This is a genomic window from Roseibium sediminis, assembly GCF_008711325.1.
GTDB classification, from domain to species: Bacteria; Pseudomonadota; Alphaproteobacteria; order Rhizobiales; family Stappiaceae; genus Roseibium; species Roseibium sediminis.
In genome coordinates, this window is sequence record NZ_VXDB01000009.1 from 1 (window position 1) to 115,343 (window position 115,343).

The 115,343-nt window shown below is 57.4% G+C and carries 104 protein-coding genes (1 of these 104 running past the window's edge); 81 read left to right on the forward strand and 23 right to left on the reverse strand.

Features of this window, described 5'->3' with window-relative positions:
* Window positions 1-58: 58 nt before the first annotated feature.
* Window positions 59-820, forward strand: a complete 762-nt coding sequence (locus F0155_RS10485; protein ID WP_150524467.1) for a CE1 family esterase — start codon at window positions 59-61, stop codon at window positions 818-820.
* A 7-nt stretch (window positions 821-827) separates the two neighbouring features.
* Here the strand turns inward: F0155_RS10485 and F0155_RS10490 are convergent, their stop codons facing one another.
* Complete coding sequence (locus tag F0155_RS10490; protein WP_150524468.1) at window positions 828-1,163, reverse strand: hypothetical protein; 336 nt, start codon at window positions 1,161-1,163, stop codon at window positions 828-830.
* Between F0155_RS10490 and F0155_RS10495 the strand changes: the two genes are divergently transcribed.
* The 6 genes from F0155_RS10495 to F0155_RS10520 all read left to right on the forward strand — a co-directional run bounded on the left by F0155_RS10495 (window position 1,164) and on the right by F0155_RS10520 (window position 7,969).
* The gene (locus F0155_RS10495; protein WP_150524469.1) at window positions 1,164-1,382 is read left to right on the forward strand and encodes a hypothetical protein; all 219 of its coding nucleotides are present in this window, start codon (window positions 1,164-1,166) and stop codon (window positions 1,380-1,382) included.
* A gap of 340 nt (window positions 1,383-1,722) precedes the next feature.
* Window positions 1,723-2,193, forward strand: coding sequence for a 50S ribosomal protein L13 (rplM, locus tag F0155_RS10500; protein WP_150524470.1), 471 nt, complete (start codon window positions 1,723-1,725; stop codon window positions 2,191-2,193).
* Window positions 2,193-2,669, forward strand: a complete 477-nt coding sequence (gene rpsI, locus F0155_RS10505; protein WP_150524471.1) for a 30S ribosomal protein S9 — start codon at window positions 2,193-2,195, stop codon at window positions 2,667-2,669. Before rplM ends, rpsI begins: the two co-directional genes overlap by 1 nt.
* A 237-nt stretch (window positions 2,670-2,906) precedes the next feature.
* Entirely contained in the window at window positions 2,907-3,593 is a 687-nt protein-coding gene (locus tag F0155_RS10510; protein ID WP_161599790.1) for a hypothetical protein, read from the forward strand.
* 205 nt (window positions 3,594-3,798) lie between these two features.
* Window positions 3,799-5,946, forward strand: a complete 2,148-nt coding sequence (locus F0155_RS10515) for an acyltransferase family protein (RefSeq protein WP_150524473.1) — start codon at window positions 3,799-3,801, stop codon at window positions 5,944-5,946.
* The gene (locus tag F0155_RS10520; protein WP_150524474.1) at window positions 5,924-7,969 is read left to right on the forward strand and encodes an acyltransferase family protein; all 2,046 of its coding nucleotides are present in this window, start codon (window positions 5,924-5,926) and stop codon (window positions 7,967-7,969) included. The genes F0155_RS10515 and F0155_RS10520 overlap by 23 nt, the downstream gene beginning before the upstream one ends.
* Before the next feature lie 19 nt (window positions 7,970-7,988).
* Here F0155_RS10520 and guaD read toward each other — a convergent pair whose 3' ends face one another.
* On the reverse strand, window positions 7,989-9,293 hold the full coding sequence (guaD, locus tag F0155_RS10525) for a guanine deaminase (protein WP_150524475.1): 1,305 nt from the start codon (window positions 9,291-9,293) through the stop codon (window positions 7,989-7,991).
* Window positions 9,294-9,797: 504 nt separating this feature from the next.
* On the opposite strand from guaD, the gene speB reads away from it, so the two are divergent.
* A complete protein-coding gene (gene speB / locus F0155_RS10530; RefSeq protein WP_150524476.1) occupies window positions 9,798-10,757 on the forward strand; it encodes an agmatinase in 960 nt (319 codons plus the stop codon).
* A gap of 15 nt (window positions 10,758-10,772) precedes the next feature.
* On the opposite strand, the gene F0155_RS10535 is transcribed toward speB, so the two are convergent.
* Window positions 10,773-11,375 (reverse strand): DUF6653 family protein, encoded by a 603-nt coding sequence (locus F0155_RS10535; RefSeq protein ID WP_150524477.1) that lies wholly within the window; start codon window positions 11,373-11,375, stop codon window positions 10,773-10,775.
* A 241-nt stretch (window positions 11,376-11,616) separates the two neighbouring features.
* Between F0155_RS10535 and F0155_RS10540 the strand changes: the two genes are divergently transcribed.
* Window positions 11,617-13,947 (forward strand): sensor domain-containing protein, encoded by a 2,331-nt coding sequence (locus tag F0155_RS10540; RefSeq protein ID WP_150524478.1) that lies wholly within the window; start codon window positions 11,617-11,619, stop codon window positions 13,945-13,947.
* 69 nt (window positions 13,948-14,016) lie between these two features.
* On the opposite strand, the gene F0155_RS10545 is transcribed toward F0155_RS10540, so the two are convergent.
* Window positions 14,017-15,816 carry a PHA/PHB synthase family protein gene (locus tag F0155_RS10545; protein WP_150524479.1) on the reverse strand — a complete coding sequence of 600 codons (1,800 nt, stop codon included), beginning with the start codon at window positions 15,814-15,816 and terminating at the stop codon, window positions 14,017-14,019.
* A gap of 271 nt (window positions 15,817-16,087) precedes the next feature.
* Between F0155_RS10545 and F0155_RS10550 the strand changes: the two genes are divergently transcribed.
* The 10 genes from F0155_RS10550 (at window position 16,088) to F0155_RS10595 (ending at window position 27,452) form a co-directional block, all read left to right on the forward strand.
* Window positions 16,088-16,432 (forward strand): hypothetical protein, encoded by a 345-nt coding sequence (locus F0155_RS10550; RefSeq protein WP_150524480.1) that lies wholly within the window; start codon window positions 16,088-16,090, stop codon window positions 16,430-16,432.
* A gap of 158 nt (window positions 16,433-16,590) precedes the next feature.
* A complete protein-coding gene (locus tag F0155_RS10555; RefSeq protein ID WP_150524481.1) occupies window positions 16,591-17,808 on the forward strand; it encodes an LL-diaminopimelate aminotransferase in 1,218 nt (405 codons plus the stop codon).
* 28 nt (window positions 17,809-17,836) lie between these two features.
* Window positions 17,837-19,150, forward strand: a complete 1,314-nt coding sequence (locus tag F0155_RS10560) for a homoserine dehydrogenase (RefSeq protein WP_150524482.1) — start codon at window positions 17,837-17,839, stop codon at window positions 19,148-19,150.
* A 55-nt stretch (window positions 19,151-19,205) separates the two neighbouring features.
* The gene (glpX, locus tag F0155_RS10565; RefSeq protein WP_150524483.1) at window positions 19,206-20,201 is read left to right on the forward strand and encodes a class II fructose-bisphosphatase; all 996 of its coding nucleotides are present in this window, start codon (window positions 19,206-19,208) and stop codon (window positions 20,199-20,201) included.
* 47 nt (window positions 20,202-20,248) lie between these two features.
* Window positions 20,249-22,069, forward strand: coding sequence for a single-stranded-DNA-specific exonuclease RecJ (recJ, locus tag F0155_RS10570; RefSeq protein ID WP_150524484.1), 1,821 nt, complete (start codon window positions 20,249-20,251; stop codon window positions 22,067-22,069).
* Between the two features lie 84 nt (window positions 22,070-22,153).
* Window positions 22,154-22,342, forward strand: coding sequence for a hypothetical protein (locus tag F0155_RS10575; protein WP_150524485.1), 189 nt, complete (start codon window positions 22,154-22,156; stop codon window positions 22,340-22,342).
* A gap of 207 nt (window positions 22,343-22,549) precedes the next feature.
* A complete protein-coding gene (locus tag F0155_RS10580) occupies window positions 22,550-23,446 on the forward strand; it encodes a nitrilase-related carbon-nitrogen hydrolase (protein ID WP_150524486.1) in 897 nt (298 codons plus the stop codon).
* A 114-nt stretch (window positions 23,447-23,560) separates the two neighbouring features.
* The gene (locus F0155_RS10585) at window positions 23,561-24,055 is read left to right on the forward strand and encodes an NUDIX hydrolase (RefSeq protein ID WP_150524487.1); all 495 of its coding nucleotides are present in this window, start codon (window positions 23,561-23,563) and stop codon (window positions 24,053-24,055) included.
* Window positions 24,056-24,161: 106 nt separating this feature from the next.
* A complete protein-coding gene (locus F0155_RS10590; protein WP_150524642.1) occupies window positions 24,162-25,685 on the forward strand; it encodes an inorganic phosphate transporter in 1,524 nt (507 codons plus the stop codon).
* 276 nt (window positions 25,686-25,961) lie between these two features.
* Window positions 25,962-27,452: an inorganic phosphate transporter gene (locus F0155_RS10595; protein WP_150524488.1), complete on the forward strand. Its 1,491-nt coding sequence runs from the start codon at window positions 25,962-25,964 to the stop codon at window positions 27,450-27,452.
* Window positions 27,453-27,620: 168 nt separating this feature from the next.
* Here F0155_RS10595 and F0155_RS10600 read toward each other — a convergent pair whose 3' ends face one another.
* From F0155_RS10600 to F0155_RS10630, 7 genes are all read right to left on the reverse strand, one after another.
* Complete coding sequence (locus tag F0155_RS10600) at window positions 27,621-28,460, reverse strand: ABC transporter substrate-binding protein (protein ID WP_150524489.1); 840 nt, start codon at window positions 28,458-28,460, stop codon at window positions 27,621-27,623.
* A gap of 22 nt (window positions 28,461-28,482) precedes the next feature.
* Entirely contained in the window at window positions 28,483-29,250 is a 768-nt protein-coding gene (locus F0155_RS10605; RefSeq protein ID WP_150524490.1) for an ABC transporter ATP-binding protein, read from the reverse strand.
* A complete protein-coding gene (locus tag F0155_RS10610; protein WP_150524491.1) occupies window positions 29,243-29,950 on the reverse strand; it encodes an ABC transporter permease in 708 nt (235 codons plus the stop codon). The genes F0155_RS10605 and F0155_RS10610 overlap by 8 nt, the downstream gene beginning before the upstream one ends.
* A gap of 166 nt (window positions 29,951-30,116) precedes the next feature.
* Window positions 30,117-30,692, reverse strand: a complete 576-nt coding sequence (locus F0155_RS10615) for a sarcosine oxidase subunit gamma (protein ID WP_150524492.1) — start codon at window positions 30,690-30,692, stop codon at window positions 30,117-30,119.
* Window positions 30,685-33,684 carry a sarcosine oxidase subunit alpha family protein gene (locus F0155_RS10620; RefSeq protein WP_150524493.1) on the reverse strand — a complete coding sequence of 1,000 codons (3,000 nt, stop codon included), beginning with the start codon at window positions 33,682-33,684 and terminating at the stop codon, window positions 30,685-30,687. Before F0155_RS10620 ends, F0155_RS10615 begins: the two co-directional genes overlap by 8 nt.
* Window positions 33,681-33,986: a sarcosine oxidase subunit delta gene (locus F0155_RS10625; protein ID WP_150524494.1), complete on the reverse strand. Its 306-nt coding sequence runs from the start codon at window positions 33,984-33,986 to the stop codon at window positions 33,681-33,683. The genes F0155_RS10620 and F0155_RS10625 overlap by 4 nt, the downstream gene beginning before the upstream one ends.
* An 11-nt stretch (window positions 33,987-33,997) precedes the next feature.
* Complete coding sequence (locus F0155_RS10630; RefSeq protein ID WP_150524495.1) at window positions 33,998-35,251, reverse strand: sarcosine oxidase subunit beta family protein; 1,254 nt, start codon at window positions 35,249-35,251, stop codon at window positions 33,998-34,000.
* A 546-nt stretch (window positions 35,252-35,797) separates the two neighbouring features.
* Here F0155_RS10630 and mtoX point away from each other — a divergent pair.
* From mtoX to cybH, 7 genes are all read left to right on the forward strand, one after another.
* Complete coding sequence (gene mtoX, locus F0155_RS10635) at window positions 35,798-37,063, forward strand: methanethiol oxidase (protein WP_425299921.1); 1,266 nt, start codon at window positions 35,798-35,800, stop codon at window positions 37,061-37,063.
* Window positions 37,064-37,087: 24 nt separating this feature from the next.
* Entirely contained in the window at window positions 37,088-37,912 is an 825-nt protein-coding gene (locus F0155_RS10640) for an SCO family protein (RefSeq protein WP_208999227.1), read from the forward strand.
* On the forward strand, window positions 37,909-39,087 hold the full coding sequence (locus F0155_RS10645; protein WP_208999228.1) for a cytochrome-c peroxidase: 1,179 nt from the start codon (window positions 37,909-37,911) through the stop codon (window positions 39,085-39,087). Before F0155_RS10640 ends, F0155_RS10645 begins: the two co-directional genes overlap by 4 nt.
* 223 nt (window positions 39,088-39,310) lie before the next feature.
* Window positions 39,311-40,387 (forward strand): hydrogenase small subunit, encoded by a 1,077-nt coding sequence (locus tag F0155_RS10650; protein WP_150524497.1) that lies wholly within the window; start codon window positions 39,311-39,313, stop codon window positions 40,385-40,387.
* Window positions 40,387-42,186 (forward strand): nickel-dependent hydrogenase large subunit, encoded by a 1,800-nt coding sequence (locus F0155_RS10655; protein WP_150524498.1) that lies wholly within the window; start codon window positions 40,387-40,389, stop codon window positions 42,184-42,186. Before F0155_RS10650 ends, F0155_RS10655 begins: the two co-directional genes overlap by 1 nt.
* Before the next feature lie 8 nt (window positions 42,187-42,194).
* Window positions 42,195-42,761 carry a HupE/UreJ family protein gene (locus F0155_RS10660; protein ID WP_150524499.1) on the forward strand — a complete coding sequence of 189 codons (567 nt, stop codon included), beginning with the start codon at window positions 42,195-42,197 and terminating at the stop codon, window positions 42,759-42,761.
* 9 nt (window positions 42,762-42,770) lie between these two features.
* Window positions 42,771-43,520, forward strand: a complete 750-nt coding sequence (cybH, locus tag F0155_RS10665; protein ID WP_150524500.1) for a Ni/Fe-hydrogenase, b-type cytochrome subunit — start codon at window positions 42,771-42,773, stop codon at window positions 43,518-43,520.
* A gap of 198 nt (window positions 43,521-43,718) precedes the next feature.
* On the opposite strand, the gene F0155_RS23410 is transcribed toward cybH, so the two are convergent.
* Window positions 43,719-43,865 (reverse strand): hypothetical protein, encoded by a 147-nt coding sequence (locus F0155_RS23410; RefSeq protein ID WP_161599791.1) that lies wholly within the window; start codon window positions 43,863-43,865, stop codon window positions 43,719-43,721.
* Here F0155_RS23410 and F0155_RS10670 point away from each other — a divergent pair.
* Genes F0155_RS10670 through hypF form a run of 17 tightly spaced genes read left to right on the forward strand, consistent with a single transcriptional unit; the run spans window position 43,864 to window position 59,509 of the window.
* Window positions 43,864-44,556, forward strand: coding sequence for a HyaD/HybD family hydrogenase maturation endopeptidase (locus tag F0155_RS10670; RefSeq protein ID WP_150524501.1), 693 nt, complete (start codon window positions 43,864-43,866; stop codon window positions 44,554-44,556). The two genes, F0155_RS23410 and F0155_RS10670, sit on opposite strands and share 2 nt — an antisense overlap.
* The gene (locus F0155_RS10675) at window positions 44,556-44,828 is read left to right on the forward strand and encodes a HypC/HybG/HupF family hydrogenase formation chaperone (RefSeq protein ID WP_150524502.1); all 273 of its coding nucleotides are present in this window, start codon (window positions 44,556-44,558) and stop codon (window positions 44,826-44,828) included. Before F0155_RS10670 ends, F0155_RS10675 begins: the two co-directional genes overlap by 1 nt.
* A gap of 28 nt (window positions 44,829-44,856) precedes the next feature.
* Window positions 44,857-45,291 (forward strand): thioredoxin domain-containing protein, encoded by a 435-nt coding sequence (locus tag F0155_RS10680; protein ID WP_150524503.1) that lies wholly within the window; start codon window positions 44,857-44,859, stop codon window positions 45,289-45,291.
* 24 nt (window positions 45,292-45,315) lie between these two features.
* Window positions 45,316-46,179 (forward strand): hydrogenase expression/formation protein, encoded by an 864-nt coding sequence (locus F0155_RS10685; protein ID WP_150524504.1) that lies wholly within the window; start codon window positions 45,316-45,318, stop codon window positions 46,177-46,179.
* Window positions 46,176-46,400 (forward strand): rubredoxin, encoded by a 225-nt coding sequence (locus F0155_RS10690; RefSeq protein WP_150524505.1) that lies wholly within the window; start codon window positions 46,176-46,178, stop codon window positions 46,398-46,400. The genes F0155_RS10685 and F0155_RS10690 overlap by 4 nt, the downstream gene beginning before the upstream one ends.
* 1 nt (window position 46,401) lies before the next feature.
* Window positions 46,402-47,043 carry a [NiFe]-hydrogenase assembly chaperone HybE gene (gene hybE, locus F0155_RS10695; protein ID WP_161599792.1) on the forward strand — a complete coding sequence of 214 codons (642 nt, stop codon included), beginning with the start codon at window positions 46,402-46,404 and terminating at the stop codon, window positions 47,041-47,043.
* Window positions 47,033-48,136: a nickel-dependent hydrogenase large subunit gene (locus F0155_RS10700; RefSeq protein ID WP_161599793.1), complete on the forward strand. Its 1,104-nt coding sequence runs from the start codon at window positions 47,033-47,035 to the stop codon at window positions 48,134-48,136. Before hybE ends, F0155_RS10700 begins: the two co-directional genes overlap by 11 nt.
* The gene (hypA, locus tag F0155_RS10705; RefSeq protein ID WP_150524508.1) at window positions 48,136-48,477 is read left to right on the forward strand and encodes a hydrogenase maturation nickel metallochaperone HypA; all 342 of its coding nucleotides are present in this window, start codon (window positions 48,136-48,138) and stop codon (window positions 48,475-48,477) included. The genes F0155_RS10700 and hypA overlap by 1 nt, the downstream gene beginning before the upstream one ends.
* Complete coding sequence (gene hypB, locus F0155_RS10710; protein ID WP_150524509.1) at window positions 48,477-49,358, forward strand: hydrogenase nickel incorporation protein HypB; 882 nt, start codon at window positions 48,477-48,479, stop codon at window positions 49,356-49,358. The genes hypA and hypB overlap by 1 nt, the downstream gene beginning before the upstream one ends.
* 9 nt (window positions 49,359-49,367) lie before the next feature.
* Entirely contained in the window at window positions 49,368-49,622 is a 255-nt protein-coding gene (locus tag F0155_RS10715; RefSeq protein WP_150524510.1) for a HypC/HybG/HupF family hydrogenase formation chaperone, read from the forward strand.
* Window positions 49,619-50,788, forward strand: coding sequence for a hydrogenase formation protein HypD (gene hypD / locus F0155_RS10720; RefSeq protein ID WP_150524511.1), 1,170 nt, complete (start codon window positions 49,619-49,621; stop codon window positions 50,786-50,788). Before F0155_RS10715 ends, hypD begins: the two co-directional genes overlap by 4 nt.
* Window positions 50,785-51,822 (forward strand): hydrogenase expression/formation protein HypE, encoded by a 1,038-nt coding sequence (hypE, locus tag F0155_RS10725; protein WP_150524512.1) that lies wholly within the window; start codon window positions 50,785-50,787, stop codon window positions 51,820-51,822. The genes hypD and hypE overlap by 4 nt, the downstream gene beginning before the upstream one ends.
* A gap of 3 nt (window positions 51,823-51,825) precedes the next feature.
* Window positions 51,826-53,319, forward strand: coding sequence for a sigma-54-dependent transcriptional regulator (locus tag F0155_RS10730; RefSeq protein ID WP_150524513.1), 1,494 nt, complete (start codon window positions 51,826-51,828; stop codon window positions 53,317-53,319).
* 3 nt (window positions 53,320-53,322) lie between these two features.
* Complete coding sequence (locus F0155_RS10735) at window positions 53,323-54,693, forward strand: PAS domain-containing sensor histidine kinase (RefSeq protein ID WP_150524514.1); 1,371 nt, start codon at window positions 53,323-53,325, stop codon at window positions 54,691-54,693.
* Window positions 54,674-55,714, forward strand: a complete 1,041-nt coding sequence (locus tag F0155_RS10740) for an NADH-quinone oxidoreductase subunit B family protein (protein WP_150524515.1) — start codon at window positions 54,674-54,676, stop codon at window positions 55,712-55,714. Before F0155_RS10735 ends, F0155_RS10740 begins: the two co-directional genes overlap by 20 nt.
* Entirely contained in the window at window positions 55,711-57,162 is a 1,452-nt protein-coding gene (locus F0155_RS10745; protein ID WP_150524516.1) for a nickel-dependent hydrogenase large subunit, read from the forward strand. The genes F0155_RS10740 and F0155_RS10745 overlap by 4 nt, the downstream gene beginning before the upstream one ends.
* Window position 57,163: 1 nt before the next feature.
* Window positions 57,164-59,509 (forward strand): carbamoyltransferase HypF, encoded by a 2,346-nt coding sequence (hypF, locus tag F0155_RS10750; RefSeq protein WP_150524517.1) that lies wholly within the window; start codon window positions 57,164-57,166, stop codon window positions 59,507-59,509.
* A gap of 32 nt (window positions 59,510-59,541) precedes the next feature.
* Here hypF and F0155_RS10755 read toward each other — a convergent pair whose 3' ends face one another.
* A complete protein-coding gene (locus tag F0155_RS10755) occupies window positions 59,542-60,948 on the reverse strand; it encodes a diguanylate cyclase domain-containing protein (RefSeq protein WP_150524518.1) in 1,407 nt (468 codons plus the stop codon).
* Between the two features lie 257 nt (window positions 60,949-61,205).
* Complete coding sequence (locus tag F0155_RS10760; RefSeq protein WP_150524519.1) at window positions 61,206-62,174, reverse strand: LysR substrate-binding domain-containing protein; 969 nt, start codon at window positions 62,172-62,174, stop codon at window positions 61,206-61,208.
* 95 nt (window positions 62,175-62,269) lie between these two features.
* Here F0155_RS10760 and F0155_RS10765 point away from each other — a divergent pair, with 95 nt between their 5' ends.
* The 13 genes from F0155_RS10765 to gph all read left to right on the forward strand — a co-directional run bounded on the left by F0155_RS10765 (window position 62,270) and on the right by gph (window position 77,250).
* Window positions 62,270-63,277, forward strand: coding sequence for a class 1 fructose-bisphosphatase (locus F0155_RS10765; protein WP_150524520.1), 1,008 nt, complete (start codon window positions 62,270-62,272; stop codon window positions 63,275-63,277).
* A gap of 61 nt (window positions 63,278-63,338) precedes the next feature.
* On the forward strand, window positions 63,339-64,211 hold the full coding sequence (locus tag F0155_RS10770; protein ID WP_150524521.1) for a phosphoribulokinase: 873 nt from the start codon (window positions 63,339-63,341) through the stop codon (window positions 64,209-64,211).
* Window positions 64,212-64,222: 11 nt separating this feature from the next.
* Window positions 64,223-66,232 (forward strand): transketolase, encoded by a 2,010-nt coding sequence (gene tkt, locus F0155_RS10775; RefSeq protein WP_150524522.1) that lies wholly within the window; start codon window positions 64,223-64,225, stop codon window positions 66,230-66,232.
* Entirely contained in the window at window positions 66,222-67,223 is a 1,002-nt protein-coding gene (gene gap, locus F0155_RS10780) for a type I glyceraldehyde-3-phosphate dehydrogenase (protein ID WP_150524523.1), read from the forward strand. The genes tkt and gap overlap by 11 nt, the downstream gene beginning before the upstream one ends.
* Window positions 67,220-68,434, forward strand: coding sequence for a phosphoglycerate kinase (locus tag F0155_RS10785; RefSeq protein WP_150524524.1), 1,215 nt, complete (start codon window positions 67,220-67,222; stop codon window positions 68,432-68,434). The genes gap and F0155_RS10785 overlap by 4 nt, the downstream gene beginning before the upstream one ends.
* Before the next feature lie 16 nt (window positions 68,435-68,450).
* Window positions 68,451-69,530, forward strand: a complete 1,080-nt coding sequence (fba, locus tag F0155_RS10790) for a class II fructose-bisphosphate aldolase (protein ID WP_150524525.1) — start codon at window positions 68,451-68,453, stop codon at window positions 69,528-69,530.
* A 59-nt stretch (window positions 69,531-69,589) separates the two neighbouring features.
* Window positions 69,590-71,023, forward strand: a complete 1,434-nt coding sequence (locus F0155_RS10795) for a form I ribulose bisphosphate carboxylase large subunit (RefSeq protein ID WP_150524526.1) — start codon at window positions 69,590-69,592, stop codon at window positions 71,021-71,023.
* 44 nt (window positions 71,024-71,067) lie between these two features.
* The gene (locus F0155_RS10800; protein WP_150524527.1) at window positions 71,068-71,427 is read left to right on the forward strand and encodes a ribulose bisphosphate carboxylase small subunit; all 360 of its coding nucleotides are present in this window, start codon (window positions 71,068-71,070) and stop codon (window positions 71,425-71,427) included.
* A 79-nt stretch (window positions 71,428-71,506) separates the two neighbouring features.
* Window positions 71,507-72,349, forward strand: coding sequence for a CbbQ/NirQ/NorQ/GpvN family protein (locus F0155_RS10805; RefSeq protein WP_150524528.1), 843 nt, complete (start codon window positions 71,507-71,509; stop codon window positions 72,347-72,349).
* Complete coding sequence (locus F0155_RS10810) at window positions 72,346-74,676, forward strand: nitric oxide reductase activation protein NorD (RefSeq protein ID WP_150524529.1); 2,331 nt, start codon at window positions 72,346-72,348, stop codon at window positions 74,674-74,676. The genes F0155_RS10805 and F0155_RS10810 overlap by 4 nt, the downstream gene beginning before the upstream one ends.
* A 26-nt stretch (window positions 74,677-74,702) precedes the next feature.
* Window positions 74,703-75,404 (forward strand): ribulose-phosphate 3-epimerase, encoded by a 702-nt coding sequence (rpe, locus tag F0155_RS10815; protein ID WP_150524530.1) that lies wholly within the window; start codon window positions 74,703-74,705, stop codon window positions 75,402-75,404.
* Window positions 75,405-75,423: 19 nt separating this feature from the next.
* Entirely contained in the window at window positions 75,424-76,554 is a 1,131-nt protein-coding gene (locus tag F0155_RS10820; RefSeq protein WP_150524531.1) for a pyridoxal-phosphate-dependent aminotransferase family protein, read from the forward strand.
* A gap of 15 nt (window positions 76,555-76,569) precedes the next feature.
* Window positions 76,570-77,250 (forward strand): phosphoglycolate phosphatase, encoded by a 681-nt coding sequence (gene gph / locus F0155_RS10825; RefSeq protein ID WP_150524532.1) that lies wholly within the window; start codon window positions 76,570-76,572, stop codon window positions 77,248-77,250.
* 79 nt (window positions 77,251-77,329) lie between these two features.
* Here gph and F0155_RS10830 read toward each other — a convergent pair whose 3' ends face one another.
* Window positions 77,330-77,998 carry an alpha/beta hydrolase gene (locus F0155_RS10830; protein WP_150524533.1) on the reverse strand — a complete coding sequence of 223 codons (669 nt, stop codon included), beginning with the start codon at window positions 77,996-77,998 and terminating at the stop codon, window positions 77,330-77,332.
* Between the two features lie 328 nt (window positions 77,999-78,326).
* On the opposite strand from F0155_RS10830, the gene F0155_RS10835 reads away from it, so the two are divergent.
* The 10 genes from F0155_RS10835 to tenA all read left to right on the forward strand — a co-directional run bounded on the left by F0155_RS10835 (window position 78,327) and on the right by tenA (window position 87,628).
* Window positions 78,327-79,493, forward strand: coding sequence for a cysteine desulfurase family protein (locus F0155_RS10835; protein WP_150524534.1), 1,167 nt, complete (start codon window positions 78,327-78,329; stop codon window positions 79,491-79,493).
* Between the two features lie 82 nt (window positions 79,494-79,575).
* Window positions 79,576-81,048 carry a Fe-S cluster assembly protein SufB gene (gene sufB / locus F0155_RS10840; RefSeq protein ID WP_150524535.1) on the forward strand — a complete coding sequence of 491 codons (1,473 nt, stop codon included), beginning with the start codon at window positions 79,576-79,578 and terminating at the stop codon, window positions 81,046-81,048.
* A 791-nt stretch (window positions 81,049-81,839) separates the two neighbouring features.
* Window positions 81,840-82,181: a GIY-YIG nuclease family protein gene (locus F0155_RS10845; RefSeq protein WP_150524536.1), complete on the forward strand. Its 342-nt coding sequence runs from the start codon at window positions 81,840-81,842 to the stop codon at window positions 82,179-82,181.
* A 199-nt stretch (window positions 82,182-82,380) separates the two neighbouring features.
* The gene (locus F0155_RS10850) at window positions 82,381-82,725 is read left to right on the forward strand and encodes a hypothetical protein (protein ID WP_150524537.1); all 345 of its coding nucleotides are present in this window, start codon (window positions 82,381-82,383) and stop codon (window positions 82,723-82,725) included.
* Between the two features lies 1 nt (window position 82,726).
* Entirely contained in the window at window positions 82,727-83,479 is a 753-nt protein-coding gene (gene sufC / locus F0155_RS10855; RefSeq protein ID WP_150524538.1) for a Fe-S cluster assembly ATPase SufC, read from the forward strand.
* Between the two features lie 18 nt (window positions 83,480-83,497).
* On the forward strand, window positions 83,498-84,820 hold the full coding sequence (gene sufD / locus F0155_RS10860; RefSeq protein WP_150524539.1) for a Fe-S cluster assembly protein SufD: 1,323 nt from the start codon (window positions 83,498-83,500) through the stop codon (window positions 84,818-84,820).
* A 16-nt stretch (window positions 84,821-84,836) separates the two neighbouring features.
* Window positions 84,837-86,081, forward strand: coding sequence for a cysteine desulfurase (locus F0155_RS10865; RefSeq protein WP_150524540.1), 1,245 nt, complete (start codon window positions 84,837-84,839; stop codon window positions 86,079-86,081).
* A 10-nt stretch (window positions 86,082-86,091) separates the two neighbouring features.
* Window positions 86,092-86,490 (forward strand): SUF system Fe-S cluster assembly protein, encoded by a 399-nt coding sequence (locus tag F0155_RS10870; protein WP_150524541.1) that lies wholly within the window; start codon window positions 86,092-86,094, stop codon window positions 86,488-86,490.
* Between the two features lie 82 nt (window positions 86,491-86,572).
* A complete protein-coding gene (gene sufA / locus F0155_RS10875) occupies window positions 86,573-86,950 on the forward strand; it encodes a Fe-S cluster assembly scaffold SufA (RefSeq protein ID WP_150524542.1) in 378 nt (125 codons plus the stop codon).
* Window positions 86,951-86,971: 21 nt separating this feature from the next.
* On the forward strand, window positions 86,972-87,628 hold the full coding sequence (tenA, locus tag F0155_RS10880) for a thiaminase II (protein ID WP_150524543.1): 657 nt from the start codon (window positions 86,972-86,974) through the stop codon (window positions 87,626-87,628).
* Between the two features lie 213 nt (window positions 87,629-87,841).
* Here tenA and F0155_RS10885 read toward each other — a convergent pair whose 3' ends face one another.
* From F0155_RS10885 to parE, 3 genes are all read right to left on the reverse strand, one after another.
* Entirely contained in the window at window positions 87,842-88,897 is a 1,056-nt protein-coding gene (locus F0155_RS10885; protein WP_150524544.1) for a GGDEF domain-containing protein, read from the reverse strand.
* 118 nt (window positions 88,898-89,015) lie between these two features.
* On the reverse strand, window positions 89,016-90,431 hold the full coding sequence (locus F0155_RS10890) for a DEAD/DEAH box helicase (RefSeq protein WP_150524545.1): 1,416 nt from the start codon (window positions 90,429-90,431) through the stop codon (window positions 89,016-89,018).
* A 349-nt stretch (window positions 90,432-90,780) separates the two neighbouring features.
* Window positions 90,781-92,850, reverse strand: a complete 2,070-nt coding sequence (parE, locus tag F0155_RS10895; RefSeq protein WP_150524546.1) for a DNA topoisomerase IV subunit B — start codon at window positions 92,848-92,850, stop codon at window positions 90,781-90,783.
* Between the two features lie 580 nt (window positions 92,851-93,430).
* Between parE and F0155_RS10900 the strand changes: the two genes are divergently transcribed.
* Entirely contained in the window at window positions 93,431-94,387 is a 957-nt protein-coding gene (locus tag F0155_RS10900; protein ID WP_208999229.1) for a tetratricopeptide repeat protein, read from the forward strand.
* Between the two features lie 245 nt (window positions 94,388-94,632).
* On the opposite strand, the gene F0155_RS10905 is transcribed toward F0155_RS10900, so the two are convergent.
* The 4 genes from F0155_RS10905 to erpA form a co-directional block, all read right to left on the reverse strand.
* A complete protein-coding gene (locus tag F0155_RS10905; protein WP_150524547.1) occupies window positions 94,633-95,127 on the reverse strand; it encodes a hypothetical protein in 495 nt (164 codons plus the stop codon).
* 671 nt (window positions 95,128-95,798) lie between these two features.
* On the reverse strand, window positions 95,799-96,791 hold the full coding sequence (locus F0155_RS23915; protein WP_244303506.1) for an exopolyphosphatase: 993 nt from the start codon (window positions 96,789-96,791) through the stop codon (window positions 95,799-95,801).
* A gap of 126 nt (window positions 96,792-96,917) precedes the next feature.
* Window positions 96,918-97,700, reverse strand: coding sequence for an exodeoxyribonuclease III (xth, locus tag F0155_RS10915; RefSeq protein ID WP_150524548.1), 783 nt, complete (start codon window positions 97,698-97,700; stop codon window positions 96,918-96,920).
* A gap of 68 nt (window positions 97,701-97,768) precedes the next feature.
* On the reverse strand, window positions 97,769-98,110 hold the full coding sequence (gene erpA, locus F0155_RS10920; protein ID WP_150524549.1) for an iron-sulfur cluster insertion protein ErpA: 342 nt from the start codon (window positions 98,108-98,110) through the stop codon (window positions 97,769-97,771).
* Between the two features lie 195 nt (window positions 98,111-98,305).
* Between erpA and F0155_RS10925 the strand changes: the two genes are divergently transcribed.
* The 3 genes from F0155_RS10925 to F0155_RS10935 all read left to right on the forward strand — a co-directional run bounded on the left by F0155_RS10925 (window position 98,306) and on the right by F0155_RS10935 (window position 104,223).
* On the forward strand, window positions 98,306-99,523 hold the full coding sequence (locus F0155_RS10925) for a deoxyguanosinetriphosphate triphosphohydrolase (protein WP_150524550.1): 1,218 nt from the start codon (window positions 98,306-98,308) through the stop codon (window positions 99,521-99,523).
* 93 nt (window positions 99,524-99,616) lie between these two features.
* A complete protein-coding gene (gene argS, locus F0155_RS10930; protein ID WP_150524551.1) occupies window positions 99,617-101,386 on the forward strand; it encodes an arginine--tRNA ligase in 1,770 nt (589 codons plus the stop codon).
* A gap of 80 nt (window positions 101,387-101,466) precedes the next feature.
* Complete coding sequence (locus F0155_RS10935; RefSeq protein ID WP_150524552.1) at window positions 101,467-104,223, forward strand: SPOR domain-containing protein; 2,757 nt, start codon at window positions 101,467-101,469, stop codon at window positions 104,221-104,223.
* A gap of 74 nt (window positions 104,224-104,297) precedes the next feature.
* Here F0155_RS10935 and F0155_RS10940 read toward each other — a convergent pair whose 3' ends face one another.
* Window positions 104,298-105,308 (reverse strand): alpha/beta hydrolase, encoded by a 1,011-nt coding sequence (locus tag F0155_RS10940; protein ID WP_150524553.1) that lies wholly within the window; start codon window positions 105,306-105,308, stop codon window positions 104,298-104,300.
* Between the two features lie 113 nt (window positions 105,309-105,421).
* Between F0155_RS10940 and nagZ the strand changes: the two genes are divergently transcribed.
* The 11 genes from nagZ to F0155_RS23920 form a co-directional block, all read left to right on the forward strand.
* Window positions 105,422-106,441 (forward strand): beta-N-acetylhexosaminidase, encoded by a 1,020-nt coding sequence (nagZ, locus tag F0155_RS10945; protein WP_150524554.1) that lies wholly within the window; start codon window positions 105,422-105,424, stop codon window positions 106,439-106,441.
* A gap of 57 nt (window positions 106,442-106,498) precedes the next feature.
* Window positions 106,499-107,311, forward strand: a complete 813-nt coding sequence (locus F0155_RS10950; RefSeq protein ID WP_150524555.1) for a segregation and condensation protein A — start codon at window positions 106,499-106,501, stop codon at window positions 107,309-107,311.
* Entirely contained in the window at window positions 107,301-107,999 is a 699-nt protein-coding gene (gene scpB / locus F0155_RS10955) for an SMC-Scp complex subunit ScpB (RefSeq protein ID WP_425299919.1), read from the forward strand. Before F0155_RS10950 ends, scpB begins: the two co-directional genes overlap by 11 nt.
* Before the next feature lie 5 nt (window positions 108,000-108,004).
* Entirely contained in the window at window positions 108,005-109,144 is a 1,140-nt protein-coding gene (locus F0155_RS10960; protein WP_150524556.1) for an ABC transporter ATP-binding protein, read from the forward strand.
* 126 nt (window positions 109,145-109,270) lie between these two features.
* Window positions 109,271-109,492: a twin-arginine translocase TatA/TatE family subunit gene (locus tag F0155_RS10965; RefSeq protein WP_150524557.1), complete on the forward strand. Its 222-nt coding sequence runs from the start codon at window positions 109,271-109,273 to the stop codon at window positions 109,490-109,492.
* A gap of 53 nt (window positions 109,493-109,545) precedes the next feature.
* The gene (gene tatB / locus F0155_RS10970; RefSeq protein WP_150524558.1) at window positions 109,546-109,977 is read left to right on the forward strand and encodes a Sec-independent protein translocase protein TatB; all 432 of its coding nucleotides are present in this window, start codon (window positions 109,546-109,548) and stop codon (window positions 109,975-109,977) included.
* Window positions 109,974-110,771, forward strand: a complete 798-nt coding sequence (gene tatC, locus F0155_RS10975; RefSeq protein ID WP_150524559.1) for a twin-arginine translocase subunit TatC — start codon at window positions 109,974-109,976, stop codon at window positions 110,769-110,771. The genes tatB and tatC overlap by 4 nt, the downstream gene beginning before the upstream one ends.
* 65 nt (window positions 110,772-110,836) lie before the next feature.
* Window positions 110,837-112,114, forward strand: coding sequence for a serine--tRNA ligase (gene serS, locus F0155_RS10980; RefSeq protein WP_150524560.1), 1,278 nt, complete (start codon window positions 110,837-110,839; stop codon window positions 112,112-112,114).
* Window position 112,115: 1 nt separating this feature from the next.
* Window positions 112,116-112,874, forward strand: a complete 759-nt coding sequence (gene surE / locus F0155_RS10985; RefSeq protein ID WP_150524561.1) for a 5'/3'-nucleotidase SurE — start codon at window positions 112,116-112,118, stop codon at window positions 112,872-112,874.
* Between the two features lie 27 nt (window positions 112,875-112,901).
* Window positions 112,902-113,585, forward strand: a complete 684-nt coding sequence (locus F0155_RS10990) for a protein-L-isoaspartate(D-aspartate) O-methyltransferase (RefSeq protein ID WP_150524562.1) — start codon at window positions 112,902-112,904, stop codon at window positions 113,583-113,585.
* 144 nt (window positions 113,586-113,729) lie between these two features.
* On the forward strand, window positions 113,730-115,343 hold the 5' portion of the coding sequence (locus F0155_RS23920) for a peptidoglycan DD-metalloendopeptidase family protein (protein ID WP_161599794.1). It continues 123 nt past the right edge of the window; only the first 1,614 of its 1,737 coding nucleotides appear in the window; it begins with the start codon at window positions 113,730-113,732; its stop codon lies beyond the right edge, outside the window.

Consider the following 115,343-nt stretch of genomic DNA (forward strand, 5'->3'; position numbering starts at 1 on the left):
CCAAGATCAAGCCGCCGCATGACGCTCGCCTGGACACCAGATTTGACAATAGCTCGGTGTGATCGGCGGGGCGGCGACTGCGGCTGACTGTGGTGGGCCGAACGAGGCGTGTCAGCTTGAAAGCGGACGCTCCTATCATGTGCTGGCGCCAGACGGATGGGATGGTGTCAGCAAGCTGCCTGTGCTGATGCATTTTCATGGATGGGGGCGGACGGGCGCCGATCCTGTTCGCAATGACCGGATTGCCGGGGCTACGCGCACGCGCGGCGTGCTGCTCGTTTCCCCGAACGGCCTGCGAAAAAGCTGGAACTTCTGGGCGGAGCGGTCAGACGATATCGGCTTTGCAAGTGAGGTTCTGGCTGATGTGGCGAAGCGGTATCCGCTGGACAGGAGCCGGATCTATCTCTCGGGATATTCCTATGGGTCTGCGATGGCGTGGCGTTATTCCTGCCAGAATGGAGCGGGCGTTGCCGCCCTGCTTGGTATTGCAGGAACATTGGATCAGCAAGAGACCTGTCCTGAAGCTCCAGGGGAAGTGCGCCATGTCCATGGCTTGAAAGACACGGTGATGGACTTTCCGTATGGGTCGGATGGAGACACGGACTACCCGGTGCATTTGTGGCGGCAAAGGCTGGGTTGCGGCGAAGCGAGCGATGACTATCGCTGGACTGCCGAAGGCGGTCTGTCGTTCGACAGAACTGTCTGGACCGACTGCTCAGCCGGTTCGGTTCGCCTTGATCTTCACGAGGGCGGACATCTCATTCCGCGGGGATGGTTGGCCCGGCAACTGGATGAGCTTCTGGGCCAACCTTCCAGATAGTCTGCCGTTAAGCCTTCTGGCCCGGGTTCATCAGTCCAAGAAGAACACGATGCACCAGCCATGCAATGAAACCAGCCGCACAAAGGGCGGCAATTGCGGCCAGAGAGTCGCCCAGAAGTTCATAGGGCATTGGCATTGTGGCGGTGAACACACCGATGATGGAGGCGACCAGCGCGCCGGTAAGCAGCGCGCCAAGCATCATGCGCATGACGTCGCCGTTCAGCCATGAGGGCACTTTAAGGGACGCGTAGAGATCGCCCAATGCCATGTAGCAGAAGATGGTGAGCGTAAAGGCTGCGCCTGCAAGCAGCAGGGAACTGTAGGATGTAAGGGCGGAAACCATTTGACGAAGGTCCTGGGCACCTTGGCCCGATACGCGACGAGCTTTCGCGCAAAGCTGCGGACAGGTGCCGGTCTTCTTCATGTCACTTGGTCGGAAGGTCCGGCCAGTTGGTGCTCTGCCCGCCTTGTTTATCTTGTGGATCGGGGCGAGGAACTCAGAAGTGGCAGTGTGTCAGCGGCTATATTTTCTGCCGAAATCCGTCCTTTCGCAAGCCTCTGAACATGCCCTTGGCACGAGTATATTTTTGTATCAGCGCTGGAAAGCGTCATGGATTCGCCGGAATTCGCGAGGCAGACGGGAAAATCCGCTGTTTTGGCGATAGGTCAACGATCGAGACGAGTAACGACAATCGAAAAGTCGCTATTGAAGTACGGTAATATAATACCGTTTTTGTAAGCCGTTGAAAATGCAGTATTATTTAATGCATCTTCCAGATAAACGTGCTTGACGGACTTTTGGGCTCGGCGTATAAGCTCCCTCGAACGAATTTGAGGCCCGTTCCTTCGGCATATTGCCGAGCGGGCCCTTTTCTTTAACCGATCAAATACGGATCAATCTCATGAAGACCTTCTCTGCCAAGCCGGCCGAGGTCGAGAAAAAGTGGATCGTGATCGACGCAGAAGGCATGGTTGTTGGCCGTTTGGCTGCATACATCGCCAACCATCTGCGCGGCAAGCATCTGCCGACCTACACGCCGCATGTCGACTGTGGTGACAACGTTATCGTTATCAACGCTGACAAGGTTATCCTGACCGGCCGAAAGTACGAAAACAAGAAGTACTACTGGCACACCGGCCATCCGGGCGGCATCAAGGAGCGTACAGCTCGCCAGATCATCGAGGGCCGCTTCCCGGAGCGCGTTCTTGAGAAAGCCGTTCAGCGCATGATGCCAGGCGGTCCGCTGTCCAACAAGCAGCTGTCCAACCTGCGTGTTTACGCTGGCCCGACCCACCCGCATGAAGCTCAGTCGCCGGTTCTGGTTGACGTAAAGAGCCTGAATGCCAAGAACGACGGATTGAGGGCAAACTAATGGCTGAGCTGCAATCTTTGGAAGAATTGGGCGGCGCTGTTGGCACTGCTGCCCCGGAAGCTCCGGTTCATGTTCAGAAGCTGGACGCTCAAGGCCGCGCCTATGCAACGGGCAAGCGTAAAGACGCTATTGCACGTGTTTGGGTGAAGCCGGGCTCTGGCAAGATCATCGTGAACAAGAAGGACTTCACCGAGTACTTCGCACGTCCGGTCCTGCAGATGATCCTGCAACAGCCGATCGCTCTGACAGATCGCTCTGGCCAGTACGACATCATCGCCACTGTTGTTGGTGGTGGTCTGTCCGGTCAGGCCGGTGCTGTTCGTCACGGCATCTCCAAGGCTCTGACTCACTACGAGCCGGAACTGCGTTCGATCCTGAAGAAGAACGGCTTCCTCACTCGCGACAGCCGTGTCGTCGAGCGTAAGAAGTTCGGTCGCGCAAAGGCTCGCAAGAGCTTCCAGTTCTCCAAGCGCTAATCGCTGGACCAACTGGTTTCAAATTCGAAGAACCCGCGGGAGCAATCCGGCGGGTTTTTTGTTTGGCTTTGGTTTGCCGTTGTATTGGCATCGCGTAAAGGCTGGCTGATCTGGAATTGCAAGCCGGGAGATTGTTCATGCCGGGGTATTGCTCCCGCTATGTTGAGGGAATACCTGTCGCTGCCGTATGAAATTGATTTCAAAGCGCGAACCTGAAATACGTTATGCAACTTTTGATTGTTTTACGTGTTGGTCCTTGCAGGAGTTATTTGCGTGTATTTCATAGGGATTGTTTGGGCGATCATTGCGCCGGTCATGTTGTTGCCGCTGATTTTGCTCGTAGCGCTTGTGATGCGTCCTTTGGGGCGGAAATGGGCGTTGTCCGTTGCGACCGTTTTGGTTTTGGCGCCTGTAATTTATATCTATTCCCAAGATCTGGCCGAATTCAAAGCCACTTGCACGGGCGTCAGCCCTCCGACAATTGCTGATCGTGCGACCGCTGAAGGAATTTACCTCAACTCCGGAACAGCCAATAGTTTCGGCAACAGGTATCTTCGTGAGGAGGGGTTTAGCTGGTTGGAACGTCAGGATATTTACGACCGCTCCACCTTTGTTCGAGTGACCCTTGATCCGGACAATCGGCCAAGTGGAGAAAAAATCCCGGCCATCACCGCGCGATATGAAGTCAGGGAGCTTTTTGAACAACGACCGCCTGATCTCAGCGTGTCCTTGACCGAGATTGTAGACAGGCAAACGGGTCTTGTAATGGCGCGTGCTGAGCAGGTTCGGTTTGGTGGAGGCCGGATGAAATGGGTTCTGGGCGCTCATGGGAGTGGGAAATGCCCCGACCCACGGTTTGCGCCCGATTTTTTCCATGACTATTACCATCTGGCCCGCAATACCTTGCGACCGGATACAAAATAACTCCTCCGGAGAAGTCTGTATCTAAAGTTCGAATGTAAGCAGGAGCATCTCAAAACGAATGGCCTGCCAGATTGTTCAAGTTATTTCTGTTCCTGCCCTCGTAAAATATTACAGGCCTTAACCATACCGCTTAAGCGTCATGCAAGACCTTGAGGCTACAACTGGGAATGGTTGAGGCTTTGAAGTCTGGCAGTGACGGGGGCATATGGAGTATCGGCGCGAAATAGATGGCCTGCGGGCCGTTGCGGTGGTGCCGGTTGTCCTGTTTCACGGCGGGGTGTCGCTGTTTTCCGGCGGCTTTGCCGGTGTGGACGTCTTTTTTGTCATTTCCGGCTATCTCATCACCGCGCTGATCCTTCAGGACCTCGAGAGAGGACAGTTTTCCCTTTCCCGTTTCTATGAACGTCGCGCTCGGCGCATACTGCCAGCTTTGCTGGTGATGCTGTTTGTCAGTTTTGTTCTGGCCTGGCTGTGGATGCCACCCAGCCAGATGAGCTTTTTCTCCAGGTCGCTCGCCGCTGTGGCGCTCTTTGCCTCCAACATCTTCTTCTGGCGGGAAAGCGGATATTTCGATGTCGAATCGCAGACGAGCCCGCTGCTCCATACGTGGAGCCTTGCCGTTGAGGAGCAGTTCTACATCCTGTTTCCGCTGGTGTTGTTGTTCGGGTGGCGGTTCGGGCGGAACCGGGTGTTCTGGGCGCTGGTGATCGTTGCGGCGATCAGCCTTCTCTTGACCGAATATGGCTGGAGATACCGGGCCTGGGCGAATTTCTACCTCTTGCCAACCCGGTTGTGGGAACTGCTCGCCGGGAGCCTCTGCGCCTTCTGGCTGGTCGGACGCAAGACGCAAGGCAACAACCTGCTGGGACTTGTTGGCCTGGCCGCAGTCGTCTCCTCGTTCTTCCTGTTCGACAAGACAACCCCATTTCCATCCTTCTGGACGGTTCTGCCGGTAGGTGGCACGGTCCTGCTTATCCTTTACGGAACCAAGGCGACGTGGGCGGCGCGCGTTCTGTCTGTGAGACCGCTCGTTGGCATCGGCCTGATCAGCTACAGTGTCTACCTGTGGCATCAGCCGCTGCTTGCCTTTCTGCGCATTCGTTCTCTCGGCGAGCCTTCGCAGGACGCTCTTTTGGTGGCTGCGCTGCTGAGTTTCCCGATTGCTTGGATCAGTTGGCGGCTGGTGGAGCAACCGTTTAGGAGAAGACCCGATCCGTCACGCCAGACACCTGCTGCGCGGCGCATATTTGCCATGGGTGGGGCGGGGCTTGCCGGTTTTCTTCTGGTGGCGAGCCTTGGCTGGATGTCTGACGGCTATCGGTTCCGCTTTGACCCGGCTCTTGCAGCCATTGATGCGGCCAGAAGCGATGTCGCCCCGCTGATTTCGGATTGTTATCTGGAGCCACCCGCAGCCGGGGGCATGAAACTCGGTCCAATGCCGCGCCCGGCCTGCACCTTTCCCGCATCCGACGGGTCCGTCGATGTTGCGATCATTGGCGACAGCCATGCCCTGACATTCTCATCCAAAGTGATCGAGGAGCTTCGGCGAGGTGATGTTGGTGTCACCACCATGTCCTTTGCCGCCTGCGTTCCCTTCGAAGGCTACTGGCATTCCCGGGCCCGGTGTGACGAGCCGGTGGCCGAGCTGGTCAACTACATCCTGTCGAGTGACATAAAGACCGTTGTTCTGGCAGGACGCTATGCGCTCTACACGCGCGATGATCCGTTCAATAATGGCGTCGGCGGCATAGAGCCCGAGCACATGGGCCCGAAATACTTCACCAACCCGCTGCTTGAGGGGGACTACGAGAAGACCCTCGTGCCCAACATGCTCCATGTCATGCAGGAGGGGATCAGCAAGTATCTCGACGGAGGCAAGAACCTGGTACTGGTCTATCCTGTGCCGGAATCGGGCTGGTCCGTTCCCGATCGCTACTTCAAGGAACGTCTCTTCAATGACGGCGCTCAGGAGCTTTCCTTTCCCATGGAGGCGTTCCTGAAACGCAATGAAGATGTGATTGGCTTCTTTGACAGCCTTGATCATCCGCACCTGAAAAAGGTACGTCCGCAGGATGTTCTGTGCTCCAGCGAGGAGGGGCGGTGTCTCAACGCTGTTGGAGAGAACGTGTACTATTATGACGACGACCATCTGTCGAATGCAGGTGCTGCGCTGCTTGTCCAGCCGATCGTTCAACCGGTTCTGGACACACTCGGCCGCAAGTCCGAAATGCTTGTCGCAGAAGTTCCCGGCAAGCGGGCGTCAGATACGTTTGCTGCCAGCTGGGTGATGCGGCTTACCCCCATTTATGTTGAAGAAATTGGCTTTTTGAATGAATTATCGGCGCGAAATTGATGGCCTGAGGGCTGTCGCCGTTCTGCCTGTAGTCCTGTTCCATGGCGGTTTTGAGTTCATCTCCGGCGGGTATGCCGGGGTGGATGTCTTCTTTGTCATTTCCGGGTATCTGATCACTGCATTGATCGTGCAGGATCTCGAAAAGGGTCGTTTCTCCATTCTGGAGTTCTACGAACGGCGTGCCCGGCGCATCCTGCCGGCGCTGTTCGTCATGCTGGCAGTCTGTAGCGTGATGGCGGCACTGTGGATGGCGCCGAGCCAGATGACCACCTATTCCAAGGCTCTAGCGTCAGTCGCACTCTTTGCGTCCAACATCTTCTTTTGGCGCAACAGCGGCTATTTCGACACCGGTTCTGAAAGCAATCCCTTGCTCCACACCTGGAGCCTTGCGGTTGAGGAACAGTTCTACATTCTCTTCCCGCTGTTTATGCTGGCAGCCTGGCGGTTCGGGCGTTCAAAGGTGTTCTGGACGCTGGTGCTGGCGGCACTGGTGAGCCTGCTGCTGACCGAGCCGGGGTGGCGGTTCAAGGCTTGGGCGAATTTCTATCTCCTGCCGACCCGTGCATGGGAGCTGCTCGCCGGTTCTCTATGTGCGCTCTGGCTGACCGCCAGACCGCAGCGGGAAAACGATTGGCTCGCCGCAGCGGGCCTTGCCGCGATTCTGGCCTCGTTTTTCCTCTTTGATCGCAACACGCCCTTTCCGTCATTTTGGACAGTGCTTCCGGTTGGTGGCACTGCCTTGCTGATCCTTTTTGCCGGACCTGCAACGCTGACCGGGCGTTTGTTGGCAATGAAACCCTTCGTCGGGATCGGCCTTGTCAGCTACAGCGTTTATCTGTGGCACCAGCCTCTGCTTGCCTTTCTTCGTATTCGCTCGCTTGATGCGCCGTCTGCAGAACTGCTGTTGGTCGCCGCGGTGATGTCGCTGCCGATCGGATATTTGAGCTGGCGATTTGTGGAGCAGCCCTGGCGCAAGGGGCAGGGTGCCCGGTTCCGCTCATTGTCGACTGCAAGGGTTCTCGGCTGCGCGCTCGCAGGGCTGATCGTTGTTGTTTCCCTCGGTGCCTGGGGAGCTGTCTCGCGCGGTTTCCCCGGCAGGTTCGATCCGGCCCTTGTGTCAATTGATAATGCCCGCAACGACACATCGCCGCTCACGGATGCCTGTTACATCGAAACCCCGGCGGCTGGCGGCATTGATCTTGGTCCCTTACCGCGCCCGGAGTGCACTTATCCGGCAGCCGATGGATCTGTTGACGTTGCAATTCTGGGCGATAGCCATGCCGAGGCCATTTCCTATCCGCTCATGCAAGATCTTAAGGACCAAGGCGTTGGTGTTACGACCCTGTCACTGGCCGCTTGCGTGCCGTTTGACGGCTATTGGCACACCAGAGCGCGCTGCGACGAGAGCGTCAAACAGGTGCTGGACTATGTGAAGAGCAGCTCGCTGAAGACCGTGATCCTCGCAGGTCGCTATTCGCTCTATGTCCGAGACGATGGTTTTGACAATGGTTTGGGCGGGGTTGAGCCGGACCAGATGGGGCCGAAGACTTTCGCCGATCCGCTGGTTTCAGGCTCGGGCGAGGCGGCAACCCTTGCCAACGGGCTCGACATGATGGCCCGCGGCGTGCGCTCCTATCTGGACATGGGCAAGACCGTCATTCTGGTCTATCCCATTCCTGAGGCGGGGTGGTCCGTTCCTGATCGCTATTTCAAGGAGCGTATGAGCTATCCGCAGGCAAGCGAACTCACCATCCCGATGCCGGTTTTTGAGGCGCGAAACGGTGATGTGATCCGGCATTTCGACGGGCTCAGTGACCCTAACCTTGCCAAGGTCGACCCGCGAAACGTGTTTTGCCGGAAGGAGGATGGGGTCTGCGTGAATGCCAGCGGAGATGACGTCTTCTATTACGACGATGACCATCTCAGCTTGACCGGAGCTCGGTTGCTGACCGGAGAAATTGTTCCACTCGTGCTCAATTCACTTGGCCGCAGGGTCGGGGAACAAGTCAGCGCTGTGCGGTAGACCACCGCCACCCAGTTTCTCAGGACTTCATTGCCTGTCCAGCCACATAGGTCTGGGCCACCGCGCGGTCATCGCCGAGGGTTTGAAGAAGGAAAAGTTCTTCTGCCAGTGTTTCGATGGTTTCCATGCGCAGGGCCATCGCAGGCGTTGAACGGGCGTTGAGCACGATCACGTCCGCTTCTGTCCCGACCGCGAGATTACCGATCTTGTCTTGAAGAGAGAGGGACGTGGCATTCCCAAGCGTCGCCCAGTAGAACGTTTCGAATGGGTGGAGCCGCTGGCGCTGCAACTGCAGGACCTTGTAGCCTTCGTCGAGGGTACGCATCAGCGAATAGTTCGTGCCGCCGCCGACATCGGTGGCGATGGCGGTCTTGATGTTGGCTCCTTCCAGTCGGGCCCGGTCAAACAGGCCGGAGCCGAGGAAGAGGTTGGACGTTGGACAGAACACGGCTACCGCGCCGGTTTCGCGCATGACACCCAGTTCCCGGTCATTCATGTGGATGCAGTGACCAAGAAGTGTCCTTTCGCCAAGCAGGCCAAAATTCTCATAGACCCGCAGGTAATCATCCGCCTCCGGATAGAGCTCCAGTGTCAGATCGATTTCGTTGTGGTTCTCATTGATATGGGTCTGCAGGTGGCAGTCGGGATGCTCTTTCAACAGCGCTCCGGCCGCTTCCAGCTGGGCCGGGGTTGATGTGATGGCAAAGCGCGGTGTGATCGTGTAGAGCGCGCGGCCTCGGCCGTGCCACTTGTTTAACAGCGCCTTGCTGTCGTCATAGGAGGACTGGGCCGTGTCGCACAGGTCGGCGGGTGCGTTCCTGTCCATCATTGTCTTGCCGCCCAGCATGCGCATGTTGCGGCGTTCGGCTTCCTCGAAATAGGCATCGACCGAATTGGGGTGGCTGGAACAATAGGCAACGGCGGTTGTGGTGCCGTTGGCAAGAAGCGCATCATAAAATGCACCGGCGATGCGCGTGCCGTGAGCCTTGTCGGCAAATTTCAGCTCTGCCGGAAACGTGTAGTCGTTGAGCCAGTCCAGCAGCTGCTCCGCCCAGGACGCAATCACCTGAGCTTGAGGGAAGTGAATATGCGGATCAATGAAACCGGAAGTGATCAGGTGAGGGCGGTGATCAATGACTTCGGCCTCGGCGGGGGCCGTGTCCTTCAGGGCAGTAAAGTCACCGAGACCTGAAATCCGCCCGTTCTCGATCAGCAGACCACCATCTTCCAGATAGGTAAGCGCATCATGATCGTCAGGACCAACCGGCTTGCGGTTGAAGGAAAGAACGCGTCCGCGCAGCAGCTTGGGGTGAGTGTCCGCCAAGGGTAAGTCCTCACGACTGGAAGTTTCTAGGTTTTGAAGGATAGGCTGGGTGGGCGGATTGGAGGCGTATTTCGTGGATCAAACGGCAAAGGATGGTGGAAAGGGGCCTGTAGAACGTATTGAACATACGTTCAAAGGCAGTTTTCCTTCAGACTTCTGCCGTTTACTCCACCCAAAGGGCCGGGCCTGCATCGCCCAATACAAGGCGCACCTTGCTCGACGATGTACCACATCGCCTGTGCCAGTTTCACCTTGTATTGAACACTGCATTTCCCGGCGAAATACATCGCCAATCCGTCCACACAGCCTGTGCTTCGTTCCATTTACTCCTGCTCTGGCGGGAAGGACAAGAGCGGAGGACTTTCTTGCGGAGGCTGGAAATGGGAGAGAAGTCCAGCATTGCGCCCTGGGCGGCTGTTCGCAATGCGATTGACGGCGATGACGGGATGTGGAACGAGGAGGTATGTTTGCGCGCTTTGGCGCCTTAACTTCGTGAGACCTAAAATGCACTCCAAAGACCCGCGTCCGACCGACAATGCCTTTCTTGGCAGTTCCCTCAAAGGGGGCTCCCACGAGCCGACCTATGGCGGAGCGCTCAGCTTCATGCGCCGTCGCTACTCCAGGAATCTTGACGGGGTAGATCTAGCGATCTGGGGCATTCCGTTCGATGCTGCGGTGTCGAACCGACCGGGCGCTCGGTTCGGACCGCAAGGTGTTCGCCGGGCCTCAGCCATTTTTGATGGCGATCCGCAGTATCCCTTCGATATGGACCCGTTCGAGGTGCTCTCTGCCGTAGACTATGGTGATTGCGTTTTCGATTATGGTGTCCATGCAGAAATACCCGGTCATATTGAGCGTCAGGCGCGGGAAATCCTCGATCAGGACACGCATCTGTTTTCCATCGGCGGGGACCACTTTGTTACCTGGCCTCTGCTCAAGGCTCATGCGGCCAAGCATGGACCGCTGGCTCTCGTGCATTTCGACGCCCATCAGGATACATGGCCGGATGACGGTGGTCGGATCGACCACGGCAGTTTTGTTGGCAGGGCAGTGCGGGACGGGATCATTGATCCGGAAAAATCAATCCAGATCGGCATCCGGACTCATGCGCCGGAAACATGCGGCTTGGAGATCCTCTATGGGGAGGAAATCGAGCTTCTGGGTGTCAATGGCGTGGTTGAAATGGTCAAGGACCGGGTCGGGGACGCGAAGGCTTACATGACCTTTGACATCGACTGTCTTGATCCTGCGTTTGCGCCGGGCACGGGAACTCCTGTTGCCGGAGGCCTGTCGAGCCGCGAAGCGCTGATGATCCTGCGTCGTCTGGGCGATATCAATTTCGTGGGCGGGGATATCGTGGAGGTCGCGCCTGCATATGACCATGCAGATATCACCTCGATTGCCGGGGCTTCAGTTGCACTGACCTATATAGGTTTGCTGGCGGAAAAACGCCGGGAGGACTAAAAGTCTGACGGCGCTTCAGGCCGTTTTGCGCCGCGCCTTGCGCGGCGCATTGTCGTTTACGGGCTGAATGGACCAGAAACGATACAATGGATGAGCGTCCTGCATGCGTTCGTACAGGTCTGCCATCCGCTGCCAGTAGGCCAGTCGGGATGCGGCATACAGGCCAAGTGCCGATGGCAGGATCATCGGGTTGTTCATGTAGGCGGCGAATAACCCTGTCGCGGCACTCAATGCAGCGACGATCCAGAAGGCCCGTGCAGTCTTGAGGTCGGTGTCAGGAATTTCGACTTGCATGCGGTTCATCAGGACCATTTCGCCGAAGGTTGCCTTTTGCAGCCAATTGCTCGGGGAAAGGCGCAGGGGAAGCGTGTGTCCAAGGGCATCCAGCCAGAACCAGAGCGACAAAAGCAGCCCGCCGCAAACAAACAGCCCCAGATCCGGATGAAACCACAAGACAGCGCAGGCGCTGGGAAGAAGAAGGAACCGGGTACAAACCAGGGCTGGCGGCGTTGTTTTACGGGCCCGCAAAGTGGTGCTCGCCCGTGCCGTCAAGGCTCTTGTCGGCAAGTTCCGAACCGGAAGAATTTTGGCCGTTTCCTGGAACCGGGGAGTGATCATCAACAAACTCTTTGTGTAAATCTTCATGATAGTATTAGGCCACAGCCGCCGTTGTCGCAATTCACTTGGCGCACAGACTTTGGTGGAAACTGCGATGCACAGTGTTAACCCACTGAAAAATATTAAATTGTGGATTTATTTGCCTTGAATTGGCAATTATCCTAATTTCACAACTTTTAAATGGTGACTAACGTCATTTCTGGTGAGAATGGTTTTTTATGTAATCCTTGGTTGAGTGGTGATGCGTGAGAAAAAGGGCCATTCCTTCGATCTTGAGGTCGAAGATGCGGTCAGAAGGTCACAAATTCCCGATACGCAGGCACAGGCCTTCTCATTTGACGGTGAGCAGGTGATGGGAGCGCCCGACCTCGCCAAATCCGGCGAATGGCTGCAGGCCATTGCTGATGAAGTTGCCGACTACATCTATCTTAAGGACCGCCACAGCAGGTTCGTGTTTGCCAATGCAATCGTTGCGCATGATTTCGGCTATGATACCGGAAGCGAATTGTCCGGTCTGACCGATCACGATCTTCTGCCAACGGAAACAGCTGACCGTTTCCTTCAGGACGAGCAGGAAATCTTCGCAACCGGAATCGCCAATATCGACTACGAAGAATATGTCGAGTTTGGCAGCGGCGTGAAAAAATGGCTGTCGACTTCCAAGTTTCCGCTGAAAACACCCGATGGAGAAATTGTCGGGATCATGGGGCTTGCGCGCGACATTACCGTGCGCAAGAAGCTGGAATCCCTTCGTATCGGCCAAACCCGTGTTCTGGAAATGATTGCAAAGGGCGGGGGAGAACAGGAGATCCTTGAAGGGATCGTGAACCTGATCGAGGATCAGCTGGATGGGGTTGTCGGGTCCATTTTGACGCTGTCCGATACTGGACGTCATTTGTTGCTCGGCGCTGCTCCATCCCTGCCACAAGATTATAATGACGCCGTCCATGGAATTGAGATCGGACCCAATGTCGGATCTTGCGGGACTGCAGCATATTTGCGCGAGAGCGTGATTGTTGCAGATATCGCAACCGATCCCCTTTGGGAGCCCTACAAGGATCTCGCCCTGTCGGCAGGTCTGCGGTCCTGCTGGTCGACACCGTTTTATTCCAAGACGGGCGAGATGCTCGGCACGTTCGCTCTCTATAATCGCAAGGTTTCCGAGCCCTCTCCAATCGAGCTGAGGCTGGTGGAGGAAGCCACGCGTCTGGCGTCCATCGCTATTGATCGCTTGCGGGCAGACCGCGAGATCAACTTCCTTGCCCGTCACGACGTTTTGACAGGGTTGCCGAACAGGCTGGAGTTCAAGTCGCGGCTGGAAACACTGCTGCGCCGGTCGAGAACCCGGGAAGAACAACTGGCAATCGTCTTTGTCGATCTCGACCAGTTCAAGATCGTCAACGACAGTTTCGGCCATTCGATCGGGGACGATGTTCTTCGGATCATCTCGAAGCGTCTGCAGAACATCATCTCTCAGGATGAGTCTGTGGTCCGGTTTGGCGGCGACGAGTTCGTGATCCTGCTCGGGCACGACAAGGTGACCAAGGACGCGATCATTCCCTTCCTCGTGGAGATGCGACGGACCCTGTCAGAGGCCATTCTGGTTCAGGGCCGCACGTTCCACATGACTGCCAGCATCGGCGTTGCCTGTTTTCCTGACGACGGGGACGACGCGGAATTGCTTATCAGCCGGGCGGACAACGCCATGTATAAGGCGAAAGATGCGGGCAGGGACGTCTTCAAATTCTACACCCCATCCATGAGCAGCGGTGTTGCCCAAAGGCTGACGCTTCTGGAGGAAATGCGGGTTGGGCTGGAAACGGGCGAGTTCCGGCTGGACTATCAGCCGCAGGTCAATGTCCAAAGCGGACTGATCATCGGGATGGAAGCCCTGGTTCGGTGGGATCACCCCTATATGGGCACCCTGTTTCCGGGCCGGTTCATTCCGCTGATGGAGGATACCGACCTTATTTGCCAGTTGGGCAAGTGGGTTTTGGGTGAAGCCTGCAGACAGGCGCAGCTCTGGGACAGAGCCTATGGGCTGGAATGCACCATGGGGGTCAATGTCTCCGCGCGCCAGTTCAGCGACGACGCCTTTGTCGATACGGTCAGGTCCGCCCTTGAAGAGAGCAAGCTGGACCCGAGCCTGCTGGAGCTTGAAATCACGGAGAGCCTGCTATTTCGCAACAAGGTTCAGGCGACCAGTGTCATGGCCGAGCTGAGAACGCTTGGGGTCATGCTGGCGATCGATGATTTCGGCACAGGATATTCCAGCCTCAGTACCTTGCGTTCGTTTCCGCTGACCCGGTTGAAGATCGACAAATCGTTCATTGGCGATCTTGATCGCGACGACGGGGACGGGTGTATTGCCCGCGCAATTGTTTCGCTTGGTAATGATCTGGGACTGTGTGTCGTCGCAGAAGGCGTGGAAACCGAAATGCAGCTGCGCAAGTTGCGGGAAATGGGATGCCGGGAAGTGCAGGGCTTCTTCTGCGGGCGGCCAATGCGCCCGGAAGATCTGGAAAAGCGCCTGTTATCCGGAGGGTTGATCACCAACGCTTTGCAAGCCTGATTGCAAATCAAGCCAGACGTGAAGGGCTGCCCGGTGGCCGGGCAGCTCATTTTGTTTGGATTAGCTGTTTCAGACCCGTTCCATCACATAGGTTCCCGGCGCATCGCCCAGTACCTTCACCTTGTTGGCGCCGGGCTTGCGGGCCTTCACCGTATCCCCGTCATTCTTGCGGATCCAGGTATCCCAATGTGGCCACCAGGACCCCGGTGTCTCTTTGGCGCTTGCAAGCCAGTCTTCCAGATCGCCTTTCGGCGCCCCGTTGGTCCAGAACTGGTATTTGTTCTTGTTCGGCGGATTGACCACACCGGCAATGTGACCCGACCCCGACAGGACATAATCGACCGGACCGCCAAAACAGGAACAGCCGAGGAAAACGGACTTCGGCGGCGCGATATGGTCTTCGCGGGTCGCAAGATTGTAGATCGGGATTTTTACGTTCTTCAGGTCAAGCGTGACATTGTCTATGACCATCCGGCCCTGCGACAGCTTGTTTTCCAGATAACAGTTGCGCAGATAGAAGGAGTGATTGGCCGCCGGCATGCGGGTGGAATCGGAATTCCAGTACAACAGGTCGAACGGGAAGGGCTCCTTGCCCTTCAGATAATTGTTCACGACGTAAGACCAGATGAGATCGTTTGAGCGCAGCATATTGAACGCTGACGACATCTTGCTGCCATCCAGATAACCTTGCTCGCTCATCCGGTTCTCGAGCATCTCGATCTGCTCTTCATCCACGAAGACCTTGAGGTCGCCGGCATGGGTGAAGTCCACCTGTGTGGTGAAGAAGGTCGCGCTCTTGATGCGGTCGTCGTTTTTCGCCGCCATGTAGGCAAGTGTGACGGCCAGCAGGGTGCCGCCGACGCAATAGCCGATTGCGTTCACTTCTTCCTGTTTGGTGGCTTTCTTGATGACATCCAGCGTGTTCAGGATGCCTTCCTTCATGTAGTGCTCGAAACTCTTTTCGGCCTGTCGCTCGTCCGGGTTTACCCATGAGATGACGAAAACCGTATGGCCCTGATCCACCGCCCACTTGATGAAGGATTTTTCCTGATTGAGGTCCAGGATGTAGAACTTGTTGATCCACGGCGGCACGATCATCAGCGGCCGCTTGAGCACGGTGTCCGTGGTCGGCGTGTATTGCAGAACCTGACAGACATCGTTTTCCGCAATCACCTTGCCCGGAGTCATGGCGAGGTTCTTGCCGACAGCGAACTTGGAAAGGTCCGTCTGACGAATTCGGATATCGCCTTTTCCCGCCAGAATGTCCTCGGCGAGGAACTGGGTTCCCTTGACCAGATTCTCGCCGTTGCTTTCCAGCGTCAGGCGGAGAAGCTCGGGGTTGGTCATCAGGAAGTTGGAAGGCGAGATCGCGTTGGAAATCTGCTGCACATAAAAGCCGGCCTTGTGGCGGGTGTGCTCATCCAATCCCTCTGCGTCGTCGACCATCGTCTCCGCCCAGTTGCTGGTGATCAGGTAGAGCTGCTTGAGGAAATCGAAAAACTGGTTCTCCGACCATTCCGGATCGGCGAAGCGCTTGTCGCGCGCCGGTGTTTCGACTGCAGGCGCCGCGGTTTCACCCATCATTCGTTTCAAGGAAGAGTTCCACAGGCCGATATATCCGGACCAAAGGCGCGATTGGGCCTCCACTGCCCGTTGTGGATCGGAAATCCAGTATTCTCCGACTTGGGCCAGCGTCTTGATGACGTTTGTCAGTTCATCTGTGTTGTCGACCTTGCCCTTTTCACGGGGTTCGAGATAGGCGGCAACGGCCTTTCCCGTGTTTTCGAGTGTCTTGGCAAGGTTTTGGGCAAAAGCTTCCGGATTATTGATAATATACTGCAGCATGGGATGCTGGCGTTCGTCGGCCATTGATGCAGGTTCCCTGTTAACGTCTTCGGGGGCTACCGGTTTTCAAATGGTTCAGGCTTTTTCGGTTGCCTATGTTTGACTTGGAATTGCTTGTTGTTATTTTGCGCCTGGTTCAGCATGTCACGGTATTTATGACACAGGTTAGGCCCTTGCGTCGAATGCGAATCTCGTAAGGACATGGTCAACTTTCGCATAGTCAGGATTCTGCGTATCCGATAGGTGTTTGTTGCACTTTCGGACGTGAAACGAGTGAAAACAGGGAACTGTGACATTGAAAAGACAAACCGTAATGGCCATCGGTCTTGGGTTGGCGCTGTCGGGATGTGCGCTTGGTCCGGACAAGGGGCTTGTGGATTCGCTGGTTTCCTTCGGCAGCGATGAATATGCCTTGCCTGCCGATGTCGTTGCGGATGCACCGCCGCCAACTGGCCTGATCGACGAAGAAGAACGTGTTGCCACGATGGATCACCTGCGGTCTCTCGCTGCTGACAACGCGAGCAAGGCAGCAACGGAGAAGCCGACCGCCGACGAACTGCTGTGGTTGAAAGACAATCACGGAAAGGCGGCTCTCGACGAAATCGAGGGGGGCGAGGCGGCTACCCAGCTGCGCAACTGAGCCCTGATCGGCGATTTCCAGAATTTAATCGATAAAATTCAGTACGAAGACCCTCAAAGGTGGGTGCGAACTTGAAGAGAGGCTGATAAAAGGGCCGCGCAGCAGCAGGGGAATCCTGTCTTGCCTGAGTGTCAATTGTCGATTCAAGGATCCGCGCCATGGAGGAGTTCCACAAGACCAAACGGCTTCCGCCGTACGTCTTTGAACAGGTCAACCGTCTCAAGGCCAAGGCACGAGCGGCGGGCGCGGACATTATCGATCTCGGCATGGGCAACCCGGATCTGCCGACCCCGAAGCACATTGTCGACAAGCTGACCGAGGTTGTTCAGGACCCGCGCAGCCATCGCTACTCTGCTTCCAAGGGCATTCAGGGCCTTCGCAAGGCGCAGGCCAACTATTATCAGCGCCGCTTTGGCGTGAAACTCAATCCGGACACGCAAATCGTTGCCACCCTTGGCTCCAAGGAAGGCTTTGCAAACATGGCGCAGGCCATCACTGCGCCGGGCGATGTCATCTTGTGTCCGAACCCGAGTTATCCGATCCATGCCTTCGGCTTCCTGATGGCGGGCGCTTCCATCCGCTCCGTTCCAGCCGAGCCGGGGCCGGAGCTCTTCCATGCTCTGGAGCGGGCCATCATTCATTCGGTGCCCAAGCCGATTGCGCTTATCCTGTGTTACCCGGCAAACCCGACGGCCTATTGCGCTGATCTGGAATTCTACAAGGATGTCGTCGCGTTTGCCCGCAAGCACGAGATCTTCATTCTTTCCGATCTGGCCTATTCCGAAATCTATTTCGGCGACACGCCTCCGCCGTCTGTGCTGCAGGTGCCGGGTGCGATGGATGTCACGGCTGAGTTTACCTCCTTGTCCAAGACCTTCTCCATGCCGGGCTGGCGCATGGGCTTTGCGGTCGGCAACGAGCGCTTGATCAATGCGCTGTCTCGCGTGAAATCCTATCTGGACTATGGGGCATTCACGCCGATCCAGGTGGCAGCCACCGCTGCTCTCAACGGGCCGGACGACTGCATTCGCGAAACACGCGCGATCTACAAGCGCCGCCGCGATGTGGTGGTGGAATCCTTCGGGCGGGCCGGGTTTGATATTCCAGCACCGGAGGCCAGCATGTTCTGCTGGGCGCCGATTCCGGAAAAATTCCGCCACCTTGGCAGTCTGGAATTTTCCAAGTTGCTGCTTGAAAAGGCAGAGGTTGCGGTTGCACCGGGTATCGGGTTTGGCGAGCACGGTGATGACTATGTGCGCATCGGTCTGGTCGAAAATGAACAGCGCTTGCGTCAGGCAGCAAGGAATGTCCGTCGCTTCCTTGAAAGCGCGGACAAAACAATGCACAACGTGGTCCAGCTCGAGACATCGAGCTGAGACTGATCGAACTGGAATTCATTGAAATATGGCAGATGCATTGAAAGTCGGCGTAGCGGGACTTGGTACCGTTGGGGCCTCCGTCGTTCGCCTGATTGGCAAACATAGCGCGCAATTGGCGAAAAGAACCGGCAAGACCCTTGAGGTTACCGCTGTGAGCGCTCGTGACCGCACGCGCGATCGCGGTGTGGATCTGTCTGCCATGACCTGGTTTACCGATCCGGTCGACATGGCCAAGACCGCAGACATCGATATCTTTGTCGAGCTGGTTGGCGGCGATTCCGGTGCAGCTGAAGACAGCGTTCGCGCAGCGCTGTCCCGCGGCATCCATGTCGTGACTGCGAACAAGGCGTTGTTGGCCAAACATGGCGTATCTCTTGCTGTTCTGGCAGAGGAAAACAATGCGTCACTGAATTACGAAGCTGCCGTTGCTGGCGGGATTCCGATCGTCAAGACGATGCGCGAAACCCTTGCAGGCAATGAAGTATCGCGCGTCTACGGCATCTTGAACGGGACCTGCAATTACATCCTGACCCGCATGGAAGCGGAAGGCATCAGTTTTGAAGACTGCCTTGCCGATGCGCAGCGGCTTGGATATGCGGAGGCCGATCCGACCTTCGATATCGAGGGCAATGACACCGCGCACAAGCTGGCGATTTTGACCAGCCTTGCGTTCGGGACGAAGATTTCCGACGACACGATCTATATCGAGGGCATCACGTCCATCACGACTGCTGACATTCAGGCGGCGGATGAACTGGGCTACCGGATCAAGCTGCTGGGCGTTGCTCAGAAGACTGAAACTGGCATCGAGCAGCGCGTTCATCCGACCATGGTTCCCAAATCTTCCGCGATTGCGCGGATCGATGGTGTGCTCAATGCGGTTGCCGTTGACGGCGATTTTGTTGGCGAGGTGATCCTTGTTGGTCCCGGAGCAGGTGGCAATGCGACGGCGTCATCCGTTGTGGCGGATATAGCCGATATCGCGCGCGGCGACCGCACACCGGTGCTGGGCATGCCCGCTGTCGACCTTGCCGATTACACACGCGCTGGCATGCGCAAGCATGAGGGTGGCTACTACATCCGCCTGTCGGTCTACGACCGTCCGGGGGCATTTGCGACCATTGCCAGCTGTATGGGGGAGAAGGGCATTTCCCTTGAATCCATCGTCCAGCGGCGGGGTGAGGCACGGGCCAACACGCCCAAGGACGAGCCGCAACCGGTCATCCTGATCACCTATGAGACAACCGAAGAGGCCGTCAAGGAAGCGCTTGAGGCCATCTTGTCCAAGGGTGTCGTTGCCGATGCACCGCGCATGATCCGTATTGAAAAACTGAGCTGAACAGGGACCGGCAGAGACCCGAAGACGGGCGGACCGGACAGGACTGGAGAGTTTAATGTCGAACACCGATGTAGCTGCAGAGAGCGGTCTGGACCGGATTTTGACCCTCGAGCTGGCGCGTGTCAGTGAACGCGCGGCAGTGGCTGCGGCGCGTCTGCGGGGTCGGGGTGACGAAATGGCTGCCGATCAGGCTGCCGTTGATGCAATGCGCCGGGAGTTGAATCGCCTGCCGATCGACGGGACCGTGGTTATCGGTGAAGGAGAGCGCGACGAAGCGCCGATGCTTTATATTGGCGAGAACGTCGGCACGAAGCACGGCCCAAAGGTCGACATCGCTCTTGATCCGCTCGAAGGCACGACGATTTGCGCGAAGAACCTGCCGAACTCGCTGGCTGTTATTGCGCTGGCTCCGGAAGGCGAACTTCTGAACGCGCCTGACAGCTACATGGACAAGATCGCAATCGGCCCTGGCTATCCGGCTGGCCTGATAGATCTGGATGCCCCGATTGCCGACAACCTGAATGCCTTGGCAAAGGCAAAGGGCGTCAAGATCGGCGAAATCACCGCCTGTGTGCTTGACCGTCCGCGCCATGCTCGGCTGATCGAGGACATTCGGGCAACCGGTGCTGCGATCCGCCTGATTGGCGATGGTGACGTGGCCGGTGTCATTCACACGACTGACCCGGAAGAAACCGGCATCGATCTTTATGCCGGGATCGGCGGCGCACCGGAAGGCGTTCTGGCCGCGGCGGCTCTGCGTTGCATTGGGGGCCAGATGCAGTCTCGCCTGGTCATCACCCGCGACGAGCAGGTCGAGCGGGCGCATCGCATGGGCATCGACGATATCAAGAAGAAATACACGCTTGAGGAAATGGCCGGACCGGACGTGCTGTTCGCAGCTACGGGCGTGACTGACGGCAACTTCCTGCAGGGTGTGAAGTTCGGTCGCAACATGATCACCACACACACCGTGGTGATGCGGTCTTCCACCGGAACCGTTCGTTACATCAAGGCCCAGCATCAGCTTACGGACCGGTTCGAGCTGGCCTGAGGAGCACCTGTGCGGAAGGTTGGACTACAGGATCCGGAGCTAAAATCATGACCGGGTTGGCTGGCATCGATCAGCCCGCCCGTCTTGTGCTCGGGGTCCAAAAGTCGTTCAACCAGAATGCCTGGCGGGATCGCTTGACTGAGGAGCAGGTGCGCAATGCACTTGCGATTTCCCAGCGTCTTGGCGTTCCCGATGTTCTGGCGCGGGTCATGGCGGCCCGCGATGTTCAGCCTGAGCAGGCTGAGGAATTTCTCGCTCCCTCCATCAAGGCGCTGATGCCCGATCCCTCGACACTGGTCGACATGGATGCGGCCGTTGCGCGAGTGGCCGATGCGGTTCAGGCCGGGACCGCAGTTGCCATTTTCGGTGATTACGACGTCGATGGCGCCACGTCATCTGCCGTGCTGGCCCGTTACCTCAGATGGGTAGGGCTTGATCCGCAAATTCACATTCCTGACCGGATCATCGAAGGCTATGGCCCGAATGGCCCCGCGCTCGAACAGCTTCATGCCGATGGAGCGCGGCTGCTGATCACCGTCGACTGTGGCAGTACCTCGTATGAAGCCTTTGAGGTTGCCCGCAAGATCGGCCTCGAGATTGTCGTGATCGACCACCATCAGGTGGGCGAAACGCTTCCCGACGTCCGCGCTCTGGTCAATCCCAATCGACAGGATGATTTGTCGGGGCAGGGGCATCTGGCGGCTGTCGGAGTGACCTTTCTGTTCCTTGTTGGTCTGAACAGGGAGTTGCGCCAGCGCGGGTTCTTTAACGGTCGGGCTGTGCCGGATCTCATGGCCTTGCTCGATCTTGTAGCGCTCGGGACGGTTTGCGACGTGGTTCCGCTGAAAGGCCTCAACCGGGCCTATGTCTCACGCGGCCTTGAGATCATGCATCAACGCCGCAATCCCGGACTTGCCTTTCTGGCAGATGTTGCGCGGGTTGTCGGAAAAGTGTCCCCCTACCATCTCGGGTTTCTGCTCGGCCCACGGATCAATGCCGGAGGGCGAATTGGTGACGCTGCCCTTGGCGCGCGGTTGCTGACGTCGGAAGGCCATGTCGATGCCCGCCAGATCGCGGCCCGGCTTGATGAGCTCAATACGGAGCGTCAGGCGATGGAAGCGGTGATGCTGGAACAGGCGGATGCGCAGGCCGTCATGGCCATTCAGTCGGAAGATCCCGCCGTGTTGATCACCGGGTCAAATGAATGGCATCCGGGTATTGTCGGTCTCATTGCCTCCCGTCTCAAGGAAGCTCATCGACGACCTGCCTTTGCCATCGCCTATGATGAAAGCGGCAAGGGGACAGGATCAGGCCGTTCGATTGCCGGTGTCGACCTTGGCCGGGTTGTTCGCGGCGCTGTGGATGAAGGAATTCTGGAAAAGGGCGGTGGCCACGCCATGGCGGCTGGCCTCACGGTCAGGAAAGACCGCGCCGAAGACCTTGCAGCCTATTTCGATGCCCAGTTGAAGGCACAGGTTGAAGCGGCCAATGCGTCACGTGACCTGAAAATCGACGGTGCCCTGACGGCCAGCGGTGCCAATCTGGACCTGATGGAGTATCTGGAGCGCGCCGGACCCTATGGTGCGGGGCATGCCGAGCCGGTTTTTGCCTTCCCGGCACACCGCGTTTCCTTTGCCGATGTTGTCGGCAACGGCCATGTTCGTGCCAGCTTGAGCAGCTCGGACGGAAACAAGATCAAGGCCATTGCCTTCAAGGCGGCGGATCGCCCTCATGGACAGGCAATGTTGGAAAGACGTGGGCAGATGCTTCACGTTGCAGGAACCTTGTCCGTGGATACATGGCAGGGAACGCCGCGTGTCCAGCTGCGGATTATCGATGTTGCCGATCCGCAAAAGTCACAGCGCTAGCTACTTGCGTTAATTCGAATTAACCAAGTTTCAAGGTTCTTCACCCTAGAGTTGCCCTGCTGAAGAAATCGGCGGAGGGAATTCATGGCTCAGAACGAGCTGAGCGACCTGTTCAGGCAGATCGACTTGCATACAGACCGTGCGCTTGCCGGGGTGGACTATATGCGCCGGAATGGACATGCACGCATTTTGCCGGGCAACCGCGCCATCCACCGTCTGGGAACGATGCTGACATTCGCATTGTTTGCCTTTGGAGCTCTCATGGTTCTCTGAGAGACGTTTCAAGCCCGAAGTCTGCCTTGAAACGCATTGTCTTTTCGGTTTCTACTGCCATTTCTGAATCGTATTCGCAAATCATCTCCCGGATTCTGGTCCGGATATTCTCCTGTTCAAGTTGACGTTTCGTCCGGACCAAATGGTCGACATCAGCGAAAAGGGGATTGATTGCGAGGCGACCTCTCCAGGCATCGGATACTGACCATGGACACTTACAAGATTGCCCTTTTGTCGCTGAATGTCGGCTTCGCTCCCGCCAGTGTTGAGGCGTTTGCAGAGCATGTTGAGCACTATGTTCGCCGGTCTGCGGAGAAGGGGGCAAAACTTCTCGTTCTGCCGGAATATGCGATTGAAGCCTGTCTGGCGTTCAAGCCTGCTGGCCTTGCCCCGGTGGATGAAATGGCGTTCCTCGCCGAATGCGGTGTGGAGTTGCTTGAGCGGGTGCAGGATTGGCCGCGCCGATATGGAGTTCACCTGTGTCTCGGTTCTCTTCCGGTTCACAAGGGCGGACGGTCCTTTACGAACACCGCCATTTTGCTTACCTCGGACGGGCGTGACATTCGGCAGGACAAGTTGTGCCTCACACCGGGGGAAAAGGACCCCGACAGCTGGCAGCTGACGCCCGGCAATGATCTCGTCCTGTTCGAGCTGGACGGCCTGAAAATGGCCATTGTGATCTGCCTTGATATCGAGATGCCGGCACATTCGCTTCTGCTTGCAAGGGCGGATCTTGATCTGGTTCTGGTTCCTTCGATGACGGAACGGCTGGCCGGGTTCCACCGGGTCTATGACTGCGCGAAGGCCCGCGCTGTCGAACTCATGACCAGCATCGCCGTGTGCGGCGTGATCGGGGCGTCCAAGGGAAGCACGCAGAACATGACCAATTTTTCAGGCGCGGCGCTGTTCGTTCCCTGCGAGGAAGAGCTTGGACATCGCGGTGTGGCGGCATTCGTTGATCCGACGGACGGTGAGGATGGAAAGGACATCTTTATTCAGGCCTCGGTTCCGGTCGGGATCGTTCGGCAGTTGCGACAGGGCGATGCTGAGGTCTGGCCAGGTGCCTGGACTGCAGAGCACGTGAAAACCCGTAGCTTGTTCTAGAAAAATTCACCGTTTTGTCGTAACGTAAAGCGCACATTGTGCATCCGCAGATATGGAAATTGGAACTCTGCTGCCTACATAACAACGAACGCTGTGAAGAATAACGAACACAAAATGGCAATTGCTGAGCCGTATAATTCCCCGTCGCCTTCCTGGTTGGACACCTTGATAGGTTTGTTCAAGAAGCCCGCGCGTTTGCAGGTTGCCGCACTGTGTTATCGGCTGACAGATCATGGTCCGGAAATCCTGCTTCTGACATCCCGAGGAAAGGGGCGCTGGATCCTGCCAAAGGGATGGCCCGAGCTTCACTTCGCGTCCCATGTCACTGCGTCCATTGAGGCTTTTGAAGAGGCTGGCATTCGGGGAGAGGTTGAACCGAAACCCTATGCCTCCTTCAAGTCCCACAAGGGGCTCGAAAAAGGTATCGACATTCGCACAACCGTTCTGGTCTATCTGGTGAAAGTGACCGAAGAGCTCGATGACTACCCGGAAAAGGGCCAGCGGCAGGTCAAGTGGTTCCCGGTCGCGGATGCGGTCGAGCAGGTCGATGAGCCCGCATTGAAGCCTATTCTGGAAGCTTTCGGCAAGGACATGACCGGCAATCGGTGACTTCCTTGATTATTTTGCCGGGCAAGCATTTTATTCATCAAACTGACACAGGGACGAGTTCAGATTCGATCTGGCTTGGACAAGCGGGACGATCAATTTGAACGACATGGACCCACCCCGGAAATACAAGGGACCGGTTCTCGACAAGGATCTGGACAAGATCGCTTATGTCGAAGGAGCGGCGGATAGTCTTGGGCGACGACTGGTCGGCCCCGGGTTGGCGCTTGCCTTCATCGTGTTTTGCGGATTCGTGGCGACCACCCAGTTTGCGGCAATCTCCAATCCGAACGCCATCATTCTGGCGGCGGCTGCAGCAATCGGGGCCTATATGGCTCTCAATATCGGCGCAAATGATGTCGCGAACAACGTTGGCCCTGCGGTAGGCGCAAAGGCGATTAGCTTGCGCACGGCGCTGTTGATTGCTGTTGTCTTCGAATGTGCAGGCGCATTGCTTGCCGGCGACAAGGTCCTCAACACGGTCGCCACCAACATCATGCCCATCACCCCGCAAATGAATGCGAGCCTGATCACGTCGGCGATGATGGCGGCGCTTGTCTCCTCGGCTGTCTGGATCCATATCGCGACCTATGTGGGGGCGCCGGTTTCCACGACCCATTCGGTGATTGGCGGGATAATGGGGGCGGGCATCGCCGCAGCAGGCTGGTCTGCCGTCAGCTGGCCAATCATGGGCACTATTGCAGCCAGCTGGGTCATGTCTCCCTTGCTTGGGGCTCTCGTGGCTGCCTGCCTTCTGGCTTTCATAAATGCCGTCATTGTTGATCGTGAAGACAAGCTGGCGGCGGCAAGACAGTGGTTGCCAATCCTCATCGGCATCATGGTGTGTGCCTTTACAGCCTTCTTCCTGATCAAGGCGCTGGACCGCGTTCTGCTTGTCCCGGTCTGGCTGGCTTTTGCGGTTTCCCTCATCCTTGGCGGCATTGGCTGGTTCTCCAGCCGTCCGGTCATTGCCCGGCAAACAGTTGGTCTTGAAAATCGATCCCAGTCTCTCAAGCGGCTGTTTGTCTGGCCGTTGGTTGCTGCCGCATCGGTTCTGTCCTTTGCGCATGGGGCAAATGATGTTGCCAATGCGGTCGGCCCGGTGGCAGCGATTGTCGAGATCCAGCGCATTCAGGCTGCGGGGCTCGATCCGGTGGCGCTGGAGTTTCAGAGCGCGGGGATGCCTCTTTGGGTCAGCGCCATCGGCGCATTGGGCATTTCCCTTGGCCTCATTCTATTTGGCCCGCGCCTCATTCGGGTGGTGGGACAACGGATTACCAAGCTCAATCCCATTCGCGCCTTCTGCGTGTCGTTGTCGGCGGCGATCACTGTCCTGCTGGCCACGAGTTTCGGACTTCCGGTCAGCTCCACCTATATCGCGGTCGGGGCCATTTTCGGCGTCGGGTTCTACCGAGAATGGCGCAAGGATCGCAGTCGTACGGCGTCTTCACATATCTTCGGCCTGCTGGCTGCCCGCAGCCGCGGTCCGAACAGGGAAGTGCTTTACAGGCGGCTGCTGGTTCGCAGGTCCTATCTTCTGACCATTATTGGCGCATGGGTGGTGACTGTCCCGATTGCCGGCTGTCTTGCCGCCGTCACATTCCACGTTATTCAGCTGCTATCGGCGCTTTGAAGGAAGCACTCCATTCTGAGTGTCCGACACCGATTCCCCTCAGGCTGTCTTCGCGTTGTGCAGGGCTGCCAAACAGGTCCGGGAATCCCGAAGGTTTTCGAAAGTGGCACTCAGTTCGCCAGAATCTCGCCATGATTGGAAGGCGGCTAAGGAAATTGCTTGATTTCGCGTTTTTGCAATTGAGTTTTCCGGAGGATCAGGTATCGCCGATCCAGTAGAATCCTCGGCAACGCCTCGGATTTAAGGCTCTGACACTGATCCGGACGAAACATCCCCATGACAAGCTATCAAAAGCCGACCCTGGACAAGGACCTCGACAAGCTGAGTTCGATGGAACAGGCGACCGTCAGTCTTGGCCGGCGACTTGCCGCGCCGGGTCTCGCGCTGCTCTTCATTGTCCTGTGCGCGGTGGTCGCCGCGTCCTTCATGTTCGAATCCAAGGGCGGGGTTGTCATCGTCGCAGCTGCTGCCATCGGGGCCTACATGGCCCTGAACATTGGTGCGAACGACGTGGCCAACAATGTGGGACCGGCCGTTGGGTCACGCGCCATGACGCTGGTCACCGCGCTGATCATTGCGGCGGTCTTTGAAAGTGCCGGTGCGCTGATTGCCGGTGGGGACGTTGTCGGAACCATTTCGAAGGGCATCATCGACCCGTCGTCCGTTTCCAGCCCGAGTGTCTTCGTGGCGGCAATGATGGCCGCGCTGGTGTCCTCCGCGCTTTGGATCAATATGGCGACCTGGCTTGGAGCTCCGGTGTCCACCACCCACTCTATTGTCGGTGGTGTCATGGGAGCAGGGATCGCAGCAGCCGGATTTTCCGCCGTGAACTGGGTCACGATGAGCAGCATTGCGGCAAGCTGGGTGATTTCACCGGTTCTTGGCGGCGTCATTGCTGCGCTGTTCCTTGCCTTCATCAAGACTTTCATCATCTATCAGGAAGACAAGATTGCCGCCGCCCGTCGCTGGGTGCCGGTGTTGATTGCCATCATGGCTGGCGCCTTCGCGTCCTACCTCGCCATGAAGGGCCTCAAGAAGCTCATCAAGATCGATTTTGCCACGGCTTTGTGGATTGGCCTTGGTGTCGCGGTTCTGGCGTGGGGCATTACCCGTCCGCTGATCATTCGCCAGTCGGAAGGTCTTGAAAACCGCAACCAGTCCCTGCGCAAGCTGTTCGCCATCCCGCTCGTGTGTTCCGCTGCGCTGCTGTCCTTTGCTCACGGTGCAAATGATGTTGCCAATGCGGTTGGTCCGCTGGCGGCAATTGTTCACACCGCTGGTCTTGGTGAAGTTGCGGACAAGGTCACGATCCCGCTCTGGGTGATGGCCGTTGGTGCTCTCGGCATTTCCTTTGGCCTGCTGCTGTTTGGTCCGAAACTGATCAACATGGTCGGTCAGCAGATCACCAAGCTGAACCCGATGCGCGCCTACTGCGTCGCTCTGTCTGCGGCCATCACGGTGATTGTCGCGTCCAAGCTCGGTCTGCCGGTGTCCTCGACACATATTGCGGTCGGTGCGGTCTTCGGCGTTGGCTTCTTCCGCGAGTGGTATACGGAGAAATCCAAGCGCCGCGTTGCCTATATGGAACGCAAGAACGGCGGGCGGGAAATCCGCTCGGCTGAACGCACGCGTGAGGATCAGGCGCGGCGCAAGCTCGTTCGCCGTTCGCATTTCATGACCATCATTGCAGCCTGGGTGATTACGGTACCAGCAGCAGCACTCCTCTCTGGTGTGCTTTACCACATTCTGGTCCGGTTCATCGCCTGACCAGTCAGCTCGCACGAAACAAAAATGGGCCCTAGAGCACGTCTCGCATTCACTGAATCACTCGACGTGCTCTAGATATTTGATTTGGCGCATTTCCTGACGGCGAACCGGTATCCACTTCGCCTGGAAATGCTCTAGCGGGCCCTTTTCTTGTTTCTGCCTGAAGGTTCAGTTGGGCGCCGAGCTCTTTGCGTTTGGAAAGAACAGCTGCTCGCCATTGACCTTGAAGCTCGCGATTGCCTTTTGGCCTTCCTCGCCAGTTAGCCAGTCTATGAACGTCTGTCCGAACTCGGCTTTCACGTTGGCATGTTTTTCCGGGTTCACGAGGATAACGCCATACTGGTTGAACAGGCGATCGTCGCCTTGGGTCAGGATGTCCAGGTTGCCCTTGTTTTCAAAGGCAAGCCAGGTTGCCCGGTCAGACAGGGCATAAGCGTCCATGCCGGACGCGGCATTCAGGGTTGCGCCCATCCCCGAGCCGGTCTCGCGATACCAACCGCCTGAACTTGCAGCAGCATCCACTTCGGCCAGCGTCCAGAGTGCCTTTTCCTTCTTGTGAGTGCCGCTGTCATCGCCGCGAGAGGCAAAGACGGAGCCGGTTTCGGCGATTTTCTTCAAGGCACTGGTGACGTCGGTCATGCCCCGGATCCCGGCGGGGTCGGATTTCGGGCCGACGAGAACGAAGTCGTTATACATGACGTCAAAGCGCTCGACGCCGTAACCGTCGGTCACAAACTTTTCTTCGGACGGTTTTGCATGGACGAGAAGAACATCACCATCACCGTTTGCCGCGTTCTTCAGAGCCTGACCGGTGCCAACGGCAACGACCCGCACATCAATGCCGGTCTTTTCCTCAAATGCAGGCAGGATCGCATCCAGCAGGCCCGAGTTCTGGGTGGAGGTGGTCGACTGGACGATGATGAAATCTTCCGCCAAAGCTGCAGATGAAACAGCAGATCCAACGCTTGTTGCGAACAGGGTTGACGCGAGAAATTTCGAGAAGCTCATGAAATACTCCGGACAGTGAAAATCAAACGAGGATTTCGCCGCCGAGATAGGCTCGCGCGGCGTCGGATTTCGGATTGCTGAAGAAGTCTGTAGCGGGCGTGTGTTCGCTCACATGGCCTTTGTGCAGGAACACCACTTCTTCGCCGAGGCGCTTTGCCTGATGCTGATCATGGGTCACGAGAATGACCTTCACGCCTTGCCGCCGCACCCGGCGGACGATCTGTTCGATCATCAGGACAGAGGCCGGATCAAGATTGGTGGTCGGCTCGTCCAGCAGGAGAACCTTGGGCTCCAGAATGAGAGCACGGGCAAGGGCAAGCCGTTGCTGCTCTCCGCCTGAAAGCACGCGGGCAGGGCGGCTCGCCAGATCTGTCAGAGACGCTTCTTCCAGTGCCTGCTCCAGCCGCTCCTTCCTGTTAGCCAAGGAGCGCAGCCCAAGGGCAAATTGCAAATTGGCTCGAACCGATCTGCGCAGAAGCGTCGGCTTCTGGAAGACCAGTGCCTGTTGCTTGCGGATCGCCTTTGTCAGTGTTTGCCCGTCCCAGGTGATTTCGCCAACGGTCGGCTGCAACAAGCCATGGATCAGCCGCAAGAAGACGCTCTTTCCAGCGCCATTCGGGCCCATGAGCACCGTGAGCGCATCGGTCGTCAGATCGAGGTCAATGCCGGAGAGGATTGGCGTTGGGCCTGCCTGATACGCCAGATGCCGGACGCGGAGCGCCATTGGCGAAGCGTGTTTGTGCCTGAGTGCTTCCTCGTGAGCTGCTGGAAAGGAGACCACACTAGGCATGGGCGAAGCGTCCTTCTACCGATTTCAGAAGACTGGCTGTGGCATTGACAGCAAGGGCGATGAGCAACAAGACCATGCCGAGCGCCAAAGCCAGCGCAAGTTCGCCCTTGGACGTTTCAAGGGCAATCGCTGTCGTCATGACGCGGGTCACGTGATTGATGTTGCCGCCGACAATCATCACCGCTCCGACTTCGGCAATGGCCCGGCCAAAGCCTGCCAAGAGGACAGTCATCAGCGAAAAACGGGCATCCCACAACAAGGTCGCAATGGCCGTGTGAACCGGCACCACCATGGAGCGGAACGTGTCGGCATAGTCCTCATTCAGGTCGGCGATGACCTGACGGGTAAGAGCGATGATGATCGGCGTGATCAGGATCGACTGGGCGATGATCATCGCCGTGGGTGTGTAGAGCAGTTTCAGGACGCCGAAGGGGCCAGCATTGGACAGCATCATGTAAACGCAAAGGCCAACGACGACCGGAGGCAGGCCCATGAGCGCATTCGACAGCACGACCAGAATGCCACGCCCGGGGAATCGGGCAATGGCAAGGACGGCTCCAAGCGGCAGTCCGATCAACGCAGAAACGAGCAAGGCTGTGGCGGTGACGCGCAACGACAGGCCGACAATTTGCACAAGTGCAGGGTCTGCATCCAGTACGAGCGTTCCTGCCAATACGAAGCTTTGTGCAAAATCCTGCATTATTACGCTTCTTGTCCCGTCATTGTGATCATTTCGTATCATAACGCAGTATTTTGGAGTCGCAAAGCCCGACAGAAGGCTAGCAGGCCAAATCATACGGGCAAAAAGAAAGGGCGCCTGATTGGCGCCCTTGCACGTTCTGATTGGTGGTGGTTGACCAAATCCCTCAGGCTGCGGAAAGCTCTCCGGCAGACTGAACGAGAAGACCGGCCACATAGTCCATGAACGATACCCAGGCCTCGACCACGAAACTGTCTTCACCTGTTCGCCACACCATGACCGGTGCCTTGTGAAAGACGGTGCGGGTCACTGAACCGACAGGGAAGGCGGACACGTCCAGATCGATCGGAATGCCTGTGTTCAGCAGCCAGACAGCACGATCGCCGGAGACGAGGATGGCTTCCTGCCGATGAGACACGTCTACAAGCGACGTTGGATGGCTTTCCAGTGCGGCCTCTAGCTTGGCTGAAACCGCTTCGAGATCGCTTTCCGGGGCAATCAGCATCCATTCGTCCGGGCCGAGCCAAAAGGCGATGCGGTCAGACGTGGTTTCGGCTGACAGAGGTTTTGCGGGCAGGGCAACGCCAAAGGCTTTGCCTGCCGCCGCGCGGGCATCGTCCCGGCAGCGGAAAGAAAGGCGTGAAACCGGAGCGGCTCTCAAAATAGAGACGCTGGAAATGGCCAGAAGCGGTTCTTCGCCAGCATCCGGCACATAGAGATCGGCGGTTACCTGATCAACCATTGACCCGGCCTCCTTCCTTGTCGACAAAGATCGTGTCGGTCACTTCAACCTCGATGGCCCCGCTGGGCATTGGGACATGAAGCGTCTTGCCCATGAGGTCGCGGCCACCCTTGACCATGGCAAGGGCGATGGACCGGCCGAGCACCGAGCTGTGGTAGGATGAGGTGACGTGGCCTTCCGCAGACGTTCCCGCTGGCGGGTTGGCCAGTTTCGTTACCTGCGCGCCTTCTTCCAGAACGACCTTCGGATCCTTGGTCAACAGACCGACAAGCTGCTTGCGCCCCTCGGCAACGAGATCTGGCCGCTGCAAGCCGCGCTTGCCGACAAAGTCGAACTTGTTCTTGCCGATGGCCCAGGACATGCCGACATCGTGCGGGGTCACCGTTCCGTCGGTTTCCTGTCCGACGATAATGTAGCCCTTTTCGGCGCGAAGAACGTGCATCGTTTCCGTGCCGTAGACCGTGCCGTCGTGCTTCTCGATTTCCTTGGCCAGCGTCTCCCAGACCATCTTGCCATGGCGGCGGGGAATGTTGACTTCAAAGCCGAGTTCACCGGTGAACGAAATACGCATCAGGCGGCAAGGAACACCGCAGAATGTTCCCGTGGCAACGCTCATGTGCGGGAACGCGTCCGGCGACAGGTCGATGCCTTCCACAAACGGTGCGATCACCTCACGGGCCTTGGGCCCCTGAACCGCACAGACGGCATATTGCTCCGTGGTTGAAGTGATCCAGACATTCAGGTCCGGCCACTCGGTCTGGAGATAGTCCTCCATCGTCGCAAAGACATGGGCCGCGCCACCTGTTGTCGTGGTGACGTGGAAACGGTCTTCTGCCAGCCGTCCGATGACGCCGTCGTCGATGATGAAGCCGGCCTCATTGAGAAGCAGGCCATAGCGGCAGCGACCAACACCGAGCTTCTTCCACGGGTTGGTATACATCCGCTCCAGAAATTCAGCAGCATCCGGCCCGACAACCTCGATCTTGCCGAGTGTCGAGGCATCAAAAAGGCCGACGGATTTGCGCACTGTTTCGCATTCCCGAGCAACGGCTGCATGCATGTCCTCGCCATTGATCGGAAAATACCAGGTGCGTTTCCACTGACCGACATCTTCAAAGACACCGTCATTTTCCACCACCCAGTCATGGGATGGAGTGCGGCGAACAGGATCAAAGAAGTCTCCGCGCGAAACGTTGGCAAAGACACCGAAAGTGGTCGGCGTATAGGGCTGGCGGAACGTCGTCAGGCCCACATCTGTCAGCGGTTTGCCAAGCGAGGTGGAGGCGATCTGCAGGGCGTTCAGGTTGGACAAACGTCCCTGATCAGTCGCCATGCCTGTCGTTGTATAGCGCTTGATGTGCTCGATGGAGTGCATGCCCTCGCGCACGGCAAGCTTGACGTCCTTGGCGGTCACATCGTTCTGGTAGTCGACGAAAGCCTTGACCTTGGACGCGTTGCGATCATGCGGCAGGGCGCCAAGAATGCCGCCATTTCCGGCATCGGCTCCATTTGCCTCTGCCCGGGCGAGCTTGGCGGTTTTGCCGGTCGCTGCCTTCGCCGCTTGCTCCCCGGCATTGTATCCGGCTTCCAGGGTTGCACTGAGGCCATAGACCCCGGCGCAGGCACCTGCGGAGCGTTCGTTCTGGACGGGGGCGCCGGGAACGAAAGTGCCCAGCGTGTCGTCCCAGACGACCTTGCCGCGGGACTGAGAATAGAGGCTGACTGTTGGTGTCCAGCCGCCGGACATCAGCAGCGCGTCGCAGGTTACTTCTCCCGCAGACGTGACACCACCGGATGTTACTCGGCCTAGGAGCGCGCCTGACACGCGTTTGCGGCCTTGCGTCCCGGTGATGACACAGCCGGTTTCAACACGAATGCCGCGTGCATGGGCGACCGACAGCAAGGCTTCGGAAGGCTTCTCGCGCATGTCGGCAATGGCCGCAATGTCGACGCCGCGATCAGCGAGATCAAAAGCGGCCTGCCATGCAGTGTCGCAGGCGGTTGCGACAAGGACGTTGTCCCCGACCTTGACGCCATAGCGATTGAGATAGGTGCGACCGGCGTCGGCAAGCATGATGCCGGGGCGATCATTCTCCGGAAACACCATGGGACGTTCGATGGCACCGGCTGCGATCACCACTTCCTTGGCCCGCACCTGCCAGAGCCGCTCGCGCGGCAGGGCCGGATCGGGGTCGGCCATATGCTCGGTCACGCGTTCGGCCAGAGACACAAAGTTCTGGGCGAAATAGCCGAAGGCCGTCGTGCGGGGCAGGAGGGTGACATTATCCTTGGCCGAAAGGCTGCGGATGCTGTCTTCAACCCATTCTGTTGCCGACTTCCCGTCAATCGTCGCATCGCTTTCGGACAGCAATGAGCCGCCGAATTCGGACTGTTCGTCGCACAGGATCACGCGGGCGCCGGTTTCGGCGGCAGCAAGGGCTGCAGCAAGACCGGCAGGACCGGAGCCGATGACCAGAACATCGCAATGAGCATATAGATTGCCGTAAGTGTCATGATCCGGGTTGATCGGAGGTTTTCCAAGGCCTGCGGCTGCACGGATGATCGGTTCATACACCCGGTCCCAGAAGGCGCGCGGCCACATGAAGGTCTTGTAGTAGAACCCGGCAGGAAACAGCGGTGACAGAAGGTCGTTCACTGCGCCTACGTCGAAGTCGAGCGATGGAAACCGGTTCTGGCTGATCGCCTTCAGGCCATCATAAAGCTCGACCTGTGTCGCCCGGAGGTTCGGGGTCTGGTCGCCCTTGCGATAGATGCCAACCAGTGCATTCGGCTCTTCGGATCCGGCAGTGAGGATGCCGCGCGGGCGGTGATACTTGAAGGACCGGCCAACAAGATGACGGCCATTGGCCAGCAGGGCGGAAGCGAGGGTGTCGCCTTCAACGCCAGTCAGTTCTTCGCCGTCGAACTGAAAAGTCAACTGCTTGTTGCGGTCGATCCGGCCACCGGAATGGGTGCGGAAGGGCTGGCTCATCGGGAGGCCTCCTTCGCGATGGCGTCGAGATCCGGCTTCGGCTCTCCGGTCTTGTAGACTTTCAGGAACTTGTCGCCGACGGTCTCGCGCAGGGCGTTGAAGAACCGGCCGCATCCATGGATGTGGCGCCAACGCTCGGCGTAGATGCCCTTAGTGTTGGTGCGCATGTAGAGGAAGTCAGCCCATTGTTCGTCGCTTTGTGTCGACGGGTCAGTCGGCCGGGCAATATGCGCTTCGCCGCCGCAGCGGAACTCAAGCTCCGGGCGCTCCACCTCACAATAAGGGCAGTATATCAATAGCATGTCGAGAACCTTTAATGTGCCACTGCAGCTGCGGCAGCCTCGTCGATGAGGCGACCAGTGCGGAACCGCTCCAACGAGAAGGGAGCAGCGATCGGATGTGGCTCATCCTTGGCGATTGTATGTGCGAAGACATGGGCAGAGCCCGGCGTGGCCTTGAAGCCGCCGGTTCCCCAGCCGCAGTTCACGAAGAGGCCCGGAACCGGTGTCTTTGCAATGATGGGCGAGCGATCCGGTGTGACGTCGACGATGCCGCCCCAGTTGCGCAGCATGCGCATGCGGCGGAACATCGGGAACAGTTCGCAGATCGCATCGATCGTGTGGGTGGTGATGTGGATGCCGCCAGTCTGCGAATAGGAGACGAACTGGTCGGTTCCCGCGCCGATCACCAGCTCTCCCTTGTCGGACTGGGAGATATAGGCGTGGATCGTGTTGGACATGACCACACAGGGGAAGGCGGGTTTCACCGGTTCGGAGACGAGAGCCTGCAGCGGGTTTGACTCCAGCGGCATTCGAATTCCGGCCATTTCCATCAGCACGGATGTGTGGCCTGCAGCAACAACGCCGACCTTTTTTGCCTTGATGAAGCCCTTGGCTGTTTCGACACCTTCAACAGATCCATCCGCTGCCCGGCGAATGCCGGTCACGGCGCAGTTCTGGATGATGTCGACGCCCAGATCATCGGCAGCACGGGCATAGCCCCAGGCCACCGCATCGTGACGGGCTGTACCGCCGACCCGCTGCAGGGCTGCGCCAACGACTGGGTAGCGGATGTCCTTGGAAATGTTCAGCGGCGGGCAGTATTCCTTGGCTTCTTCCGGGGTCAGCCACTCGTTCTGGACACCGGCGAGGCGGTTGGCATGCACATGCCGCTTGAACACCTGAATGTCATGCACTGTGTGTGCGAGCATCATCACGCCGCGCGCCGAGTACATCACGTTGTAGTTCAGCTCGTCAGACAGGCCATCCCAAAGCTTGACTGCGTGGTTGTAGAGCGCCGCGCTTTCTTCCCAAAGATAGTTCGAGCGGATGATGGTCGTGTTTCGACCGGTGTTGCCACCGCCCAGCCAGCCTTTTTCGATAACGGCAATGTTTTTGATGCCGTGTTCCTTGGCCAGATAATAGGCTGTGCCCAGACCATGTCCGCCCGCGCCAACGATGACCACATCATACTCGGCCTTCGGCTCGGGCGCGCGCCATTGACGACCCCAGTTCTGGTGCGCCGAAAAGGCGTTTTTGGCCAGTTCCAGAAAAGAATATCGCTTCATCAGCGAGCTGCTCCAACACTCCAGAGAACGGACAGCGTGATTGTTACCACGGTTTTGCGGAATACTGGCTGGCGTTTGCCCATGATTTCAAGTGCCAACGATACATCCAGTCTCGTGCATCATTGCGATCAGGCATTGATAAGCATGGCGATTTTCAGTCGCCCGCTGGTCTGAAAGCGACACCGGTCAGGAACTATCGTCGCAGGGCGTTCTCCCGCCATTTGATGCGATTGTTTGGCAGGTTCGATGTCGATAGCACTGAATGTACCGCAATACAGACCTTAGTATATCCGCTGAAAATATTTTTAAAGATCGCATCTTGACGCAAAGGAATAGGTGCGACTTCATATGTGTAAAGGCAATGATTACTAAATATCGCTCGTTTGAGGAAAAAATATAACAATCAACTGGTCGCAGTCCTGCTTTTTGGGTGGGGGAAACGGTCAGTCGCATCAGTTCAGGCGATGAATTAAGTCCGATACTGCGATTTTGGAGGAAAACACTATGGGTTTCAGGAAGTTGGCGTCGGTTTTTGCAGGTGCTACCATGCTCATGTCGCCGGGCTTGTCCTTGGCCGATGAAACCTGTCAGTCCCCCTATATGCCGAAGATCACGGGCGAAGAGGAGTTCGTCTACGTCTGGACGCTCGGCAAGGAAGGAATTGGCGACGAATCCGACAAGCTGGTAACCGTGGATGTTCGCAAGGGATCAGATACCTACGGCAAGGTGGTGGCCAGTCTTTCGGTGGGCGGGCGAAACGAGGCTCATCATGCCGGCTTTTCCGCCGACCGTCGCTTTCTTTGGGCCGGTGGCCTCGATACCAACAAGATCTTTGTTTTCGACGTGCATTCCGATCCTGGCAAACCCATTTTGACCAAGACGATCGACACCTTCGTCAAGGATACCGGCGGGGCCGTTGGCCCGCACACTTTCTACGGCCTTCCGGGGCGCATGATGATTTCGGCCCTGTCGAATGACAAGGATCACGGCGGGCGCACGGCTCTGGTGGAGTATTCCGATGAAGGTGAGTTTATTGCCACTCACTGGATGCCGACCGCAGAAGATCCACGCGGCGCCAAGATCGCCAGCGATGTTGTCGACGGCTACGGTTATGACGTGCGCGCCCTGATCCGCAAGAACGTGATGCTGAGTTCCTCTTTCACCGGCTGGTCCAACTACATGATGGATTTTGGCCAGATGCTGGAAGACGGCGAGGCAATGAAGCGCTTCGGCCAGACCGTTGTCCAATGGGACCTGCATTCGCGTCAGCCGAAGAAGGTGATGCATGTGCCCGGTGCGCCGCTGGAGATCCGCTTCGCATGGGGCCCGGAAAACAATTACGCGTTCACGACTGCGGCCCTGACTTCCAAGTTGTGGCTGATCCACGCGGATGACAACAATGAATGGCATGCCAAGGAAGTTGCCGATATCGGCGACCCAGCGTCCATCCCGCTGCCCGTGGACATCTCCATCTCTGCGGATGATTCCCGCCTTTGGATCAACACCTTCATGGATGGAAAGACCCGCCTTTTCGACATTTCCGATCCCTATGCGCCCAAGCAGATCTACGAGAAGGTGATTGGTGATCAGGTGAACATGGTATCCCAGAGTTGGGATGGAAAACGGGTCTATTTCACCAGCTCGCTGCTCGCCCAATGGGACAAGAAAGGCGATGCGGACGACCAGTATCTGAAAGCCTATGACTGGGACGGGAAAGACCTGAAGCTGCAGTTCGAGCTCGACTTTTACAAGGAAGGTCTTGGCCGCGCACATATCATGCGCTTCGGCTCCAGCAAGCTTTTCGGCAGCTGATGTCTGAAGAAGTGCAGGTGGTTGATGCCGCCTGCACATCTTCCGGTCAGCGAGGTGATACCGATGGAGCTCGGGTCTTTCATGCGAGCGATGTTTCTCTTCAAACCACGCAGTGAAACCGCGACAGGCCTGCTGACGGCGTGTTTTGCCTGCCTCGTTGCTGCTGCCGTCGTGGTCGCGGCTGTGCCGCCCATAGCCGCGACGGTTGAAGACAGAGCGCTTGGGGGAGAGGTCGTTGATTTGGCAAGCCTTTTCCCCCGTACTGCCGATTATGACTTTGCAGTTCCGCTAGCTGGCACCTATCAGTTGCCTGCATTAAAGGCAGCGCCGGGCGGCCAGCTTCTCGATATGAACGGTGAAGCTCTGGATCTTGCCAAGGTGCTTGATGGTCGTATCTCGCTTGTGAGCTTCGTCTATCTTCTGTGTGCGGATACCAACGGTTGCCCGCTGGCCTTGGCGACCCTGTTTGATGTCTTTGACGGTAGCGAAGCAGCGCCGTTTCTGAAACAGCATCTTCAGCTTGTCACGATCAGTTTTGATCCCGAGCGCGATACGCCGGAAGCGCTTGGCAGCTTTGCCTATCCCGTGCTGGCCGACCCCAAAGCGGGCAGAAAAGTTGACTGGCATTTCTATACGTCATCCGGCGCCAAGGTACTGCAGCCGGTTCTGGACGGGTTCGGTCAGGCGGTGATCCACACAGCAGACAGTGAGACGATCAATCACCTTTTGCGCATGTTCCTTGTGGACCGGCAGGGTCGGATCCGGAATGTTTACGGTCTTGGGATGATCGATCCGCGCCTCTTGATGAGTGACGTTGAAACCCTGCTGATGGAAGAGGCCGGGCAGTGAGCATTTCGCGGCTCATCTCTCTGGCTTTGCCGTTCTTCCTGTGTCTGTGTTTTGCCGTTCCGACAGTTCGGGCAGATAATTGGGCGGTTCGGGTGCTTGAAAGATCAATGACCGGCTCCCTCGGTTTGCCGGTTCCGACACATCCGGTTGAAAACCGCCCGACCGCGGACAAAATCCGCCTCGGGCGCAAGATTTTCTTTGATCGCAGGTTGTCGCTGAACAGAACCATGTCCTGTGGCATGTGCCATATTCCCGAGCAGGGCTTTGGCAATCATGAACTGCAGAAAGCCGTTGGTTTTGAAGGGCGAAGTCTTCGGCGCAATGCGCCAACGCTGGTCAATGCCGCGTTCTATGAGACCCTCTTTTGGGACGGGCGGGAAACCGGGTTTGAGACCCAGTTCATCTCTCCGTTGCTGGCTGCGAACGAGATGGCAAATCCGTCTGCAGGGCAAGTGGTGGCCCTGATCGAAGAGCTTTCCGACTATGACGGGGCCTTTGAACAGGCGTTTGGACAGCCAGTCTCCCTGCATCGGATCGGGGAGGTGTTGGCCGCCTACCAGCGGTCATTGATTGCTGCAAACAGCCCATTCGACCGCTGGCGGTTCGGAGGTGATACGAATGCGATTTCCGAACAGCAGCAACGTGGATATCAGCTGTTCACCGGCAAGGCAGGCTGCAGCCAGTGTCACCAGATCGGAGAAACCAGTGCGCTTTTCACTGACAATGCCTATCACGACACGGGCTATGGCTGGATGCGCGAACACGAGCGCCAAAACCCTCCCTCCCATCATCCGGTAGAGGTTGCGCCGGGGGTGGTCTTTCATGTTTCCAGAAAACAGATTGATGATGTGTCCGGTCCCTCTTTGCCGGATCTCGGGCGATACGAGGTGACACAGAACCCGGCAGACAGCTGGAAATACCGCACGCCCATCCTCAGAAATGTGGCGTTGACCGCTCCCTACATGCACGATGGTGGATTTGCCAAGTTGCGGGATGTCCTGGATTTCTACAATCGCGGCGGCGCGTCCCATGACCAGCAAAGCCCGTTGATCCGACCACTCGGTTTGACCGAGGCCGAGCTGCAGGATCTGGAGGCTTTTCTTCAGGCGCTGACCTCTGCGGACTTTGCCGAACTGGCAAGGGAAGCACGGGTCGAAGAGCCGGACAACTGGTAACAGCATATGCTTGTCACGCTGGCATTGAGTTAATCAATCTGGGTGGTTAGCTGCCTTCCATTGTGAAAACTACCCTGACGCATTTCTGGCGCCGATAGCATCCCGCCGGATCGAATAATTTATAGAATACAGATAGATGAACTGTTTGGCCCGCTTCCTGCTTTGCCATGAGCGGAAAGAGTGCCGCGTTTTCGCGGCCATGGCATGGGGAGGAGCCAACAGGATGACTGAAACCTTTTATGAGGTGATGCGCCGCCAAGGCATCACGCGGCGAAGCTTCTTGAAGTTTTGCTCGCTGACCGCAGCAGCGCTCGGATTGGGGCCCAGCTTTGCCCCGAAGATTGCCGAGGCGATGGAGACCAAACCGCGCATACCGGTTCTCTGGTTGCATGGTCTTGAATGTACCTGCTGCTCGGAAAGCTTCATTCGATCCGCCCATCCGCTGGCAAAGGATGTGGTGCTGTCGATGATCTCGCTCGACTATGACGATACGATCATGGCGGCTGCCGGGCATCAGGCCGAGGCCATCATCGAGGAAACCATCGCCAAATATGATGGCAACTACATCCTCGCCGTGGAAGGCAATCCGCCGCTCAATCAGGACGGCATGTCGTGTATCATCGCCGGGCGTCCGTTCCTTGAGCAGTTGAAGCATGCAGCGGATCACTGCAAGGCGATCATTTCGTGGGGCTCTTGTGCCTCATGGGGCTGTGTTCAGGCCGCGCGTCCGAACCCGACACAGGCGACACCGGTTCACAAGGTGCCGGGTCTTGCCGCCAAGCCGATCATCAAGGTGCCCGGGTGCCCGCCGATTGCGGAAGTCATGACGGCGGTCATCACCTACATCCTGACCTTCGAGAAGTTTCCGGAGCTGGACCGACAGGGTCGTCCGAAGATGTTCTATTCGCAGCGCATTCACGACAAGTGCTATCGGCGCCCGCATTTCGATGCAGGTCAATTCGTCGAGAAGTTCGACGATGAAGGCGCGAAGAAGGGGTACTGCCTCTACAAGGTCGGCTGCAAGGGGCCAACCACCTACAACGCCTGTTCTACGGTGCGCTGGAATGGCGGGTTGTCATTCCCGATCCAGGCTGGCCACCCGTGCATCGGGTGTTCGGAAGACGGGTTCTGGGACAAGGGCAGCTTCTATGACCGCCTGACCGACATCAAGGGGTTCGGCATCGAGGCCAATGCCGACGAGATCGGTGGAACCGCAGCGGTCGTTGTTGGAGCAGCAGCTGCCGCCCATGCCGCAGCAAGTGCCGTCAAACGCGCCCGTGACAAGGGAGGAAACAGCTAATGGCGACGATCACGACACCAAACGGTTTCAATCTCGACACCTCCGGTCAGCGTGTGGTGGTCGATCCGGTGACCCGGATTGAAGGCCACATGCGCTGTGAGGTGAATATCGACGAGGAGAACATCATCCGCAATGCGGTCTCCACCGGTACGATGTGGCGCGGACTGGAGGTAATCCTGAAGGGACGCGACCCACGCGATGCATGGGCTTTTGTTCAGCGCATCTGCGGGGTTTGCACCGGCACGCATGCCTTGACCTCGGTTCGCGCCGTTGAAGATGCGCTGAAGATCGACATTCCAGAAAACGCGAATTCGATCCGCAATATCATGCAACTTTCGCTGCAGGTGCATGACCATCTCGTTCACTTCTACCACCTGCATGCGCTGGACTGGGTCAATCCGGTAAATGCCCTTCGCGCGGACCGGAAGGCGACATCAGAGCTGCAGATGAAAGTGTCGCCGCGACACGCCAAGTCATCACCCGGCTATTTCCGCGACATCCAGAACCGCTTGAAGAAATTCGTTGAATCCGGCCAGCTTGGCCCGTTCAAGAACGGCTACTGGACAAATCCGGCCTATCTGCTTCCGCCTGAAGCGGATCTGATGGCCGTGACCCATTATCTGGAAGCGCTTGATTTCCAGAAGGAGATCATGACCACGCGGACGATCTTCGGGGGCAAAGACACCCATCCGAACTGGCTGGTGGGCGGCGTGCCCTGCGCCATCAACATGGATGGACCACTGGCGGCCGGCGCGCCGATCAACATGGAGCGGCTGAACTATGTTTCGGGTGTGATCGACCGGACGATCGAGTTCATCGACAACGTCTACATTCCGGACATCATCGCCATCGGCAACATATACAAGGGCTGGCTCTATGGCGGGGGATTGTCTTCGACAAGCCTGCTGTCCTATGGCGACATCCCTGACAGGGCAAACGACTATTCGGCGTCCAACCTCATGATGCCACGCGGTGCGATCATCAATGGCAAGCTGAACGAGATCCACGACGTGGACCTGCGTGATCCGGAGCAGGTGCAGGAATTCGTGCCGCACTCCTGGTACAAGTATGACGACGAGAAGCGCGGACTGCATCCGTGGGACGGCATAACCGAGCCGAATTACGAGCTTGGTCCGGATCTCATCGGGACGAAGACCAATATCAAGCAGATCGACGAGAATGCCAAATACTCGTGGATCAAGGCACCGCGCTGGCGCGGGCATGCCATGGAGGTTGGTCCGCTTGCCCGATATGTCATCGGCTACATGCAGGGACATGAGGAGATCAAGGATCAGGTCGACAGCACGCTGAGGGCACTGAACGTACCGATCAACGCGCTGTTCTCCACCTTGGGCCGAACGGCTGCTCGTGGACTGGAGGCCAGTTGGGCAGCCCACAAGCAACGCTACTTCCTCGACAAGTTGATCGCCAACATCAAGGCCGGCGATTCAGCGACTGCGAACACCGATAAGTTTGATCCGTCCAGTTGGCCGACCGAGGTCAAAGGCGTCGGCTTTACCGAGGCACCACGCGGAGCTCTGGCGCACTGGATCAAGATCAAGGACACCAAGATCGACAATTACCAGTGCGTTGTTCCAACGACCTGGAACGGCAGTCCGCGTGACAACGAAGGCAATATCGGGGCTTTCGAAGCGTCGCTCATGAATACGAAAGTGGAGCGGCCGGAAGAACCAGTCGAAATATTGAGAACCCTGCACAGCTTCGATCCGTGCCTTGCCTGTTCGACCCATGTGATGGGGCCGGATGGACAGGAGTTGGCCGAAGTGAAGGTTCGCTAGGGAGGGCGATGATGAAAGTGATTGGAAAACTGTCTGGTGCAGGTCTGCTAGCCGTTCTTGCCAGCCCTGCCATGGCCCATACCGGCGGAGAGCTTAGTGCTCTTGCCGGAGCCCTGCACCCGTTGCAAGGGGTGGACCACCTTCTGGCGATGCTGGGTGTCGGGGTTCTGGCTTCCTGTCGCCCTGTTCATGAGGGCGTGATGATCGTCGCAGCCTTTCTGATGAGCCTGTTTGCCGCCAGCCTTCTGGGAATGGCGGGTTACGGCGTTGGATTTGCAGAACCGGGGATACTTGTCTCGCTGGTTGTCTTTGGCGGGTTGATTGCCTTTGGCAAAAGCCTTCCTGCGGCAACCGTTGCGGCGGTGACGGGGCTCTTCGGTCTTGCCCACGGGTTCGCCCACGGGGTTGAGGCCATGGGTGCAACGCCGCTTTACCTCGCAGCGTTCCTGGCGACGAGTGCCGGTCTCCATGGGGCAGGGATGGTCTTCGGGCGGCGCCTTGTCACCTCTGACCTTGGCAGGCTGGCGACCGGAGCTTTCCTTGGTGCGGGCGGTCTCGTCCTCTCGCTTGCGTAGGAGGGGGAGATGAGCGTTGAAAGTCTTGATGATCACGAGCGCCGGGAGGTCGGTGCAGATGATCATGCCACACATGTCGAGCAGGCGGTCTATATCTATCAGGCACCGGTGCGCCTCTGGCACTGGGTGAATGTCTGCTCGATCCTTGTGCTTGGCGTTACCGGTTATCTGATCGGGTCGCCGTTGCCGTCCATCGGAGGAGAGGCTTATGACAGCTTCTTCTTCGGCTGGATCCGGTATCTGCACTTTGTGGCCGGATACATTCTGGCCGTCGGTTTCCTGTTTCGCGTTTACTGGGCGTTTGTCGGCAACAAGCATGCCCGGCAAATCTTCATGCCGCCGGTTTGGCGCGTCAGCTTCTGGAAAGAGCTGGGGCATGAGCTGTCTTGGTACGCCATGATAGCCCGGCAACCGCTCAAATATGCAGGCCACAATCCTCTGGCGACCCTCGTCATGCACGTGATGTTCATCTGGGGCATTGTCTTCATGATCGTCACGGGCTTTGCCCTTTATGGCGAGGGAACAGGCATGGGATCATGGCAGCATACCTTCTTCTCGAGCTGGGTCATTCCGCTCTTCGGGCAGAGCCAGGATGTCCACACCTGGCACCACCTGGGACTCTGGGTGATTGTCTGCTTCGTGATCGTGCATGTCTATGCCGCCACCCGGGAAGACATCATGTCCCGGCAATCGATCATGTCGTCCATGTTCTCCGGCTGGAGAACATTCAGGGATAACAAGCCCGCAGAAGACGAGTAGGCGGAAACCAGTTGCAGGAAGTGGGAAAAGGCGGACTTCGGTTCGCCTTTTTTCATGCCTTGAGGGTACTGTTTTCCGGTGATCGAAGGCTAACCAGACGCTGATGCTAAGCGAAACAAGTCCTGCCACCACCAAAAGGAAGCAGACCTAGTGTCTGTAAATTCATCTTCCATCTTTGCGCATTCTTGGAAGGTATTTTTACAGTTCTATTTCTGGCTGATTTTCCCTCGTCAATAAAAACAAGGTTTTAGCTACCACGGGAGATTTGGCATGCGCCTTGCTGATGTCTTGGGCAGAACCGGCGGGGTCTTTTGACCATTTGTCGGCAAGGGAGGAATGAGCCATGGGAGGAGAGGCTCCAACTGCCCTTGTTCTCGGTATCGGGAACTTGTTATGGGCGGATGAAGGCTTCGGCGTCAGGGCAGTTGAGGAGCTGCACCGGCGCTACAGGTTTGATGACAATGTTTTAGTCATGGATGGTGGGACGCAGGGTGTTTATCTCGTCCAGCACATCAGAGATGCCGATATTCTGGTCGTGTTCGACGCGGTCGACTACGGTTTGCCGCCGGGCACGCTGAAGCTCGTTCAGGGCGACGAGGTGCCCAAGTTTCTTGGCGCCAAGAAGATATCTCTTCACCAGACCGGATTTCAGGAAGTGCTCGCGATGGCGGAGATGCTTGGCGACTATCCGCGACATCTCTTGCTCATCGGCGTGCAGCCGGTCGAGCTGGATGATTATGGCGGCAGCTTGCGTCCGGCCGTGAAGGCGCAAATCGAGCCTTCAATCCGCCATGCCCTCCAGTTTCTGGCCGATCACGGCATTCAGGCGACAGAGCGAGACGGTGAACTGTCCGAAGACGACACCATCGCCAGTCTGGAAATGACGCTCGGCCGGTATGAGGGCGGGCGACCTGATGCTGCGTCGGCCTATCGCCATGGGGATGACCGGGTTGTTTCCGCGAGTGGCTGGAGCGGGCCATCCGACTTTGAGGCGGAAATGGAAGCGCTGGTCAAGCATCCGGCGGAGCGCGGCTGATGTGCGTTGGAATTCCGATGCAGGTGCTGTCGACCGATTTCGGCTTTGCCCGCTGCAAGGCAGAAGATGGAGAGCATGACGTTGATGTTCGCCTTGTCGGTGAGGTGAAGCCGGGTACCTGGATACTGGTGTTTCTGGGAGCGGCGCGTGAGGTGCTGGATGACCAGACCGCAGCGCGGATTTCGGACGCTTTGGCAGCGCTTCAATCAGTCATGCAGGGAGAGACCAATGTGGATCGCTTCTTTGAAGATCTGATCGACGCAAAAGAATGAAGGCGACAGCCTGAGGGAGAGGTTTGATATGCATTCCGCATTATTGACGTCAATTATCGTCAGGGAGGGGCTGGAAGTCATTCCCGACGCGGGACTGGATGAGGTGGCCGGGAACGAGGTGTTCTCGATGCTGCTGATTGCCGGCGATGCGAACCGATTGGCTGAGAGCAACGATGTTGCAGTCATCTTCCCGGAAATCGCCAAGGCGCTGGATGGCAACGTTACTGCGCTTGTGGCGGCTTTTGACAGCGAACGCGAATTTCAAAAGCGCTTCCGGTTCAACAAGTTTCCGTGCGTCGTGTTCCTGCGCTACGGGGAATTTCTTGGCGTGATCCAGGGCGTGCGCGACTGGTCCGACTACATGACCGAGATATCCGAAATCCTGCTCCGTGACCCAAGTGAACCGCCACCCTTCCGGTTGCCGGATGGCTGCGGTGTACCCTCATCCCTGCAAACCCACTGACACTGTTCTGGAAGGACTGGACACATGAGCACAATCGATCCTTTCGGAAGCTTGGCGCTGGGCGGCGCTCTTGTCGGGCCGGGCAGCCAACCTACTGACGAAGATGGCGGCGTTCTGGAATATATGGAAATGCCATCGGCAATGATGACTTTTGCCACGCCCAACTTGCCTGAACCGGAAGATGCGGCAGGTTTGGAAGAGGGGCTCGCGCGCCTTGACAGCCTTTTGCAGCTGCTGGTCGCTGCGGCGGACGGGGCGCCGGGAGGTGTTGTTGAACTTGCCGGACTGGACGCAGCCAATCTTGAACTGATCAATCAGGTGTTAGGGGAAGGCGAGGTTTCCGTCATTGCCGGAACCGACTGGCAGGCACAGGAGGCCGTTCTGGCCGGTGTCTGGCGTGTTCGGCGAACCACGGCTGCAGGCGCGATCGATACAATCGAGGTCGGAGCGTTTCCGAGCGGTATCCGGGCTACGGTGTTCCAGGGTGCGAGATCGAGTGTGGCGATGCCCGAGCAACTGGGTCCAAACATCTTCAACGCGCCGCCGCTGGTGCCGGAGATCAACGAGCACATTGCCAAGTCTGAAGGTGCGAGCGAGCCGCATGTGATCAATCTGTCACTGCTCCCGCACACGGAAGAGGACCTGACTTTCCTCAATGAGCAGCTTGGACGCGGCGATGTGACGATCCTCTCGCGTGGCTATGGCAATTGCCGGATCACATCCACGCAGACCCGCAATACGTGGTGGGTGCAGTACTACAATTCGCAAGACACACTGATCCTGAATTCCATCGAGATCGGCGAAATCCCGGACGTTGCCTGTGCCGCGCTGGAAGATCTTGGCGATTCCGCCGAACGTCTTGGCGAGATCCTGGAGGTCTACCGGTGACAGAAGGCATCTTCGAAGACTCCTATGGAGGCAATGACCAGAAGATTGGCCCGCTGACCCGGCTGGAATGCAAGATCTGCTGGCATGTCTATGACCCGGCGCTGGGGGATGACTACTGGCAGATCCCTGCCGGCACACCATTTTCGGCCCTGCCGGACCATTGGAGCTGTCCGGAATGTGATGCGGCAAAGTCCGGTTTCATGGTGCTGGAGGAGCACTGAAATGGAGACCGTCCAAGAGCTTTCGCAGAAGATCGAGACTTGCTTTCGCGAGATTCACGAAACGCGCATGGACGGTATCCCGATTCTGAATCGGGCGCTGGAGGTGAAATGCATTGGCGGACAGGAGTGGAACGGCTCTTATCTGTTCGTGCTTCTGACGCCGTGGTTCATGAACATTCTTCTGGTGCCCGTTGAACCGGAAGATGGCGCACGCGCTGTCGGGGCAAAGCGGTCTGTTGCCTTTCCTGCCGGGAGATATGAGTTCATTTCCTCCCATGAAGACACGCTTGGCAGCTTCTGGATGTGTTCGCTGTTTTCGCCGGTGTTCGAATTTGCCGATCAGGATACGGCGCTGGCTTGCGCGGTGTCCATTCTCGATCTCTTGTTTGAAGCTGAGGAACAGCGAAGCGAGCAGGAAGCGGAGATGGCGGCAATCTGGCGCGGGGAATATCCTGTGTCTGGGAAAGAGGGCGAGGCGAAAGAGGAACCTCTTCCCGAAGCTGTTCAAGATGCAGCGGTGATCGCTGACGCTGATGATGTCGATTTACCGGGACACCAGCCGGGATCAACATCCGGTGCAGATTTCAGCCGACGGGGCTTCCTCACCGGCAGATCGGATCAGGAGGTGCGCGATGTCTCTTGAAGGACTGGTCGAGATCCTCATCCCGATGGATCCACAGGAGCGGATAACCGTTCATTATTCGGAGCCATTTGATCCGGAGTTGGTCCTGAAGGGCAAATCGAGGACCGAAGCCGTTCGCCTGATACCCTTGCTCTATTCGGTTTGCGGAACGGCTCACGCAGCTGCGGCTGTGCGCGCGCTTGGCATTGAAGGGTCTGTCGGGAAGGAGCTGGTGCGCGAGGCGCTCGTCATGATGGAGCGGGCGCGCGAACATGTGTTTCGGATGGCGCTGGGTTGGCCTGCGCTCATTCAAAGGGAGCCAGACCAGAGCATCGGCAAGTTGGCCCTGCCGATGTTGCCTGATTTTTCCAAGGCCATGGACCCAGATGGAGCAGCGTTTCTGGCCGGATCGGATGCGCCCCCCGACTACTCCAAGGCTCGGCAGGTAAATGCCGATATGCGCCGTCTAGTGGAAGACGGCATCTTCTCAGAACCGCTGGAAGCATGGCTGCAGCGAGATCGTGCCTCTGTTCTGGAAGACTGGGTGGAAAGAGAAGCGTCTATCGCAGCCAGAGTGATCGGTTGCCTTGTCCAGCAGAACATTGCGGGTCTGGCTGATGTTCCGGCAGTCTATCTCTGCGACACTGATCTGGCTGATGCCTGGTCGGGGTATGAGGGAGAGGGAGCACAGGTGCCGGAAACATCCGTCATGGAGCGCCGTTTGACCAATCACCTGCTGCAAGGATGTGTCCGGCCAGCCCTTGTCGACCGGTATCTGGTTCGGCTTGTTGATCTGGCCGAAACCATTCGTGAACTTGAAGAAATGCTCAAGGAACCGTCAAACTGGTCGATAGGTGAGCGAGAGCAAATAGCTGGAACAGGAACAGCGAATACTGCGAGAGGGCGTTTGACGCATTTGGCAAAGATCGCAGGCGATACTATCGATGGCTACCGTATCGTATCGCCAACCCGGTGGAATTTCGCTGAAAACGGCATTGCGGCCGGTTGCCTCAACGCCTTACCGCCACTTCCCGCAGGGGGACGTCTACTCATTGCAAACTGGATTGTCGGGGCAATCGACCCTTGCGTCCGTCATGAAATAAGGGGCGTTTGATGCACGAAATGGCCCTATGCGAAAGCATCCTCGGCATTTTGAAGGATCAGGCCGAAAGCCAGGCCTTCTCCAGAGTGGACCGGGTGTGCCTCGAAGTCGGTCTCTTGTCCGGCGTTGAAACCGAGGCATTGCGGTTTGGCTTTGATGTCGTGATGCGCGGAAGTCTTGCAGAAGGGGCAAGGCTTGAGATCGTGAGCCCGCCAGCACTCGCCTGGTGCATGCCGTGTGCAGAACAAGTTGAGATAAAACAAAGATTTGATCCATGTCCAACCTGTGGCTCTCATCAGCTGCAGGTGACCAGCGGGGAGGAGCTGCGGATCAAGGAGCTGGAGGTTTCCTGATGTGTACGGTTTGCGGTTGCGCCGAAGGCGAAGTCCGGATCGAGGGGCGACCCTCACACGGACAGGAGGGTAACGGGGGGCACCCTCACGTACATGATCATCACGATCATGATCAGGCAGGTCATCACCATGACCACCATCATCACGACTACGGACGAGGCGAAGCCGGGGCGTCAGTTCCTGGAATGAGCCAATCCCGCATGATCCAGCTGGAGCAGGATATCCTCTCCAAGAACAATAGCTACGCTGCGCGTAACCGGGCCTATTTCGAAGAGCGGGGCATTTTGGCGCTGAACCTTGTGTCCAGTCCGGGCTCTGGCAAGACCACGTTGCTGGTGGAAACCTTGCGGCGGATGGCGGCTGATGTACCGTGCTCGGTGATCGAGGGAGATCAGCAGACCTCCAACGATGCCGAACGTATCCGTGAGACCGGGGTCAAGGCGCTTCAGATCAATACGGGCAAGGGGTGCCATCTGGATGGTCACATGATCGGCCATGCCCTTGAGCATCTCGATCCGGACGAAGGCAGCTGCGTCTTTATCGAAAATGTCGGCAATCTTGTCTGTCCGGCGGCCTTTGATCTGGGGGAGGCGCACAAGGTTGCGATCCTGTCGGTGACAGAAGGTGAGGACAAGCCGCTCAAGTATCCCGACATGTTTGCGGCAGCGGATTTGATGTTGCTCAACAAGACCGACCTTCTGCCGCATCTCGATTTTGACGTCGATCTGGCCATCGCCAACGCCCGGAAAGTCAATCCGGGTATCAAGGCCCTTTGCGTTTCAGCGCGAAGTGGCGAGGGGCTGGAGGGCTGGATCAATTGGATACGAGCCGCCCACGCCATGCAGCGCATCGGGCATGTCGCTTCCCCGGCTGCGGAATAGGAGAGAACCATGTGTCTGGCAATTCCGGCAAGGGTGACGGCTCTGGAGGATGGCGACATGGCAGTCGTCGCTCTGGAGGGGATCAAGAAGCGGATATCCGTAGCGCTTCTGGAGGATGTGGCGGTGGATGACTTCGTTCTCGTCCACGTTGGCTACGCGCTCCACAAGGTCAGCCCGGAGGAGGCTGAACGCACGCTTGCCATGATGGCAGAGGCGGGTGTTCTGCAGGAGGAATTGGCTGAAATCGCGGAGGGGCAGGCATGAAATACGTCGACGAATACCGCAATCGTGATCTTGCCCGCACACTGGCTGATGCCATTCGCCGCGAAGCGAGGGCAGAGCGTTCCTACCACATCATGGAGTTTTGCGGCGGCCACACGCACGCGATCTTTCGCTATGGCGTTCAAGGGCTTATGCCGGGCAATGTGAAATATGTTCACGGCCCCGGCTGCCCGGTGTGCGTTCTGCCGGTTCGGCGGCTGGATGACGCTGTCGAGATTGCCGAGCACCATGATGTGATCCTGTGCACCTATGGTGACATGATGCGCGTACCGGGAACCAAGCAACGAAGCCTGATCCGGGCCAAGGCAGAGGGCGCCGATATCCGGATGGTCTATTCAACACTGGATGCCCTGAAGATCGCGCGCGACAATCCCGAGCGTCAGGTGGTGTTCTTTGCCATCGGGTTTGAAACCACAACGCCTCCGACCGCCGTTGCCATCAAACAGGCGAAGGCGGAAGGCCTGCAGAATTTCTCGGTCTTCTGCAATCACGTTCTCACCCCTGCCGCCATCGCCCATATCCTAGGGTCTCCCGATGTTCAGGAAACGGGGGCTGTTCAGATCGACGGGTTTCTTGGCCCGTCCCATGTCAGTTCGGTTATCGGGTCACGTCCCTATGAAGCGGCAGCCCGCCTTTACCGCAAGCCGGTGGTGATTGCCGGTTTCGAGCCACTGGACGTCATGCAGTCGACCCTCATGGTCATTCGACAGATCAACGAAGGACGGCATGACGTGGAAAACGAATACACGCGGGTCGTCACACGGGACGGCAATACCAAGGCGCAGTCCTTGGTGAATGACGTTCTGGAAATGCGTGACAGTTTTGAATGGCGGGGACTGGGAAGCGTCCCGGACAGCGCATTGAAAATCCGGGATGCGTATCAGTTCTTTGACGCTGAAAAACGTTTCGAGATTTCCCAAAAGCAGTCCCGCGAGGTCAAATCCTGCGAGTGCCCGGCCATTCTTCGCGGCGTGAAGCGCCCATCAGACTGCAAGCTTTTTGGAACGGTGTGCACTCCCGAGAACCCGATGGGGGCCTGCATGGTGTCTTCTGAAGGGGCCTGTGCTGCCTACTGGACCTATGCGCGGCACCAGACCATTGCCGAGGCAAAGGCCAAGCGGGAACAAAAGCCGGAGGCCGTGGCATGAACTCGGTTGATACATCCGCGCGCTTTCGCACAGGTTCGGTGGACATGACCCATGGCGGCGGCGGTCGTGCCATGGCGGAGCTGATCCGTGATCTCTTTCATCGTCATCTGAATAACCCGCTGCTGGATCAGGGGCATGATGCCGCTGTTTTTCAACCTCCGGCGGGACGACTGGTCCTGTCGACGGACGGTCATGTGATTTCGCCGCTGTTTTTTCCCGGCGGCGACATCGGTTGCCTCTCGGTCCACGGAACTGTGAATGATATCGCCATGGGCGGCGCGCGTCCGCTGTATCTTACCGCGAGCTTCATTCTGGAAGAAGGCTATCCGCTTGCAGATCTGGAACGCATCGTCATGTCCATGGCGCGTGCTGCCAGCGAGGCGGGCGTTCCGGTCGTCACCGGCGATACGAAGGTCGTCGAGCGGGGCAAGGGTGATGGCGTGTTCATCACCACGACCGGGCTTGGCGTGGTGCCGGAAGGCGTGGACATTCGCGCAGATCGCATTCGTCCCGGACAACTCATCCTGCTTTCGGGGACAATGGGCGATCATGGCATCGCGATCCTGTCGAAGCGCGAAAATCTCGAGTTCGAAACGGAAATCCGTTCGGATACGGCTGCGCTCCACGGGCTTGTTGGCGAAATGCTGGAGGCGGTGCCGTCGATTGCCATGTTGCGAGATCCGACGCGCGGAGGTGTGGCCTCCACGCTCAACGAACTCGCAACGGCTGCAGATGTGGGTATGGTTCTGGATGAGGCGGAGATCCTGATCCGCCCGGATGTGGCTGCTGCCTGCGAGTTGCTCGGACTTGATCCGCTGTACGTCGCCAACGAGGGCAAGTTGCTGTGTATCTGCGAAGCATCGGATGCGGATAACCTCCTGAAAATAATGAAGGCGCATCGCTATGGACAGGATGCTGCAATTATTGGCAAGGTGACGGAGGGGTCGGCCGGGCTGGTCCAGATGGAAACCGGGTTGGGAGGCATGCGTGTCGTTGACTGGCTCTCGGGTGAGCAATTGCCGAGGATCTGCTAGGCCATGAGTGAGCTGCCCACAATTCTGGTCATCGACGATGAGGTGCGGTCTCTGGAATCCATTACCCGCATCCTTGATGAGGACTTTGATGTGCGGTCCGCATCGAAGATTGCTGATGCAGTCAAGATCCTGGAAGACAACTGGGTGCAGATCGTCCTGTGCGACCAGAGGATGCCCGAGCAGACCGGCGTCGAGTTCCTGAAGATGGTGCGTCAACGCTGGCCTGATGTCATTCGCATGATCATCTCGGGCTACACGGACGCACACGATATAATCGACGGCGTCAATGAAGCGGGCATCTATCAGTACATCACCAAGCCGTGGCACCCGGAAAATCTTCTGCTGACACTGCAAAATGCTTGCCGTCTCTATGATCTTCAGAGGCAAAATGAGCTGCTTGCCGTCGAACTGAAAATGTCGCCGTCCGGCGCTGATGAAACCATGCGCAAGCGCAAGGAAAAGCTGCGCAAGGATTTCGATTTCGAGGACGGAATTATTCGCGGACCGCAAAGTCCGATGAATGCCGTCTGCACGACGTTGAGACAGGTGGCTCCCTATGATGTCCCGGTGCTTTTGTCGGGCGCTTCGGGTACGGGCAAGGAACTGGCGGCACGGGCGCTTCATTACGGGTCGCTCAGGTGGAACAAGCCGTTCGTCATTGAAAACTGCGGTGCCTTGCCGGATGAGCTTCTGGAAAGCGAGTTGTTCGGCCACAAACGCGGTGCGTTCACCGGCGCTGTGGAGGATCATGTCGGGCTGTTTGAACGGGCCGATGGAGGCACGGTTTTTCTCGATGAGATCGGCGAGGTTTCACCGGCCTTTCAGGTGAAGCTCTTGCGAACGCTTCAGGAGGGGGAAATTCGCCCTGTTGGCAGCACAAGGACGCGCAAGGTTGATGTGCGCGTGATTGCGGCCACCAACCGCGATCTGGATGATGAGGTGCGTGCGGGACGATTCCGCGCCGATCTCTTCTATCGACTCGCCGGGATTGTGGTGCGTTTGCCAGACCTGAAGGACCGCGCCGGGGACATTCCGGTTCTGGCCGAAGCCCTTCTGGACCGAGCCATGAAGCAACTGGGAAAACGGGTGCGCGGACTGTCGCAGGAGGCAATTGACTGCATGTGCCTCTACAGCTGGCCGGGCAATATTCGCGAGATGCAGAATGAAATTCAGCAGATGCTTGTAATGGGACCGCAGGACGGAGAGCTGGGGGCGGACCTGTTGTCGCGCCATATTCTGCAGGCCGAACCTGGCGATGAGGAGGGCGATCCGATTCCGGTTCTTGCGCAGCTGGATGGAACCCTGAAAGACCGAATTGGTGAGCTTGAGGCACGCATCATCAAGGAAACTCTCATTCGCCACCGGTGGAACAAGTCAAAGGCAGCTCGCGAGCTCGGTCTGTCCCGGGTTGGATTGCGTGCAAAACTGGAACGCTACGGGCTTGAGAATGTGAAGCCACTTCCCAAGACCCGCAGGGCAGCAGGAGGCGTGCACTAGCCAATGGCTTCCGGTCTGGACAAACCCTTCTTTTCTGAAACAGACACCACCGCCCCCCGAAGCATGGGTCTGCAGGCGGGTGGCGAGGATGTCTGGATCGACGTCATCCGCAAGATGGATGATGTCTATGCCGATCTGGTTCGCTCGCAGACCGAGCTGGAGGAAAAGAACTCCGAACTTCAGGATGCCGATACGTTCATCAGCTCCGTGCTGGGAGCGATGACCGACGTCCTCATAGTTTGTGATGCGAAAGGCCGGGTTCAAAAGGTCAATCGCAAACTGATGGAAATAACCGGCAAGAGCGAGCGCGAGCTGGTCGGGATCAATTATTGTGATCTTGTTTGTCCGAAAAACCGGGCACAGGCCGCGGGCTTCGTTTCGGTGCTTGCATCAGGAAAATCGGTCGAACCGTGCGAGATTGGCATTTCGGTTCCCAAGGGGCCTCCAGCCTATGTGTCGCTCAATTGCGCTCCGCGCCGCGACCAGCGCGGACGGCTTGCCGGTATGGTCATGGTCGGACGACCTATCGATGATCTGAAACGTGCCTACCGGGAACGCGATGCAGCTCGCGAGAAGCTGGATCAGGCGCAGGAGCGGTTGCTGGTCTCGGAGAAAATGGCAGCTCTTGGTCGTCTGGTTGCCGGGGTTGCGCATGAGCTGAACAACCCGATCAGTTTTGTCTTCGGCAACATGTACGCGCTCAAGCGATACGGCAATGCGATTCGCAAATACCTGTCGGCTCTCGACGGGGCGGCCCCCGAGAAGGAAATGGCCGAACTCAGACAGGAGCTCAAGATCGACAAGGTGATCAGCGATATCGGTCCGCTGGTTGACGGCACGCTGGAAGGGGCCGAGCGGGTGCGCGATATTGTTGAGGACCTCAGAAGGTTCTCCAGCAATCAGCAGGAAATCCCGGAAACCTTCAATCTCATGCGATTGGTCCATACGGCGACCGACTGGGTCATCAAGGCGCAACGCGTAAAGCCGGAAATTCTCATTGACGGGCCGGAAATGATGGAGGTCTGCGGGAGGAAGGGGCAGGTGCATCAGATCCTCGTCAATCTGGTGCAGAACGCTGCCGATGTTTTGTCGGGACGTGAGGACGGGCGGATATGGATAACCTGCACGCAAGCAGATGGGTTCGCATCCGTGGCCGTTTCGGATAACGGCACAGGCATTACGGCAGATATCATGGATAAGCTGTTTGAACCCTTCTTCACCACCAAGCCGATTGGCACGGGAACGGGGCTTGGTCTTTATGTCAGCTACAACATGGCCATGAAACAGGGCGGCGAGTTGCACGCAGCAAATCGGCCAACTGGTGGCGCAGAATTTACTTTGAGGCTGCCGGTCAATGTCGAAACCGTTTCCTGAGCCAGCGAATGCTGAGAGGAGCCGCCTGCGCCTCGTCTGGCTGCAGTCCGGCGGATGCGGCGGATGTTCCATGTCTCTTTTGTCTGCGGAAGGACCGGACCTTCTGACTTCACTGGAGGCGGCGAATATCGAAGTTCTTTGGCATCCCTCGCTGAGCGAACAAAGCGGGCGGGAAGTCGTCCGGTTGATGACGCGGTTGGCGGATGGCGAGGAGCCACTTGATATCCTGTGTGTGGAAGGCTCGGTGATGATGGGGCCGAACGGCACCGGCCGGTTTCACCTGATGGCGGGAACGGGCCAGCCGATGATGGACTGGATCAGGAAGCTGTCCCTGCGGGCACGCCACGTGGTCGCTGTTGGCTCATGTGCGGCCTTTGGCGGGATGACCGCTGCCGGAGACAACCACGTGGAAGCAACCGGACTGTCCCATGACGGCAAACGCGCTGGCGGACTTTTGGGCGCAGACTTTCGAGGGTTGGCCGGGCTGCCGGTGATCAATATTGCAGGCTGTCCGATCCATCCCGGCTGGTTGACGGAAACCCTTCACCAGATCTCGGCAGGAAGGTTTTCCGACAAGGATCTGGACGAGTGGTCAAGGCCGCTTTCCTATGCCCGGCATCTGGTGCATCACGGATGTTCGCGCAACGAGTTCTACGAGTACAAGGCAAGTGCGGAGCGTCTGTGTGATCAGGGCTGCATGATGGAAAACCTTGGCTGCAAGGGAACGCAGGCCAAGGCGGATTGCAATATCAGGGCCTGGAACGGGTCCGGCTCGTGCCTTGATGGAAATTATCCCTGCATCAACTGTACCGCTCCGGAGTTTGAAGAGCCCGGGCATGAATTTGCGCGCACACCCAAAATTGCCGGTATTCCGGTTGGGCTTCCCACCGACATGCCAAAGGCTTGGTTTGTGGCTCTGGCGTCACTTTCCAAGGCGGCGACGCCGCCACGGCTGAAAGAAAACGCGACCCGGGATCACTATGCTCCCAAGCCTGACAGGAAAGGGAAGGCTGGATCATGACCCGGTTAATCGTTGGGCCGTTTAATCGGGTTGAGGGAGATCTGGAAGTTCGTATCGACTGCAAGGGCGGCGAGGTCGTGAATGCGGAGGTGGTGACACCGCTTTACCGGGGGTTCGAGCGCATCCTGCTCGGAAAGCCGCCGATGGATGCTCTTGTCTACGCGCCGCGCATTTGCGGTATCTGTTCGGTGTCCCAGTCCGTGGCGGCGGCAATGGCTTTGGCCGACACGATGAAGGTTGAGCTGCCGTCCAATGGCGAATTGGCGATCAATCTTGTGCATGCCACAGAGAATGTCGCGGACCACCTGACCCACTTTTATCTGTTCTTTATGCCGGACTTCGCACGGGCAACCTACAAGAACGAACCCTGGTACGACGAGACAGCAGATCGGTTTGTGGCGATCAGGGGAACCGCAGCAGAGGACATGTTGCCCGCCCGCGCTCAATTCATGCACATGATGGGAATCCTTGCCGGGAAGTGGCCACACACGCTCTCCATCCAGCCGGGAGGGTCAACCCGTTCGGTAGATGGCGGCGAAGTCGTGCGGTTGATGGCAATCCTTGCCGCGTTTCGCAAGTTTCTTGAACGGACACTCTTTGGCGACAAGCTGGAGAGAATTGCCAATCTTTCATCAGAAGCCGAGCTTGTAGCCTGGGCGGCTGAGCGAAGCGTTACCTCGTCAGACTTTCGCAGGTTCCTGCATGTGTCTTCAGCGCTGGGCCTTAATTGTCTGGGACGGTCGACCGGCGCATTCCTCAGCTATGGTGCTTATGGCACTCAGGGGAATTCGTTGTTCAGGATGGGCACCTTTGCGGCAGGCGACACTGGTTCAATGGATGTGGAAGGGATTACAGAGGATCTTTCGTCCAGCTGGTATCGCTCGGGAGTGACATCGGAAGCTCCGGCAGCAGGGACCACTGTGCCAGACGCGGACAAGGACGGAGCCTATAGCTGGTGCAAGGCACCACGGCTTGGCGGCAGCGTCATGGAAGTCGGTGCGCTGGCCCGCCAACTGGTCAACGGCCATCCGCTTATCCGGGATCTTGTGGGGCGACATGGCGGTTCGGTTCACGCGCGCGTCGTTGCCCGACTGCTTGAGATTGCAATCGTTGTTCAGGCAATGGAGCGTTGGGCGGCGGGCCTTGTCATAGGGGAGCGATATATCGCCCATGCCGGATTGCCCGATCAGGCTGAAGGCATTGGCCTGACGGAGGCCGCACGCGGATCTCTGGGGCACTGGCTGTCCATAGAGAAGGGCCGCATTGCTAACTACCAGATCATTGCTCCAACCACCTGGAACTTTTCACCGCGAGACCAGTCGGGTGTTCCGGGCCCGTTGGAGCAGGCTTTGGTGGGAGCGCCTGTCAGAGAGGGAGAAGAAGACCCGGTGTCGGTCCAACACATCGTGCGTTCCTTTGACCCCTGTATGGTCTGCACGGTTCACTGACATGACGACGTCGCCGCAACTCGGAGAGATCAAGGGGGTCCGGGTGCGGATAACCGGGCTGGTTCAGGGTGTCGGGTTTCGTCCTTTCGTCTGGAGGCTGGCCCATGAGGAGCAGCTATTCGGTACTGTCCTCAATGATGCTGCTGGCGTAGAGGCGGATATATGGGGGGAAGAACCTAGGCTTTCGAGGTTTCTGGAGCGGCTTCAGACAGATCTCCCGCCGCTTGCCCGCATTACGTCGGTTGATACGCGTCCGATAGAGGAGGCCGCCCCGGACCCGGCCAAGGGTTTTCTCATCATCGAGAGTGTTGAGGGGGCGGTATCGACCGGCATTGTACCGGACGCAGCCACCTGTCCTGCTTGTCTTCTGGATGTGAAGGAGAGCGGCAATCGGCGCGAGGGCTATGCTTTCACAAACTGTACGCATTGCGGTCCGCGCCTCTCCATCATCAAGTCCATTCCCTATGACCGTGAAAAGACTTCCATGGCGCACTTTGTCATGTGCGCTGCCTGTCGGCAGGAATACGAAAACCCCGCCGACCGACGCTTCCATGCACAGCCGAATGCCTGCCCGATCTGTGGACCGAGGCTATGGGCAGAGACACGGGAGGGGGAGATCACGGCGGAAAACCCGCTCCAATGGGCAGCGGCGCAACTGGTTGCTGGCCGGATACTGGCCATCAAGGGGCTGGGCGGGTTTCATCTGGCGGTGGATGCTTCCAACGAAAGCGCCGTTGCCGAGCTGCGTCTGCGCAAGAAAAGGCCTCACAAACCGCTGGCCCTCATGGTGCGCGATACTGCTCAGATAAAGGGCTTTTGCAATGTCGATGACGCGGAAGAAAAGCTCCTGAAGGATAGCGCAGCGCCGATCGTGCTCTTGCAGCAGCGTGCTGGTCATCATCTGGCCGATGGGCTTGCGCCGGGCCAGAGCCATCTTGGTGTGATGCTGCCCTATACGCCCTTGCATCACCTTCTCATGTCCCTCTTCGATGGCCCCGTGGTTTTGACGTCAGGCAATGTTTCGGACGAACCGCAAGTCATCGGGAACGGCGAGGCGAGAGACAAGCTCTCGGCAATTGCCGACGGTCTTCTGATGCACGACCGGGATATCGTCAATCGGCTGGACGATAGTGTCGTGCGCGTTACACAGGCCGGTCAGATGGTCTTGCGGCGGGCGAGGGGCTTTGCTCCGGCACCGCTCCGTCTTCCCTCTGCTTTCCATGGAACGCCGGCCGTCCTGGCGCTGGGCGGAGAGCTGAAGGCGACGTTCTGTCTTGCGGCGAATGGCGAAGCAATTCCCTCGCAACATATTGGCGATCTGGAAAACAGTCTTGCGCTTGAGGATTTGAAACGAAATCTGGCGCTTTATCGGGAGATGTACCGCTTTTGCCCCGATGTTATCGCCGTGGACAGCCATCCTGACTATCTTTCATCCCAACTGGGGCGTGCCCTTGCCGGTGAATTGGGCATAGAGCTGATTGAGGTTCAGCACCACCATGCACATCTTGCCGCCGTTATGGCGGAAAACGATGTTGGCCCGGAAGAAGACGTGCTCGGGATCATTCTGGATGGGACGGGACATGGGCCCGACGGCACCATCTGGGGCGGTGAGTTTCTGGTTGGAAATTATCAGTCCTTCGAGCGTTCCGGGCATTTTCAGCCGGTCGCACTTCCAGGCGGAGGTGTAGCTGTTCGCGAGCCTTGGCGAAATCTTGCATCACATCTCTATTCGGCCTTCGGACCTGACTATCAGGCAGAGCTTCGCGGTTTGGCGCTGGGAAAAGCGCTCGAGACCAAAAACCTCGGCGTGATCCATCAAATGTTGGAGAAGCGGCTCAACTCGCCGTTGTCGTCGTCCGCTGGCCGTCTTTTTGATGCGGTTGCTGCCGCGCTGGGCATCTGCTTTGACCGACAGACTTACGAAGGGCAGGCGGGAGCTCTCCTTGAAGCTCTCGCAGCACCGTTCATGGCAGGTGAGCAGGGCTACCGGATGGACACCTCCGACACCGGCGCAATCGATTGGGCCCCCTTCTGGAAAGGCCTCGTCGGGGACCTTGGCAGAGGTGTTGAAGCGGGGTGCCTGTCAGCACGGTTTCATGCGACTTTGATCAGCTCCGTCACTGCTCAGGCCGTGTGCGTTGCTGATGTGCGTGGGATTCGGCGTGTCGCGCTTTCGGGTGGTGTGATGCAGAACCAAATTGTTCTGGATGGCCTGGCGAATGCCCTCTCGGACAGGGGGCTGGAAGTCCTTGTGCCCAAGGCAGTACCCGCTAATGACGGCGGACTCTCGCTTGGGCAGGCGGTGATAGCTGCGGCCATCATCGAAGGGCGTGGGGCGAGCGCGTAAGCATCCGGACCGCGCGCAGGTGCAGTCCGATATCAGTGTCGTCCGGCGAGGCTGCGTTTCAAGCTGCGCGGCAGGTTCGGGTCACCGGATACTCCGCTATCGATCGTATAGATTTCAGCCGACTTCTGCTTTTTACGTTTTGCCTGATACATGGCTCCATCTGCCCGGGCGAGCAGGGTTTCCCAAGTCAGGCCACGCTCTGCAACGGCAATGCCCAATGATAGCGAGATGTTAAATTCCAGCTCGGCAAAGCTGACAGGTGTCATGCACGAGGTGAGGATGTGGTCAGACACGCTTTTGGCGGCTGTTTCCGGTGCATGATCACGGATAATGCAGATGAACTCGTCGCCACCGAGGCGCACCACGTGGTCACCTTTGCGGACGGCTTCCCGCAATCGGTCCGCGGTTACAGACAGGGCATGGTCCCCGACCTTGTGGCCGTAGTCGTCATTCAGCTTCTTGAAGTGATTGACGTCGACATAAATGATTGCCAAATGGCCGTGATCGATGCGCGCCCTGAGATCGGTAGAGCGAAGCAGTTCGTGAAGTCCGGAACGATTGAGAAGGCCGGTCAGCTGATCTGTGGAGGCAATTGTCATTGCCTGATCGAGCGCCTTGCTTTGCTGATGAAAATATCGTGCTGCAGAGATGCAGATGGCAAAGATTCCGAAGCAGACAAGGAGAATTCCGGGCAGGATTTCTTCACGCAACGCAGCGCCGGGCCGGTGTGGCTGCCATACGAGTTTTGCAACAGGCGTACCCTGAGGTCCTACCAAATCGAGGTGTGCTTCCGTTGAATCAGCGTTTATGGGGGTGATCGCGTACTCGGTTCCCAATGTCAGTTGTGCAATTGCTTCGAGGGCATCATCTGTCATCATTCTTATGCCGACGATGATTGGAAGTGGGGCACCATTGAGATTGGAATAGTAGTCTGGAGTGATCCAGGCTGCACCGACCGCCCCATATTGCCCGTTTATTCTGCCTATTCCGGACACTGCGATCTTATCGCCAGGCTTGGTGGTTCTCAGCTGCGAGAGAAATGGCTCAATCCCGGTGCGGTCAAATTGCTCTGGCGTTGTGGTCTCTTCAGCCGCATCAAAAACGTGAAGGATGTTACCCTCTACATCGATTAGAACGATATTGTCGAATAATCCGCCATCAACCGCTCCGGAACCAATGTTCTCTAAGATTGAGTCAACATCGTTCTCCATGACAATTTCATAGGCGAGGTTCCAGTTTGCATAGTCACTGGCGGAGTTCTGCATATGCGATACTCTTTCGGTGACCATGAGTTGGACTATATTTATATCGTTTTCTTGTTCGACCTGATCAATTCGCGCGGTAAGCCAAATGACTGACGTGATGATCATGCCGACGGCAACTATGCCCAACAAGAATAGTTTACCGAAAATCAATCGTGGTCTTGTCGTTGCGGTCATGGTCCCGTCCGTCAGAATGCCGTAGGGTTCAGTAAAGATGCTGAGTCTTAACGATTGCCAAAGATGAAACTACAACTAGTGCGAGAAATCGCAATGGAAAACAGAAATAGTATCTTTAGTTCACAATATATGAAGATATGGAAGTATTCTGCCTGAAGCGGCTGCGGAGCAGAGCGCCAGAGAGCCGGGCACACCGGAGATGGTGATGAAGTGCGGGGCGCGATATCAGGAGGGAATGGGGGCTGTGAGCGTAATTTCTATCCGCCCTGGATTTTTCCCTTACCGTTCAGGAGCAGGCTCAGATCTTCGATGTGAAGGAATTCCTCGGCTTTTGACCGGATACAGGAGAGGATCGTCGCCATCGCTCCTGACAGGGTCTGGTCGGATCGATGCAAGACATACCATTGCCGGATGATGGGAAGATGTTCGGCGCGAATGGCGGCGAGACGTCCCGATTTCAGCTCCTCGATGATTGTGTGATAGGAGATGAGGGCAATGCCAAGCCCGGCGATGACCGCCTGCTTGATGGTTTCGTTGGAGTTCATTTCCGAGTATTCGAAGGGGATGCCTTCGCCGGACTGATCGAGGAAACGCATGGTGAGGATACGCGTGCCCGAGCCGCGTTCCCGCAACAGGAAATGCTCCCTAAAAATCTCATCTGCGGCCACGTCCGCCCCCGTGACCAGCCGGTGATCGGGGGGAGCAATCAAAAGGTGCGGGTGATCTCCAATGGGATAGGCCGTGACAACAGGCTGACGCGGGGGACGACCCATGATGGCAAGATCAATCCGACCGGTCTCTAGCGCGGCTATGATCGCGTCCCGGTTTCCAACTTCCAGAACCACTTCGATATCCGGAAATAGCGCCTTCATGCGCGCAACAATGCCGGGCGCGAAATATTTTCCCGTCGATACCACGCCGAGAATGACCGTGCCGGAGAGGCCGCGTTTCAGGGATTCGATCTGGTGAACTGCCTTTTCGAGAGAGGCGAAAGCAGCTTCATAGCCGCTTAAAAGGGCACTCCCTTCCGGAGTCAAATTGAAAAGGCCGTTCCGCCCGCGCTCCAGAAGTGAGCAGCCTAGGCAATCTTCCAGCGTTCGGATTTGATTGTGAACGGCCGGTGAGGTCAACCCAAGGTCTTCTGCCGCACCGCTGATTGTGCCTGCATTATATATAGATTTCAAAGCCTTGAGCTGCTTCAGTGTGACTGCATCAAGTTGCCGCATTAGATTTTTCCTAATTCGACTTTCAGATTATTAAATTTTCTTAACGTCAGAAATGCGGATGATCAAGTCCAACACGTTAGGGGCGGGAGGCCTTGATGGACTTCGATCGGAAAATACTTGATCTCACGGAACTGCCGGAAGGCCTGCATGAGCTTCTATTGGCCCTTTGCACCGTAGGTCGGGATCTGTCGCTGACCATCGCGCAGGGTTCTCTGGCTGCCGAGCTCGGCGCGACCATCGGCGGCACCAGCCATGGCGATGAGCAGAAAGCTCTGGATGTGATGGCTGACGAAGCCTTTGCAGACATGCTGAAGAGTGCCGGAGTGCGCTGGTACGCCTCTGAAGAGCGCGAGGATGTGCAGGAGCTGGATCCAACCGGCCCATATGCGCTGGCCATCGATCCGCTGGACGGGTCGTCAAACATTGATGTGAATGTGTCCATCGGGACCATCTTCTCCGTCTTTCCGGCAAAAGAGGACGGGGAGGCGTCGTTCCTGAGACCTGCACGGGAGCAGATTGCTGCAGGCTATCTGATCTACGGTCCGCAGACGGCCTTGATGTTGACGGTCGGGGCGGGCGTTCGGCTCTACATTCTCGACCCGAAGTCGCGCACCTTCAAGCTGGCCAACGGCAATGTTCGCATCCCGGAGCACTCGACAGAGTTTGCGATCAACGCGTCGAATTACCGTCACTGGTCCAAGCCGATCCGCGCGTATATCGACGATTGTCTGGCAGGGTCGGAAGGGCCCCGCGAGAAGAATTTCAACATGCGCTGGGTCGCATCCCTTGTCGCAGAAACCCACCGGATCATGAGCCGCGGCGGTCTGTTCCTGTACCCTTCCGATGATCGTGAGGGGTATCGACGGGGTCGTCTTCGGATGATCTACGAATGTGCGCCGATTGCCTTACTGGTCGAACAGGCTGGCGGCAAGGCGACGACCGGAACAGCGGCAATCCTGAGCCAGCAGGCGGACACGCTGCATGCACGTACACCCTTCGTTTTCGGGTCGACCGAGAAGGTGGAACGGGTCGCGGCCTATCACGATTTGCCTGAGAAGGAAGTCTCGGCGCTGTTTGGAACCCGCGGCCTGTTCCGCGCCTGATCAACTCAACAAAGAACGTTCACAGCCTGGCGACCCTGTTCGCCGGGATCGGGGAGAACTTATGTCCAAGAAGCACCCAATCATTTCGGTCACGGGGTCATCCGGCGCGGGCACGACGACAGTCAAGGCGACGTTCGACCAGATATTTCGCCGCGAAAATGTGAAGGCCGTGTCCATCGAAGGGGATGCGTTTCACCGCTTCGACCGGATGGAGATGAAGGCCGAACTGGAGCGCCGCAAGGCCACAGGCGACGATACGTTCAGCCACTTTTCCTATGAAGCCAACATTCTCGACAAACTGGAGGAAGTGTTCCGCACGTATGGTCAGACCGGCAACGGCGAAACCCGCCACTACGTTCATGATGACCTGGAAGCTGAAAAATGGGGTGTTGCGCCTGGCAAATTCACTGACTGGAAGGCGTTTGAGGCGGGGTCGGACCTGCTGTTCTACGAAGGCCTGCATGGCGCAGTGGTGAATGATCAGGTCAATTTGGCAACTCATGCGGACCTGAAAATTGGCGTCGTTCCCGTCATCAATCTGGAGTGGATCCAGAAGATCCACCGCGACAAGGCAAGCCGTGGTTATTCCACCGAAGCGGTCACCGACACGATCCTTCGCCGCATGCACGCCTATGTGCACTGCATTTGTCCGCAGTTCATTCAGACAGACGTGAACTTCCAGCGCGTACCGGTTGTCGATACGTCCAATCCGTTCATCGCCCGGTGGATTCCAACGGCGGATGAGAGCCTCGTCGTCATCCGCTTCCGCAATCCGCGAGGCATCGACTTTCCGTACCTGACTTCAATGATCCAGGGCAGCTGGATGACCCGGGCTAATTCCATCGTGATCCCCGGCGGCAAGCTCGACCTCGCCATGCAGCTCATTTTCACACCGATGGTGGATCGCCTGATCCACGAATCCCGGCGCGCCTGAGGAGCAGGATCATGACTGTTCAATCGACCGTTCAAACCACCGAAGACCTCATGGCCAACGCCATCCGGGCGCTTGCCATGGATGCCATCGAGAAAGCCAATTCCGGTCATCCGGGCGCGCCAATGGGGCTGGCTGATGTGGCAACGGTGCTCTTCAACCGTTTCATCACCATCGACCCGACCCAGTCGGATTGGCCGGACCGTGATCGTTTTGTCCTGTCTGCGGGACATGCGTCGATGCTGGTCTACGCCATCAACCATCTGCTCGGCTATGACGACATGGACATCGAGCAGGTAAAGTCCTTCCGCCAGCTTGGAGCCCGGACCGCCGGACACCCCGAATATGGCCACGCCAAGGGCATCGAGACGACGACGGGGCCGCTGGGGCAGGGGATTTCAACCGCCGTCGGCATGGCGCTGGCCGAGCGCATGCACAATGCCCGCTTTGGCGACGATCTGGTTGATCATTATACCTATGTGCTGGCAGGCGATGGGTGCCTGATGGAGGGCATTTCCCACGAGGCCATCGACATGGCCGGGCACCTTGGTCTTGGCCGGTTGATCGTATTCTGGGACGACAATTCCATCACCATTGACGGCAAGACGGATCTTTCCACCTCGACCGATCAAAAGGCCCGCTTTGCTGCCGCCGGCTGGCATGTTGTTGCCGTCGATGGCCACAACAAGCAGGAGATCGCTGCTGCTATCGAGGCCGCCCGTGCTGACGGCCGTCCGTCGCTGATCGCCTGCAAGACGATCATCGGGTTCGGTGCTCCGAACAAGCAGGGAACGTCTGCGACCCATGGCTCGCCGCTGGGGGCTGATGAAATCGCAGCGACCCGCGCTCAACTGAATTGGCCGCACGAGGCTTTTCATGTTCCGGCTGAAGTCTATGAGGCCTGGAGATCGGTGGCGCGTCGTGGTGCTGCGGCTCGCAATGCGTGGTTCACGCGGTGGGAAGGTGCATCGGCGCGCGAAGCCTTTTCCCGGTCGTTGACCAAGCCGGATCCCAAGGCGATCACCGAGGCGTTTCAGACCTACAAGAGCGCCCAGATTGCCGTTGCGCCCAAGGTTGCTACCCGCAAGGCATCTGAAATGGCGTTGGAGGTTCTGGCCGGCGTCGTCAGCAATCTGGCTGGCGGCTCGGCTGACCTCACCGGTTCGAACAACACCCGCACCAAGGACATGACGGCAATAAGCCGGGGCTGTTTTGGTGGCAACTACATTCACTACGGCGTTCGCGAACACGGCATGGCTGCGGCGATGAACGGGATTGCACTGCATGGCGGGTTTGTTCCCTACGGGGGAACCTTCCTCGTCTTTGCCGACTATGCCCGCGGGGCCATGCGACTGTCAGCGCTGATGGAATTGCCGGTCACCTATGTGATGACGCACGACTCCATTGGTCTAGGCGAAGATGGGCCGACCCATCAACCCGTCGAGACGCTGGCAAGTCTCAGGGCGATGCCAAACCTTACCGTGATCCGTCCGGCGGATGTGATCGAGACGGCGGAAGCCTGGGAAATCGCGGCAACGTCTACCCGCACTCCGACCGTGCTTTGCCTCTCCCGGCAGGGACTGCCAACTGTCCGCAAGGATGGGGCTGCCTGCAATCCCACGGCCAAGGGAGCTTATGTCCTCATGGAGGCGGACGGAACACGAGACCTGACCCTCATCGCCACCGGGTCGGAGGTGGAGATCGTGGTGGCGGCTGCTGAAATGCTGGCACAGGGCGGTCTGAAGGTAGCCGTTGTTTCGGCGCCATCCTTCGAGCTTTTTGCCGCGCAGCCAGAGACCTATCGGGAGGCCGTTCTGGGTAGTGCTCCGCGCATTGGCGTGGAAGCAGCAGTGCGGCAGGGCTGGGACCTTTTCCTGCGGCCCGGCGACACGTTCATCGGGATGACCGGTTTCGGCGCGTCCGGTCCGGCTCCCGAACTTTACGCCCATTTCGGCATCACCAAGGAAGCGGTCTTTGCAGCCGCGCGAGACCTCGTATCCGGAGACACGAAGAATGACAGTTAAAGTCGCGATCAACGGCTTTGGACGGATTGGCCGCAATGTGCTGAGAGCCATCGCGGAATCCGGTCGCACAGATATTCAGGTTGTTGCAATCAACGATCTGGGGCCGGTTGAAACCAATGCTCACCTTTTGCGCTATGACAGTGTCCACGGACGGTTTCCGGGCACTGTTGTGGTGGATGGCGAAACGCTTGATATCGGCACCGGTCCGATCCGTGTGACCGCTGAGCGTGATCCCAAGGATCTGCCCTGGGACGATGTCGATATCGCGATGGAATGCACCGGCATTTTCACCGCGCGGGACAAGGCTGCGCTTCATCTGAAAAACGGGTCCAAGCGTGTGCTGGTCTCCGCGCCCGCCACCGGGGCAGACAAGACAATCGTGTTTGGTGTCAACCACAATGCTCTTACCAGCGATGATCTCGTTGTCTCCAATGCATCGTGCACGACCAACTGCCTGTCGCCGGTCGCCAAGGCGCTGAATGATGCAATCGGCATCAATCGCGGGTTCATGACCACGATCCATTCCTACACGGGTGACCAGCCGACACTCGATACGATGCACAAGGACCTGTACCGGGCACGTGCTGCGGCCCAGTCGATGATCCCGACATCCACGGGAGCCGCCAAGGCCGTTGGGCTGGTTCTGCCCGAATTGAACGGCAAGCTGGACGGCGTTGCGATCCGGGTGCCGACCCCAAATGTGTCGGTTGTCGATCTGGTGTTTGAAGCCTCGCGGACAACAAGCGTCGAAAAGGTAAATGCAGCGATCCGCGCTGCTGCCGATGGCCCGATGAAAGGCATCCTCGGCTACACCGACGCCTCCAATGTCAGCATCGATTTCAACCACGATTCCCACTCCTCGATCTTCCACATGGACCAGACCAAGGTCATGGATGGTTCGATGGTGCGTATCCTGAGCTGGTACGACAATGAGTGGGGGTTCTCCAACCGCATGGCTGATACGGCTGTTGCCATGGGGAGGCTGCTATGACCCTTGGAACCTTGCGCAGCATTGATAGTGCGGATGTGAGGGGGAAGACCGTCCTGATCCGTGCGGACTTGAATGTTCCCATGCAGGATGGCGCAATCACCGATGCCACGCGCATCTCCCGTTTCGCACCAACGGTTTCCGGATTGGTAAGTCGGGGTGCGGCAGTTGTGATTGCCACCCATCTCGGGCGTCCCAAAGGCGAGCCGAACCCGTGCCTTTCCACCCGGCCTATTGCATTGGCGCTTGAAGAAGCCCTCGGACGTCCGGTGGTCTTCGCGAAGGACTGTGTCGGCGAGCCGGCGGAAAGCGCGACAGCTGACTTGCAACCGGGGCAGATTGTCGTGCTTGAGAACCTCAGGTTCCATGCGGGGGAGACGGAAAACAGCCGCAACTTTGCAATGCGCCTGTCAGTCAATGGCGACATATATGTCAACGACGCTTTCTCCTGTGCCCACCGGGCACATGCATCGACCCACGCCATCACGGATTTGATGCCGAGTTATGCGGGGCCTTCGCTTCTGGCTGAAGTCGCCGCGCTGGAAGCGGCACTTGTGTCGCCGGAAAGACCCGTTGTTGCGGTTGTTGGCGGCGCCAAGGTGTCGACGAAGATTGCGGTCCTGAAGAACCTGATGAACCGGTTGGATGCAGTCATCATCGGCGGTGGGATGGCAAACACGTTCCTCTACGCCAAGGGCGTCCCGATGGGCAAATCCCTGCACGAGGCGGATCAGGTTGAGATCGTTCGAGAGATCGAGCAGCTGGCGGAAAAAGCCGGGTGCATGATCTGTCTGCCGACCGACGTTGTCGTGTCTCGCGAGTTCAAGGCCAACGCCGAGAACCGGACCGTGCCAGTCGACGGATGCCCGGCGGATGCGATGATCCTGGACGCTGGTCCTGATAGTACGCGGCGGTTTCAGGAGCTGATCACCAACGCAAAGACAGTTCTCTGGAACGGGCCTCTCGGGGCCTTCGAGATCCAGCCCTTTGATCGGGCAACGGTCAATCTGGCCCGCATTGCCGCACAGCGCACCGCTGAAGGCGCGTTGGTCAGCATTGCCGGGGGCGGTGACACCGTGGCTGCCCTGAATGCAGCCGGAGTGTCCAACGACTTCACCTATGTCTCCACCGCCGGTGGAGCCTTTCTGGAATGGCTGGAAGGCAAGACCCTTCCGGGAATCGCGGCGCTTATGTCCGCAAACGAAGCTGCCTGACAAGGGGAGGACAGACATGGCGCTCATCACGCTTCGCCAATTGCTGGACCACGCTGCCGAGTATGATTACGGCGTTCCGGCCTTTAACATCAACAACATGGAGCAGGGGCTCGCCATCGTGAAGGCGGCGGCGGCAACGGATTCTCCTGTGATCCTGCAGGCGAGCCGCGGCGCGCGGTCCTATGCGGGCGATATAATGCTGCGCAACATGGTTCAGGCTTTGGCCGAGATGAACCCGGATATTCCCATTGTCCTGCATCAGGACCATGGAAACAACGAGGCGACCTGCCTCTCGGCAATACGCTACGGCTTCACTTCGGTCATGATGGATGGCTCGCTGGAAGCCGACATGAAGACCCCGGCAAGCTACGACTACAATGTCGATATCACCCGCAAGGTCAGTCTGGCTGCGCATGCGGTTGGTGCTTCGGTCGAAGGTGAACTCGGTGTTCTGGGGTCTCTGGAAACCGGCGAGGCGGGCGAGGAGGACGGCTCTGGCGCTGAAGGAAAACTCAGCCATGACCAGCTCTTGACCGACCCGGATCAGGCTGTCGACTTTGTTCTGGCGACCAAGTGCGATGCTCTGGCCATTGCCTGCGGCACCAGCCACGGGGCCTACAAGTTCAGCCGCAAGCCGGACGGGGAAATCCTCTCCATGTCCACCATTGCCGCGATCCACGAAAAGCTGCCGGACACACATCTTGTGATGCACGGCTCCAGCTCGGTTCCGCAGGAACTGCAGGATCTGATCAATGCCCATGGCGGCGACATGCCCCAGACTTACGGCGTTCCGGTGGAAGAGATCGAGCGCGGCATCAAGATGGGCGTGCGCAAAGTCAATATCGACACCGATTGCCGCATGGCCATGACCGGTCAATTCCGCAAGGTGGCCCAGGAAAAACGCGCCGAGTTTGATCCGCGCAAGTTCCTCATCCCGGCAATGGCCGAACTGGAAGTGCTCTGCAAGGACCGGTTCGAACGCTTCGGCACGGCAGGCCACGCCTCGAAGATCAAACCGATTTCCCTCGACGACATGGCCAGGCGCTACGCAAGCGGCGCGCTGGACCCAAAAACAGCTGCCGCCCGCGCCGCATGACGCAGGACAGGCAACGACACCTTCAACGGATTTAACCGCATCAAACGGGAACCATGATCATGAACGCTCAAAACCCACCGGGAAAATACTCAGCTGGCGTCAAGGAATACCGCGAGACCTACTGGGAGCCGAACTACACGCCGAAGGAAAGCGACATTCTCGCCTGCTTCAAGATCACGCCCCAGCCGGGCGTGCCGCGTGAGGAAGCTGCCGCCGCTGTTGCCGCTGAAAGCTCCACCGGCACATGGACAACGGTCTGGACCGACCTTCTGACCGATCTGGAATACTACAAGGGCCGCGCCTACGCGATCGAGGACGTGCCGGGCGACGATGAAAGCTACTACGCCTTCATCGCTTACCCGATGGGTCTTTTCGAAGAAGGCTCTGTCGTCAACGTATTCACTTCGCTGGTCGGCAACGTGTTCGGCTTCAAGGCCGTGCGTGCCCTTCGCCTGGAAGACGTGCGCTTTCCGCTCTGGTTCGTGGCGACATGCGACGGTCCGCCCCACGGCATTCAGGTCGAGCGCGACAAGCTCGACAAATATGGCCGCCCGTTCCTTGGTTGCACGATCAAGCCGAAACTGGGCCTGTCTGCCAAGAACTATGGCCGTGCGGTTTATGAAGCGCTGCGGGGTGGTCTTGATTTCACCAAGGACGACGAGAACGTCAACTCCCAGCCGTTCATGCGGTGGCGCGACCGGTTCGAGTTCTGTCAGGAAGCCATCGAGAAGGCCGAGAAGGAAACTGGCGAGCGCAAGGGCCACTACCTGAACGTCACCGCGCCGAATGTCGAGGAAATGTACAAGCGCGCAGAATTTGCCAAGGAAATCGGCACGCCGATCATCATGTCGGATTACCTGACCCTTGGCTGGGCCGCACAGGCCAGTCTGTCGCGCTGGTGCCGGGACAACGGGATGCTGCTCCACGTTCACCGCGCGATGCATGGTGTGATCGACCGTCATCCGAAACACGGCATCAACTTCCGTGTTCTCGCGAAAATGCTGCGCCTTCTTGGCGGTGATCACCTGCATTCCGGCACAGTTGTCGGCAAGCTGGAAGGCGACCGCGCGGCAACACTGGGCTGGATCGACCTGATGCGTGAAAAGGTGGTCAAGGAAGATCGCTCACGCGGCATCTTCTTCGATCAGGACTGGGGTCAGATGCCGGGGGTTATGCCGGTGGCATCGGGCGGTATTCATGTCTGGCACATGCCTGCGCTCGTCAACATCTTCGGCGACGATGCCTGCTTGCAGTTCGGTGGCGGCACGCTGGGTCACCCGTGGGGCAACGCGGCAGGCGCTGCTGCGAACCGCGTGGCTGTCGAGGCCTGCGTGAAGGCGCGCAACGAGGGCCGTGAGCTGGAAAAGGAAGGCAAGGACATCCTGACCAAGGCAGCCCAGCACAGCCCGGAACTGAAGATCGCCATGGAGACCTGGAAAGAGATCAAGTTCGAATTCGACACCGTCGACAAGCTGGACGTGGCGCACCGCTAGGCAGGTGCCACGTTCACCACACCTCTGCATAAGGATGAAAAACGATGAGTGACGTACAAGACTACAGCTCCCGGCTTTCCGACCCGAACAGCCGCAAGATGGGCACCTTTTCCTATCTGCCGCAGCTGACTGATGACGAGTTGCGCAAGCAGGTGGAGTATATCGTAGCCAAGGGCTGGAACCCGGCCATTGAGCACACCGAGCCGGAAAACGCGACCTCCAACTACTGGTACATGTGGAAGCTGCCGATGTTCGGCGAGACCGACGTGGATGCCGTCTTCCAGGAAGTTGAGCTTTGCAAGACCGCCAATCCGAAGAACCACGTTCGGTTGGTTGGCTATGACAACTTCAAGCAATCCCAGGGCACGGCCATGGTCGTGCACCGCGCCGAAATCAGGGCGTGACACTGACGGCAGGCATGGCTCCCCGCGCATGTCTGCCGCCGGATCCCTTTTGAGTTTTGGAAAAAAGGACAGGCGAGCCATGAGCGAAATCGATCCCAACCAGTTTCGCATCGAAACAGAGCCATACTACCGGCCCGTCGGAAACGAGATCGAACAGTTTGCGGCTGCCTATGACGTGCGCATGCCGGTGATGCTGAAAGGCCCAACCGGCTGCGGCAAGTCGCGTTTTGTCGAATACATGGCCTACAAACTCGGCAAGCCGCTGATCACCGTTGCCTGTAACGAGGACATGACGGCGTCGGACCTGATCGGTCGTTTCCTGCTCGATATCAACGGCACCAAATGGCAGGACGGCCCGCTGACGATCGCCGCGAGGATCGGCGCGATCTGCTATCTCGATGAGGTGGTGGAAGCCCGTCAGGACACGACCGTTGTCATCCATCCGTTGACCGATCATCGCCGCCAGTTGCCGCTTGAAAAGAAAGGCGAACTGGTCAACGCGCATCCCGACTTTCAGGTCGTGATCTCCTACAATCCCGGCTACCAGTCGATGATGAAGGACCTGAAACAGTCAACGAAGCAGCGCTTCGGGGCGATGTCCTTCGACTTCCCAACAGCAGATATCGAGAGCGAGATTGTCGCGCACGAGGCGGGCGTTGACCGCAAGGTGGCCGAGCGTCTGGTTCAGGTGGCACAGCGCTCTCGTAACCTGAAGGGCCATGGGTTGGACGAGGGCATGTCGACGCGCCTTCTGGTCTATGCCGGGCAGCTGATCGCCCAGAAAATTCCACCACAGGCAGCCTGCCAGATGGCGCTGGTGGAACCACTGACGGATGATCCCGACATGCGCGACACGCTGCAGGCTGCGGTCAGCACCTTCTTTCCCGAAATCACCGACAGCAGCAAAGACCGCGCCGCATGAGTGTTGACCTCAACGAGTATCGGGATGAGCTGGTCCGGGCCGCTCCGGAGCTCGCGGAGACGCTGGACGGCCTGTTCCATGAAGCCGCACGCTTGATGTCGCCAGCAGGTCTGAAAGACTATCTGGATGGCGCGCGTGCCATGATCTCGTTGCGCAAGGGGCCAAACCTGCTGGTCTCCTATCTCGATGAAATGCCGCTGGTGGTGAAGGAATGCGGCGAGGACATCATCCGCGATGTGGTCGGCGCAACGCTCAAGCTGTCGTCGATGGTCTCGGGCGAAATCCTGACGCTCATGATCTCCACCTTGCCGGGAGCTGCCAACCGGTTCGGGGATGCGGATTTGCTGCGCGGGTATCTGCAGCTGCTGCACCGTTTGGCCGCGCGTGCGCCGCGCGGCCTTCGTCCCATGCTGGGCGTTCTGGAAGAGCTGCTCTCCAAACTCACCTTGTCCGGCCTGCGCCGCTGGGTGGATTTCGGCGCGGATGCCTACCGCCGGGACCTGCCCAAGCAGGCGGATTATTTTGGCCTCGTCAGCGAGGATTCCCGTGCGGTTCTGAAGCAGGAACGGCGCGGAACGCTTTTCATTGATTCCCAGCGGCGGTTGAACTTCTATTTGCGCGCCTTCTGGGGACGAGACTTCTTTCTTAGGCCAAGCGCAGCTGATCACGAAGGGTTTCGCCCGTTCATCGAAGGCGGGGCCATGCACTTGCCCGATGCGGTTGATGAAGCGCACGGTGTCAACGGTCTTGATCTCTACCGCGCCATGGCCGCCCATATGGCGGCGCATATCACCAGTTCCAACAAAGGCCTCAGCCAACAGGCGCTAAACCCGGCGCAGATCTTCTTTGTGGGACTGATTGATGATGCGCGAGTGGAATATAGCTCCATTCGCCAGTTCCCGGGCCTTCGGTCCCTGTTTCGTTCGCTGATGCCGGTCTCGCCAAAGGGGCATTACGAACACGAGACCATGTATCTGGTGGAGGCAACGGCCCGCGCGCTCCTGGAACCTGGTGTGTTCACCGGCGACCGGGCTGTGGATGCCTTGGTCGAGCAGTTTCATCTCAATGTTGGAGCCAATGAGCGCGAGACTATGTTCTCCTGGGGGCTGGGTGTTGAACTCTATTCCATATTGGCAGATCGGCGCGCCGTACCGAGCCTGCGCATTCTGGAGCAGCTGAACATCCCGTACCGCGATGACAATCGCTTCTTCTGGTCGCTGGATGCGTTCGACTGGTCGAACAGCGCCGCCTATCAACCGGATTTTCAGGCGCAGGTTCGCCGAAATGTCGGGTTGATGGAGTTCGTCAATGAAGTGGAGGTCGAGACGGCTGGCGACGACGCTCAGGAAGTCTGGGTGCTTTCCAGCGAGCTGTTCCCATATGAAGACGAGGGCGTTTCCTATAATGACATGGAAGGCAAGGAGCCTGTCTCCGATCCCTTCCACTACGGGGAATGGGACTACAAGGTTCAGCTGACCCGACCAAGCTGGTCCACGGTTTATGAGCGCCGACAAGGTCGCGGTAATCCCGAGACGATTGAAAAGGTTCTGACCGCCCACAAGGGCGTGAGTCACCGCATCCGTCAAATCGTCGACCGGTTGCGCCCGCAAGGCATTTCCCGACAGCGACGGTTGGAAGACGGGGATGAGCTGGATATCAATGCTGCTGTCGATGCTGTCGTCATGAGCCGGATTGGTCTTCAGCCTGATCCGCGCATCACCATGCGCAACGTCCTGAACCGGCGGGACCTCTCGGTCCTCATTCTGCTGGACCTGTCTGAATCGACCAACGAGCTGGTACGTGGCAGTGACCGCACAGTGCTTGATCTCACCCGTGACGCTTGTGCGCTTCTGGCAAGTGCGATCAACGGCATCGGGGATCCATATGCCATCCATGGGTTTGCCTCTGACAGTCGACACGATGTTCAGTACTACCGCTTCAAGGATTTCGAGCAGCGGTTCGATCCTGATGTGAAAAGCCGGCTGGCGGGGATGCGGGGAGGGTTGTCGACCCGTATGGGCGCGGCCATGCGCCATGCTGCCCATCATCTCTCCCAACGCGGCGAGCGACACAAGCTCTTGCTGATCGTGACCGATGGCGAACCATCGGATATCGACGAGCGCGATCCGCAATATCTGCGCATGGATGCCAAACAGGCAGCAGCAGAGCTGCAGCAAAAGGGCATCTCCAGCTACTGCCTGACCCTCGACCCGGAAGCAGACCGCTATGTGGAGCGGATCTTCGGCGCGAGCAACTACACGATCGTCAATCAGGTGGAGCGGCTGCCGGAAAAGCTGTCGGCCCTTTTTGCCAACCTCACCAAATGACTGGATGCCTTTGAAGGACCCGACCCATGAGCTTTGACCGTTCCCTGAAAATCGCCCCGTCGATCCTGTCCGCTGATTTTGCCAATTTTGGCAAGGAGATCGAGGCCATTGAAGCGGAGGGCTGTGACTGGGTGCATGTGGATGTGATGGACGGGCACTTTGTCCCGAACCTGACCTTTGGTCCGCCGCTCTGCAAGGCGATCCGCAAGCACATTAGAACAGTGATGGATGTGCATTTGATGATTGCTCCGGTTGATCCGTACATAGAAGCCTTTGCGGAGGCTGGAGCAGATATCATCACGGCTCATCTGGAAGCTGGTCTCCACACGCACCGCACGCTTCAGGCGATCCGGGCGACGGGCAAGAAGGCGGGGCTGGCCCTCAATCCGGGAACGCCGGTGGAAGCTGCCGCTTCGTTGTTGGATCTCTGCGACTTGGTCTGCGTCATGACGGTCAATCCCGGTTTTGGCGGGCAGAAGTTCATTCACACGCAGGTCGAACAGGTCCGCAAGCTGCGGGCCATGATTGGCGACCGTCCTGTTCATATCGAGATTGATGGTGGTGTTGATCCGACAACCGCCCCGCTGGTGGTGGAAGCTGGGGCAGATGTCCTTGTGGCGGGATCTGCCGTCTTCAAGGGCGGCAGCGTGGATCAACCGAATGTCTACGGGGCAAACATGACGGCCATCCGTTTTGCGGTGGCCGGGCTCAAATCGGCTGCAGAGTGACCAGACAGGGAGAGGGCATATGATGACGCCGCAAAGACTGCTCATGGGGCCGGGGCCCTCCAACGTTTCGGAAAAGGTTCTGCTGGCAACGGCTCAGCCAACCATCGGGCACCTTGACCCGGTCTTTCAAACGATGATGGAAGAAGTCAAGGCGTTGCTTCGCTTCGCGTTTCAGACAAAAAACGCGATGACATTTCCAATCTCGGCTCCGGCCTCTCTGGCCATGGAAGCGGCGCTGGTCAATCTGCTGGAGCCGGGCGATACGGCAATCATCGCCCAGAAAGGCGTCTTCGGTGGCCGTATGGCCGATATTGCCGCAAGGGCCGGCGCAAATGTGGTTTTGCTGACATTCGATTGGGGAACGCCCATTATTCCCGATGTCGTGGCTGGTGCGATCAAGGCCAATCCGGATGCAAAATTGCTGGGGTTTGTTCACGCGGAGACCTCGACCGGCGTCTGTTCCAATGCGCAGACACTGTGCGCGTTGGCCTCGGGGGGCGGGCTGCTGAGTGTAGTAGATACAGTGACCGGACTTGGTGGCATTCCGGTCAATGTTGATGCCTGGGGAGCGGATGTTGTTTATTCGGGCACACAGAAATGCCTGTCCGTTCCGCCGGGTCTGGCCCCCATCACTTTTTCTGATCGCGCGATTGAAGTGATCAAGAACCGGGAGACCAAGGTGCAGTCGTGGTTCTGTGATCTGAACCTCGTTCTGGGTTATTGGTCGGGCGAGGGCGGGGGGCGATCCTATCACCACACGGCACCGGTCAATGCGATCTATGGCCTTCTTGAAGGATTGCGGGACCTGAAATCGGAAGGACTGGAGGCTCGTTGGGCCCGTCATCAGCAGATGCATCAGCGCCTTTCGGACGGTCTTGGCGCGCTCGGGCTGGAGTTCCTCGTGGAAGAGGGCGCACGTCTGCCTCAATTGAATACGGTGCTCATTCCCGAGGGAATCGCTGACGCGCCGGTCCGCAGTCTGCTGTTGCAGAAACATGACATCGAAATTGGCGCAGGTCTTGGGACTCTGGCAGGCAAGGTCTGGAGGATTGGCCTGATGGGTGAAACGGCACGCGAAGAAAATGTCGATCGCTTGTTGTATGCGCTTGGCGAAGTGTTGCAGGATCAGCGGCAACCTGCCGTTGCCTGACAAATAGGAATTTTCATGACCCCTGTATTGATATTCGATCTTGATGGAACGCTGATTGACAGCGCCCTCGACATTCACGCCGCCAGTGCCCGCGTGCTGGTGAAGGAAGGGGCGACACCGCTGTCTCGCGAGACGATTCGTTCGTTTATCGGCAATGGAGTTCCGACGCTGATAGACCGCATCATCGCCGCAACTGAACTCGATCCGGGGGGGCGTGAACGTTATATTGCTGCGTTTCTGGAAGATTATGAAGCCAATGCCACGGACCTCACGGTTCCCTATAGCGAAGTCGTCAATGTGCTCGGCTTCTTCAAGGCCAGTGGTTATTCCCTCGGCGTATGCACCAACAAGCCCTATGCTCCGACGGTGAAGATCCTCGCAGATCTCAAGCTCGATATGTACTTCTCCGGCGTTGTGGGCGGGGATACCTATCCGGACAAGAAGCCTGATCCGACCGGACTTCTGGCGCTCGGCAAGGAATTGGGGCCGGGACCTGTGCTTTATGTCGGCGACAGTGAAGTAGACGCGGAAACGGCGGATCGTGCCGGTGTGCCGTTCTTCCTCTTCACCGAAGGCTACCGCAAGACCCCGGCCAATGAGCTGAAATCAACAGCCATGTTCTCCCGGTTTTCGGAGTTGCCGGGGCTGGTAGAAGCTTGTCTGGAAAAACAGTCCGCCCTGATCTCGGCTGGCTGATAACGTTGCCTCTGATCCAGAAAATGCAAAAAACCCGCCGGATCGGCGGGCTTTTCATATTCAGTGCGATGGACTTCAATCAATCGACATTGATGTAGTCTGCCGGAGTGATCCCCAGACGGCCATCGACATAGTCGCCGCAGCGGCCAAGAAGTTCGTCGATATCGTTTTCGAAGAAGTGGTTCGCGCCCGGGATGATCTCGTGATCGATCACGATGCCCTTTTGGGTCTTCAGCTTGTCGACCAAAGCCTGCACATCCTTTTGCGGGACAACCTTGTCGTTGTCGCCGTGGATGATCAGGCCAGAGGACGGGCAAGGGGCGAGGAAGGAGAAGTCATGCAGGTTCGCTGGTGGGGCGATAGAGATAAAGCCTTCCACTTCAGGGCGGCGCATCAGCAGCTGCATGCCGATCCAGGCACCAAAGGAGAAGCCGCCGATCCAGCAGGCGCGGGCATCCGGATGTACGGTCTGCACCCAGTCGAGAGCTGCCGCGGCATCGGAAAGTTCGCCCTGACCGTGGTCGAATGAGCCTTGCGAGCGACCGACGCCCCGGAAATTGAACCGCAGGACAGCGAAGCCGCGCTTCGCGAACATGTAATACATCTGATAGACGATCTGGTTGTTCATCGTGCCACCAAACTGGGGGTGCAGATGAAGAACCAGCGCGATCGGTGCATTGCGTTTCTTGGCGGGGTGGAACCGGCCTTCCAGCCGGCCAGCGGGACCGTTAAAGATCACCTCAGGCATGGAGCGCTATGTCCTTCTTATGATCGGCGATGCTTGTGGCAAAGCGCATTCGTTTTTTGTTCTGGATACGTGAAACCCCGTAAGTCTAAACTTGACTCCGAAGCTCCATGTTTCTAGAACCTTTTTTAGAATTGTTCGAAACTCGGTGGGTTGGGTGCGGATGCTGAACAGCCCCAATCGTGTTTCGTTTTGTCAGGTCGGGCTCCGTTATCGTCATCAGCGCCGGAAATTTCAAGCTTTCCGTGCAGGTCTCGGTAATATTTGATCTTTTTTGTCGGGATCGAAGAGCTCAAAACGGTCAAATGACCAACACACCGAATGATTTGAGATGGTAAAGAGTACGCCCGTCTATCTTGATCACAACGCAGGAGCGCCGCTTAGACCAAGTGCACGCGACGCGATGCTTGATGTCATGATGGTCCCGGGCAACGGCTCTTCCGTCCATGGTCATGGTCGTGCAGCGCGTGGCCGGATCGAGGAAGCACGGGAAAAGGTGGCGCAGCTCTGCGGCGCGCGAAACCGGGCAGTCACCTTTACATCCGGCGCAACTGAAGCAAACGTCACCGTGCTTACGCCTTCCTGGCAGGATCAGGGGGCTCCAGTTTATCTCGATCGTCTGATCCGCAGCGCTGTTGAACATCCGTCTGTGGTGTCTGGCGGACGATTCCCGGTCAAGGATCAGGACGTTCTTCCCGTTGACGGGAATGGCGTGGTCGATCTGGCGATCCTGAAGGAAAAACTTGCGTCGGGCGAACCAGCGCTTGTGTCTGTCATGGCTGCCAACAATGAAACAGGTGTGATCCAGCCGCTTGCCGAAATAGGTGCTCTTGTTCAGGAGGCGGGCGGGTTCTTCCATGTGGATGCCGTTCAGGCGGCAGGTCGCATGCCGATCGACCTGAATGCATGGCAGGCGGACGCGATTACGCTTTCTGCGCACAAGTTTGGCGGACCGCAGGGCATGGGTGCTGTTGTTGTCCGCTCCACGGCCCGTGTGCCGCAGCCGCTGATTACCGGTGGTGGTCAGGAAAACTGGCGACGGTCGGGAACTGAAAATGTTGCCGGAATTGTCGGGTTTGGAATTGCGGCCGCAGAAGCCTATATGGAGGCACAGGACACAGACGCCATCGTTGCGTTGCGCGACCGGCTGGAGAGCGGTATCGCCGCTGTGTGCCCGCAGGTGAAAATCTTCGGCAAGGACGCGGCTCGTCTCGGCAACACCTGCTGTTTTGCGGTTTCCGGCATTCCGGCGGAGACAGCACTGATCGCTTTTGATCTGGAACGCGTATCTGTGTCGAGCGGCTCTGCCTGCTCATCCGGCAAGGTGTCCGTTTCGCACGTTCTGACAGCCATGGGAGTGGACGAGGAGACCGCAAGGTGCGCTCTTCGCGTCAGTCTTGGCTGGAATACTGGGCAAGAGGATATCGACCGCTTCCTGTCCGTTTGGCCGGTCATTGTGGATCGGCTCAATCCGGCAGCCAAAACACGGGCTGCCTGATCACTCGAGTTTCCGGCGCGGTTCCGCGCCGAGGTGAATGAAAACCGGCGGCATTACAAGCCGCGTTGATGGAGAAGAAAACATGCCAGCGGTGCAGGAAACAATCGATCAGGTCAAGGCGATCGATGTTGACCAGTATAAATATGGCTTCGTAACGGACATCGAATCGGAAAAGGGCGCAAAGGGCCTTTCCGAGGAAACCGTGCGGTTTCTCTCTGCCAAGAAGAATGAGCCGGAGTGGATGACGGAGTGGCGTCTGGACGCGCTGCGCCGTTTCAGGACAATGACCGAGCCGGACTGGGCTCGCGTCAACTATCCGCCGATCGATCTGGATGACCTTTATTACTGGGCAGCTCCGAAGTCTGTTGAAGGGCCGAAGAGCCTGGACGAAGTCGATCCGGAACTGCTGGAAACCTACAAGAAGCTGGGCATTCCGCTGGCTGAACAGGAAATTCTGGCCGGTGTCGAGCCGAAGAACCGGGTTGCCGTTGATGCCGTGTTCGATTCCGTTTCCGTCGTCACCACTTTCAAGGAAGAGCTGAAGAAGGCGGGCGTGATCTTCTGCTCGATTTCCGAGGCGGTGCGCGAATATCCGGAACTGGTCAAGAAGTACCTCGGCACGGTGGTTCCGGTCACGGACAACTATTACGCAACGCTGAACTCCGCTGTCTTCTCCGACGGATCATTTGTCTACATTCCCGAAGGCGTTCGCTGCCCGATGGAACTGTCGACCTATTTCCGCATCAACGAGCAGAACACCGGTCAGTTCGAGCGCACGCTGATCATTGCCGACAAGGGCTCCTATGTCTCCTATCTGGAAGGCTGCACGGCGCCTCAGCGTGACGAGAACCAGCTGCATGCGGCCGTTGTGGAACTGATTGCGCTGGATGATGCCGAGATCAAGTATTCCACGGTCCAGAACTGGTATCCGGGCGACAAGGACGGCAAGGGCGGCATCTACAACTTCGTCACCAAGCGCGGCGATTGCCGGGGCAAGAACTCCAAGATCTCGTGGACGCAGGTGGAAACCGGTTCCGCGATCACCTGGAAGTATCCGTCCTGCATCCTGCGCGGCGAAAACTCCCGTGGCGAGTTCTACTCCATTGCTGTCTCCAACGGACACCAGCAGGTCGACAGCGGCACCAAGATGATCCATCTGGGCAAGAACTCGTCCAGCCGCATCATCTCCAAGGGCATTTCGGCAGGCAAGTCGCAGAACACCTATCGTGGTCTCGTCTCTGCCCACCGCAAGGCATCCAATGCGCGAAACTTCACCCAGTGCGACTCGCTCCTGATCGGTCAGGACTGCGGCGCACACACCGTGCCCTATATCGAGAGCAAGAACGCCTCAGCCCAGTTCGAACACGAGGCAACCACCTCGAAGATTTCTGATGACCAGATGTTCTACTGCCTGCAGCGCGGCTTGAGCGAAGAAGAAGCCGTGGCGCTGATCGTCAATGGCTTCGTCAAGGACGTCATCCAGCAGCTGCCGATGGAATTCGCCGTCGAAGCCCAGAAGCTGATCTCGATCAGCCTTGAGGGCAGCGTGGGGTGATGTGGACGCTTCGACGGGAGTGGTTGGCAGGAGCGAGGTGAACCATTGGGCTATGCAATCAGCTACTTTGGAGGGCTGTTTATTCTCGCAGGTCGGTTCAAATGTTTCCTATTGGGAACATTGTTCGGATTGGCGTTTGAGGCTTCCAGAAATTGGCTAGGCGAAGGTGCCATTTTTCTTTTTGGCGTCCACATGCTGCTGAGCTTCTGGTTAAGCCTCACGATGTATTGCGTCCTGTTTTCCAGACGAGTGCGATTGGACTTGTTGGGACATGATGTAAATCCGTTGTCTGCGTTTTTTATGCGCCTCGTCAGTCCCTTTGGGGTGTTTTGTTTATCATTCTGGCTGGGTCTTCTTGTTGGAGCAATTTTGATTAAACAGTAAAGCGAGCCGAGTGTGAATGTGATCGAGAATGCGGACGTAAGCAAAAATGGAGAGGCTGACAAGTTAACTGTGGGGTGATTGGGTTTCCCTAGTTCGTCATCCTCGGGCTTGTCCCGAGGATCTACTGACGGTGGAGGCATAACGGTTGTCTGGGTTTGTTTGCTTGAAGTCGAACTACCTCAAGGTGGTTGCTTTGGTAGATAGGACTGAGAGCATATTCGGGTTGCGAGTTAGATAGATCCTCGGGACAAGCCCGAGGATGACGGTCTAATTGGGAATGCTGGAAAGACACTTGAAGGTATGAGGTCGAGGGAATGAGAGGAATCACAAGGCGTTCAGCTGTCGGTGCCTTCCTTCGTCATCCTCGGGCTTGACCCGAGGATCTGCTGGCGGTGGAGGCATAACGGTTGTCCGGGTTTGTTTACATGATGTCAGACAAGCCCAGAGGTGTGATCTACACCGGTGTGACGAGCGATCTGCAAAAGCGAATTTGGGAACATAAAGAGGAGATCAGGAAGGGGTTCACTTCGAAGTACAAGGCGAAAAATCTGGTGTGGTTTGAGACCCATCCGAACATTGTCTTGGCGATCCAGCGAGAGAAATCACTGAAGCGCTATCTGCGCGAGTGGAAAATTCGACTAATCGAAGAGCTGAATCCAACCTGGAATGATCTTTATGAACGAATGGGCGAGATCGAGAATGTTTATGAGCCGCACGAAAATACGAGGAAGTGGGATGACTATAATTAGTTCGAACAATCTTCGTGTGGTGGCTTGCGTAGATCCTCGGGACAAGCCCGAGGATGACGTTCCTGCTTGTGGCGATGAATGAAGCTAGAGGCCTGCGGATGATGTACAAAACTGGGAAACAACGCACACGAATGCCGTTCTTTCCTTCGTCATCCTCGGGCTTGACCCGAGGATCTACAGACGGTGGGGTGAAACGAAAATGAGCCGCGGAAATGATCATGAGGAACTGGCAGTGGCCCTGTCCCAGATCAAGGCTGCAGAAAACTCATTTAACAAACAAGACGGTCTTGAGAGCCTTCGGCGCATTCAAGGTCAGGAAGCGAGAGAAAGAAGCGCAGGCGCTTTTTTCGGTATTTGCATTTTGGTCTGCGGATTTGGGTTTTTCACCGGTTACGCGACTTATGCATTTGGAATAATGGGCTTTTTAGCCTTTGCATGTTTTGCGGTCAGCTTTTGGCGCTACCGGATTATGCAAAGAAAGAGGGCCGAAGACATGCGCCTTATGGCGGAACGAAACACGACGGATAGTGAAACGGTAGGCTAGAATGCTTGAGATCAAGAACCTGCACGCGCGTATCGCGGAAGATGAAACCGAAATCCTGCGCGGGATCGACCTGACCATCAAGGCGGGTGAAGTGCATGCCATCATGGGCCCGAACGGCTCGGGCAAGTCCACGTTGTCCTACATTCTGGCCGGTAAGGATGACTATGAAGTCACCGAAGGCGAGATCCTGTTCAATGGCGAAAACATGCTGGACATGGAGCCGGACGAGCGGGCAGCGGCGGGTATGTTTCTGGCGTTCCAGTACCCGATCGAAATTCCGGGTGTTGCCACGATGGAATTCCTGAAGACCGCGATGAACGCACAGCGCAAGGCGCGCGGCGAAGATGCGCTGTCCATTCCCGAGTTCATGAAGCGCGTCAAGGAGCAGGCATCCTACCTGAACGTCTCCATGGACATGCTGAAGCGCCCGCTGAATGTCGGCTTCTCCGGTGGTGAGAAGAAGCGTGCGGAAATCCTGCAGATGTCGCTGCTTGAGCCGAAGCTCTGTGTACTTGACGAAACCGACTCCGGCCTCGATATCGACGCCCTGCGCATCGTTTCCGAAGGCGTCAACAAGCTGCGCTCTCCGGAGCGGGCGATGGTTGTCATCACCCACTACCAGCGTCTTCTGGACCACATTGTTCCCGATGTTGTCCACGTGTTGTCCAAGGGCCGCATCGTGAAGACCGGTGACAAGGATCTGGCGCTTGAGCTGGAAAAGAACGGTTACGCTGACTACGTCAACGCGGCCTAAGGCGAACGGGAGAAGGACATGAACGTCACAGCACCCATCGCCCACACCCAAGGCGAGACGGACCTGATTGCACGCTTCGATGCGGTCCGAGACACGCTTGCCGGATCGGTTTCCGTTGGCGGCCTGCGTTCGGCTGCGCTTGAGCAGATCAAGCTGAAGGGCCTGCCGCATCGCCGGGTTGAAGAGTACAAGTATTCCGATCTTCGGGCCTTCCTGAAGTTTGCAGCTCCGCTGGCCGCGGCAGCGGATCGCTCCGCAACAGAAGCAGCACTCGGCGCTGCCGACACGTTCGGCGATCTGGATCGCTACAAGCTGGTCATCGCAAATGGCAGCTTTGTAGCGGAGCTTTCCGATGTGGCCGCGCTGGAAGCAGAAGGTGTGTCGGTTTCCGACTTCGCAGCTGCTCTTGGCGGCGATATGGGCGCTGCGCTTCTGGCAAATCCGAAAACCGCCCCGAAAGACGGTGTTCTGGCTTTGAACACTGCCTTCGTTCAGGGGGGCATTGTGCTGACAGTGAAGGACGGCGCAGAGGTCTCCAAGCCGGTGGAAGTCATCCAGGTGGCTGCCAGCGAAGGTGCTCAGGTAACCCGCTGCCGCGTTTTGGTGGGCGAGGGGGCAAACCTCCGTCTTCTGGAAACCTTCGTCGGTGAAACTGGCTCAGGCGAGGTCAATGCGGTCTTTGATTATCAGATTGGCGACAAGGCAACCCTTGCCGCGACACGTCTGATTGTCGGCGCCTCTGCTGCACCGCGTCTTTTCACGACTATTGCGACCCTTGGCGACGAAGCGCTGTTCAAGTCGCTCGGCTTCGTTGCCGGACCGGAGTTTGTTCGCAACCAGCAGTTCGTTAGTTTTGCGGGCGAGAATTCCGACGCGAAGATTTACGGCGTCAGTATGGCTCGCGGCAAGGGACTGGCAGACCAGACGCTGATCGTTGACCATTCGGTGCCTCACTGCAACAGCCGCGAGTACTTCAAAACGGTTCTCGATGATCAGGCGCGCGGCGTCTATCAGGGCCGGATCAACGTTGCTCTGCATGCCCAGAAGACCGACGGTGAAATGATGACACAGGCGCTTCTCCTGTCGGAGGAGGCGGAAATGGCCAACAAGCCGGAACTGGAAATCTTCGCTGATGACGTGATCTGTGCGCATGGTGCTACCAGCGGTCAGATCGACGAAGATCTCCTGTTTTACCTTCGCGCCCGTGGAATTCCCGAGGCAGAAGCGCGCACGCTTCTTGTTTTGGCTTTCCTTTCCGAGGCGATTGAGGAATATGACGAGGAATACGTGACCGAAGGGCTCGTGTCCCGTGTGCGCGACTGGCTCGCAAAGAAAAGCTAAAGAGGAGCAGCGCCGGATGACGGTCGCAACCGCAGACAACACGAATGCCTATGACGTTGAACTCATTCGCAAGGACTTTCCAATCCTGTCGCGTGAGGTCTATGGCAAGCCTCTGGTTTATCTGGACAATGGCGCGTCTGCACAAAAGCCGAACGTAGTCATCGATGCAGTGTCACATGCTTATAGCCACGAGTACTCGAACGTTCATCGCGGCCTGCATTTCCTCTCTAATGCTGCAACCGATAATTATGAAGCGGCGCGCGAAAAGGTGCGCCGGTTTCTGAATGCGCCGACTGTCGACGAGATCGTGTTTACGCGGTCCACAACGGAGGCGATCAATCTGGTGTCCTACGGGATGGGGCATGAGTTTGAGCCGGGCGATGAAATCGTTCTCTCGATCATGGAGCACCATTCCAACATTGTGCCCTGGCATTTCCACCGCGAACGCAACGGCGCGGTTCTGAAATGGGTTTATGTGCGCGAAGATGGATCGTTTGACCTCGACGCCTTTGTCGACGCGCTGTCGGACAAGACGAAGCTTGTCGCCATTACCCATATGTCCAATGTGCTTGGCACTGTGGTCCCGGTGAAGGAAATCTGCCGCATAGCCCATGAACGCGGCATTCGGGTTCTCGTCGACGGCAGTCAGGCGGCAGTTCACATGGATGTTGATGTTCAGGACATTGATGCCGACTTTTATGTGTTCACCGGCCACAAGGTTTATGGGCCCTCAGGGATCGGCGTCCTGTGGGGCAAGACAGAGCATCTGAAGGCGATGCGCCCGTTCTGTGGTGGCGGCGAGATGATCCTCGACGTGACCGAGGACAACATCACCTACAATGACCCGCCGCACCGGTTTGAGGCGGGCACGCCGCCAATCGTGCAGGCGATCGGTCTTGGGGCTGCGCTCGACTACATGGACCAGATCGGCCGGGACAATATCGCCCGTCATGAGGCGGATCTGAAAGACTACGCCCACCAGAAACTTTCGGAGATCAACTCTCTTCGAATTTTCGGCACGGCGCCGGGCAAGGGTGCAATCGTTTCCTTCGAGATGGAAGGCGCGCATGCGCATGACGTCGCCACCATCATCGACCGCTCCGGCGTTGCCGTGCGTGCGGGAACCCATTGCGCTCAACCGCTTCTTGCACGATATGGTGTAACATCAACCTGTCGGGCGAGCTTCGGCATGTACAACACCCGCGCCGAGGTGGACGCGCTTTACGAGGCGCTTCTCAAGGCGCAGGCGTTCTTCGGATAGGATCAGGCTTATGGAAAGTGCAACATCCGTGACCGATGCAAATCAAGGCGGCGAAGAGCTGCGGGCTGAAGTGGCGACCGGTTCCGCCATTCCTCAGGATGAGCTGGAGCGGCTGACAACCGATATCATCGGTGCGCTGAAGACGGTCTATGATCCCGAGATCCCTTGTGACATCTACGAGCTTGGGCTGATTTACAAGGTCGATATCGAGGATGACAGGTCGATCAATATCGACATGACATTGACCGCTCCGGGCTGTCCTGTGGCCGGTGAAATGCCGGGATGGGTGGAAAACGCCGTTTCGGCAGTTGCAGGCGTTGGCCCGGTCAATGTTGATATGGTGTTTGACCCGCCATGGACCGCGGACCGCATGTCTGACGAAGCGCGGGTTGCACTCAACTGGTATTGATCCGGTTGAAAGCCAGCACTTTAACGCGATAACCTGAATGCCTATATCAGGTTATCCACCGGGTTGAACGAACGAGGATTTCATGGCCGGACCATTTCAGGTGATGAGAATGACAGACGCAGCTGCGGAGCGGGTGCGCGAGCTTGTCGAAAATTCCGACCGGGAAGTTCAGGGGCTGCGTGTCGGCATCAAGAAGGGCGGCTGTGCGGGTATGGAATACACCATGGATCTGGTGGATGAGGCCAAGCCCGGCGATGACGTGATCGAGGACAAGGGCGCGCGCCTTTATGTAGATCCGTCAGCTGTTCTGTTCCTGCTGGGCACGGAAATGGATTTCGAAGTCACCAAGTTCCGCTCAGGTTTTGTGTTCAAGAACCCGAATGAAACTTCAGCATGCGGCTGTGGCGAATCCGTTTCCCTGCAGGCAGCAGACCCGAGTGCCTTTTCGCGGGCCCAATAATATCTATCTGGATACAAGTCCTTGAAATTGTTTGATCGTTTGAAGGCGGATGCACCCGATGCATGGTCCGCTTATGTCTCTCATGAATTTGTCAAACAGCTGGGTGAGGGAAGCCTGCCACTGGCCTCGTTCCGCCACTATCTGATTCAGGACTATCTGTTCCTGATCCAGTTCTCTCGGGCCTACGCTCTGGCGGTCTACAAGAGCCCAACCGTTGATGACATGGAGTTGTCGCTGGCAGGGCTCAACGGGATTTTCTCTGAAATGGGCCTGCATCTGGAATTGTGCGAGGGCTGGGGTCTTTCGCGTGCCGATATAACAGCGGCACCCGAGATGACGCAGACAATGGCCTATACGCGCTTTGTTCTGGAAGCGGGCATGGCAGGGGATCTTCTGGATCTTCAGACTGCGCTTGCGCCGTGTGTGCTTGGTTATGCCGAAATAGGTGCAACGCTTGCCGAGCAGAATGCAGGCACGCTGGAGAGCAATCCTTACCGCCGCTGGATCGAGGAATACTCGGGTGACGGATACCAGTCTCTGGCCAGAGACTTTGCTGCCTGGATGGATAAAACAGCTGACGTCTACCTGACGGAAGCGCGTTACGATCGTCTGCGATCCACATTCGAGAAAGCCAGCTGGCTTGAAGCGGACTTTTGGCAAATGGGGCTGGAAATCTAGAGCACGTCTCGCATTCACTGAATCACTCGACGTGCTCTGAATATTTGATTTGGCGCATTTCCTGACGGCGAACCGGTATCCACTTCGCCTGGAAATGCTCTGGCCTGCCTCGCGCCTCAGCTTGTGTCGCAAGACGACCGATAAAATGAAAAGGCGGAGGTCGCTGTCATTCCCTCCGCCAGTTCATGCATCCCTGGATTATTGTCTATTGGTTCAGGCGACTTTGTCGGCTGAATCTCTCAAATCGTCCTCGGAACAAACCCGGTCGCGGCCATCGTGTTTGGCCTGATAGAGTGCCTGGTCTGAACGGGCGAGAATGGACTGGGCGTCATCGCCCGGCTTGTAGGTCGCAACCCCGATCGAAATCGTAATTCGACCTAGGGTCTGGCCTGTTGAACGCTTGACCAGTTCCTTTGACTTTACGGCTTCGCGGATTTTCTCCGCGATCTGCATCGCATTGCCTTTCGGACAGGTCGGCAGGATGATGCCAAACTCTTCACCGCCATAACGGCAGGCGGCATCGTTGCTTCGGACATTCTGCTTCACAGAAAGTGCAACAAGGCGAAGAACCTGATCGCCGGTCTGGTGACCATGTGTGTCGTTGAACTTCTTGAAGTGATCAATATCCGTCATCAAGAGAGCAAAGCCGGTGCCTTCGCTTTCGGCACGATTGATTGCCAGATCAAGCGCACTGTCAAAATGCTTGCGGTTGCTGAGCGTCGTCAGTTCGTCGGTCAGCGATTCATGCCGGATTGTCTCGATGCTGGATTGCAGCGTCTGGATCTGGTTCTTCGATTCCAGAAGCTGGCTCTCCAGTTGTCTGCTGGACTGAACTGCGGCTTGAGTGGATTTGACCAGATGCGCCACGAAAAGCTGTAGCTTTTCGGGATCGGTCACGTTCTTCATCTTCTCGCCGGCTTTTTCAAGAATGTTGCCGTAGTCGGAGGTCGCGTCTGCACTCAACTGCAGCGTATCGACAAGGTCTTCGACTTCAGCGGAAACCTTCTTGCCAAGCTCTTCGAGTCGATCATCCAGTCGGCTGGAGGACAGGAACTTGGCATAGATGCCCTGCATCTCTTTTCGCGACAATCGGCCGTTTTTCTTGATCGTGTCGTTCACCGCCCGGTTGAGCTGATGATTGTAGCCTGCGGAGTAAGTGTACCAGAGCTCATAGGAGCGTGGATAAGCTGGTAGCTGGTTCCGCTTTATATATGAAAGGGCGAACTCACCGTAGCCGATGGTCCGCTCGAAATCGTCTTTATCCGCCATCAGAAATCTCACGTAGAAAGCTGTTGTCAGCGCCCCACACGCCTGTCAGCTTCATCGTCAATTTCTACAGTAAGGCTTAATGACGGGTTAATCTTTGGTCAGTTTTAAGTGAAAACTATCAAGAGGCCTTTTTAGGACGAGGCTCCCGTAGAAGAAACGCGGGAATGTGTACGCCGCTGCCGAATGCTGGCTCGTCGCTCTTCTTTTCTACGCGTTTCTTGTTTTTTGTATCCATTGGTGCTCGCTGTTTTGTTCTGGTGATATTCTTGTCTTCGCCAGTAAAGTCGGGTTTCTCACTTAGGGGACGTTGCTTTTCAGCTGGGGCAGGTTGAGCCGCATTGTCATTGTTTGGCTTTTGGTTTTTGCCCCGCTTGCGCGCTTTGCGGGCCTGGTGTGCTGCTTCAAAATCAATAGCGTCACCAAGCCATTCAATGTCCTGTTTGATCAGGGATTGAATTGCTTCCACGTATTTCTGGTCATCGCTCCCAACAAGCGTGAACGCGGTCCCGCTTCTTCCGGCGCGGCCTGTGCGGCCAATACGGTGCACATAATCTTCGGCGTGGCTCGGAACGTCATAATTAAAGACATGGCTGACCGCCGGGATGTCCAAACCGCGCGCTGCTACATCACTGGCGACCAGCAATGTGATGGTTCCCTTCTTGAAATTCTCAAGAACGGTCATGCGTGAGCGTTGATCCATGTCGCCATGAAGGGCGCCGACATTGTACCCGTGGCGTTCCAGCGAGCGGAACAGAGTGCCGATGTCGCGTTTGCGATTGCAGAAGACGATGGCGTTCTGCAGGTCTTCTGCTTCTTCGAGCAGCTCGCGCAGTACCGCGCGCTTTTCGAAGTCCTTGCCCTCGGCAGCCTTGAGATAGTGGGAGATGGTCGCAGAGGTCGACGAAGTCCGTGCGACTTCCACTTTGGCCGGGTTCTGCAGGAAGGCTTCCGTCAGGCGTTGGATCTCCGGCGGCATGGTTGCCGAGAAGAACAGGGTCTGGCGAGTAAAGGGGATAAGCTTGCAGATGCGCTCGATGTCCGGGATGAAACCCATGTCGAGCATGCGGTCTGCTTCGTCGATCACGAGAATCTCGACGCCTTGCAGCAGCAGTTTTCCGCGTTCGAAATGGTCAAGCAGGCGGCCCGGTGTGGCGATGAGAACATCTGTGCCACGATCAAGCTTCTTGTCCTGCTCTGCAAAAGAGACGCCGCCGATCAACAACGCCACGTTCAGCTTGTGATTTGTGCCGTATTTTTCGAAGTTTTCTTCGACCTGCGCCGCCAGCTCACGGGTTGGCTCAAGGATCAGGGTGCGCGGCATGCGAGCGCGTGCGCGGCCTTTCTCGAGCAATGTGAGCATCGGCAGCGTAAAGCTGGCCGTCTTGCCTGTTCCCGTTTGGGCAATGCCAAGAACATCTCGTCTTTCAAGGACATGAGGAATCGCGCCGGACTGAATTGCAGTCGGCTCTGTATACCCCGCAGCTTCAACCGCTGAGAGGACCTTGTCGCTGAGACCGAGGGTTTTAAATGACATAGAGCTTAGTGCCCAGGTTTTGGAGAACAGATAAAGGCAAAAGTATCGATTAATACCTTGCCGAGCCGCGCACACCCTACCGCTCAATTTACAGGTGTCAATAAAGGTGCTGCAGATTCACTGAGAATTTTCTTGGTTTGGTTGATGACGGCGTAGTTTTTGTAAAATAGTTGCGCAAATATTGCATTGTTCGAACCATTAGTAGCCCGAACCCTTTAAGCGAAGCCGTACATTTTCGGAAGTAGGCTGTGCTGAATTGCCATTGCAGCCCAGCCAGCACTCACTGCATCGCATTCGTTTAGTCTCATGAACCCACGCGCGCAATGGCTTTCATGCAGATTGTCGAGGATTAAATATCGAGGTCTTGCGCAAACTCGGCGTTTTCCTGGATGAAGTGAAAACGAGCTTCCGGTTTGTTGCCCATCAGGCGCTCGACGGTGGAGCCGGTTTCCTTTTCCATGCCACCTTCAACGCCAACTCTCAACAGGGTGCGACGCGATGGATCCATGGTTGTTTCCTTCAGCTGGGCAGGCAGCATTTCACCGAGACCCTTGAAGCGACCGATATCGACCTTCGACTTGCTCTTGAACGCCGTGGAAAGCAGCTCGTCCTTGTGGGCGTCATCGCGTGCATAGAGCGTCTTGCCGCCCTGCGTCAGGCGATAGAGCGGGGGAACCGCCAGATAGAGATGTCCCTTGTGGATCAGGTCCTGCATTTCGCGGAAGAAGAACGTGATCAGCAGCGAAGCAATATGCGCGCCGTCAACGTCCGCATCGGTCATGATGATGACCTTCTCGTAGCGCAGATCTTCGTCGCGGTAGGATGAGCGCGTGCCGCATCCAAGCGCCTGGACCAGATCGGCCAGCTGCTGGTTGGCAGCAAGCTTCTCCCGTCCGGCATTGGCGACGTTGAGGATCTTGCCTCGAAGCGGCAGGACAGCCTGGTTGGAGCGATTTCGGGCCTGTTTTGCAGAGCCGCCCGCCGAGTCACCCTCGACGATGAAAAGTTCGGTTCCATCAGACTGGTTCGCAGAACAGTCGGCCAGTTTGCCGGGAAGGCGGAGCTTGCGGACAGCCGTCTTGCGCGCAACGTCTTTTTCCTTGCGGCGGCGCAGCCGTTCTTCCGCGCGATCAATCACCCAATCCAGCAGCTTGTTGGCCTGATTGGGCGAGGCGGTCAGCCAATGGTCAAAGGCATCGCGAACCGCGTTTTCGGTGATGCGTGTTGCCTCGTTTGTGGCCAACTTGTCCTTTGTCTGTCCAACAAATTCCGGTTCGCGGATGAAGACCGACAGCATGCCGCCAGCAGATGTCAGAATGTCATCGCCGGTAATGATGGCAGCCTTCTTGTTGTTGGTCAGCTCACCATAGGCCTTGAGGCCACGCATGAGGGCATAGCGCAGGCCCGCCTCGTGAGTGCCGCCTTCAGGTGTCGGCACCGTATTACAATAGGAATTGACGAAGCCGTCTCCGGCAAACCACGCAACCGCCCATTCGACAGACCCGTGGCTTCCGGCCTTGTCAGTGCGCCCTGCAAACATGTCGTCAACGACGCGGCGTTCCTTTTCAAGCCGCTCGGCGAGGAAGTCCTTGAGACCGCCGGGGAAGTGAAACACAGCTTCCGTCGGTGTAGTGTCCTTGTCGGCGATAATCGCGGGATCGCAATGCCAGCGGATTTCGACACCGCCAAAAAGATAAGCCTTGGACCGGGCCATTTTGAGCAGGCGATCCGGCTTGAAAGCGGCTCCCTTGCCGAAAATTTCCTGATCCGGCTTGAAGCGGACCAAAGTGCCCCTGCGATTGTGGGTGTCTCCCACCAATTCAAGCGGGCCAACCGGGCGACCGCGCTGGAACCGCTGTCGGTAAAGCTTGCGGGCGCGAGCAACCTCGACAATCAGGTCTTCGGAGAGGGCGTTGACCACAGATACGCCAACACCGTGCAGACCGCCTGAGGTTTCATAGACCTTGGAATCGAACTTTCCGCCTGCATGAAGCGTGGTCATGATGACTTCGAGCGCAGACTTGTCGACGAACTTCGGATGCGGGTCGACGGGAATGCCTCGGCCGTTGTCAACAACCGTCAGATAACCTTCCGCGTCCAGCGTGACATCGATCCATGTGGCGTGGCCAGCGACAGCCTCGTCCATGGAGTTGTCGATCACTTCAGCGAAAAGGTGATGGAGCGCCTTTTCATCTGTGCCGCCGATATACATGCCTGGGCGACGGCGAACCGGCTCAAGACCTTCAAGAACCTCGATGTCGGCAGCTGAATAGTCGTCCGTTGTAGCGGGTGCCGCGACCGGGCGGGGGCGTGCAGGCGCCTTTTTCTCAGGTTCTGCTGCAGCACTTGGTGCCGGTGCAGGAGTTGGTTCCTGGGAAAGGGCCGCGTTGCCGGCAAAAAGGTCGTCTTTTCCGCTCATCCAGTTGTCGCCGTCAGGTTCTTGTGTGGGGCCATGCTGTCATTATGGCTCGAATCATGGGGCATTGTCGCAGGACAAACCCGGAACGGTAAAGCGTTCTGTCAGGTTGTCCCTGCATTCAACACCGCAAGCTACGGCTTTGCCGTTCAGCAACAGAATGTCAACCGGATTATGTTGTCATTGGGAGAATGGTCATCTGGTCAGTTTTCACGCCTCAACCGGTTGTGAAAAAGTTGTGTCATTCGTGCAACAGCAAGTTTCGAAGTCGCTGGTCAAACCGGTTGCAGACAAATTTGCCGCTGTTCGGCCACTTTTCGGAAACACCCATATGGCTACGATAAATGTCATGCGTCCGTGAGGATCAGCAGGCGAGCCAGTCGAGGCAAGAGTAACAAGCGACCGGTTCACAGTCCTGCAGGAACTTGCGATGTGACGATACCAAAAGACCTTGAGACGACCGTCTTTTCGCCCAAATTCATGGCTGTTCGCCCATGAATGGACGAAATGAGGAGGTAAGTTTCAAAGGTTGAAAATAAAGACATGGACCGGTCCTCCCGGGCTATGGAGAGAGTTAGCGATCATGCCCCAAGTGCGGCAGTCAATTGATGGTTTGAAAACATGGAAAGTCGGGGCAGGCGAAAAGCCGTCCGCGGTTCGCCAGTTTTCCAACTTGCGCGCCATGATGCGTCGTAGCCGCTGGTCTGCGGCTTCCTTCTCCGGTGCGTTTGCTGCCTTTCTCGTTCTGGCAACCCCTCAGCATGCCTCCGCGCTGGATGTGAATACGACCACAAAGGAAGCTCCTTTGGCGGCGCAGCCTCTCAGTCCGATGGAAGCGCTGCGCAGTGGTGCGCGGAAATACTATTCCGGTGACAAGGAAGGTGCCCTGCAATCGCTGCAGTACGCCGCCGAGAACGGGGAGCCCATGGCTGCCTGGAAGCTGGGCGAAATGTATGCGCACGGCGATGGGGTCAAGGAAGACGATCGCAAGGCATTCCAGTATTTCTCGCAAATCGTTCGCGAGCATGGGGATGACCGGCCGGATGCACCCGATGCTCCGTTTGTGGCCAGCGCATTTGTTGCTCTCGGCAGCTATTACCTGAATGGCATCAAGGGTGTCGTTCCGCAAAATCCGGCACGGGCCAAGCAGATCTTCACCCATGCTGCATCGTATTTCGGCGATGCGGATGCCCAGTTCCAGTTGGGTCAGCTCTATCAGGGCAGCAGCGATAAACTGGCTGTGCGTTGGTATAATCTGGCTGCCCTGAAGGGGCATGTTGGCGCGCAGGCCCGTCTCGGTGAAACGCTGTACAATCTGGGTAACTCCGATGCGAAGCGCGCACGTGGTCTGATGTGGATCACGGTCGCTCGCGATCAGGCTGCGAATACCAGTGTTAATTGGATACTGGATCTGCACGAGCGCTACTTCGGTCTTGCAAGTGAACCGGTGCGTGATCTGTCTCGTCGCATGGCTGACACCTGGATCGAGCGGAACCATCCTGAACTTGTTGCAGCCAAACAGGTTGTCACGACGGAATAGTCTTCAGACAATCACTGTCGGATCAGGCACTTTCTGATCAGGATGCCTTTGTGGGCAGAGCCTGAACCTTCGGGATTTTGGTCTGATTCTGCAGGGTGTTCGAAGCCGTCGGGCAGGGAGCCTTTGTCATGTTCCAGGACGTGTTGTTGAGAACATAACCGCATTGCGCCATCTGCGGGCCGTCCCAAACAACCGTGTAAAGTAGGCGGACCTTTTAAAAAATGTCATCAGTCCATGCTGAACAGCTAAGGGCGCTCGTTGAACTTCTCTAGGTCAAACTCTCGCAGTTTGGTAATATCGTATTTCTTCCAATTGTCAGTTAAGGCTGGTTTGTCGTTTTCCCAAACCAATCTCATTTCATCTAGATCGCCTTCAGGTGAGCTGGCTCTGACCTCTAAAACCCAATTTCCATCGTTTCCGGGCATTCTGAGTTTTGAGATGTCATGAGTTTCCAAAAATATCTTCCGATTTTCGATTATTCTTGTGTTGGTTATTCGGATGTGTAGCCAAATTAGAAGACCGATAGGCGCGCCTAGGAATACAACAAGATCAACGAGCAAGGTTTCCGCTGTCGCAGGCGGGTAAAGGCCGAAATATTCCGAAAATACTGACCCGCCAAGTGGGACAAAGAATAAAACTGCGAAAAAATAAAATGGAATAAACAAAATATAATATGATCCCCAGAGTATTTTTTCGACTTTGCTGTAGTTGTATCCGATATCTAGTCTTCTATCTTTCATGGAATAACCTGAGCGTCTTTGAAAAAAATTCTATGCTTCATATTGTCACTATTTTTTGCCAAAAGCTAAGATTCTAAGCCTGCGTTGTCCAGATGAATTATTTGGGGAGTGGCTATTTTTAGTGAGCAATCTTTCCAGGCTGACGCACGTCTTGAGCGTGTTGAACGCCCACAAAGAGATAGCACATACGAGTTTGTTAGCTTTTGAGTTTTTGTGATTGAAACGGTCTTGTCGGTTTTGGATAGGACATGTTTGGATTAGCCTCTGCCGTCGGGCAGGGTGCCTTTGTCATGTTCCAGGACGTGTTGTTCAGAACATAACCGCATTGCGCCATCTGCGGGCCGTCCGGGCCTTTCAGGCAGATGACATCCCCGACGCTGTAATCATTTCCCTTGTATCGGCATGTGCAGGGGGCTGCATCGGCAGGCAATGCCAATCCCAACAGAAGCGAAGTGCCGAAGCTGAGTAGAAGGCCGAGGTTTTTTGCACGCTGACTTTTCGTCAGTGTCTCGAAGGGCCCGGCTTGTGCCGATGTGCCGGGCGTGGAGCGGCGCACGATTATCCCATTGAACAGAATCGTATCATGCGTTCCACACGCCTGCAATATCGATGACGCAGGGGCTTGCTGGTGTAGGCAGCCTTGATTGGCGAGATATTGGCCTGATCTGGGATCAGGCGGAGTCCGCCTTCACCTTCTCGATCAACTCGGCGAGTGTCTCTTCGGCCTTCGGAGTGTCGATCTGGCAAGTGCCTGCCGCAGTATGCCCGCCGCCGCCATATTTCAGCATCAACTCTCCGATGTGCGTCGGGTTCGAGCGGTCGAAAATGGATTTTCCGAAGGCAAATACAGTGTTCTGCTTCGCCTTGCCCCAGAGCGCGTGGCAGGAAATGTTGGTTTCCGGATACAGCGCATAGATCATGAAGCGATTGCCGGAATAGATCGGATCTTCGTCTCGCAAGTCGAGCACAGCCAATGGACCGTGCACTGTCGTGCAACGCCTGATCTGATCTTCGAACAGCTCCTTGTGGGACATGAAGAGGTCGACACGTTCCTTCACATCCGGAAGTTCGAGAAGGTTGTCGATATTGGGTTCTTCACGGCAGAAATCGATCAGCTGCATCATCAGCTGGTAGTTTGATATGCGGAAATCGCGGAACCGGCCAAGGCCTGTGCGGGCATCCATCAGGAAGGACAAGAGTTCCCAGCCCTGCGGGTTGAGGACATCTTCACGGGTAAACTGGGCTGCGTCGGCCTTGTCGACCGCGTGCATCATGTCATCGGTGACTTTAGGGAAGCGTGCTTTGCCGCCGAAATAGTCATAGACCACCCGGGCTGCCGACGGGGCCGTGGAATCGATGATGTGGTTGTCGTAGAATTTGCCGATGCGCTTGGTTTCGCTGTCGTGATGGTCAAACGCGAAGCCGACACCCGGCACATATGGCAGGTTTGTCGTGATGTCTCCGAGGCCAACCTCGATGATACCGTCCTGCATGTCCTTGGGGTGCGCAAAGGTGATTTCGCCGACAAGGTTCAGCTCTTTCAAGAGAACGGCGCAGACAAGCCCATCCATATCAGAGCGTGTAATGAGCCGGTATCCATCTACCGGTTTCAGTTCAAACAGAGACTGAAGTGTGGTTGGTACCGCTTGCCCATGTAAATTCATCTCTCGGACCCCGAGTTTTTCAAGATAAATGGGAGCGTTTCATGAAAAAGTTAAGATAAACTGGACTTTTCTGAAAATGCTTAGGCCGTTTAATACCTGCATCTCCAATTCGTCCACACAGCCTAATCAGGCCGCCAGACGCACCCAAACCGGAACATGGTCGGAGGGCTTCTCCCAACCGCGCACGTGCTTGTCGATCCCGCAGCCGGAGAATCGGTCCGTGGCGAGCGGTGACATCAGGATATGATCAATCCTGATGCCGTTGTTCTTTTGCCATGCACCGGCCTGATAGTCCCAGAAAGTATATGTCTCCGCAGCATCCGTGCAGGATCTGACAGCTTCGGTGAAGCCGAGATTGAGGAGGGTGCGGAATTTCTGGCGGCTCTCCGGCTGGAACAGAGCGTCATTGGTCCAGTTTTCGGGGTTCCTGGCGTCCTTGGGATCTGGAATGACATTGTAGTCACCCAACATCAGGAACGGGGTTTCTTGCGCAAGGCGACACTTCGCGTGGGCGATCAAGCGGTCCATCCATCCAAGCTTGTAGGGAAACTTCTCTGTTCCGAGCGGGTTGCCGTTTGGCAGGTAGAGGCAGCCGACGCGTACAGCGCCTGTTTCAGTCGAAATGGTGGCTTCGATGTAGCGGGCCTGTTCGTCGCTGTCATCACCCGGCAGGCCGCGTTGGATGTCCTCCAACGGCCGTTTTGAAATCAGTGCAACACCGTTGAAACTTTTCTGGCCGTGGGTTTCGACATTGTAACCGAGCGCCTCGATCTCTTCCCTTGGGAAGTTTTCGTCGATCGACTTGATTTCCTGCAGGCAGGCGACATCCGGGTCCGCTTCTTGCAGCCACGCGAGGACCGTTTCAAGGCGGGCTTTCACCCCGTTGATGTTCCAGGTGGCAATTTTCATCGGTGCGGTCTCGCGGGTCGGAAACGGGAACCGGGCAGCAGCAGGCTGATGCCCGTAAATTGAGGCTATCAGATCGTGAAGCTTGTTCCGCAGCCGCAGCCTGCAACCGCATTCGGATTGTTGATCTGGAATGACTGGCCGATCAGATCGTCAACAAAGTCGATCTCCGAGCCTGCCATGTATTGCAGCGAAATGCTGTCAACGAGAACGGTGATGCCGTTCTTGACGATTGCCAGATCATCGTCTTCGCGAGACTGCACGAGGTCATATTTATACTGCAGTCCCGAACAGCCGCCGCCTTCCACACTGACACGCAGCATGCTGCCCTCGGGTTCTGCTGACAGAATTTTAGCGATCCGCTTGGCAGCGCGGTCGCTGACTGTTACGGGATGTTCAAGCGTTTCGGTCATCGCCTTGCCTTGATTCTCTCTGCTTCTGCCCTGTAGTCAGGGCGCCGCGAAAAAGCTGACTTCAATGCATAGGTATGATGCAAGGCCTCAGGCGTCAATGATACGCCCCGACAACCGGCGTATCAGCAAGGGATAATTCAATAATTGATCATCGGCAGCGACCTTGCGCCATGATCAGACTACCGGTGGGAAGACATGAGACCAGGTATCGGGTATGGCGCGCAACCTTTGGCGGACTATGCCGAGCATCCCGGAGAGAGCAGGGGGCGGCTTGTGCCGGAACCCGAAAGCCCGACCCGCACGCCCTATCAGCGGGATCGCGACCGGATCATCCACTCTTCCGCGTTTCGTCGCCTGAAGCACAAGACGCAGGTGTTCGTCTATCATGAAGGCGACCACTTCCGGACGCGTCTTACGCATACGATTGAAGTGTCCCAGATTGCGCGTGCGCTTGCTCGTGCGCTCAAGCTGGACGAAGACCTCGCCGAATGCCTTGCGCTGGCCCACGACCTTGGCCATACGCCCTTCGGGCATGAGGGTGAGGATGTCATGCATGAATGCATGGCGCCTTATGACGGGTTCGATCACAATGCCCAGTCCTTGCGGGTCGTAACCCATCTGGAACAGCGCTACGCAGAGTTCAATGGGTTGAACCTGTCCTGGGAAACCCTTGAGGGGCTGGTCAAGCACAATGGACCGCTCGTATCACCGGATGGCAAGCCGCTAGGCAAGTTCGCCGGTTCCCAATTGCCCTTTGCCATTCGCGAATATGCAAAGCAACAGGATTTGTTGTTTGACACGTGGCCGGGCGGCGAGGCGCAGGCCGCCGCCATTGCCGATGACATTGCCTATGATGCGCATGATCTGGATGATGGCCTCAGAGCCGGGCTCATCAAGGTGGATGACCTCCGGGACGTGCCATTCCTGCGTGCGATCCTTGAGGAAGTCGACGGCAAGTATCCCGGACTTGAAGAACAGCGCCGCATTCACGAGATTGTCCGCCGCTCGATCACCCGCATGGTGGAAGACGTCATCAATCAGGGCTTCAGGCAGCTTGAAAAGCACAAGCCGTCATCGGCAGACGATATCCGCAAGGCCGGGGAGTGCATGGTGACATTCTCGCAAGAAATGGCTGCTGCAGAACGGGAAGTGAAGGCGTTTCTCTTTGCCCGTGTTTACCGCCACCCGGATGTTCTGGCTGTCCGCAAGCTGGTGGCAGGTGTCGTGCGCGATCTTTTTGCAAAGTTCCACGGGGGGCCCGATGTCATGCCGTCGCCATGGAACAGGGGCGTGGATACCATGAGCGAAGCAGCGCGTGCCCGCAGGGTATGCGACTACATTGCCGGGATGACGGATCGTTATGCGATCGATGAGCATCGACGTCTGTTTGACCATACGCCTGAATTGGGGTAGGCCCTCGCGATCAATTCGTCATGCCTGCAACACCAAGGTGATAAACTGCGGTGAGCGGGCCTTTTGTGCAAATCGAGATACCGGTCGGCGGTCATGAACATCTTCACTGAGTTTTCCGGGCGCGTGCAGCAGGCGCTTGGCAGGTTGGACCTCAAAACACAGGACGGCGGTGCGCCCGACCTGTCCCGCGTTACGGTCGAATCGCCGCGAGACCCGGCTCATGGGGATCTCGCCACCAACGCGGCCATGGTGCTGTCGAAACAAGTCGGCATGAAGCCGCGCGATCTTGCCGAGAAACTTGCCGAACTGCTCAGGGCTGATCCGGACATTCAGGAAGTGGATGTGGCCGGACCCGGCTTCATCAACTTTCGGCTCGCCCATTCCATGTGGCAGAGCGTTCTGAAGTCGATCCTGGAGAAGGGCGTCGACTTTGGCCGCTCGACACTAGGCGGTGGCAAGAAGACGAACGTGGAGTATGTGTCCGCGAACCCGACCGGCCCGATGCATGTCGGCCACACGCGGGGTGCCGTTGTTGGCGATGTTCTGGCAAATCTTCTGGACTATGCCGGCTTTGACGTCACGCGCGAATATTACATCAATGATGCCGGTTCCCAGATTGAAACCCTGGCGCGCTCTGCGTTCCTGCGATACCGCGAAGCGCTTGGCGAGGACATTGGCGAGATCCCTGCAGGGTTCTATCCGGGTGACTACCTGAAGCCGGTCGGCGAGAAACTCGCTGCCGAGTACAAGGATGGCTTGAAGCAGAAGCCGGAAGAGGAATGGCTGCCAATCGTCAAGGATCTGGCCGTTTCCATGATGATGGACATGATCCGGGAGGATCTGGCCTGTCTCAATGTTCATCACGACGTGTTCTTCTCCGAGCGCACGCTCCATAGCCGCGATGGGGTCAACGGCTCTAAGATCGATGAAATGCTCGACAGCCTGCGCGAGCGGGATCTCGTCTATCAGGGCACCTTGCCACCACCCAAGGGTGAGGTTCCGGAGGATTGGGAAGACCGCGAGCAGACCCTGTTCCGTGCCAGCGACTATGGCGACGACACTGATCGAGCGCTCAAGAAGTCCGATGGCACCTACACCTATTTTGCCGCTGACGTTGCCTATTTCCGTGACAAGTTCCAGCGCGGCTTTGAGGACATGATCTATGTTCTTGGTGCTGACCACAGCGGGTATGCCAAGCGCCTTCAGGCCGTGGGCAAGGCTGTGTCCGATGGCAAGGCTGACGTTGTTGTGCGTTTCTGCCAGTTGGTGAAACTCTTCAAGGGCGGTGAGCCGTTCAAGATGTCCAAGCGGTCAGGTGATTTCGTGACCCTTCGCGATGTTGTTGAAGAGGTCGGGCGCGGTCCGGTCCGCTTCATGATGCTTTACCGGAAAAATGATGCCCCGCTGGATTTCGACTTCCAGAAGGTTACCGAACAGTCGAAAGACAACCCGGTGTTTTATGTCCAGTATGGACATGCCCGGTGCTGTTCGGTTCTGCGGCAGTCAAAGGAAGATATTCCGGGTCTCCAGGTGACCGAATCTGACCTTGCTGGCGTCGATTTTTCTGACCTTACTGATTCGGGTGAATTGGAACTTTTGGCCAAATTGGCGCTGTGGCCGAAGATTGTGGAGGCGTCAGCCGAAACACATGAACCACATAGAATCGCCTTTTACCTGTACGATCTCGCCAGTTCCTTGCATGCGCAATGGAATAAAGGCAAGGATTTGCCGCAATTACGTTTTATTAACGCTGATAATACCAAATTAACTTTGGCACGGCTCGCGATGGTCCGGGCAGTGTCGCTGGTTATCGAGTCTGGTTTGTCAATTCTCGGAGTCGATGCACCGCAGGAAATGCGCTGAAAATTGCGTTATCGGGACTTGTCGTCTAGCTTTGTGCTGAAGGAGGGCAAGAAGTTGTTTGGCCGGATCACAGTCTATCGATGGTAAAAGATTTCGGAACACCTTCACAGGGCTCTCAGCCTGCCCAAGACGGCGGCGAAGACGAAACACGCGTTGCGCTGGATGATCCGCTCCTTGAGCTGGCGCGGATCGTTCATCAGAACAATCAGACGGGGGGCTCGGTGACAAGCAATCGCGTTGGCAACACCGATTACTTTGCTGACCTTGATGAGGTTATTCCGGGCTTTGCGCGTGAAGCGCGCAGGATCGGCGATCAACCGGATGCTCAGGGTCGGATAGAACCGGATTTCACAGCCTTCCGTGAACCTGTGCGGACACCGGCGGAGCAACAGCAACAGCCCGTCGACGATGTCGTTTCCGAGGAATACTACGAAGAACAGGTCGACAACGGTGCTGACGACATCATTGCCGAAGTTGATCACGGATATAGTGCGCAGCCTGCAGACAGATCTTTTATTCCAACCGATCCGTTTGTTGCGAGCTTGCAGCGCGAGTTTGCCAACGATCTGGGCATCGGCCTGACCGACGAGCAACCAGCTGAACAGCCTGTGCAGCAGCCGAAAAGCCGTACCGCTCCGCAGATCCACCTTTCTCCCGAAGACCTTCTGGGGGATATGGCTAACAGCGATTTCCTGTCTGCCGAGGAGTTCGAACCGGAAGCGCCTGTGCAGGTAGAGGCTCCTTCTCAGCCTGCTCGTGAAGAAGCTGCTATTCCCGGTTTCATGGCCAATGCATTTGCGGCCTCCAAGCCACGGGTGACCGAAGAAGCGCCGAGTGCCGGTTATTCCCAGACTCAGGAATTCGGTGCCGATTTTGCCGCTGCGATGGAGGACGAGCTGATCGGCGCGTTCCGCCAGTCTTTCGGGCCGCAAGGCCAGACTGCTGTGGCAATGCCGGACGCTGACCCGATCGAAGCGGATGCCGACGACCACTCCGGTTTTGAGCCTGAATTCGAACCGGTACCGGAACCGGAAGTCATGCGACAGCCGCAGGGTCCTGCTCCTGTTGTTCCGCCACTGGAAATGCCCAAGGCGAGCTACGAAACTTCAAGGTCTTTCCTGGCAGAACCCAAAGCACCGGTGCAGGCCCAAGTGGAAGCTGAGCCGACACCGCCGGAAGTGAAGGCTGATCCGCTGGATATCCTTGCGCGCATGGCAAGCCGTCCGTCTCCATCCCCTGCAACGGAAGTTACACGGGAGGTGGATGAACCTCGTTCGGCTGCGGCGCATATTGCGCCAGTGCCACCGCAACGAAAAGTGCCGACACCGGCCGAGTTTTCGCTTACGGATATTGCCGACGAAGAACCTGCATCCTCGCAGGAAGAAGAATTTGATTCCCTTTTTGCAGAGCTGGACCCGCCCAAACGGGAAGTGCCTGCCGAGCCGGTGGTAAAGCCACAGGTCGCTTCAAGTCAGGAAGAAATGGCGCGTTCCTATCATCAAGAGCCCCGATTTGACGATTTCCGTGCCTCGAGGGCGCCCGCTTCACCGGTCAATGACGACATAGACGATATGGCGTGGCCCGCAGCTGCGTCCGCTGTTCCGCAGATTGAGGATGACGAAACGCCTCCGCCGCCGGAAGGCTATGACCTTGATGCCGTTGCAAAGGCGATGCAGGAAAGCGACCCCAGCCTTGATGGGTCCGGTGTCCTGCCGCCACATCCTCGCCAGCAACGCGCGGCAGCACCTGCCGAAAAGCCGAAGTCCCGCAAGGGGATCATGGCAGCGGCGGCAGTGCTGGGTGTTGCCGTTCTGGGCGGTGGTGCCTTCATGTTCATGGATTCCGACGGGATTGAAGCGCCGAGCGGCGCGCCGCCCATTATCGCGGGCATTCAAGGTCCCCTCAAGATCATGCCGGACGCAACGACCGTGGATGCGGATCCTGATGGCTCCAAGCTTATATATGATCGGGTTGGCGGCAACGAGGACACGTCCAACGAACGTTTGATCCTGCCCGACACACCGAAACCGGCTGAACTTCCGCCCGCACCTGAAAATGCGACCGGAGCTGATCCGCTTGTTCCGGGCGCGCCGAAACGTGTCCGCACGGTTATTGTTCGACCAGACGGCACGATTGTTCCCGGCGCAGATGCCAATGGATCGGCTCCTCGTGTAATCAGCACAGTTCCTGTGACCATCAATCCTGGAACCCAGCCGGCTCCAACGCCTGCGGCTCCGACGAACCCGGTACAGACTACAGCTGTCGACCCGGCGGCTGTTGCGCCTGCAAATGGCGGGCAGCCAGCGATCGTGACGACAACACCTGTCGACACGACCACGGTCACAACGGTGCCTGTGACGCCGGAAGGCGTGGCAGCTGAGGTTGTCGACCAAAGCCAGGCCGTATCGGTAACACCGCGCCGCAAGCCGGCTGCACCTGTTCAGGTTGCGACCGCTCCGGTCGTTGTCACTCCGGTCCAGACGCAGACAAATCCTGCGCCGTCGCGCCCGTCAGGTCCGCTTGATCTGTCCAATCCGGGCCCTGCTCCGGTCGTTACACAACCAGTTTCCACCGGAGGCTCGATTGCAGCTGGAACCTATGTGGTTCAGGTGACGTCGCAGCGTACCGAAGGAGCGGCCCGTGATGCCTATCAGGGCCTGCAGCGGCGCTATCCGGGTGTTCTGGGCAGTGTGAACGCGGTTATCGTTCGAGCCGACCTCGGTGATCGCGGCACGTTCTATCGGGCCCGCATTCCGGCGAACTCCCGCGCTCAGGCAATCTCGCTTTGCGAAAGCCTGAAGTCAGCCGGTGGAGATTGCTTCGTACGCCAGAACTGATCATCAGTCGTTTGAAATAGAAAAGGCCGCTCCGTTGGGGCGGCCTTTTCAGTTTCAGGTGTCGCCAAGTCTGCTCAGCTCAGCGCCTTGGCGAGAAACGGCAGACTTCTGTCCATCCGGTAATCGATTGAGGAGTGGTTGTCATCGAACTCCTCATAGACATGGTCGACGCCGGCGGCTTCCAGTTTCCTGGTGAGGCGACGGGCTCCATAGACAAGATTGTACTGGTCTACCGTGCCGCAATCTATCCATAGGCCCTTCAGCGATTTGAGCGCGTCGGTATGGTGGTCGGCCATATGGACCGGATCCCATTTCAGCCATGCGTCCCAGCGATCCTGATCGAGCTCACAGGTTTCCGAATCGACCGGCAGGCGAATGCCGCAGAAGACGGACGGGTCCGGATCCGGGTCATAGGTTGCGGCCATGGCAAAGGTCATCAGGTCGTGAAAGGCACCGCCCGGATATTTCGGTCCCTTTTCGAAGTCGGTGACAAATGCTTCCACCGAGCCTTTACGGGCTATCGCACGCAGCGCGCTCGGCATTTCGGGAAGGTAGCAAAGCTCGAACGCCATGTCGCCGGAATGGCATGCCGCAGCGGACCAAACGTCTGCATGAAGCATGGCATGGACGATGGAGCCATAACCACCGGAGGATTTTCCGAACACGCCGCGCTTGCCGGGGCCACCGCAGCCAAATGTGCTTTCCACGGCCTCCAGCATTTCTGTCGTCAGCCACGTTGCCCAGGGGCCCATGGAGAGACTGTCGATATATTGGTTCCCACCGAGACGGGTGAAGCAATCGGGGAAGGCAACGGCGACAGGCGGCATGGCGCCTTCGTGAATGAGCCTGTCGACCCGCTCGGGCACGTTTTCACCAAAGTTCTTCCAGTTGACGTGGGCCGGACCGCCGGATGTATATCCGACCAGATCGACAAGCAGGGGCAGGTCTTCGCCCGAATGTCCGGCGGGAATGTAAACAATGATCTCCCGCGTTGCCGCGTCCCCAAGTCGGTTGTCAGCCAGCATTTCGGATTCGATCGTGAGCCGGTGCAGGGTTCCTGCGGGAATGTCCGGATGGAAACGCATAAAATTCTCCTGACGTCTTGAAACCTGTTCCTTTCATTGCAAAGCCTTTATGAGCTTAGCAAGGGCCGAACGTCGTTTTGGCACAACCACGCGAACCGGGATCACGATTTTCCATGGCAAAGGCATTTATCAGCGGGTGTTCAGGGCAGGCGCTCACGAACGAGGAAGTGATGTTCTTCAAGTCCGAGGACCCTTGGGGCCTGATCCTGTTTCGCCGCAACATTGATAACCCGCAACAGGTGAGGGACCTGACCAGATCGTTTCGGGACGCTGTCGGACGTGATGATGCACCGGTGCTGATCGATCAGGAAGGGGGACGGGTCATGCGGCTGCGTCCGCCGCATTGGCCGTCCTTTCCGCCGCAAAAGCTGTTTGGAGACTTGTTCCTGACCGAGCCGAAACGGGCGAGGGAGGCTGCGTTTCTCGGTGCGCGGTTGATTGCCCATGAACTGCGTGACCTCGGGATAAATGTTGATTGCCTTCCGTGCCTCGATGTTTCCTTCCCTGAAACGGTGGATGCCATTGGCGACCGATCTCTTTCCGCCGATCCTGCCATTGTGGGTGATCTTGGCCGCAAGGTTTCAGAGGGATTGCTGGCCGGAGGTGTCCTGCCTGTCATCAAGCATCTTCCGGGGCATGGTCGCTCCCTGATCGACAGCCATCTTGATCTGCCGCGAATTCCCGCCGCGCTTGATGATCTGGAAATGGTCGATTTCAGCCCGTTCAAGGTGTTGGCCGACCTGCCACTCGCCATGACGGCGCATCTTCTCTATGAAACCATCGATCCGAATACACCCGCGACCCAGAGCCAGAAGGTCATCGCCGAGATCATCCGCGGGGCGATCGGTTTTGACGGATGCCTGATGTCTGACGACATTTCCATGAAGGCGCTGGGTGGGGATATGTTGGATAGAGCCCGGAAAACCTTTGCTGCAGGTTGTGACATTGTGCTCCACTGCAACGGTGAAATAGCAGAAATGAAGGCTGTTGCCGCAGCTTCCCCGACCTTGGGTGGCAGGAGCCTTGAGCGCTGCGAAACAGCCCTGCGACGGATCTCTGCTCCAATTGCGGAGTTTGATGCAGGGGCGGCTCGCGCACGATTTGATGACCTGATCGCTCCCCTGGTTGCGTGACGGGTGAGGCTGCTTGAGTATTGCGTCTGTCAACAGGCGGCCTGATGAGGGTTGATGATGAGCAACGATGACTTCCACGACTTGCTGGACGGAAAGGAGCCCGGGAGCGAACGGGCGACGACAGATCCGTTGCTGGTTGTTGATGTCGACGGGTTCGAAGGTCCCCTTGATCTGCTGCTGACGCTTGCACGGAACCAGAAGGTGGATCTGGCGCGGATTTCTATTCTGGCGCTGGTGGAGCAGTATCTTCAGTTTGTCACCGAAGCACGCAAGATGCGGCTGGAGCTTGCCGCAGACTATCTGGTCATGGCGGCCTGGCTTGCCTATCTGAAGTCCCGCCTGCTGCTGCCGGAGCAAAAGGATGATGAGGAGCCGACCGGTGAAGAACTGGCGGCTGCACTCGCATTCCGGCTGAAACGACTGGAGGCAATGCGCGGATGCGCCGACCGGCTGATGGCCAGAAACCGCTTGGGACGGGACATCTTTGCCCGTGGCGCACCGGAAACGATGAGCGTTGAACAAAAGAGCATCTGGTCGGCGACGATCTATGAGTTACTGACGGCTTATGCCACTCAACGACAAAGACAATCGGTAACCTCGGTTCGGGTGTTGAGGCGCACTGTCTGGTCGCTGCAGGAAGCTCGCGAATTGCTGGTGCGGATGATCGGCAGGATCGGGGAGTGGGCCCCGATAACGAGTTATCTTCAGGACTACATGTATGACGACGAGAACTGGGCGACCGTCGTTGCCAGTACCTTTTCCGCGAGCCTTGAAATGGTGAGAGAAGGGCAGATTGAGCTGCGACAAAGCAGCCCCTTCGCGCCGGTTTATATTCGCGCCTGCCAGACGGAGACGAACCGTGGAACCTGAAGACCAGCTTCTGGAACTTGGAACGGACGGTCAGCTTGCAGTCGTCACAAAGCCGGATCGTGAAGGCGTCCGCATGGCTGAAGCGTTGCTGTTTGCATCTGCCGATCCCTTGTCTCGCGATGAGCTGGAGGCGCGTCTGCCGCGTGGGACCGATGTTGATGCGGTGATTTCAGAGTTGCGGCGAACCTATTCGACACGCGGCGTCAATCTGGTTCCGGTGGCAGGCAAATGGTGTTTCAGAACGGCGGAAGACTTGTCATTTTTGATGAGGGAAAGCCTTGAAGAACAAAGGAAATTGTCCCGCGCCGCTTTGGAAACGCTTGCGATTATTGCCTATCACCAACCTGTGACGCGCGCCGAGATTGAAGAAATTCGCGGGGTATCCACATCCAAAGGGACCCTTGATGTGCTGCTTGAAACGGGCTGGATTCGGATGCGCGGTCGTCGTAGAACCCCAGGTAGACCGGTAACCTACGGAACGACCGAAGATTTTCTCATTCACTTCAGCCTTGAAAGCATCAAGGACTTACCGGGGGTTGAAGAGTTGAGAGGGGCAGGGCTGCTTGACAGCGCCATCCCAGCCTCTTTCATGGTACCAACGCCCGATGACACGGAAGACTTGTCTGACGACGAGGACCCGCTGGATGACGGCTCCCTGTTTGATGATGCCGAGGATCGAGACACCTGACCCAGATGCCTAGACATTTTGACCAGCGCCCCCAAACCAGCACCACGATTGAGGGTGCGGGGCCGAAATGGGGTGCCCGCGGAACCGCGGGAGCATCCTTTGCCGCTGGTCTGACCTTTGATCACGTGAGCCATGATTATGATGGCAACCCGTCCGTGATCGATCTCTCACTCGATGTTGCGCCGGGGGAAGCGCTCTGTCTGCTGGGCCATTCGGGGTGCGGCAAGACGACCTTGATGCGCATTGCGGCAGGGGTTGAGCGTCAGAATTCCGGACGTGTGGTGATCAACGGCAAGGAAGTTGCCGGACCGGGCGGATTCGTACCGCCGGAAAAGCGCGGCGTTGGCCTGATGTTTCAGGATTATGCGCTGTTCCCGCACATGACGATCAAGGCGAATGTCATGTTCGGCCTGACCAACATGCCGAAGGCTGCCGCCGAACAGGTTGCACATGCTGCGTTGCGCCGAGTGGGGCTCGACGGGTATGCGGATGATTATCCACATGCTTTGTCCGGTGGTGAACAGCAGCGCGTAGCGCTTGCCCGAGCCATGGCTCCAAGGCCCGGTATCCTGCTGATGGACGAGCCATTCTCCGGTCTTGATCGCCGCCTGCGCGACACGGTTCGCGAGGAGACGCTGTCGATCCTCCGCGAAACCCGCGCAACCTGCATCATCGTGACGCATGACCCGGAAGAGGCCATGCGACTGGGTGACAAGATTGCTCTGATGAGAAAGGGCAAGCTGGTTCAGCACGGCACGGCGGACGATCTTTACAATCACCCGAACAGCCCTTTCGTGGCGCATTTCTTTTCGGAAATGAACCAGTTCCAAGGGGTGGTGACATCCGTTGGAATCGAAACACCGCTTGGCATTTTGCCGGCGGGAGACCTTGCGTTTGGTCAGGCTGTGGATGTGTGCGTCAGGCCCCAGGGCATTCTTCTGGACGTGCCGGGCGCGGGAAATGTGCTGGGCCGCGTGTCGGCAAAACGCTTTGTCGGCGAAGTTGATCTGGTGTCCGTGATTGTGGACGGGCTCGATGAGCCCGTGCAGGCGAGATTGAGGGCCGGAAGCGGCTGGCAGGTAGGTCAGGATGTCTGTGTGACAACTGATCCGAAGGATGTCCTTGTATTTCCTGCTGGCAAATAACACCTATAACACTTAGACAGGCTGTCTTACGCCCATCGTTGCATCGGCCGTGTGTTGCGACAACACTTGGTTTTTTGTACAAGGGCTTACAGGCCGCAAGAGCCTACGAAATTGGGAGTTTGGCGTATGGGCATTAGTGTTTGGCAGATCCTGATCATTGCCGTGGTCGTTGTGCTGCTGTTTGGACGCGGCAAGATTTCGGAGCTGATGGGCGACGTTGCCAAGGGCATCAAGAGCTTCAAGAAGGGCATGGCCGAAGACGACGATGCTCCTGCCAAGACCATCGATCATCAACCGTCTGAAACCGTGTCGGCCCAGAAAGCCGAAGACCAGTCGAAGGCCGGCTGATCCGGGGCGCCTTTGCGCGCCCGGTTCTGCATAACTAAGACGGCGGATCGACCATGTTCGATATCGGTTGGACAGAGCTCCTCGTGATTGCCTGTGTTGCGATCATCGTGGTGGGTCCCAAGGACCTGCCAAAGATGCTGCGCACGCTCGGGCAGACCATGGGCAAGATGCGGAAACTGTCCCGTGAATTTCAGTCCACATTCAATGATGCGCTTCGCGAGGCGGAGCAGCAGGCTGATATTGCGGACATGAAAAAGCAGGTTGAGGCGGTTGGAAACTTCAATCCTCTCGGTGATTTGAAGAAATCCATCGAGGAAGATTTCAAGGGCAAGTCTGCAGCTGCTTCAAAACCGGCTTCTGCCAAGGTTGAAGCGCCTGCTGCAACTGCTGCAGCACCAACAGCAACAGCAACAGCTGCTACAGCGCCGTCACCGGCTGCGACAACCGCTCCCAACGAGTCGGTTTCAGAAGAAAACAAGGCATGACACAGGAAGACATCGACGCCTCAAAGGCGCCCCTGATCGAGCATCTGATCGAGCTGCGCCAACGGCTGATTTGGTCGATTGGCGCGGTTCTCGTGATGTTCGTCGTCTGCTTCTACTTTGCCAGCGACATCTACAATATCCTGACCGTTCCGTATTTGAAGGCGGCACCGAACCCGGATGCCGTGAAGATGATCTTCACCGCGCCGCAGGAATGGTTCTTCACCCAGCTGAAGCTGGCGCTGTTTGGTGCTTTGTTTCTTGCCTTTCCGGTCATCGCCTCGCAGGTCTACATGTTCGTGGCTCCGGGGCTTTACAAGGAAGAGCGCGGCGCGTTTCTGCCGTTTCTCGTTGCAACGCCGATCCTGTTCCTGATTGGTGCCTGCCTCGTCTATTTCCTCGTCATGCCCATGGCGATGAGCTTCTTCCTGTCGATGGAACAGGTTGGTGGCGAAGGGAAGGTCGCGATCGAACACCTGGCGAAGGTGAGCGAGTATCTCGGCCTGATCATGGTCCTGATCTTTGCCTTTGGACTGGTTTTCCAGCTCCCCGTCGTGTTGACCTTGCTGGGCCGGGCCGGTCTGGCTACCAGTGAGGGGCTGAAGCAGAAGCGCAAATATGCAATTGTTGCGGCGTTCACTGCTGCAGCAATCCTTACGCCGCCAGACCCAATTTCACAGATCGGTCTTGCACTGCCAACGCTCCTTCTCTACGAAGTCTCCATTCTTTCAGTCAGACTCGTCGAGCGGAAACGGGCCGAGAGGGAAGCAGAGCGCGAGGCCGGAGAGGCCGCCTGATCTGCCGAACATGAGCGTTTCCGGATGGGCGAGCTGCCAAACAACGCGCCGTTCCGGGAAGCAAAATGTTCGACATCAAATGGATCAGGGAAAACAGCGAAGCCTTTGACGCAAGCTTGGCAAAGCGGGGCTTTGAGCCTTCCGCCGCAAAGCTGATCGCGCTGGATGATGCCCGCCGCACCCATATCACCAAGCTTCAGGAAGCCCAGGAGCGCCGGAACTCCGCTTCAAAGGAAATCGGCAAGGCAAAAGCTGCCAAGGACGATGCCAAGGCGCAGGCGCTGATTGACGAAGTTGCCGAGATCAAGGCCTTCATTCAGGCTGGTGAGGAAGAGGAGCGCAAGCTCGTTGCCGCCGTTGAAGCGGCAATGGCTGTCATTCCGAACTTGCCGCATGATGATGTGCCGGTGGGCAAGGATGAGCACGACAACGTGGTCTATCGCACCCATGGCGAAAAGCCGACCTTCACCTTCAATCATCCGCCGAGGGAACATTTTGAACTCGGCGAAGAAAATGGCGGCATGGATTTCAGCACGGCTGCAGACTTGTCCGGGTCGCGCTTTGTGATCCTGAAGGGCCAGATTGCGCGCCTGGAACGTGCGCTCGGCCAGTTCATGATCGACCTCCACACGCAGGAGCATGGCTACACCGAAGTGTCTCCGCCGCTGTTGGTGCATGGCAAGCCGCTTTATGGCACCGGGCAGCTACCGAAATTCGAGGAAGATCTCTTCAAGGCCGGTGATCATTATCTGATCCCGACCGCGGAAGTGCCTTTGACCAATCAGGTTGCCGATCAAATCCTCAGTGACGAGGCGCTGCCGCTGCGGGTGACTGCGCTGACTTATTGCTTCCGCTCGGAAGCGGGGTCTGCGGGTCGCGACACACGTGGCATGCTGCGTCAGCACCAGTTCCAGAAATGCGAGCTTGTGTCGGTCACGACACCCGAGAAGTCGCTTGAGGAACTGGAGCGCATGCTGGACTGTGCGGAGAACGTCCTCAAGAAGCTGGGGCTTCACTACCGTGTCATGACGCTTTGCACAGGCGACATGGGTTTCGGTGCCCGCAAAACCTATGACATCGAAGTCTGGTTGCCGGGGCAGGATACGTTCCGCGAAATCTCTTCCTGCTCGGTTTGCGGAGATTTTCAGGCGCGGCGCATGAACGCCCGGTTCCGTCCCGCAGGCGAAAAACAGACCGTGCATGTCCATACGCTGAACGGATCCGGCATTGCTGTTGGTCGTGCGCTTATCGCGGTTCTGGAAAACTATCAGAACGGCGACGGCACGATCACGGTTCCGGAAGTTCTGCGCCCCTACATGAACGGACTGGAGACAATCGGCTGACATGCGCATTCTGATCACCAATGATGACGGCATTCATTCGCCGGGCCTGACAGCCCTCGAGCGGATCGCTCACACTCTGTCCGATGATGTGTGGACGGTGGCACCCGAGACGGACCAGAGCGGTGTCGCGCACTCTCTGACCCTTAGCGACCCCTTGCGGTTACGTCAGGTCTCCGAGCGTCAGTTCGCACTAAAGGGCACGCCGACGGATTGCGTCATCATGGGTGTGCGCAAGGTGCTCCCCGGTTTGCCGGACCTTATCCTGTCCGGCATCAATCGCGGCCAGAACCTTGCCGAAGACGTGACCTATTCGGGCACGGTGGCAGGAGCGATGGAAGGGGCCATTCTCGGCATTCGTTCCATCGCAGTGTCGCAGGCTTACGACTGGGACACAAAGGCAGAGCCGAATTATGAAACGGCCGAGCGCCATGCACCGGCTCTGTTCAGGAAGCTCATCAATTTCAAGACGCCGCGTTACACTCTTTTGAATGTCAACTTCCCCGCGACGGGACCTGATGGCGTCAAAGGCACCAAAGTGACCGTCCAGGGACACCATGAGCAAAGCGGTCTGATCATCGATGAGCGTAAGGATGGCCGGGGCTTCCCCTACTACTGGCTCGGTTTCCGCGATCGTGGAGATTCGGTGCTTGGCAATTCGGACCTGCAAGCCGTTCGCGACGGCTATATTTCCGTGACGCCCTTGCGCATCGATCTGACAGCACATGATATGGTTTCCGGGCTCGCGCTGGAGCTGGCTTGATTCTCAAACCGTAGCAGAGAGGCTGTCATGGCTTTGGCCGATCAGGAGACCCCAACCGCCAAACCTCTTCAGGATGAGGCTGAGGCGCGCGCGGCCTTCATGCTCGGATTGCGCCGCCGTGGCATTGGCGCTCGGGATATCCTGTCTGCAATCGAACGGGTGCCGCGACGCCTTTTTCTCTCGGCGCGGTTTCATGGACTGGCCTACGAGGATTCCAGCCTGCCGATAGAGTGCGGGCAGGTGGTGTCCGCTCCCTCTCATGTTGCAAAGGTGGTTCAGGCGCTGGAGATCCAGCCGCGTCACCGCATTCTGGAGATTGGTACAGGCTCCGGATATCAATCTGCCATTCTCGGCCACCTTGCGGGACGAGTGGACACTGTGGACCGCTATCAAACCCTTGTCGGACTTGCCGAGCAAAGGATCGCAGCGCTTAAACTGGGCAACGTCTTCGTTCACCATAATGATGGTTTGTTGGGGCTCAAACAGAAGGCTCCATTTGACCGAATAGTTCTCAATGGTGCTGTTGAAGAGGTCTCAGAAGAACTGCTGGGGCAACTTGCGCCCGACGCAATACTTGTTGCTCCTGTCGGAGCGGCAGGAGAGACTCAGGAACTGGTGAAACTGTCACGATTCAGTGGAAAATTTGCCAAGATCACGATCGGCGAGGTGAGGGCGGTCTCCCTGATTGGCGGAAAAGCCTCGCAGCTGTAGGGTTTTAGTTAAAATTCGAATTTGGCACCCGATATTCAGCCTTTATAAACCTTAGTGGTCTCTACTCTTAACCATAATAACGTATTCTAAGTCGGTCTGAGTAGAGCTATGACGAAGCGGAAGCGTACCCTCCGCAGTAACCTCATGTGTCGGGTTGCTCTGGTTTCCCTGGTTGCCGGTCTGGCAGCTGGATGCAGTGACGCAGTAGAGCGCCTTGGCGGCGGTCCCATCTATACAGGCGGGACAGCTAACCAGCGTGCAATTCTGACCGGCTCGGCCAAACAGCCGACCTATGAAGATATCATCTATGGCTCCGGCGGAACGACCGCTGGACTGCCGCCTGCATCGTCGGCTCCCCTGACGACCGCATCCATCCCGACACGGCAGCCGCCGCCGGTTTATAGTCCGCAGGCCGTCCGTCCTGTCGTGCAGCAGCCGATCTATCAGTCGGGGCCGATTGCGCCGCTTCAGACGCAGCCGCTTGCACACATGCCGCAGACAACGCCCTATGCCGCCAATGTTCCGGTGCCGACCCGTTCGCCGCTTGGAACCGGCAGCAACTATTATCGTCCTGCGCCTGTAGCCAGTGCTCCGGTCTTTACCGCGCCCGCGCCGACCTTCACTGCGCCGGCTCCGGTTTCCAATAACGCGCCGCTCTACACGGGCTCCATTCCGACGACCACGCCAACCGTCTCCAATCCGGTTACGTGGAAGGGATGGACGTCTGCAGGTGGAACGCGCGTTCCTGTTCGCTCCGGTGATACGCTCCACTCCATGTCGCGCCGTTTTGGCGTGCCGGTGGAAGCTGTTGCCGCCGTGAACGGAATTTCGGACCCCTCGCAAGTGCGTTCGGGACAGACGTTGATCATTCCGACCTACGTCTATTCCTCGAATAACGGCACGACGGATGCAACACTGGCAGCCAATGCACCTGTTCGGCTTCCAGCCGTGCAGAGCTCGCAACAGGTTCAGCAACCGATAACAACCGCTTCGACGGGTTCGACGGGTTCCTTCCTGGATCGGATCTTTGGCAGGGCGCCCGTGCCGGATCGCAAGCCGGGTGCCGGTGCTCAGCCGACTTTCGAGCAGATCGCGACTGGCTATGTGCCTGCAGCACAGGTTCCGATTGCAACTGCACCTGCCGGAACACAGACCGCCTTTGTTGGCGCTGCTCCGCGCGCCAAGCCCTATGCTTATGGTGGGGGACGGCCCTCAACGATTGCTGCTGTAACCTCTCAGGCTGCAGAAGAGGATCTGACCACCGCTTCGATTTCCGGCATGTCACGGCCTGCCGTTGTTCCTTTGACCGCTTCAGTTCCGGTCCCACGCCGCCAGCCTGTGCGAAAGGTTTCGACTGCGGCCAAGGCACCAGGCGTTCCGGCGCGTGCTCCTGCGAGCCATACTACAACTGCGCATTCCGACCCCAAGCCGACGCAGCCGATTGCACGTCCGCAAGAGCAGCAGATCGCGTCTGCAGACAATCAGGCAGTCGAACCGGCAGGTCCGAGCTTCCGTTGGCCGGTTCGCGGGCGGATCATCTCCGAGTTCGGTGCAAAGCCGGGTGGTGGTCGCAACGAAGGTGTCAATCTGGCGGTTCCGGAAGGAACACCGGTAAAGGCAGCGGGCGACGGCACGGTGATCTATTCCGGCAATGAGCTGAAGGGCTACGGCAATCTGGTGCTAGTCCGTCATGATGACGGTTGGGTCTCTGCCTATGCTCACAACAGCGTACTGAAGGTGAAGCGCGGCGATGCCGTG

What these genes read in the sequence shown, in the direction of transcription:
- F0155_RS10615 (WP_150524492.1), bottom strand. Translation starts at nt 30,692, where the DNA reads ATGGTTGATCAGGTAACCGCCGATCTCTATGTGCCGGATGCTGGCGAA.
- gap (WP_150524523.1), top strand. Translation starts at nt 66,222, where the DNA reads ATGACAGTTAAAGTCGCGATCAACGGCTTTGGACGGATTGGCCGCAAT.
- F0155_RS10755 (WP_150524518.1), bottom strand. Translation starts at nt 60,948, where the DNA reads ATGACCGCAACGACAAGACCACGATTGATTTTCGGTAAACTATTCTTG.
- rpe (WP_150524530.1), top strand. Translation starts at nt 74,703, where the DNA reads ATGAGCTTTGACCGTTCCCTGAAAATCGCCCCGTCGATCCTGTCCGCT.
- F0155_RS10925 (WP_150524550.1), top strand. Translation starts at nt 98,306, where the DNA reads ATGAGACCAGGTATCGGGTATGGCGCGCAACCTTTGGCGGACTATGCC.
- F0155_RS10600 (WP_150524489.1), bottom strand. Translation starts at nt 28,460, where the DNA reads ATGAGCTTCTCGAAATTTCTCGCGTCAACCCTGTTCGCAACAAGCGTT.
- hypE (WP_150524512.1), top strand. Translation starts at nt 50,785, where the DNA reads ATGAACTCGGTTGATACATCCGCGCGCTTTCGCACAGGTTCGGTGGAC.
- hybE (WP_161599792.1), top strand. Translation starts at nt 46,402, where the DNA reads ATGGAGACCGTCCAAGAGCTTTCGCAGAAGATCGAGACTTGCTTTCGC.
- F0155_RS10870 (WP_150524541.1), top strand. Translation starts at nt 86,092, where the DNA reads ATGGAAAGTGCAACATCCGTGACCGATGCAAATCAAGGCGGCGAAGAG.
- F0155_RS10795 (WP_150524526.1), top strand. Translation starts at nt 69,590, where the DNA reads ATGAACGCTCAAAACCCACCGGGAAAATACTCAGCTGGCGTCAAGGAA.
- F0155_RS10835 (WP_150524534.1), top strand. Translation starts at nt 78,327, where the DNA reads ATGGTAAAGAGTACGCCCGTCTATCTTGATCACAACGCAGGAGCGCCG.
- F0155_RS10935 (WP_150524552.1), top strand. Translation starts at nt 101,467, where the DNA reads ATGGTAAAAGATTTCGGAACACCTTCACAGGGCTCTCAGCCTGCCCAA.
- F0155_RS10830 (WP_150524533.1), bottom strand. Translation starts at nt 77,998, where the DNA reads ATGCCTGAGGTGATCTTTAACGGTCCCGCTGGCCGGCTGGAAGGCCGG.
- rpsI (WP_150524471.1), top strand. Translation starts at nt 2,193, where the DNA reads ATGGCTGAGCTGCAATCTTTGGAAGAATTGGGCGGCGCTGTTGGCACT.
- sufB (WP_150524535.1), top strand. Translation starts at nt 79,576, where the DNA reads ATGCCAGCGGTGCAGGAAACAATCGATCAGGTCAAGGCGATCGATGTT.
- F0155_RS10630 (WP_150524495.1), bottom strand. Translation starts at nt 35,251, where the DNA reads ATGAAGCGATATTCTTTTCTGGAACTGGCCAAAAACGCCTTTTCGGCG.
- F0155_RS10660 (WP_150524499.1), top strand. Translation starts at nt 42,195, where the DNA reads ATGATGAAAGTGATTGGAAAACTGTCTGGTGCAGGTCTGCTAGCCGTT.
- F0155_RS10625 (WP_150524494.1), bottom strand. Translation starts at nt 33,986, where the DNA reads ATGCTATTGATATACTGCCCTTATTGTGAGGTGGAGCGCCCGGAGCTT.
- hypA (WP_150524508.1), top strand. Translation starts at nt 48,136, where the DNA reads ATGCACGAAATGGCCCTATGCGAAAGCATCCTCGGCATTTTGAAGGAT.
- F0155_RS23410 (WP_161599791.1), bottom strand. Translation starts at nt 43,865, where the DNA reads ATGGCTCATTCCTCCCTTGCCGACAAATGGTCAAAAGACCCCGCCGGT.
- F0155_RS10885 (WP_150524544.1), bottom strand. Translation starts at nt 88,897, where the DNA reads ATGGCGGATAAAGACGATTTCGAGCGGACCATCGGCTACGGTGAGTTC.
- F0155_RS10590 (WP_150524642.1), top strand. Translation starts at nt 24,162, where the DNA reads ATGGACCCACCCCGGAAATACAAGGGACCGGTTCTCGACAAGGATCTG.
- erpA (WP_150524549.1), bottom strand. Translation starts at nt 98,110, where the DNA reads ATGACCGAAACGCTTGAACATCCCGTAACAGTCAGCGACCGCGCTGCC.
- glpX (WP_150524483.1), top strand. Translation starts at nt 19,206, where the DNA reads ATGTCGAACACCGATGTAGCTGCAGAGAGCGGTCTGGACCGGATTTTG.
- tatB (WP_150524558.1), top strand. Translation starts at nt 109,546, where the DNA reads ATGTTCGATATCGGTTGGACAGAGCTCCTCGTGATTGCCTGTGTTGCG.
- F0155_RS10850 (WP_150524537.1), top strand. Translation starts at nt 82,381, where the DNA reads ATGAGCCGCGGAAATGATCATGAGGAACTGGCAGTGGCCCTGTCCCAG.
- F0155_RS10900 (WP_208999229.1), top strand. Translation starts at nt 93,431, where the DNA reads ATGCCCCAAGTGCGGCAGTCAATTGATGGTTTGAAAACATGGAAAGTC.
- F0155_RS10760 (WP_150524519.1), bottom strand. Translation starts at nt 62,174, where the DNA reads ATGCGGCAACTTGATGCAGTCACACTGAAGCAGCTCAAGGCTTTGAAA.
- F0155_RS23915 (WP_244303506.1), bottom strand. Translation starts at nt 96,791, where the DNA reads ATGAATTTACATGGGCAAGCGGTACCAACCACACTTCAGTCTCTGTTT.
- F0155_RS10950 (WP_150524555.1), top strand. Translation starts at nt 106,499, where the DNA reads ATGAGCAACGATGACTTCCACGACTTGCTGGACGGAAAGGAGCCCGGG.
- sufD (WP_150524539.1), top strand. Translation starts at nt 83,498, where the DNA reads ATGAACGTCACAGCACCCATCGCCCACACCCAAGGCGAGACGGACCTG.
- F0155_RS10905 (WP_150524547.1), bottom strand. Translation starts at nt 95,127, where the DNA reads ATGAAAGATAGAAGACTAGATATCGGATACAACTACAGCAAAGTCGAA.
- mtoX (WP_425299921.1), top strand. Translation starts at nt 35,798, where the DNA reads ATGCTCATGTCGCCGGGCTTGTCCTTGGCCGATGAAACCTGTCAGTCC.
- F0155_RS10585 (WP_150524487.1), top strand. Translation starts at nt 23,561, where the DNA reads ATGGCAATTGCTGAGCCGTATAATTCCCCGTCGCCTTCCTGGTTGGAC.
- F0155_RS10640 (WP_208999227.1), top strand. Translation starts at nt 37,088, where the DNA reads ATGCCGCCTGCACATCTTCCGGTCAGCGAGGTGATACCGATGGAGCTC.
- hypB (WP_150524509.1), top strand. Translation starts at nt 48,477, where the DNA reads ATGTGTACGGTTTGCGGTTGCGCCGAAGGCGAAGTCCGGATCGAGGGG.
- xth (WP_150524548.1), bottom strand. Translation starts at nt 97,700, where the DNA reads ATGAAAATTGCCACCTGGAACATCAACGGGGTGAAAGCCCGCCTTGAA.
- parE (WP_150524546.1), bottom strand. Translation starts at nt 92,850, where the DNA reads ATGAGCGGAAAAGACGACCTTTTTGCCGGCAACGCGGCCCTTTCCCAG.
- F0155_RS10595 (WP_150524488.1), top strand. Translation starts at nt 25,962, where the DNA reads ATGACAAGCTATCAAAAGCCGACCCTGGACAAGGACCTCGACAAGCTG.
- F0155_RS10555 (WP_150524481.1), top strand. Translation starts at nt 16,591, where the DNA reads ATGGAGGAGTTCCACAAGACCAAACGGCTTCCGCCGTACGTCTTTGAA.
- rplM (WP_150524470.1), top strand. Translation starts at nt 1,723, where the DNA reads ATGAAGACCTTCTCTGCCAAGCCGGCCGAGGTCGAGAAAAAGTGGATC.
- F0155_RS10940 (WP_150524553.1), bottom strand. Translation starts at nt 105,308, where the DNA reads ATGCGTTTCCATCCGGACATTCCCGCAGGAACCCTGCACCGGCTCACG.
- serS (WP_150524560.1), top strand. Translation starts at nt 110,837, where the DNA reads ATGTTCGACATCAAATGGATCAGGGAAAACAGCGAAGCCTTTGACGCA.
- F0155_RS10670 (WP_150524501.1), top strand. Translation starts at nt 43,864, where the DNA reads ATGGGAGGAGAGGCTCCAACTGCCCTTGTTCTCGGTATCGGGAACTTG.
- F0155_RS10730 (WP_150524513.1), top strand. Translation starts at nt 51,826, where the DNA reads ATGAGTGAGCTGCCCACAATTCTGGTCATCGACGATGAGGTGCGGTCT.
- recJ (WP_150524484.1), top strand. Translation starts at nt 20,249, where the DNA reads ATGACCGGGTTGGCTGGCATCGATCAGCCCGCCCGTCTTGTGCTCGGG.
- F0155_RS10715 (WP_150524510.1), top strand. Translation starts at nt 49,368, where the DNA reads ATGTGTCTGGCAATTCCGGCAAGGGTGACGGCTCTGGAGGATGGCGAC.
- F0155_RS10965 (WP_150524557.1), top strand. Translation starts at nt 109,271, where the DNA reads ATGGGCATTAGTGTTTGGCAGATCCTGATCATTGCCGTGGTCGTTGTG.
- F0155_RS10735 (WP_150524514.1), top strand. Translation starts at nt 53,323, where the DNA reads ATGGCTTCCGGTCTGGACAAACCCTTCTTTTCTGAAACAGACACCACC.
- gph (WP_150524532.1), top strand. Translation starts at nt 76,570, where the DNA reads ATGACCCCTGTATTGATATTCGATCTTGATGGAACGCTGATTGACAGC.
- F0155_RS10490 (WP_150524468.1), bottom strand. Translation starts at nt 1,163, where the DNA reads ATGGTTTCCGCCCTTACATCCTACAGTTCCCTGCTGCTTGCAGGCGCA.
- surE (WP_150524561.1), top strand. Translation starts at nt 112,116, where the DNA reads ATGCGCATTCTGATCACCAATGATGACGGCATTCATTCGCCGGGCCTG.
- F0155_RS10745 (WP_150524516.1), top strand. Translation starts at nt 55,711, where the DNA reads ATGACCCGGTTAATCGTTGGGCCGTTTAATCGGGTTGAGGGAGATCTG.
- F0155_RS10810 (WP_150524529.1), top strand. Translation starts at nt 72,346, where the DNA reads ATGAGTGTTGACCTCAACGAGTATCGGGATGAGCTGGTCCGGGCCGCT.
- F0155_RS10675 (WP_150524502.1), top strand. Translation starts at nt 44,556, where the DNA reads ATGTGCGTTGGAATTCCGATGCAGGTGCTGTCGACCGATTTCGGCTTT.
- F0155_RS10765 (WP_150524520.1), top strand. Translation starts at nt 62,270, where the DNA reads ATGGACTTCGATCGGAAAATACTTGATCTCACGGAACTGCCGGAAGGC.
- F0155_RS10655 (WP_150524498.1), top strand. Translation starts at nt 40,387, where the DNA reads ATGGCGACGATCACGACACCAAACGGTTTCAATCTCGACACCTCCGGT.
- F0155_RS10990 (WP_150524562.1), top strand. Translation starts at nt 112,902, where the DNA reads ATGGCTTTGGCCGATCAGGAGACCCCAACCGCCAAACCTCTTCAGGAT.
- F0155_RS10740 (WP_150524515.1), top strand. Translation starts at nt 54,674, where the DNA reads ATGTCGAAACCGTTTCCTGAGCCAGCGAATGCTGAGAGGAGCCGCCTG.
- F0155_RS10770 (WP_150524521.1), top strand. Translation starts at nt 63,339, where the DNA reads ATGTCCAAGAAGCACCCAATCATTTCGGTCACGGGGTCATCCGGCGCG.
- speB (WP_150524476.1), top strand. Translation starts at nt 9,798, where the DNA reads ATGCACTCCAAAGACCCGCGTCCGACCGACAATGCCTTTCTTGGCAGT.
- sufA (WP_150524542.1), top strand. Translation starts at nt 86,573, where the DNA reads ATGGCCGGACCATTTCAGGTGATGAGAATGACAGACGCAGCTGCGGAG.
- F0155_RS10605 (WP_150524490.1), bottom strand. Translation starts at nt 29,250, where the DNA reads ATGCCTAGTGTGGTCTCCTTTCCAGCAGCTCACGAGGAAGCACTCAGG.
- F0155_RS10560 (WP_150524482.1), top strand. Translation starts at nt 17,837, where the DNA reads ATGGCAGATGCATTGAAAGTCGGCGTAGCGGGACTTGGTACCGTTGGG.
- F0155_RS10520 (WP_150524474.1), top strand. Translation starts at nt 5,924, where the DNA reads ATGAATTATCGGCGCGAAATTGATGGCCTGAGGGCTGTCGCCGTTCTG.
- F0155_RS10890 (WP_150524545.1), bottom strand. Translation starts at nt 90,431, where the DNA reads ATGTCATTTAAAACCCTCGGTCTCAGCGACAAGGTCCTCTCAGCGGTT.
- F0155_RS10680 (WP_150524503.1), top strand. Translation starts at nt 44,857, where the DNA reads ATGCATTCCGCATTATTGACGTCAATTATCGTCAGGGAGGGGCTGGAA.
- argS (WP_150524551.1), top strand. Translation starts at nt 99,617, where the DNA reads ATGAACATCTTCACTGAGTTTTCCGGGCGCGTGCAGCAGGCGCTTGGC.
- F0155_RS10800 (WP_150524527.1), top strand. Translation starts at nt 71,068, where the DNA reads ATGAGTGACGTACAAGACTACAGCTCCCGGCTTTCCGACCCGAACAGC.
- F0155_RS10535 (WP_150524477.1), bottom strand. Translation starts at nt 11,375, where the DNA reads ATGATCACTCCCCGGTTCCAGGAAACGGCCAAAATTCTTCCGGTTCGG.
- tatC (WP_150524559.1), top strand. Translation starts at nt 109,974, where the DNA reads ATGACACAGGAAGACATCGACGCCTCAAAGGCGCCCCTGATCGAGCAT.
- F0155_RS10620 (WP_150524493.1), bottom strand. Translation starts at nt 33,684, where the DNA reads ATGAGCCAGCCCTTCCGCACCCATTCCGGTGGCCGGATCGACCGCAAC.
- F0155_RS10540 (WP_150524478.1), top strand. Translation starts at nt 11,617, where the DNA reads ATGCGTGAGAAAAAGGGCCATTCCTTCGATCTTGAGGTCGAAGATGCG.
- hypF (WP_150524517.1), top strand. Translation starts at nt 57,164, where the DNA reads ATGACGACGTCGCCGCAACTCGGAGAGATCAAGGGGGTCCGGGTGCGG.
- F0155_RS10820 (WP_150524531.1), top strand. Translation starts at nt 75,424, where the DNA reads ATGATGACGCCGCAAAGACTGCTCATGGGGCCGGGGCCCTCCAACGTT.
- F0155_RS10580 (WP_150524486.1), top strand. Translation starts at nt 22,550, where the DNA reads ATGGACACTTACAAGATTGCCCTTTTGTCGCTGAATGTCGGCTTCGCT.
- F0155_RS10700 (WP_161599793.1), top strand. Translation starts at nt 47,033, where the DNA reads ATGTCTCTTGAAGGACTGGTCGAGATCCTCATCCCGATGGATCCACAG.
- F0155_RS10960 (WP_150524556.1), top strand. Translation starts at nt 108,005, where the DNA reads ATGCCTAGACATTTTGACCAGCGCCCCCAAACCAGCACCACGATTGAG.
- F0155_RS10515 (WP_150524473.1), top strand. Translation starts at nt 3,799, where the DNA reads ATGGAGTATCGGCGCGAAATAGATGGCCTGCGGGCCGTTGCGGTGGTG.
- F0155_RS10785 (WP_150524524.1), top strand. Translation starts at nt 67,220, where the DNA reads ATGACCCTTGGAACCTTGCGCAGCATTGATAGTGCGGATGTGAGGGGG.
- cybH (WP_150524500.1), top strand. Translation starts at nt 42,771, where the DNA reads ATGAGCGTTGAAAGTCTTGATGATCACGAGCGCCGGGAGGTCGGTGCA.
- tkt (WP_150524522.1), top strand. Translation starts at nt 64,223, where the DNA reads ATGACTGTTCAATCGACCGTTCAAACCACCGAAGACCTCATGGCCAAC.
- nagZ (WP_150524554.1), top strand. Translation starts at nt 105,422, where the DNA reads ATGGCAAAGGCATTTATCAGCGGGTGTTCAGGGCAGGCGCTCACGAAC.
- F0155_RS10610 (WP_150524491.1), bottom strand. Translation starts at nt 29,950, where the DNA reads ATGCAGGATTTTGCACAAAGCTTCGTATTGGCAGGAACGCTCGTACTG.
- F0155_RS10575 (WP_150524485.1), top strand. Translation starts at nt 22,154, where the DNA reads ATGGCTCAGAACGAGCTGAGCGACCTGTTCAGGCAGATCGACTTGCAT.
- F0155_RS10545 (WP_150524479.1), bottom strand. Translation starts at nt 15,816, where the DNA reads ATGGCCGACGAACGCCAGCATCCCATGCTGCAGTATATTATCAATAAT.
- hypD (WP_150524511.1), top strand. Translation starts at nt 49,619, where the DNA reads ATGAAATACGTCGACGAATACCGCAATCGTGATCTTGCCCGCACACTG.
- F0155_RS10865 (WP_150524540.1), top strand. Translation starts at nt 84,837, where the DNA reads ATGACGGTCGCAACCGCAGACAACACGAATGCCTATGACGTTGAACTC.
- sufC (WP_150524538.1), top strand. Translation starts at nt 82,727, where the DNA reads ATGCTTGAGATCAAGAACCTGCACGCGCGTATCGCGGAAGATGAAACC.
- F0155_RS10650 (WP_150524497.1), top strand. Translation starts at nt 39,311, where the DNA reads ATGACTGAAACCTTTTATGAGGTGATGCGCCGCCAAGGCATCACGCGG.
- F0155_RS10685 (WP_150524504.1), top strand. Translation starts at nt 45,316, where the DNA reads ATGAGCACAATCGATCCTTTCGGAAGCTTGGCGCTGGGCGGCGCTCTT.
- F0155_RS10805 (WP_150524528.1), top strand. Translation starts at nt 71,507, where the DNA reads ATGAGCGAAATCGATCCCAACCAGTTTCGCATCGAAACAGAGCCATAC.
- fba (WP_150524525.1), top strand. Translation starts at nt 68,451, where the DNA reads ATGGCGCTCATCACGCTTCGCCAATTGCTGGACCACGCTGCCGAGTAT.